This window comes from Shewanella rhizosphaerae (genome assembly GCF_019457655.1).
GTDB lineage: Bacteria > Pseudomonadota > Gammaproteobacteria > Enterobacterales > Shewanellaceae > Shewanella > Shewanella loihica.
Window position 1 is genome coordinate 3,625,452 of sequence record NZ_CP080420.1, and the last position, 115,343, is coordinate 3,740,794.

The following is a 115,343-nucleotide window of genomic DNA, read 5'->3' on the forward strand; positions in this document are numbered from 1 at the left end:
AAATCAACCGGCAATGACGCCAACCTCAAGAGATGGATGTTCGATGAACCTCAACCTTTTATTTGCAATGGCCTTTGGCTTTATCATCATTTTGACCCTGCTATCGCGACTAGGCAGTAGCACCAGCAGTCGCCATTACCAATATCGTAAACATAAGGCCCTGTTTACCCCCGCCGAGCGTTCGTTTCTGGGGGTGTTAGATAACGCTGTTGGCGAGCAATACCGTATCCTTGGCAAGGTACGCATTGCCGATGTGATCACGCCAGAAAAGGGGATGACGCGCCAACACTGGCAAAATGCCTTCAACAAGATCTCCGCCAAGCACTTTGATTATCTCCTCTGCGATAAACAGACCCTGGACGTTATTGCCGCCATCGAACTCGACGACAAGAGCCACAAACAGGCTAAGACCATAGCACGTGACCAACTGGTGGAAGATGCCTGCCGCACCGCGGAGCTTCCTCTGATTCGGTTCGACGCCAAACGCAGTTATCATGTCGAAAGCGTAAGAACCACTATCGCGTCGACACTCGAGCCGGATTTTGAACCCGAGATTGAAACCATTCCCCAGATAATGGCGAGTAGAGATTGATCGGCCAGGGCCTTGGAAAATAGCCAATGCCATCCCCATGGTTTTTAATGAGCCAGTGTTAACGAGTTAGCTTTAACGAGTTAGCTTTAATGAATTAGCTTTAATGAGTTAGCTTTAATGAGTTAGTTTTGAGCTGTGAGCGTCGATGAATTAGCGCAAGAACACTCAATCCGCCAGACTTTGCTTTGTGTTGGGCGCGGCTTGATTTATCATTGTTCTCGACAGAGAATTGTTTCTGGTTAAGTCAATATATTCAGCCATATAGAATAGGAACCCTAAGTAGATGATGAGCAAATGGGCGATACGTTTTTTACAAATGGCCGAACTGGTAGCCTCTTGGAGTAAAGATCCCTCCACCCAAGTAGGCGCCGTGATAACTGAAAACAACCGCATTGTCTCTTTGGGATTCAACGGCTACCCGCACGGGATCTCCGACAGTGCCGAGACAGACAACCGTGAGATGAAACTGCTGAAGACACTGCATGCCGAAGAGAACGCCATTCTCTACGCCAAGCGGGATCTCAGCAGCTGCGAGATCTGGGTGACCCACTTTCCTTGCCCCAACTGCGCCGCCAAGATCATCCAGACTGGGCTAAAGGTGGTCCACAGCCCACAACCCAGCGACGACTTCCTCTCCCGCTGGGGCGACAAGATCAAAGTCAGCCAGGATATGTTTGACCAGGCAGGCGTCGAGGTCGATTGGATGCAGGTTGAACAGTAATAACCTGAGTGATTCAGCCCTCAGGGCACAAATACCTCGTCGAACATAAAATCCTCAAATAAGGGCTAATGGATTTAGCCCTTCTAGTCTAAGGAGAGATGATGAAACCAAGATCTAACACCTCAAAAGCCCGCCACGCCGAATCACTGATCAAGATTGGTGAAAATATCCATAACGCCATTATCCTTACTATATTTGTCGCACCACTGATCTTTCTCGCAAAGGAAGTTTTTGAAGGGAGAATAAAAGGTATTAGCGATATGGCCTCGCTGCTAATGACTCATCAAGTACCTTTGCTTTTCCTTTTCAGCTTACTCATTTTATCAGCATTAGTTGGCAATTTTTTTAAAGGCTGGGGTTTTGACATACTAGACGAATTGGATTGTAGTAATACCCAAAAAACCAATGGTACTCTAGGCAATCCCCCACGCACAAAAGTTAACGCCTAATTCTAGTAAGATATAGTACGGTTTTATGTCAATAGAATGAGTTAAATATTTGATTTAAGTGGTAGAAAACGTAGTAAAAGTAGTTTATTGTCGAATAATCACCCAATATGCGAATTTCACCTAACTAATGCAAGAGTCAAGGATGGCGCAATAGCCCTAGAGTCATACTGTTAAGCGTTTTCATCAGTAAGCGCTGATAAATATAGACTCGATGTTCTTAAGTAGCCCCCTTACCTCATCCACAAATTTTACTCACAGTTCGCAATTACTAGCGAACACTTTCAAGATGTTAAGACAGGTAATCAAATCTACCTAGTATTGTTAATTCATAGGAGCATAACTTGAACTGGAATAGGCTTTTACACAACGGAAGACGAAAAGATAAAGCTAAAAAATCACTATTGTCTTTTGGAGAAGGTAGTTGGGGTTTAAAAGAAGCAAAAGGGACACGCGAAGAAATTGAGAGAGATTATGATCGCATTCTTTTCCTAGCTCCAACCCGCCGACTATCTGACAAAACACAAGTTTTTCCACTAGAGCAAAATGATAGCGTTAGAACAAGACTCACTCATTCTTATGAAGTTTCCAATCTAGCTAGAAGCATAGGTACTCAACTGGCTTATGAGCATGCATCCTTATTTTCAGTAAGCGAGTATCCTGATCGAGAAGGAGAATTAACCCGCATAATTCCATCTCTATTAGCAGCTATTGGACTGGCTCACGACCTAGGAAACCCTCCTTTTGGGCACCAAGGAGAAAGCGCTATTCAAGCCTGGTTTAAAACAAAAGGTAAAGAGTTCTTCCCCAAAGAAGATGGGAAAACACCTTATATTTACAATGACTTTATGTGTTTTGATGGGAACTCTCAAACAATCAGGCTGTTAACTCAACTACAAATTCTTAATGACAAATTTGGAATCAACTTAACTTACGCCACTTTATCTGCAATGCTAAAATATCCGCAATCTTCGACATATGTTGCTGAAAAAAATGAGGCGCTCATATCATCTCAAAAAGAAAACATTTCAGAAGAATACTCTCATACAAAAGCTACCTGGAAAAAACATGGCTATTTCTATTCAGAAGCCCACATCATCGAAGACGTATGGAGTGAAACGGGTTTAGCCGAAGGAATCAGGCACCCGTTAACTTATGTAATGGAAGCATGCGATGACATTGCATACTCAGTGCTTGACGCTGAAGATATTGTCAAAAAAGGGCTAGCATCTTTTCATGACCTGATGAACCATCTCAAGCATTACATGACATGTGAGTCAAATAAAGTCACAAACGATAAAAAACTTTCTGAAAGTGAGAAAGAAGAGAAACTGGCAAACCTAGAAGAAAAATTCAAACTCATCCATGAGACAATTGAGGAAAGCCAAAGAAAACACAATGAATTTTCTGCTCCGTCTCTAAACCTAACTCCCCGTGAACTCAATGACATGAGCATGCAAATGTTTAGAGTTTCTGCAATGAACAAACTAGTTTCTTCAATTACAAAAGCTTTCGCGGATAACATAGAACGCTTGATGGACACAAAAGAACCAGTAAAAGATTTAATGTCCATTAGTAACGCTTGTGAACTCTGTGAAGCGTTAAAGCTTTTTGACTACAAGTGGGGATACAAAAACAAATCTGTACTAAAATTAGAGCTGGAAGGACACAATTACATTTACAATTTAATGGACATGCTTTGGATTGGCATACATGGTAGGCTTAACAAAGACAACTCGGGAGACTCTACAACCCCATTTGGTGAATATGCTTATGGACGTATCTCTGAGAACTACAGACGAGTTTTTGAAGATAATTCAAACAAACTTCCTGATAGGTACAAAGAAGCCCAACTACTGACTGATGCTATTTCAGGGATGACAGATAGTTACTTAATCGACTTACACGACGAGCTTAAAGCCTTATACAAGACGTTTTAACAAATGAAACATTTTACTGCACCACATAAACAAGCACTGAAGAAGCGCGTTAATCGCTTCTTCAGCAGTTCAACACAGCTGAGAGCAGATGTGTACGACTTTGTGGATGTTATAGCAGGAAAAAATAAGCTTGATATCTATGTCTTTGGTGGTTTAGTTCGTGATATAGGGTTATTTGGTGTACGTGATTTTTCCTCTGATGTAGATTTAGTCGTCGAAAATAATCGCACTGAGCTTATAAAGGCTTTATCCCGTTTACCAAAAGCTAACGTATATCAAAATAAGTTTGGCGGTTTTAGAATTAAACATGGCGCTTGGGAAATTGACATTTGGTGCGCAAAAGATACCTGGGCAATAAAAAACAAATTCGTTGTATATGAGGATATCTCGAGTCTATTGAAAACTACATTTTTAAGTTGGGACTCAGCACTATTCGATGTAAAAAATCAAAAACTGATATGCAATGATGACTACCTCGAAAACTTAGTAAATGGTAGTCTTGATATTATACTTAAAAATTCTCCCAATGAACTTGGCTCAATGGTTAGGCTGACAAGGGCTATTTACGGTAAAGGCGCTAAGACACTGAAAAATAATGCGTTAAATACTTTGAGAGTATACTTTGAAAAGTACTCTCTTGACGAAATTATAACATATGAACACAAAAACTATAATGACAAATATTTAAATAAAATTAATCTAAATACCTTAAAAGATAAAGTAGATTTTTTACCTGGCGACTCTTCTTTAAGGATTGATATTGAAAGGCAGCTTTCTTTGCCATTAGATAGATTAGACAAAATATTGAATGCTAATTTTTCTACAACCAAAAAAACTCCATGCTACAAAAGTAACAAACTGAAATTGGAGGCAAGAGGGAATCCTGTAAATAAATTAAGTCAATTAGAGCTGAGCCTAACAGACTTTTTAAACCCTTAAAAATAAATATTTACAATAAATTTCTTTTTGAACACAAATTTACCTTTCCCTTCTATCTCAAATACTCGCCTCTTGCCGCCTCTATTTGAAATCAAATACTTAATCTACACCACAACTCAACAGCAATAATAAATAGAATATGCAAGGGTTTCTGAGCAACAAATCCAAGACTTCAACACTACAGAAGAACAATTAATCTCAGGTATTAGAATTAAAACAACCGAGAAAGCTGATAATGGAGAAAACATGCAGAACAGAAAGTTTATCTAAGATAGCTTAATAAAACCATGTTGCAGTCCAACCGCATTAGCAACAGCCACCAAGCGGCTTTTTATCTCTTGTTCTATGCCTGTACCGCGCTCAACCAAATCATCAACGGCGATGAAGGCGATAGTCATCAGGCGGCAGTTCTCGTAGTGATAGGCGTAGCCCGGTTCGACTATCCAATTCTCTGAGCTTAGCTGCTCGGCCTTTTCATCCAGGGTTCTGAGCAGGGTGAAATCGAAGGTTAAGACATGGTCTTCCTTGCCATACCAATCCGCCTTTAGCGCCTGAAAATTAATCCACATCTCAAGCTTGGCCAGTAAAGGCTTAAGTGAACTCGAAAATCTGTCATCGGCTGTGATGGTGATGGGGAATCCTTGCTGCATAGTTCTCTTTACCTCTTGCGTAAGCTTGCCGCTTACTTTACCCGCCAGCTTGCTCTTATTCTTGGCTGCCGGAAATGACCTCGGTCTGTCGATAGAATTTGATTGTGCTGGTGAACCGACTCAGATGCAATGGTCAAGACCAAAACCCAGGGCGCAATCTCCCACCACACCTTGTTGAAATTTAATGGTTAAGTTACTCTTGCAACGCTAATAAACCATGGGGATGGATAGGGTTTGCAAGGGATTCTGAGCTACTACAAACAGTGCTTTGCGCACGACAGCGCCGAGATCAACCTCTGGTCGTGCCATAAACTGGCCGAGCAAGATCAGCTGCTGCTACAGGGCGAAGATGAGCTGGCCAGTGGCTTTCTGCCCCGTCTCCCCTTGCCCCACACCTTAGCCTCGGCGTTAATGAACCGCAGCGCCCTCTATCTGCGCGAGCGGGTATTGCTGCATTGCAGCCTGTTCTTTAGCGGCACCGTAGAGCTCAATGGCGAGCGGCGTAAGGTGGTTACACCACTGCTCTATCGCGAGTGCCAGATACAGGTCGATGGCGATGAGATCTTTCTGCAAGCCAGCGAGTCATTAACCGGCCAGCCCCCATTTACCATCAACGAGGCGCTGCTTGAAAAGCTCGTGGTGGAAGGCCATAGCCTGCCCCAAGAGCTGCGTGATAACCCCACGGACGTGAGCGGCTGGATAGCCTGGCTGCGCGCCGGACAGGCCGATGTGGGTGCCACCCAGCTACTGCATTTTCCCAAGCTAATTGATGAAGCGATATTTGAAGGCTTAAGGCGCAAACGCAAAGGCTTTCTGGTAAGTCGCAGCCAGCTGGTGCTGGCCGAGCGATCCCTGGCCAGTCGCGGCATACTGCACGAACTCGACCTATTGATGGCGACACCAGATCTTTCGCCGCCGCTACAGGCCCTGTTTGCCGAGCAGCAGCCATCGCCCCAAAGCAAACGACAGATAGTTACCCAGCAAGACTGCCTTCCGGGACTGCTGAGTAATGCCCAGATGCAGGCGCTGAATATCGCCGCCAACCACACCCTAGGACAAATCTCAGGCCCACCCGGCACGGGCAAAAGCTACACCATAGCCACCATAGCCGCCGAGCAGATATTGCGCGGAAAATCGGTGCTGATCGCCGCCCACACAGATGTTGCCGTGGACGTGATAGCCGATAAGTTACAGCAACAGTTTCAGCTCGGTAGCAGCCTGATCCGCGCCGGTTCGCCGCAATTTATCAAGCAGCTCAAGTCCCAGGTGGACGACATGCTCAACGGCATTCATCCCGTCGCCAACAAGCAGGTAACTGACATCGTGCTGCAGAAGGCCTACAAGCAGCTCGAGATAGTGACCAAACAGCAAGCAAAACTGGAACAAAGCTTTACCCGCCATTGCAAGCGCGCCATCGGCCGCGGCCAGAAGCTGGCGAGACTCGAGCAGCAGAAATCCCGCTGGCGCCTGCCCTACTATAACTGGCTCTATCGCGGCGGTATTAAACGCTTCTCCCGCCAGTGGGAAGTGCTCGACAGCTTAAACGGCCTGATCGCGCAGAAAGAGAAGCTCAGCCTTGAGTATCTGCAGCTGGCCACCAGCCACAGACAAAACCGTCTGCTACAAAACAAGCGCAGCTCCCTGGTAAACTTTGCCAAGGCGATAAGGGCCCGCCAGTCGGCGAAACAGCTAGAGGCCTTCTACAACACAGACTTCTCGGCGCTGCAGCAGACCTTTCCCATCTGGCTGTCCAGCCTCGCCAACCTGCATAGGGTGTTGCCCATGCACCAGGAGATGTTCGATCTGGTGATCATCGACGAGGCCACCCAGGCCAATATTGCCGAGTGTCTGCCCGCACTGCAGCGCGCCAAGGCGGCGCTAGTGGTGGGCGACAGCAAACAGCTGAGACACTTCTCATTTCTCTCTCGCGAGAAACAAGTCAGCATTCAAACCCAGCTCGGTATAGCACCCGACAGACGCGGACTGCTAAGCTACCGCGATGCCAGCATGCTCGACCTGGTATCTGGCTCGCTGAGCGCCCAGGCGCAGGTTGCCTTCCTGGACGAGCATTTTCGCAGCAAGCCTGAGCTTATCCAGTTCAGTAATCAGGCCTTCTATCAAAATGCCCTCAAGGTAATGCAGCACAGGCCTTGTACCAGCTCGGGACATCTGCACAGAGTTCAGGTTAATGGGATACGCGACGCCAAGGGAGTAAACCTCGTCGAGGCCGAGGCCTTGATAGACAAGCTAGCCAAGCTTATTGAGGAACAGGCCGATGCCTTGGTGCCCTCTAGCATTGGGGTGCTCTCCTGTTTTCGACATCAGACCGAGCATCTATCGAAGCAGATCATGGCCCGGTTCAGCCTGGCACAGATAGAACGTCATCAGCTGCGGATCGCCACGCCTTTTGGCTTTCAAGGCGAGGAGCGCGACATCATGCTGCTCTCCTTCAGCGTGACCGCACAGGACAGTCGCGCCGCGGCCTACCTTAACCGCACCGATATGTTTAACGTAGCCATCACCCGCGCCAAACAGGCCCAGTGGCTGTTTCTGTCATTAGATGAAACGGCGCTGCCTAACAATAATCTGTTGGCCAAATACCTCACCTCGGCGACCCAGTTTGAGGCCAAACACAACTATGTCGATGCGTTAGATGAGTTTGGTCAATCGGTGACCCAGGCGCTGGAGGCAAAGGGCATTACCGTGTGGCGCGCCTACCATATGGCGGGGCTGGAGCTGGATATCCTCTGTCGCCACGGCGACCAGTATCTGGCGATAGACTTAATCGGCTACCCTGGCCCCTGGGAGGACTTCTTCGAGATTAACCTCTACAAGCTACTGCAGCGCGCTGGCGTCAGCCTGATGCCGCTAAGCTACGGCCTGTGGAGCCAGCAGCAAGCCCTGTGTATCGACTACATCTGCAAGCAGTTCGGTATAGCGCCCACCCAAGAGGTCGCTTGAAGAAAATTCAATTGCCCACAGCCAGTTAATACCGCAAGGTTAGGTTTTTAGCTCAAATGGATAGCAAGTATATCAAAGGGAATGACACAGCTTAACCGGATACCTCTACCGTTTTTATTACCGGCGTTATTGCTGACTCTATCACTGACCTCCACACTCGTTTTAGGGCTGCCAGAGAGTGCGGCAAACCTAGCCATCTCCTGCTTGGAAAATACCTACTTACAGGATCCCCATATGGAGGCTCCCTGCACAAAGGACGTGGTCGATAACACGGCAAACCTCATCTATCAGAATGATGCCATGCTGGATAGCGGACAAGAGGTCCATATGGTGAGCGAAATTGAGCTCACCTTAGCTAGCAACGAGGTTGATAGACAAGCCACACCGCAAATCAGCGCCGTCAAGTTCCTCTCCGCCACCATGACACTTAGTTGTGATAGCGACTGTGACACCATCGACGGCCTAAACCGTCACGCTGGGCAGCTATTTCTCGCCTTTAACCGCTACCTCACCGACCTGCCTCAGCTTAATCTAGTGAACGCCACGGACTTTAAGCTAGAAGATGATGACGAGCCCCTGCTTATCCGTATCACGCAAAGCAAGGCCGAGATATCTAACTTATTAGCGGCGGACATTCAGAGCGAAATTAACGAAGGGAACCAACCCACAGTTTACGTCAAACTCCTTGGCGAATATGGCTTAGTGCTGCACCTCAAACTCATGCTTACAGGCAAAACCTGGTTAATCGCAGAGACCATTGAAGAAGGCTTGAGACGCACAAAAATCACTGAAGACGGTTTGAGCCTAGCAGAGCAACTACCCTTGATTAACTTCAGCCAAAGCGAGTATGAGGTCTTTCATCAAAACAGGCCTTGGGCGGAGCATTTTGTAATGAATCAAATCCACCTAAACCAGTGCTGGCACAGGACAATCGCCGCGACACGACTCGCCCCCGACGGCACCACTACAACCCAGGACAGAGACGTCGTCACCTGCGACTATCAATACCGTTAACCGCTCAGCCGCGCACAGCCCAAGTTAAGCTTATCAGCTCTAACAGGCATAAAAAAAGCGAACCTTAGGTTCGCTTTTTTCATATCTAAGCTTCATTTGAAGCTAGCTATTACATAATTGCGTCGCTGACGAAGCTAATGCAAGGCGGATTGAGAGCTTTCGCGCGGAGTTGACTTGTGTCAATGAGCACGAAAGCTGAGATTCAACGCCGCAGTAGCGAGTCCAAGCAGCAATTATTTGTAATCGTCAATCGGTGCACACGAGCACATCAAATTACGATCACCGTACACATCATCGATACGATTCACAGTCGGCCAGAACTTGTTCGCCTTAACCGCAGCCGTTGGGAACACGGCCGTTTCACGGCTGTATGGACGTGAGTCGAACTCGCTGTCCATGATGTCGGCCATGGTGTGCGGTGCGTTGTGCAGCGGGTTGTTATCCGCTGGCCACTCACCGGCTTCAACCTTGGCGATCTCGCCGCGAATCGCAACCATAGCTTCGATGAAGCGATCCAGCTCGGCCTTAGACTCAGACTCTGTCGGCTCGATCATCAGGGTACCGGCAACCGGGAAGCTCATGGTCGGTGCGTGGAAACCGTAGTCGTTCAGACGCTTAGCGATATCCATCTCGGTAACGCCAGAGGCTTCTTTAAGCGGACGCAGGTCGATAATACATTCGTGCGCTACGCGGTCATTACGGCCTGTGTAGAGCACAGGGTAATGGGCAGACAGCTTCTTCATCACATAGTTAGCGTTTAGCAGTGCCATCTGAGTAGACTGTCTCAGGCCTTGGTAGCCAAGCAGCTTGATGTACATCCAGGTGATAGGCAGGATGCTGGCGCTGCCGTATGGCGCTGCCGATACCGCACCGTTGTTGTCCGACTCACGACCATGCTTAACCACGGCGTGACCGGCAACGAATGGCGCAAGGTGTGCTTTAACGCCGATTGGGCCCATACCTGGTCCGCCGCCGCCGTGTGGAATCGCGAAGGTCTTGTGCAGGTTAAGGTGCGAGACGTCTGCGCCGATTGAACCAGGTGAAGTCAGACCTACCTGAGCGTTCATGTTGGCGCCGTCCAGATATACCTGGCCGCCGTGCTGATGGATCACTTCGCAAATCTCGCTGATGGTCTCTTCGTACACACCGTGAGTCGATGGGTAGGTCACCATGATGCAAGAGAGGTTTTCGGCCACTTCGGCAGCCTTAGCCTTAAGATCTTCCATGTCCACGTTACCCTGTTTGTCACAGGCGGTAACCACAATCTTCATGCCAGCAAGCTGGGCTGAAGCCGGATTAGTACCGTGGGCAGACTGAGGGATCAGACAGACGTTTCTGTGGCCTTCGCCGCGAGACTCGTGGTACTTCTTGATAGCCAGCAGACCGGCGTATTCGCCCGAAGCGCCTGAGTTAGGCTGCATGCACATGGCGTCATAACCTGTGATGTCGACCAACCAGTTTGATAGCTCTTCGATAAGCTCGGCATAACCCTGGGCTTGATCTTGCGGGCAGAAAGGATGCATGTTGCCAAATTCTGGCCAGCTCACAGGCATCATCTCGGTCGCCGCGTTCAGCTTCATGGTGCAAGAACCCAGTGAGATCATCGAGTGGTTCAATGCTAAATCTTTGTTTTCCAGACGTTTGATATAACGCATCATCTCAGTTTCGCTGTGATAGCGATTGAAGGTTGGATGCTCAAGGATAGCGTCTTGACGTACCAGCTCGGCTGGAATTGAGTTGCTGCCATTAGCGATGATGTCGGCATCGATTGCTGCCACATCCAGACCATGACCTTCGCCCAGAACGATATCAAACAGCTGCGCCACGTCTTCACGCGTGGTGGTCTCAGCCATGGCGACACCTAAGATGCCGTCGCTGTCGATACGCAGGTTAACTTCACCGGCGATGGCGCGTGCCTGTACGGCGGCGCTGTCGGCTATCTTGAAGGAAACGGTATCGAACCAAGTATTGTTAACCAGCTCAACGCCCTTGGCCTTAAGACCGGCGGCAAAGATGTCGGCCAGACGATGGATACGGTCGGCGATGATCTTCAGGCCTTGTGGGCCATGGAATACGGCGTAGAAAGAGGCCATGTTGGCCAGTAACACCTGTGCAGTACAGATGTTTGAGTTAGCCTTTTCGCGGCGGATATGCTGCTCACGAGTCTGCATCGCCATACGCAGGGCGCGGTTACCACGGGTATCTTGAGACACACCAATAATACGGCCTGGTAGTGAACGCTTGTGCTGATCGCGAGTCACGAAGAAGGCGGCGTGTGGACCACCGAAGCCCATTGGTACGCCGAAACGCTGAGCGCTACCGAAGACCACATCGGCGCCCATTGAGCCAGGCGACTTGAGCGATACCAACGACATGATGTCGGCGGCAACAGTCACGATAGCCTTCTTCTCTTGCAGCGCGGCAAACAGCTCGGTGAAGTCGGTGATTTGACCATAGTGGTTGGTGTATTGGAACAAGGCACCAAACAGCTCATAGTTAACCGCTTCGCTGGCTGGGCCAACCACGATTTCGAAACCGAAACATTCGGCGCGGGTCTTCACTACGTCTATAGTCTGTGGGAACACATCGTCGGCGATGAAGAAGATGTTGGCTTTCTTCGCCTTAGAGACACGCTTGGCCAGCGCCATGGCTTCGGCGGCTGCGGTGGCTTCGTCCAGCAAAGAGGCTGAAGCCAGGTCAAGACCGGTAAGATCCATCGACAGCTGTTGGAAGTTAAGGATGGCTTCCAGACGGCCCTGGGCGATCTCAGGCTGGTATGGGGTGTACGCCGTGTACCAACCTGGATTTTCGAATACGTTACGCTGAATCACGCTTGGCACGATAGTGCCGTAGTAACCCATGCCGATGTAGCTCTTGAACACCTTGTTCTTATCCGCGTACTTGCGAATTGAGGCAAGGCCTTCGGCTTCGCCACAGGCGCTGCCAACGGCAAGATCGCGTCCAAGACGAATCGACTCAGGGACTATCTGCTGTGTTAAATCTTCTAAAGATTCTGCACCAACGAAGTTCAGCATCTCTTGCTGATCTGCGCTGTCCGGGCCGATATGACGACGGATAAATAGTTCGTGCTGCTCTAACTGAGTGAGGGTTTCAGTGGTCATGATTAACCTAGTTCCATATTTGCCAGTATCCTAGCTGTAGGGGGCTGGTGTTACCGGTCTCGTTGTTTGATGTGGTTCTACTTCTCGTTACCGGCCTGCATATTGCGCGGGCTTATAACGAACGAAGCCCCATCTCTTTGCGATATGGGGCTTCGTAGGCATCGACAATTACTCTTCGTCGATAACCGCTTGATAGCCTTCGGCATCAAGCAAATTGTCTAGTTCGCTCAGGTCGCTTGGCATGATGCGGAAGAACCAGCCATCGCCGTATGCGTCGCTGTTAACCAGCTCAGGAGAATCTTCTAGCGCTTCGTTAACTGCTACCACTTCACCTGAAACAGGTGCGTAGATGTCTGAAGCGGCTTTTACCGACTCGGCTACCGCGCAGTCATCGCCGGCGCTAACACTGTCGCCAACTTCTGGCAGCTCAACGAATACCATGTCGCCTAGCAATTCTTGGGCGTGCTCACTGATACCAACAGTGTATGAACCGTCTTCTTCTCTGCGGATCCATTCGTGTGAAGAAGCGTATTTCAATTCAGTCGGAATATTGCTCATTATTTTTGTTCCTTGTTCCGTAGTGCTAAATTTTAAAAACTAAGACTGTATAACCACTCAAGCGCCTGTCATTCGACTGGGTCAGCCGATATTTTAGCAGCTTTGGCCCGAGTTGCTTAGGTAGAGCAACCCGGCCCCGCTATTGCCCTTTTGGCAGCCTGACGGCTAAACAGGGATAACCCTTATCAAACAGTTAGAAAGCCTGCTTACCGTTGCGCACGAAGCTAGGTGCGATCACTTTAACAGGGACGCGCTTCTTACGCATCTCTACTTCTGCGACATCGCCAACAGAATTTGGCACGCGGGCCATGGCGATTGAGTAGCCTAAGGTCGGAGAGAAGGTGCCGCTGGTGATAGCGCCCTGCTGCTCAACGCCGTCTGCGTCGGTGAAGAAGACTGGCATGCCGGTGCGCAGTACGCCCTTAGCTTCCATCACCAGGCCAACTAGCTTATCTGTGCCGGCGGCTTTAATAGCGGCTAGCGCTTCGCGGCCGATGAAGTCACGGTCTTCAGGTTCCCAGGCGATGGTCCAGCCCATGTTGGCCGCTAGCGGGTTAACGCTCTCGTCCATATCTTGGCCGTACAGGTTCATGCCTGCTTCTAAACGTAGGGTGTCGCGGGCGCCCAGACCACATGGCTTAACGCCATTGTCTAGCAGGGCTTGCCACAGGGCTTCGGCTTCAGCCTCGGGTACGATGATCTCGTAACCGGCTTCGCCTGTGTAACCTGTGGTTGCGATGAAGAGAGAGCCAGACTGCACACCGAAGAAAGGCTTCATGCCTTCAACCGCTGCGTTTTGCTCGTCGGTAAATACCGCCGCCGCTTTCGCCTTAGCGTTAGGACCTTGAACGGCGATCATCGCCAGCTCAGGACGCTCAGTGACAGTCACGTCATAGCCTTTAACTTGCTCGGTGATCCAGGCGAGGTCTTTCTCGCGAGTGGCCGAGTTCACTACGATACGGTAATGGGTGTCGCTGAGATAATAGGTGATCAGGTCGTCGATAACGCCTGCATTGTGGTCTAACATGCCACCGTAGAGTGCCTTACCCGGCACCTTGAGTTTGGCGACGTCGTTGGCCAGTAGCTTACGAAGAAAATCACAGGCCTCAACACCCGTAACATCAACTACTGTCATGTGAGACACGTCAAACATACCTGCGTCTTGACGCACAACATGGTGTTCTTCGATTTGAGAGCCGTAGTTTAGCGGCATGTCCCAACCGTGAAAATCGACCATTTTGGCGTTAGCTTCTAGGTGCTTGTTAAAGAGTACAGTTTTATTAGCCATTATTATCTCTTCTTTTTTTGCCCTTTTCGGGTCTTACCTGGCGGTGCCTCAGCGCTAGGGCATGATTGATGAAATGGGGCAAAGGCCGAAAGGGTCGGTCAAGCACTATCTTGTCATCAATAGGCGGTAGCGAAGCAGGCGGTCATGGTGAACCGTCTCGAACTGACACACCTAAACCTAGGGTACGTAGGGCCAGGATGTGATTGCAAAGATGAGTTTTTGCATCAATTGCGTCGAATAAGATGCATCAACAAATTCTGTTTTAAGATACGCGCTTGGTATCAAAATGCGGCGAAATTATACCTTGCGTCACAGTTTTGTATACAAGAGAATTTTCTAATCCGAACCATTTTCCCATTACTTTTTCTCATGTTTAAAATGTAGTTTTTTTACATGAGAATCCGTATATCAAATCAAATGATGTCAACCACTTGTATTTAAAAACAAAATGATAAGGTGCCGCATTTTTCCCGAGCTTATTTACACAACTCAGGCAAGCGGGTTTTGTTACCCATAGCCTGTTGCATAAACAGTGTTTTCACAGGAGAAAGGTTATCCACCAGGTTGAGACCTAGATCCCGCAGGGCTTTTTTCACCGGATTGCTACCTTCGAACAGCCGCTTGAAGCCCTCCATCGCCGCGATCATCTCCAGCGCGTCCGCCTTACGCCAACGCTCTAACGGACGAAGATTGGCATAATCGCCGAGATCCTTGCCCTTGGCCTTGAGTTCACTCAGGGTCTCGATAATAGCCGCGGCGTCTAAGAAGCCCAGGTTCACCCCCTGGCCTGCCAGCGGATGTATGGTGTGGGCCGCATCCCCCGCAAGCACCAGGCGGTGGCGGGCAAAGTGGCGGGCATAACGCATCCGCAGCGGGAAGGCCTGTGGCTCACTCTCGAGCGTACACATGCCCAGCTTACCGTCGAAGGCGGCGGTCAGGCTGCGTTCGAACTGCACCTTGTCGCCCTCCAGTAGCGCCTGAGCCTTGGCCGGAGGCACCGACCAGACGATAGAGCAGAGATTTGGCTCAAACAGCGGCAGAAACGCCAATGGGCCATCGCTTAAGAACACCTGTCTGGCGGTGGCATTGTGGGGCAGCTCGGTGCGGATCGAGGCGACGATGGCGTGATGGCCATAATCCCAGAAGGTCATGGGGATCTTGCACTGCTCGCGCACCCAGGAGTTGGCACCGTCGGCGCCAATCACCAGCGCCGCCGACAGGTTGTCGCCGTTATCCAGGGTCAGCCAGGCCTCACGCTCGCCAAAGGCTATCTTTTCCAAGCGATGATTTTCCAGGTGGGTGATCTCACTTAGCTCACCGGCACGGGTCGCCAAGGCATGGCTGATGTTGTCATTTTCTATGATGCTGCCCAGGATCTGCTCGCTGATCGAATGGGCATCGAAACCTATCTTGCCCAAGCTATCCTTATCCCACACCGCCATCTTCTGATAGGGGCCGACGCGAGACTCGTCGATATAGGCCCAGGCCCCCAGGTGGGTAAGTAATCGCTGACTCGCCTTGTTGATGGCGCTGACTCTTAGCCTGGCCTCGCCGGATACCGCCTGGGTTTCGCCGGCATCGATCACCACGACTCTCAGCCCTTCCTGTCCCAAGCCGATGGCAGTTGCCAGCCCGACCATGCCTCCGCCGATGATGGCAACGTCATAGGTTTGTGTACTGAACATATAGCGATCCTTTATCCAAGTTGGCTGGCTGATTGAGGCGATTTCCACCCCATGGCTTTGCGGGCAATGGGCGTCTTGAGCGGCGGACACCAGGAGAGCAGACGCAGCCCCAGGTTACGACCAGCCACCAGGGGCCAGTGCTGATTGGAGAAGCCGCGCACTAAGAATTCGACATTGGTGATGGTGGTGTCACGGTCTTGCTGGCGACGGCTAAGGTATTCGTGGGTCAGCTTGGCGCCGCCGATATCCTCGCCCCGCTCTAGCGCCTCGTCGACCACCTCGAGCAGACAGACGAGATCCCTAAGCCCCAAGTTAAAGCCCTGGCCTGCGATGGGGTGCAGTGTCTGCGCCGCGTTACCAATAAATACGGTGCGCTGATAGATGGGGCGCGCCATGTAAGAGAGCTTAAGCGGATAGGCGTAACGCTCACCCACATCGATAAAACGCCCGGCGCGGTGGCCAAAGGCATCTTGCAGCGCATCTAAAAACGCAGGTTTCTCGGCGCCCAGCATCAGCTCGGCATGCTCTGGCGCCAGCGCCCATACCAGGGAGACTCTAGACTGCCCATCCACATTGGCCATGGGCAGAATCGCCAGCGGGCCGCTGTCGGTAAAGCGCTCATAGGCCCACTCTTGATGGGGCTTGTCGGTGAGCACGTTGGCCACCACGGCCACCTGCTCGAAATCCACCTGCTCCAGCGGCAGCTTAAAGTCCTGTCTGACCTTAGAATTTAGACCGTCGGCGGCCACCACCAGCTTGGCGCTGAGGGCAGTGCCATCGTCTAGCATCAATTGCTGGGCATCGACGCCGGCGACAATACTGGCCACCTTGGCGGGACAAAACAGGCTGACATCCTGTTGCTCCAGCAGGCTAAATAGCTTGGCGCCGACACGCTCAAGCTCCACCACCTGGCCCAGATAGGGCAGATGAAAATCTTTGGCGTTGAGTGTGGTCATGCCGAAATGGCCGCGATCCGAGACATGGATATTCTCGATAGCCGTACCCAGGTGGGCCAGCTTAGGCCAGATGCCGAGACGGGTCAGCTCGAAGATGGAGCCTTGGGCGATAGCGATGGAACGGGCGTCGAAACCCGGATGGCCGTCGCCGGGACGGTTGGCCTCGATAAGGGCGATGCGCAGCACTTGCTGGCGTTTCTGTGCCAGGTTGGCCAGGCCCAGGGCCAGGGTGGCACCGGCCATGGCGCCGCCAACGATGGCGATATCAAACTGCTTAGGGTCAGACGAAGTGGTCATTCACTTTCTCTTTCTGTGGCAAGCAGTTAAATCTGCTCGCCCCGATAAATGCAGACAATATTAATGAATCATGGGGTCTTGATCTTTGATCTCACTCGGCTCGGGGCCAAATTCGGCGTAACAGAGTAGCGCCGCCATGCGGGCAAACTCCATCAGCTCTATGTAGGCCGCCTCGGACTCTTCATCTTCGGCCACATCGAACTCCACCTGAGCGATCTCGGCGAGATCTTTAATCACCTCTTTTACGTCGCTCGAGGCGCGATTGAGCTTAGGCTGCGCCATGGCGATGCCCGTCAGGAAGCTCTGCACCCAGAGAGAGAGGGCCTCGACCCGCTTGCTCAGGGTCTCCTCCTCTTCCGGCGCCATAGGCGTGAAGCCGAAATCGGCATCTGTGATGCGCGCCAGGGTGTCTTGATAAAGCTCTTCCAGCAGCTGCACCAGAGAAGGCGGCGGCAACTGACCATCGTTGATCAGTTCGAGCAGGGGCTTGATCCACTCGCTCTTGGCCTGACCCACGCCACCACAGATAAGGCCCACCAGGGAACCATGGACTTCAACGGGATGTTGGGCGATATCGGCGGCATTGAGCTCGGCGAACAGAATTTCGATGCGTAAAGAGGGAGGGGTTGCCATAAGGTGTTCCAATCATAATTTCACTGTGGACATGCTAGCAGATCTGGCCTGCGCGACCAAGCCAAAAGCATTGCTCTACCACCAAGTTAGGTCATGAATGACCATGGCGAGGCCCAGTAACTGCGCACAATTCATCCAGGGCAAAGCGATCAACGCTAAGCTATTGGTTATCTAAACAACATTTAATCTAACAAAGCGTTATTAAGGCCCCAGTGTTATTGCACTTTCAAGGGCAGCCCGATATAGTCCGCTCAACGACAGGATAAAAGGATCTACATCGCAAATGAGTAGCCATGCTATCGAAATTAGCTTATTGGGCCGCACCTACTCCATCGCTTGTCCGATAGGACAGGAAGATGCCTTGCGCCATGTGGCCAACAAGCTGGAAAAGCAGCTAAGTTCCCTGCGTGCTCGAACCAACAACCTTAGCCGGGAAGAAATTGCCATCATGGCGGCACTAAATATTGGCTATGAATTGTTGGAAGAACAGAAGAAGAATCAAGATTATATTAAGCAGATGGATGACAAGATCGGTCTGCTGCAATCGACCTTGGAGAGTGCGCTGGTTGAGCGTGCCACAAAAGACGATTAAACTGTAATTACGCGTGAGGCGAAGCGATTTATCACGATTATCGCCGCCCGACCGCTAAGGTCGATACGCAACAATTTTGCTCCCTGTGGTGTGCGTGAGTCGGTTATGTCCCTGTGCCGATATTTACAAACTCAGGGTGAATGTTTTGATGACATTGCGCAAGCTCGGCGCGAACCGAGAAGCCTTAGGATTTGATCATTTACCCGCCTTGAACCTACGGTTCAAGGGCTACACCGGTAACGGCATCTTGGGGAGCAATTCAAATTAAAGAGGCTGAAAGGTATAACACTTTTCGGCCTTTTTTATATCCCAAGCAAACTGCCCGCCTCGAAACCATTAAGGGTTCAAGGGACCACACAGATAACGGCATCTTGGGGAGCAATTCAAATTCAAGCTTTAAGACCATTAAAGCGAATAAATAGCAAAGCCAGAAGGCCCACCATCTTCTGGCTTTTTTAAATCCCACGCAAACTGCCCGCCTCGAAACCGTTATGGGTTCAATGGCCACACGGATAACGGCATCTTGGGGAGCAATTCAAATTAGAGAGGCTGGAAGGTACAGGTCTGAAAAGATAACCTTTCGGCCTTTTTTATATCCCAAGCATACTACCCGCCTCGAAGCCGTTATGGGTTCAAGGGCTACACAGATAACGGCATCTTGGGGAGCAATTCAAATTCAAGCTTTAAGACCATTAAAGCTAATAAATAGCAAAGCCAGAAGGTCCACCATCCTCTGGCTTTTTTATATCCCAAACAAACTGCCCGCCTCGAAGCCATTATGGGTTCAAGAGCTACACTGATAACGGCATCTTGGGGAGCAATTCAAACCTCTCGCTAAAAAGCGATAAGGCTGGAAGGTATTGATCTGAAAAGGTCACCTTCTGGCCTTTTTTATCTCCTTATCAAACTCGCGCCAGCCCGTTAGCTAAATTGCCGCGCAGTTGAAAGTGTAATGACAACAGAGATAGACTGCCCACATCAAAGCAAACTCGATAATACCAATCACGGTAAGTAAGTGATCAGAAGTAGCGCAGGAAAAACGGTCGAGAACAAGGCAAAATTTTTCGATAAGTAGTTATTCTACAATCAAAAATAATAACGCCGTTATCGGGCGTTTTAACAAGCTAGCATGATCAGTTATTTACTACGATTGGTATAACTGCCTTCACTGGAGTAGCGACATTGAAACCAGCCTTAACGCCGAGCACCGCCAATCAAGAAAATCGTCAGGCGATTAGAAATCAGATCCGCAGCGCGAGACGGGCGCTCCCCGAGCAGACCCAGAAGCAATTTGCCCAGGAGGCGGCCAGCAGGCTGATGGCGGTGATTAATCAGCGTCAGGCCAAGCATGTGGCGCTTTATCTGACCAGTGATGGCGAGCTGGATACCCAACCGCTGATTGAAACCCTTTGGCAGGAGGGGGTGAATGTCTATTTGCCGCGACTGCACCCCTTCTCACTGGGCAACCTGCTGTTTTTTAAATACCATCCCACCAGCCACCTGATCCAGAATCGCCTCAAGATCTGGGAGCCCAAGCTCAACATCACAGAGATGATCTTGCCCCAGCATCTGGATGTGATTATCACCCCCCTGGTGGCCTTCGATGAGAAAGGGAATCGTATGGGGATGGGCGGCGGCTATTACGACCGCTGCCTGAGCGACTGGCAGCTAAGGGGGAAACCCTACCCCATCGGCTATGCCCATGATTGCCAGCGAGTCGAATCACTGCCCACCGAGCACTGGGATGTGCCCCTGCCCATGATAGTGACTCCATCGGCTACTCACACAAGTTAAGGTAAAATTGGCAAGCGACTATTGGCTGCTCTGCGACTTTTTCTGCCAATAGGCGTTATGCTCGAACCCATGGCTGGCCAGAACCTTGGTCAGCTCGCCGCTACGATGCAGCTCTGCCAGGCTCCGATTGAAGTCGGCTAAAATCTTCTGGGCATTGGGAAGATGCTTGGCCACCCCGATATGAAACAGCTCCACGCTCAGGGGCTCTCCCACAGGCTCAAGCTTGCCACGATATTCGCTGCCGGGTCGTTCGATAAGGTAGCGAGCGACATCCTCACAGATCAGCACCAGATCCACCCGACCGGCCAGCAGTTTCCTTAGGTTCACCGCATCTGAGCTGGCGGCCTCGGTATTCAGGTTAGCCTCTCCGAAGGCCACAGGGTTGGCATAGCCGCGGCCGATGCCGATAAGATAGGGCTTGAGATCCTCGATATCGCGAAAGACAATCTTGCTGTCACTGCGCTTATACAGGCGAATTGAGACAGATAACAAGGGGTCGGAAAAGTCGATCCACTGCTCCCGTTCGGGCCGATACCAGACGCCTATGATGAGATCCGCCAACTCCCGCTTAATAAGCGTTTGGGCGCGTATAAAGGGGTAAAACTCATGGGACAGAGGATATCCCGCATGTTGAAATACCGCCTCCACCAGATGGTACACCACGCCCCACTCGGGCATCTGCGGCGAATAGAAGGGCGGATAGTCGTTGGATACGCTAATCAATGGCGTTTTCGCCATCACCGGCAGTTGATGCAGCTCGCTACGTCGCTCTCCGTCGCTGGCCAAGGCCGAGGCGCCAAGCAACACCTGGCACAAGACTAGGGCCAAAATTAGCCACAAGGCTATCCTCAACACTAGACCCACGACTGGGCCCAAGGCTAGGATCGAGACTCGCCACAACTGTTTAAGCTTTCCCAGACGAGGCATCAGTAGCCTAAGAGCGGTCGCCCCTGATACTAATCTATATGAGCCTAAGCCTGTGCTCGGGTGAACTTGAGCAGAATGACAAGCTGTAACCATCTAAGCTTTTCCAGCGAATTAACAAAAGGATAGTTCACATTTTAGTCTAGTTTTTACCGGCTCGTGATGTTGCAGGCCCTAAGTGACGGCATACTCGCACCTGTTCTACCAATTAATCAGGCTATCCACTCGGTTCACTTTGAAAGCCTTAGGTTTACGGGCTAAAGTGTGCAGAGACTTTTTGCACTGGCGGCCAAAGGTTTTCTACGCCACAAGGCTCTTCGCCATTTGCCGCCATGCTCTTCACCATTAAAGGATGAAACAATGAAGATTAGCGCGCGACTCCTCCCCCTTGTTCTGCTCACCCTCGGCGCCTGCGCCCAACAGAGCAGTCAGGCCCCCGAACCTCAGACAGAAGCGCCGGCCTCACAAGCGTCAGAGCCTCAAGCCGCTCAGACTATGCCCCTTGGCGATACCAGCCGTAACGCGCTGGATTGGCCAGGCCTCTATAAAGGCACCCTGCCCTGCGCCGACTGTGAGGGGATCGCCATGAGCCTCAAGCTTAATGGCGACAACAGCTATCAACTCTCTCAGCAATATCTTGGCAAGCAAAACCTTGGTGAGCAAAACCTTGGTGAGCAAAATCAAGCAACCGATGTCGTCCTTGAGGGGCAGTTTAGCTGGAATGAGATGGGCAGCAAGATCACCTTAGATAGCAAGGCCAGAGGCATGAAGCTTCAGGTGGGCGAGAATATTCTCTTTATGCTGGACGATAAGGGGGAGCGGATTAAGGGGGCGCTGGCCCAGCAATATCAATTGTTAAAAGCCAATTGATATTGCCTGACAGACTTAATTTGATTTACACCAGAGATTGACGCAGGGAGTGTCGCCCACATTGACCTCAAATCCAGGGCAATGGTTGGCGAAGTATTTGGCCTCCTGACAGGAGGTCATCTGCAGGCACTGTTGGCGGGCATCGCAGCTAAACACCACATTCTGCAGCTCCTGCTTACCCACGTAATACTCAGACCCTGGGGGGAACAGCCCCTCCGGCGGTTTGATATCCACATCGGCCGAGTAGTCATAGTTGACCATAAACAGATAAAGCAGATTACCAAAGGCGATCGCCAGGGCCACCAGACCAACCTTGACGCGCCAGCTGATGGCATCTTCGCTGTCAAACTTATCATGGGACTCGAAAGGCGAGGTCAAAGTGATGGGATTACCCAGGTCTATCTCGCCCTTGGTGACCTTAGTACCGCGCAGCGCGTCTTTCCACTGGCGATACACCACAGATTCACCCTCTTTGGGCATGTGTTCATAGGGGAGTAAATTGATGCCAAAAATTCTGAGTTCGTCCGATCCGTCGTCCGGGGCGATGAAACCTACCCTCTGCTCCTGATTCCAACGAACAAGCGTTCCTCGCTTAGCTCTAATATCCATATTCCTGTCCGCCTTGAAAGCCTTTCCTGGGAGGCGGCTACCTACCCAAGCCGCTGTAACCTGTTTAAACCATTTAGGGTATCCAACCCAAAATCGTTAACAGTTACGTTACACTTCTCTATCAATATAATTAGCTTTTCATGGTACGGCAAGTATGATTTTGTAGCATCTTTGTCTGGTTTTTATACCTGCCAGTCGATAGGCGTCTCGCCAGAGGCCTTTAACAACTCGTTGATTTTTGAGAAGTGTTTACAGCCAAAGAAACCACGGTAGGCAGAGAGCGGCGAAGGGTGAGGCCCGCTCACCAGATGGTGCCGCTCCGCCTCGATAAGCTTGCTCTTCTTCATGGCGTGGCCGCCCCACAGCACGAAAATAATCGGCCGCTCCTGCCCATTAAGCAGCCTCAAGGCGTTGTCGGTAAAGGTCTCCCAGCCCGCCTTGGCATGGGAGTGCGCCTTGCCCTGCTCTACCGTAAGCACAGTATTAAGCATCAAGACGCCCTGCTCGGCCCACTTGGCCAGGTAGCCATGATCTGGGATCCTAAAGCCATCGATATCACTGGCCAGCTCCTTATACATGTTCACCAAAGATGGCGGTACCTTCACCCCAGGCTGCACCGAGAAACAGAGGCCGTGCGCCTGGCCCTCGCCGTGATAAGGATCTTGACCAATCAACACTACCCTCACCTTATCCAGCGGCGTTAGCTCGAAGGCACTAAACACCTGCTCCTCTTGCGGGTAGATCGCCTTACCGGCATCGCGCTCACCTTGCACGAAAGACTGCAACTGGCCAAAGTAGGCCTGCTGGGCCTCCTGGTCGATAAAATCTTGCCATTGGCTGATCTCTGTCATAGCTATCTCTTTATATTTTTTCGAAAAAAACTTAGAATCGAGTGATATTTACGGCGTAATCCAACTCATACAGAGTAAAACGCCACATTCAAGCTTACCGAGAGTAGTCTCTGCATACCCAAGAGGTTTTACGATGTCCTTGGCGCATAAACGCGGTTTTACCCTTATCGAACTCGTGGTCGTTATCATAGTGCTGGGGATCCTGGCGGTGACCGCCCTGCCAAAATTTATCAATCTCTCCCAGGACGCTCAAGTCGCCAGCGTCAAGGCGACCGGCGGCGCCTTCAAGTCCGGTATCGACATGGCCCGCGCCGTCTGGGCAGTCCGAGTCGGCTCAGGCCCGGCGGAAAACCTCAAAACCTTCGGCGACGACGAAGCCGGCGAGATGGATTTTAACGCCAATGGCTGGCCGGCGCAGCACTACTTTACCGATAACGAGGCCTCGCCGCAGCTGGACAACGTAGAAGATTGCATCTCGGTGTGGGAGACAGTGTTTCAGGGCGACGAGCCCAGCGTCTCACGCAGCGATGCCCAGACGAGCACAGATTATAAGGCCAACTATATCAGCGTGAACCAGTGTCGCTACAACCTGAGCGACAATCAAAACCTCAGCATCTACTATGACTCACGAGATGGCCGGGTGCTGGTCGACAGCGATCCCGCCAGTTAACCTTGCGGCGCGCATTGAGATTGGCGATACAGATCCCATTACCTCTAAATCTATGCTTCATTAACGGCTAATTTACGTTACTATGCCAGCATACTATTGACCTACCTGTGAGCATGCGCATGTCAGAACAGCAAAAAGAAACCACAATTTTTCAGTTAGCCGACAAGTTTATCGCCTTAGCCAACGAGCTCAGCGCCGAGGAGCAGGATATCGCCAAGGTGGGCACCGCCCTGCGTTTCGCCGCCGCCCGCTTCAATGCCTTCGAGGCCGCGCTGAAATCTGCCGACCTTAAGGCCGAAAAAGCCAACGCACTGGAGTGGTTTACCAAAGAATACAAGGATATGTTGAACGATAACCTAGACGATCATATCGACAATCCGCCTGCGGCTCAGCAGGAGCCAGCCAAAGATGATGCCGTGCAGGTCTTTAACGGCTAGACTGCTAACCGACACAGCCAGATAAAACAATGCGGCTAAGGAATATTCCTTAGCCGCATTTTTATAAATACTTCAAAAACTTATGCGTATTAAGCACAGCCTATTCAGGCTAGAGGGTCACCAGCACCCGCACCGCCAGCAGAATCAACACCACGCCCGAAAGCTTGTCGATAAGCGCCGCCTTCTCCCTTAGCTTAGGCAGTACGGATTTGTGCGACAGCAAGAACGCGATCAGGGTGTACCAGAGGCCATCGACCACCAGCGGCGTCAACACGATAAGCGACTTGCCCCATAGCTCGTCGGCCACCATCACAAACTGACTGAAGAGCGCCAGGAAGAACAGCATGATCTTAGGGTTAAACAGCGAGATGGCGATGCCGTCACGGGCAGCGGTCAACCAGTCTGTCGACTTACCCGCCGCCAGCTTGTCGGACATGCCGCCCTTAGAGCGCAGCGCCTGCACGCCGATATAGGCGAGATAGAGGGCGCCGAGGATCGCTATGCCATTAAACACCAGCGGGGCCTGCTTAAGCAGCACCGCCAGCCCCAGCAGGGTCACCAGGGCGTAGATACCTATGCCGATGGAGTGCGCCCAGGCGCAGACGATGCCGTTGGCCCGGCCACCGCCCAGGGTATGACGCACCACCATAGCCAGACTCGGCCCGGGCGACATGGCGCCCAAACAACAGATGGCCAACAACCCCAGCCACGCACTAAAACTCATCTTATCTCCTCGCAGTCCTGATTAGTCCGCCTGATAGAACTGGCGAATATCCTTAGCCAGCGCCTTTAGCGACGAGGGCTCAATATACATCATATGGCCCGCCTCGTAGTAGTGCATCTCCACGCGGCTATTGTCTATGCCGTTATCGGCCAGGGTGTTCTCGGTGGCGAAGAAGGGGGTAGCAAAATCATAGTAGCCATTGGCCACCAGGATTCTGAAATCCTTGTTTTCCCGCTGGGCGCGACCGAGATAGGGGGCGACATTCACATAGTGCATTTGCTTGCCGCTGATGTTCCAGTTCCAGCCACGGTTAACATCGACCGAGAGCACGTTAAAGGGACGGGTGATCTTCACCCCCAGATCCTGATACAGATATTGATGAATCGCGGCAGTATAGGCGCCATCTATGCCATAGCCAGATGGATCGGCATCGGTACGCTCGCCGCCGCTGTCATAGTCTACGCCCAGATAACGACTATCCAAACGCCCCACGGTGCGATCTTCATCCCTGAGCAACTGCTTGGTATAACGGCTGGCGCTGACTCTCAGATTCACCCTGTCCAGGTAATCCTCTGTTAGTCCGGTAAAGCGTGCCAGCTGCTGGCGCACCGCCAGGTATTGAGCTTGGGGCAAACGACTGCCCTTAAGCAGCGCCAGGGCATAATCGTTCATCGCAAACTGACGCGCCGCCTCGACGAAGGCGCTCAGCCCCATCGCCTTATCGGTCGCAGCAACCCTGTCATGATAGAAAGCCGTAGCCGCCATGGTCGGCAGGAAGCCGATGTAAGGCTGATTGTTGCCGGGCTGATAGCGGGCATGGCTAAAATCGAGAATCGATGAGATCAGCATGACGCCATTGACCGAAATATCTGTCCAGCCAGATTGCAGCTCGTCCACCAATGCGGCGGCGCGGGTGGTGCCATAACTCTCACCGGCGATATACTTGGGCGAGTTCCAGCGGCCATGTTCAATCAGCCAGCGGCGAATAAACTCGGCAATCGATTGGGCGTCCTCTTTCACACCCCAGAAGTCCTGACCCTTGTGTTCACCCAGGGCGCGGCTAAAGCCTGTACCCACGGGATCGATAAACACCAGATCCGACTTGTCCAGCATGGAAAATTCGTTATCCACTAAGTGATAAGGCGCGGCGCCATCGTCCTTGGCATCACCCGGTACCACCACACGCTTAGGCCCAAACAGCCCCATGTGCAGCCAGAGCGAAGCCGAGCCAGGGCCGCCGTTAAACACGAAGGTCACGGGGCGTGGCTGACCTGATTCAATCTTGGTGCGCAGATAGGTGACCGAGAAGATGCTTGCCAGCGGCTTGTCCTTGTCATCTTCTAAGATGGTTTCCGAGGCGATGGTCTCATAGTGCACCCGCTCGCCGTTGATCTTCACCTGACCCGTGGTTTGATACACCTTGGCCTCTGGCGCCTTTGCCTCTGTCTTGGCAGGCTTGCCGTTAGATTTTTCCTGAGCCGCCTGACCGGGAAGGCTCAGAAGCAGCAGCGACAGACCCGCCGCGCCCAGCAATTGCTTGGAGAGCTTGAGTCGCGATAGTGGTCGAGTCTGATGATTGAGTGGATTTTGACTCAAGTGATCTTGACTAGAAAAGTTTTGACCTGAGTGTCGCCGCGTAAAAATATCAGCCATGGAGCGCGTCCTATTATTGTTATTGTCGATTTGGGTCGGTCAGCTTACAAAGAATCCCAAAGCGTCGCAAAGCATCAATTGCAAACAAATTTTTCACGCTCAGTGAAGGGCCGCCAGTGAATCGACGGCCCTTGTCGTGCCCCGCTTAGCTCTCCAGCCGCAGGCTAAGGCCCAGCTCGCGCATATGCTTCTTCTCCCGCTTGAGATCCTTAAGCAGCAGATCCACCCTCGCGCTTTGCTCGGGCAGTAGCGCCAGCTCGTTGGTGTCCAGCGGCGCGCAGCTTAGGCGCAGGCTCTGAGCGACCCGGCCGAGATTGACCAGGATGGCGAGGCGCAGCAGACACAACAAGCGCACCATCAGCTGGCGCCGTCCATCCGGTAGGGCGTTGAGCTGCTCAAACTGCGGCTTCTTGCGCTGATTGCCGATAAGCAGCGCCAGATCCTGCTGCAGATCCTGGCTAAAGCCCGGCAGATCGCTGTTGGCTATGATATAGCCGCCATGCTTATGGTGGGAGCGGGAGTTGATGTGTATGCCTATCTCATGCAGGGTCGCGGCGTAGGCCAGCAGCCTCGCCTGGGAACGGATCTCCCAGGCATCGGCCACAGACTCAAACAGCGCCATGGCGCTTTTACACACCCTGGCGCCTTGAGCCATATCCACATGATAGAGCTGAGCAATACTGTCTACGGTGCGATGGCGCACATCATGATACTGACCTATCTGCGCCAGCTCGTAGAGCACGCCCTCGCGCAGGGCCGCCGGGGTAAAGCTAAGCTGCTGGATCTCCAGGCGGCGAAAGAAGCTGAGCAGAATGGCCAGCCCCGCCGGCACCAGTATGATGCGCTTGCGGTCGATATTGGCAAAATCCAGCCTGTCCACATGACCCGCCTCTATCAGGAAGCGCTTGAGACGCTTAAGCTGACTCAGGGTCACGGGGGCATAGTGGCCGGGTTCGATATCGCTCTCTTGTGCCTCTTCACTGGCGACCTCGCCAGCCAGCCTCTCCCGCCTTGACAGTTCCGCCAAGGCCTCGCAGATCGCCTTGACCGAGCCAGAGCTGCCCAGCACCAGCTCCCAGTCGGCCTCGAAATATTCCTTGGAAAGCGAGGAGAACTGCCTGTCGGCAGCCGCCTGAGCGGCGCGAAATGCCGCCGTGGTCAATGTGCCATCTTCGAAGAAGCGCTCGTTAAAGCTGACGCAGCCGCAGCGCAGGCTGGAGAGTTTCACCGGCAGGTGTTTCTCGCCGATCACCACCTCGGTGGAGCCGCCGCCAATATCGATCACCAAATTATTGCGCGCCAGCACCTGACTCTGGGCGATACCCGAATAGATAAGCCTGGCCTCTTCGTGGCCAGAGATCACCTCAATGGGAAAGGGGATGATCTTCAGCGCCGCCTTGAGAAACTTGTCGCGGTTCTTCGCGACCCTCAGAGTATGGGTCGCCACCAGACGGATCTGAGTCTCAAGGAGGTCGGAAAAACGCTGACCGAAGTTTCTCAGGCACTCCAGGCCGCGGGCCATCGCCTCGTCCGACAGGTAGCCCTCGGCGTTAAGCCCCTGAGCCAAACGGACCTGCTCCTTCTCTCTGTGGAGGATCTGCAGACTGCCGTCCTGCTCCCTGGCAATCATGAGATGAAAACTGTTTGAGCCCATGTCGATAGCGACAAAATGGCGTTGTGTGACTAGGGCCAAAGTTCCTCCAATAGGGGCTAGCTGGCGGCCAGCAGTGGATAGTTGGGCTTAGGCTCGCTCGATGTCTCTTCGGCTTTGATGCGTGCCTTGGCCTGTTTCTCATACTGGCTAAGATATTGATGTATGGCGATTTGAGATCTTACCTTACGCTTATTGCCGCGGCCGCGATAGGGGTTACTCTGATCTCGGTTGATGATCCTCGCCTTGGTATTGTCCCCCAGCTGCAGTTGCAGTATGTCGATGATCATCTGCTTCAGATCAGGATCATAAATGGGGGTACTCACCTCGATGCGACTGTCGATGTTGCGGCTCATCCAATCGGCGGAGCAGAGGAACACCAGATTCTCGCCTCCGGCGTGGAATACCATGACGCGGGAGTGCTCCAGGAAGCGATCCACTATGCTGATCACCTGAATGTTGTCGCTGATCCCCGGGATCTGCGGCACCAGTGAACACATGCCGCGAATGATCAGCTTAACGCCGACCCCGGCCATGGAGGCCTCATACAGCTTGTTGATCAGCTGCTCGTCCACCAGGTTGTTGAGCTTGAGGGTGATGGCCGCCTTGCCGCCACAACGTGCGTTAAGGATCTCGCGATCGATAAGCGCCGTCAGCTTCTGCCTGGCATCGAAGGGGCTGACCAGCAGGTGCTGGAAGTTGTCGCGTCGATACGGATGCTCAATTAAGTCGAACACCTGCTCCACCTCCCGCGCTATCTCCTGATTGGCGGTAAACAGCGACAGATCCGTGTAAACCTTGGCGGTGCCCTCGTTGAAGTTACCCGAGCCGATATGACAGTAGAGGCGGGTCTCGCCCTGCTCTTCCCGGCCGATGAGGCACAGCTTGGAATGCACCTTGAGACTGGGAATACCGTGATGCACCTTGACCCCAGCCTCGGCCAGGATCCGGGTCCATTCTATGTTGTGCTCCTCGTCGAAGCGCGCCCTGAGCTCGATCACCGCGGTCACCTGCTTGCCGTTCTTCACCGCATCCATCAGCGAGTGCATCACCCGCGACTTCTTGGCCACCCGGTAGAGGTTGATCTTGATAAACTTCACCGCCGGATCGTAGGCCGCCTGACGCACCATCTCGGTAAAGTGAGAGAACTTATGGTAGGGATAGTTGAGCATGATATCGCCGCGGGCGATGGCATCGAAACTATTACTGCAACGCTGGAAACCCGCGCTATCCAGGGCTGGCAGCTTGGCATTCTCCAGATACTTGCGCCCTGGGTTGGGGAAGGCGATGAAGTCCTTGAAGCTGTGGTAACGCCCGCCCGGCACCAGACACTCGGTGGAACTGATCCCCAACTGCTCCTTGATCATCGCCAGCATATGCTCAGGCATCTGTCTGTCATACACCAGGCGCACCGGCTCGGCGGTGAGGCGCTGCTTGAGGCCGCGGGTCATCTTCTCCAGCTGGCTCTGATCCAACTCGTCGGCAATATCGAACTCGGCGTCGCGGGTCAGCTTCATCGAATAGGCGTCGATAGACTCATACTCGAAGAAGGGCGAGAGCAGGTCATCCAGGCAGTGACGTATGATGTTATCTAATAAGATCAGATACTTCTTACTCTTAGGCTTGCCGGTCGGCAGCTCGACAAAACGCGGCACGTTCTTGGTCGGCACCTCCACCAGGGCGTATTGGCGTCTCTCCTTGCTGTGCAGACAGACCGCCAGATAGGTGGCGTTATCGGCGAGGTGTTTCACCATAGATCTATTGTTACCAATGATCAGCGGCGCGATATGACGCTTGAGGTGGTCGCGAAAATAGACCCTCAGCCACTGGCTGTGAAAATCGCTCAGCTGCCCCTCGTTGATCAGCAGTATGTTGCGGCGGATAAGCTCGCGCATCAACTCGGTATAGATGCTGTCGAAGCGCTCCTGCAATGCCAGCACCCGAGTCTGGATCTTGGCCATCAGGTGACGGCTGTTGCTGCGGCCATCTTGCAGGCTCGACAGCATGATGCTGCGGCGCACCTGGGCGACCCTGACCCTGAAGAACTCATCCATGTTGCTGGAAAATATCCCCAGAAAACGCACCCGCTCTACCAGCGGCACCTCGCTGTCGCAGGCTTCTTGCAACACGCGTTCATTAAACGACAACCAGGACAGTTCCTTGTCGATAAACATCTTGTCGGAATTGGGAGACACTCGACTACTCCTTTGAGCGCAGGGAAACGGCGGCTTCATTGCATCTTTGCCACACCACAGGCCAGCGCGAGGCGATTAGCGTCGGCGGCAAGCTATTGGCAAGGCTTAAAAAGAATTTCCATTAGCAGCAGATTACTTCAGTCGGATGTCATATTTATGACAAGCACTCAGGCAGCTGGGCGCGCCATCGCGGTCAAGATAAGCTTTTGAACCTATGATCTTATGAACTTAAGACGCTTGCATGGAGTCAGAAGGGGTATCATGATGGCGTAGCAAATCCCCTGCTACACCCGGATAGCAAGCTGTGCCCAAAGACCTAGTGGGCCCAAATGCCTAGCGAACCTAGGCAAAACCCATCATCACAAACCATAGGACACCAGGCATCATAATGAACAACATCTTATTGGTCAGCGCCCTCACCCTAAGCCTGCTACTCGGGCTATTTGCCTGGCTCAGCTACAAGAAGCTCAAGGGCAGCCAGATCCCAACGGGTGTGCTGGCAGTGCTGCTGGTGTTTGCGCTAATCAACGCCGCCGTGAGTTACTTTATTGCCCCCAAGGCTGGCTATGATGCCTATAAGCAGCTGGTGTGGCAGTCGCTAAGTCCAAATGCTATCCCAAGCCAACTGGCCCAGGGCAAGACGGTATTTGTGGATGTCAGCGCCGACTGGTGCAACATCTGTAAGGCCAACAAAGACAGGGTGCTGCATCAGGCCGTGGTGGTTGAGCGGCTAAAGGATAAGGATATGGTGTTGATGCACGGCGACCTCACCCAGAGCGATACCAGGATAGAGGCCTATCTGGCTCAGTATCAGGCCTATGGCGTGCCCTTTAATATCGTCTACAGTCAGGCTCACCCCGATGGCTTAGTCCTGCCAAGAGTGCTGTCAATCGATGATCTGCTCAGCGCCCTGCCTCCCCGCGACTAGTCGCCAGCCAGACTCAAACAAAAGCAAAAAAAGAAGGCTGCAAGGCAGCCTTCTTATCATTTCAATTGCTAGCGCCTAGTGATTTTAATCACTAACGCCTAGGACGCCGAGATTAGAAGCGGTAGTTCACGCGACCATAGTAGTAGCCACCGTTGTAATCGAACGGGCCACTCTCATAGTAGATCGCACCTAGCTCACCACGGGTACCGTCTTTCAGCTTCTGCGCCTCCTGATCGAACAGGTTGTTGGCACCGATAGAGACGGTCAGGCTATCAAGGAACTGATAGCTTAGCTCCAGATCCACGGTAACCGCAGAATCGGCCATCTCTGAGCCCCAATCCGAGGTATCGTCGGCGTGAGTCGCATAGTACTCACCGAAGTAGTTACCACGCAGCGACATGCTGAATCTGTCCCAAGACTGTGCCCAGGTCAGAGTCGCACGGTGAGCCGGAATACCATCTTCTAGACGACGCACCTTACCCTCATCTGTGGTATTTGGGTTGTACTTGTCGACGCTGGTATCCGTCCAGCCATAGGCCAAACTGAACTTGGTATCACCCGACAACAGCTGAGTGTCGTATGAGGCCACCAGGTCGATACCCTGAGTCGTGGTATCGAAATCGTTGGTGTAGTAAGTCACCGCAGAAATAAGCTCAGGGAACTCGACACCGGCGGCGCGCAGCGCGTCATAGTCTTTCGCCTCAACTTCAATCTGGCTCGACTGCGCGATGCGGCCTGTCACCTCGATATTGTAGTAATCCAGAGTCACGAAGAGGTTTTCGTGCTCGAATACGGCGCCGAGGGCGTAACTGACAGATTCTTCAGGCTTAAGCACCTTACCGCCATAGAAGGCCGACAGCGGATCGGTTGGCGGCGCGATAAAGGTCTGGATCAGGTCACCGTTAACGATGGAGGTCTGAGTGTTGACCACGTTCTCCTGACCCACGGTCGGCGCACGGAAACCTGTGCTGTGTGACGCGCGGAAAGAGAGATCGTCGGTAGCCGTGAACTGAGCAGTCAGCTTGTAGTTCAGGGTGTCACCGAAGGTAGAGAAGTCCTCGTAACGCAGCGCGGCGCCAAGCAACCAGCGCTCGCCCAAATAGGCTTCCATGTCGGCATAGACGCCTATGTTGTTACGTGAGTTCTTACCAGCAGACTCTGGGCCGAAACCCTTGAAGCCGTGAGAGCCGATGTTGAAGCCCTGGTCGGCGTATGGGCCGGCAATCCAAGAGGCTTCTTCGCCCTGAGTGATCTCGAACGACTCTTCGCGCCACTCGAAACCTGTGGCGAAGCTGATATCTTCGACGCTGCCCAGGGTGAGCATGCGCGAGAAGTCCAGGTTAACCGTGGTCTCGGCCTGCTCATAGGCACCGGTTTCAAAGTCGGTCGGTGTGTCTAAGCCCAGTGACGGGTTAAGCGAATTCTTCAGGCTGAAGGTCGACTTGTTGTTACCCATACCCGCGCTGAAATCATAGTTCCAGGCACCGAGCTCGCCTTTAACGCCGGCGAAGAAAGAGGTGTCTTCTACTGTACCGGCAAACTGTGGCGTATAACCGCCCGGACGCAGCTGGTTCATAGCGAAACAGTTAGGATCGGCCAGCATCGCCTTGTAGGCGTCTGTCTCGAGCACGTTACCGTCGCTACCATCAGCATTCTTAGGAATCGGCACCACGGCACAGGTAGAAGGATCGCCATTGACCGCACCCACCAACAGGGTCTCACCGCCATCTAACGAGTAGACGTTGCCGCGATTGTGAGGGTTACGATAGTAGAAACCACCGACCACATCGCGCGAAGAGAGGTTACCGAAGGCATATAGGCGCGCATTGTCGTTGATGTCATAACCAGAGTTAAGGAAGAAGCTGTAGTCATCCTTGATCTCAGGGTTGCCCCATACCTGTGCAGGGTCTTGGACGAAGGTGTTGCCCTGCTCAATCAGGTTGGCCGCATCCGGACGCTGCATGCTGCGGCTGGTGGCATCGGCATTCTTGTATTGAAGACTGAGGTTCACAAACCCAGCGTCTGACAGAGGGAGTCCCACGTTGGCATCGATAGTGGTGGTGGCACCGTCGCCCTCATAGTATTCGCCTTGGCCGACCGTGATAGAGCCACCTTCGGCATCATCTTTGAGAACAAAGTTCATCACACCTGCGATGGCATCTGAACCGTATTGCGCCGCCGCACCGTCACGCAGCACCTCAACTTGTTTTAGCGCCGCACTCGGAATGACCGAGATATCCGGGCCCTGAGCACCATCGTTGATGCCACCGCCCTGGAAGGCGATCACCGAGGCGCGGTGACGACGTTTGCCGTTGACCAATACCAGGGTGCTGTCTGACGGCAGACCACGTAGGTTGACCGGACGGATCAGGGTTGCCGCATCACTGATGGGCTGGGCACGAGAGTTGAAAGAAGGCACAGTGGTGACCAGCATGTCGATCATGTCGGTAGAACCATTCTTCTTCAGATCATCGCTACTGATGATATCGATAGGTACCGGCGAATCGCCGATAGAGCGTGGCGCAGAACGTGTTCCCACCACGGCAATTTTTTCAATATTCTGAGACGCTTCTGCCTGCTGATCATCGGCAAATGCCTGTGTACTCGCTAACGACCCTGTCAATGCCAAAGAGATGGCAAAACTCAGCGCACTCACGCCGAAACCTTTATTTTTATGTGTTGTCATCATTTTTCCCGCATAGTTTTTTTTATATTTCGCCATCATTCGCGTCTTTCTCACACGAACCACCACAGGCATACCCCAGAGTGAAATGAATACATTTCATTTACACTTTTATAACAAACAAAAAATAATTGCTAATACTAATTGGTCTAATTTAGACGAGAGCAAAAGACATTAGCAGACTAAAAATCGAACAAATACGTGGCATTCACGATAAAACCCCAAAAAGATTAATCATTAAAGCTCAAACAGTTTCGATTAAAGCAAATATTCAAAAGATGCGAAAAACGTTAACCGACAATTAACATCTACCTCTAAGGAGATAGCAAAGTGGTCTGCTAGACAGGCGCTCTAGCATTAGTGCCAGAGCAACCAAGATAGATTAGCGAAATATCGTGGAAACGCTTGATGACGCCATTCAAGAAAACGGGCTAATATAGGGGCTAAGTGAGAGGTTAGTTTAAATGCTCATTTAAAAGCTGAGCGACATTTAGTGAGTGACTTTTCTAAAGACTTATTAAGAGTCACTTTTCGAGAATGACTCTCCACGCCTAGCATACGGGCCTCATATTCAGAGTGAGATAGCACGACAATCATTGCCAGCAAGGAGCGGCGAACATGGCTTGTAAACATCCAAGGGTCGATGATGCCCATGTGGACTTTCTACCCGAGAACAAACTGCTGCTCAACGCGGTAGGCGAAGGGATCTACGGCTTCGACCTCAATGGCAATGCCGTCTTTATCAACCCTGCCGCCGAGCGGATGACGGGCTGGAAGGCCGAGGAGCTGCTGGGTAAGAACATCCACGACTGCCACCACCATAGCCACGCCGATGGTAGTCCCTATCCCCAGGAAGAGTGCCCCATCTACAACACACTGCACGACGGCATTGCTCGGGAGATCAGCCATGATCTCTTCTGGCGCAAGGACGGCAGCAGCTTCCCGGTGCACTACACCTCGACCCCCGTCTACAAGAACGACCGTCTCATTGGTGTGGTCGCGATATTTCGTGACATTAGTATTCAAAAGCAGACAGAGGCCTCCCTCAGGGAGGCGCTCAAGCAGGTGCAGGCCCTATCGGAGAAGCTGGCCAATGAGAATGACTACCTGCTCACCGAGCTGGCCAGCCATCGTCAGGAGGTCAATATCTCGGGCGAAAGCGAGACGATACAGTCGCTGATCCAGCAGATAAAACTGGTGGCCAACACTAGCAGTACCGTGCTGATCAACGGCGAGAACGGCACCGGCAAGGAGTTGGTGGCCCGCAACATACATGCGCTCAGCGATCGCAGCGATCAGCCCCTGGTGAGCGTCAACTGCGCCGCCTTCTCCCCCACCCTATTAGAGAGTGAGCTCTTCGGCCACGAGAAGGGCGCCTTCACCGGCGCCACCAGCCGCCGCAAGGGGCGATTCGAGCTGGCCCATCAGGGCACGCTATTTCTCGACGAGGTGGCCGAGCTCTCCCTCGAGGCCCAGTCTAAGCTGCTCAGGGTGATCCAGGAGCAGGAGTTCGAGCGAGTGGGCAGCAGCACTCCCATCAAGGTGGATATCCGCCTGGTGACCGCCACCCATCACGATCTGCTTAAGCGGGTAGAACAGGGGCTGTTCCGCATGGATCTCTACTATCGCCTCAATGTCTTCCCTCTACATGTGCCGCCCCTGAGGGAGCGGCTGCAAGATATTCCACTATTGGTCAGCGATATCCTTCTTAACCTAAACCATAAGCTGGGCAAGAAGATCAAAGGGGTCAGCAAGCAAGGCATGCAGCACCTGATGGCCTATCACTGGCCCGGCAACGTGCGTGAGTTGCAGAATGTTATTGAGCGTCAGACCATACTCTGTCACGGTCAGATCCTGCAGATCCCGGCGCTACAGGCCGAGCCGCTACCTCAGGACAAGGGGGAGTTTCAGACCCTGCAACAGGTGGAGGCCAACCATATCCGCCGCACCCTGAAGCGGCTCAACTGGCGTATCTCTGGCCCCAACGGCGCCGCCAACCTGCTCGGGCTGCCCGCCAGCACCCTGAGATCCCGCATGCTCAAGCTGGGGATCAAGCGTCCGGCCTAATGCAATCTTGAGTGATCGCATACAAATTAGCGATATATCGCCAAAGCACGATATATCGCTAATCAAAAATAGGTCAATTTAATTAAACTCACATAGTTTCAATCACTTATTAATCGACAAAACTTGGTTCCCAACTTGCATTGGCTGTCGGCAATTCCCCTAGCAAGAGTTTGGAAAGCCAATGAGTCAAGATCTCAGCAGTACAGAGAACCCAATCACCACCAAGGCCGCCCTGGGCCAGGCCATCCCCGTGACCAACCTGCCGGTGCAGCGCGGTAAGATACACATAAAAGAACAGAAGGGGCGCTTTCAGCGCCTGCGCACCGGCCTCAACAGCCTGCTTATCCTCTTCTTCTTCCTGTTGCCCTTCATCCCTTATCAGGGACGCCAGGCGATCCTTTTGGATGTGGAGCGCCAGGAGTTTCACTTCTTCAACCTGACCCTGTGGCCGCAGGATTTCACCCTGCTGGCCTGGCTATTTATCATCGCCGCCTTCGCCCTCTTCTTCGTCACCGTCTTCTGGGGCCGTGTCTGGTGTGGCTACCTCTGCCCTCAGACCAGCTGGAGCTTCGCCTTCGTCTGGATAGAACGGCAGATAGAGGGCAACAGCAACAAGCGTCATGCCCTGGATAAGGCTCCCTGGCGTCTTGAGAAGGTGCTTAAACGCGGCGCCAAGCATCTGGCCTGGGCACTGGCGGGGCTGATCACCGGCTGTGGTTTCATCGCCTACTTTATTCCGGCCAGCGAACTTTATCCGCAGATCTTTACCCTAAGCGCCAGCTTCTGGGTTACCGCCTGGGTCTGGTTCTTCGCCCTGTGTACCTACCTCAACGCAGGCTGGATGCGCGAGCAGATGTGTCTGCACTGCTGCCCCTATGCCCGCTTCCAGTCGGCCATGTTCGACGCCAATACCCTGACCGTCTCCTATGACGCCGCCCGCGGCGAGTCTCGCGGGCCGCGAAAACGCAAACAGGCTACCGATCTCGGCGACTGCGTCGACTGTAATCTGTGTGTCGATGTCTGCCCCACAGGGATAGATATTCGTAACGGCCTGCAATATGAGTGCATCAACTGCGGCGCCTGCGTCGATGCCTGCGACCAGACCATGGATAAGTTCGGCTATGACAAGGGCTTGATCCGCTACGCCAGTGAGAACGAGCTGCAGAAGAAGGAAGTGAAACGCTTTACCTCCTTCAAGTTTGTCGGCTATGGCATCGCGGTGATAATCATGCTCAGCGTGTTCGCCCTGGATCTCTATCGCCACCAGAGCATAGATCTCAACGTCATCCGCGACCGCCAGAGCCTCTACCGCGAGGTGGGTGACGGCCGCATCGAAAACAGCTACACCCTGAAGATCCGCAACAAGACCCAGCAGGATCACCAGTACCTTATCAGCCTAAAAGACACAGGCAACCACGGCTTCGCCAAGGAGACCTCACAGCAGGTGCTGATCAAGGCCGGTGAGCAGCTGAGCTATCCGGTAACGGTTTTCGAACAGAAGCAGGCAGACTTTGTCGGCGCCAAGCTGCAGAAACAGACCATCGCCTTCACAGTCACCAACCTGAGCAACCCCAAGGAGAAGGTCTCCCAGGCCAGCCCCTTCTTCAGCCTGAGCGCCTTCTAAGAGCGCAAGTCTGCCTCGGTGGTGTTACTAGCCACCGGGGCCGACACATAAGCACTTGCAACCTCATCGCATTCACGCCTCACTCTTTATCCCTCTCCCAATACCCTATAATGACGGCTCCATCAGGTCAGACCAGAGTGGTTTTGTCACGCTATAAAAATAGCGATATTAAACAGACAGATAAGTGTTAAACGATTGTTTTATTTTAGGCCGACAGAGGTTGACCTTAGGCGCGTTTTAGCACAGTCTAAACACCTGTTTGATTTTTAGCTGCGCCCAAAATACCGACAATAATAAGCAAAGGAGACGCGTCCATGGCCTATGACTCACATGCCCATGTAGATCTGCAAAAATATGCATCACTGATCGATCTGATCGAAACGGCCACCGAGCGCTACGGCGACAAGACAGCCTATGTGTGTCTGGGCAAGGCCAGCAGTTTTGCCGATATAGAACGCGACTCCCGCTACTTTGCCGCCTACCTGCAGCAACATACCCAGCTTGTGGTGGGCGACAAGGTCGCCATCCAGCTGCCCAACATCACCCAGTTTGTTATCGCCGCCTATGGCGCGCTACGGGCTGGCATGATACTGGTCAACACTAACCCCTTGTATACCCAGCGAGAACTGATCCACCAATACAGAGACTCGGATGCCAAGGCCTTGGTGGTGCTAAGCGATCTGCTGCCCACCCTAGAAGCTGTGATCCCAGAGACCCAGATAGAGACGGTAATTTCTACCCATCCGCTGGATCTGATAGCAACCCAACCCCAGGCCGACAGCCAGCTCGCCCACATAGGCTTTAACCAGGTATTGGCCCTGGGCAGCCAGGCCGAGTACCGCCCGGTAGAGGTCGCGCAGCAGAGCCTGGCGGCGCTGCAATACACGGGCGGCACCACGGGCCTCTCCAAGGGCGCCATGCTGAGTCACAGCAACCTGCTGGCCAATATGCTGCAGGTGCAGTCGCGCCTGGCCAGCAAGTTTGTCGAGGGCGAAGAGATCTTTATCGCGCCCCTGCCCATCTATCATATCTATGCCTTCATGGTGAACTTCGTCTACTTCGAGCAGGGCGGATGCAGCGTACTCATCCCCAACCCGAGAGACATCAGCGCACTGATTCAGACCATGTCCCAGCATCCCTTCACTGGCTTTGCCGGCCTCAACACCCTGTTTGTCGGTCTGTGCCATCAGCAGTCCTTCCAGGCGCTGGACTTTAGCCACCTCAAAATCACCATCTCTGGTGGCACGGCGCTCACTCAGGCGGCGGCCAGCATCTGGCAATCCACCACGGGCTGCACCATCTCCGAAGGCTATGGCCTGTCGGAAACCTCGCCCGTGGTCTCCCTTAACGCGCCGGGGCTCGAGTGTCTTGGCACCATAGGTCGCCCGGTGATCGATACTCAGGTGAAGATCCTCGACGCCAACGAGCAGGAAGTGCCTCAGGGTGAGATAGGCGAGCTGGCGGTCAAGGGGCCACAGGTGATGAGCGGCTACTGGCAGAAGCCAGAGGAGACCGCCAAGGTGATGACCAGCGATGGGTTCTTCAAGACGGGAGATATCGCCCTGGCCACTGAAGATGGCATGCACAAGATAGTGGATCGCAAGAAGGATATGATCATCGTCTCCGGCTTCAACGTCTATCCCAACGAGGTGGAAGATGTACTGGCCGCCCATGAGAGCGTGCTGGAATGCGCCGTAATTGGCGTCGACGACAGCCGTAGCGGCGAGGCGGTCAAGGCCGCCATAGTGCTGCGCGAGCCGGAGCTGGCAAACGATGACACTAAGCAGGCCCTGCTCGAACATTGCCGCGCGCAGCTAGCTGCCTATAAGCTCCCCAAGATAATCGAGTTCATGCCTGCCCTGCCCAAGTCGACCGTGGGTAAAATCCTGCGACGTGAGTTAAGGAAGTAATCTGCTAACTCAACCAATTTCAGCCTCAAAAGCCATAAAAAGGGCGCCTACTCGGGCGCCCTTTTTTATTCTCACATTTATTCGCTCTGAGTTGAATAAGCAGCTCTATTACGCCCAACTATCCATCGCTCTCTGCTAACTATTGGCCCAGCTTTCTATTACTCCCAAATAAGCGCCTGGGTATCGAACCCCATCTTCTCGGCCTGGGTGACAAAGGCTTGCCTTACCGACTCGTCCACCTCGGGCGAGCGCGCCAGCAGCCAGAGATAGTCACGGTTATAGCTGGTGATGAAGGCGTACTGATAATCCGCATCCAGACGGTAGATCACATAGGCGCCATAGAAGGGACCGAAGAAGGAGACCTTGAGATGGCCAATATCGGGCGTCTGGACAAAATAGGCCTTGCCCTCGGCGCTCTTCCAGCTTTGTGATTGCGCATCGAAGCCGCGATTGACTACGCTCACGCCGCCATCGCCCCGCAGTTGATACTCGGCGGTCACCTGGCTCAGGCCGCGCTCGAAGCCATGATCCAAACGGGCGATCTCATGCCAGGTGCCCAGGTATCTGGGGAGTTCGAATCCCTGCACCGGCGCTATCCCCTTGGGCGCGCTGGTGCAGGCCGTTAGCAGGGTTAACAGACAAACAAGACAAAAGGTGACAGGCCATCTCATCGCGATACTCCACTCATTGAGGTGTATTGGAAAAACAATTCTTTAAACTAATTCGTTAAACTAATTCGTTAAATCAGTACGCAGGGATCTCGCCTGAGGTTCACAAGCACTTAAGCTCTCCTGTAATAAAGCTCTCATGTAATAAAGCTCTCCTGTGATACAGCTCTCCTGCGATAAAGCGCGCCTCCCTATCGCACTTTATTTTGGCCATCAAGGGCTGAACGTCCTGAACGTTAGCCCACTCACAAAGTACAAATTTTAACCAACGAGTCCCCATTTTTTGTGCCAGTGCCCCTTAGAATCAATAAAACCATTAGAAAAAACTCATTAAAAGGTTTACTCAAGATGCGACCCTTAACTCTACCCCTCGCTTTTCTACCCTTCACCCTCGTTGGCCTTATGCTCAGCGGCTGCGGCGGCTCCGATGACACCAGTCCACCAGAGCCTCTCGCCACAGGTACAGTGAGTATCGCCCTGTCCGATTCTCCAATGAGTCAGGTTAGCCGGGTCGAGCTGGTGCTCGATAAACTGGTGATGACAGATGCTCATGGCCAGCTGCACACTCAGGATATGGCTCAGCACAGGTTTAACCTGCTGGACTACCAAGGCATGGACAGCCACAGGGTGATCGACGGCCTGGAACTCCCCGCAGGCCAATATCACGACGTACACTTCACCCTGGTTAATGGCGATCAGGCCCAGGGCTGCCTCATCGAAAACGGCCAGGGCCAGCACCCGTTGATGATAGAAGATGGTCGCCTCCCCATGGCAAACTTCACCCTGGGCGAACATCAGCACCTTAACCTGACCATGGAGATCGACCTCTACCAGTCAATGCACCTTTCCGATGGCCAATATCAACTCAACCATCAGGGTATCTACTCCATCGACGATGACACCATGGGCCACATCTTCGGCGAGATGGATCCTCAATGGATCGCCGATTGCGAGACTCAATACGCAGCGATCGCCCCCGAGGGCGGCCAGTTCTACCACATGGCCTATCTCTACCCGAGCGCAGTGACCAGCCTGGCGCAGATGGGCGATATAGCGCAGAGCCGAGACGACGGCCTCTTCTCGCCGGTGGCCATCTCCCCCATACGCCAAGACATAAATGGTAACTGGTTCTTTGCCATGGGCTATCTGCCTGCCGGCAACTACCGGGTGGGCTACACCTGCCTCGGCCACCTTGATGACCCAGCCCAAAACGATATGACTCAGGGCGCATTTAAGCTGTTTGAGGATGGCGGTGAGATCGGTGTCGAAGATGGCGGCAGAGAAACCCGCCATCAGTGCGGTGGTGGCCACGGCGGCCATAGAGGCTAGCTCATTTTAGGAGTTAAAAAGGGCAGATTAAGCCAGTCTGCCCTTATCTAACGATCTTGTCCTTTAGGCCTCTTCCGAGAGTAGCTGCAGGCTGGCGAACTCGCGGTAGAGGCTGTTGCTCTGCATCAGCTCGCCATGGGTACCGCTGGCGATCAGCTCCCCCTTATCCATCACCAGTATACGGTCGGCGTTGAGCACGGTTGCCAGGCGATGGGCGATGATCAGTGTGGTGCGCCCCTGCATCAGTACATCCAGCGCCTGCTTCACCTTCTGCTCGCTGACCGCATCCAGGGCGCTGGTGGCCTCATCCAGCAGCAATACCGGTCTATCGGCCAATATCGCCCGTGCGATGGCGATACGCTGCTTCTGCCCGCCGGATAGACGCACGCCGCGTTCACCCAGATAGGTCTGATAGCCCTCGCTAAAATCAGCAATAAATTCATCGGCGCGGGCGGCGACGCAGGCAGCCTGCACCTCCTCTAAACTGGCGTCGGGGCGGCCGTAACGCACATTTTCCAGCACGCTAGTGGCGAAGATCACCGACTCCTGGGGCACTAGGGCATATTGCTGGCGCAGATCCTGTGGCCGCAGGCTGGCGATGTCGATACCGTCCAGGGCGATCACCCCGCTGTCCAGCACATAGAAGCGCTGCAACAGCTCAAACAGGGTACTCTTACCGGCGCCGCTCGCCCCCACCAGGGCCACCCGCTCGCCGGGGGCGATATGCAGGCTCAGGCCACGGATCACCTCGACGCCAGCCTGCGCCGCCATCTCCCCAGCACTATCGGCACTGGCCTGAACAGGATAGCTGAAACGCACCTGCTCTAGGCTCAACTCGCCGCGCACCTTTGCTGGCAAGCTGACTGGTTTTGGCGCCAGAGGAATATCGATAGGCGTCTCTACCAGCTCGATAAGCCGCTCCGTCGCACCGGCGGCGCGCTGGATCTCGCCGATCACCTCGCTGATGGTCGCCACGGCGCCCGCCACCATCACGGCATAGAACATGAAGGCGGAGAGCTCGCCCGGGGTGATCGCCTCACTCATCACATCCTTGGCGCCCACCCAGGTGATCAGGGCGATGGCGAGTATGCTGAGAAACATCACCAGGGAGATGAGGATGGCGCGATACTTGATGCGCCCCCTGGCCGCCTCCATCACGGCCTCGACCCGCTCGGAAAACAGCTGTCTGTCGCAGTCTTCATGGCAATAGGCCTGCACAGTGTGGATCTCGTGCAGCGACTCATCCACATAGGCCCCCAGATCCCCGACCCTGTCCTGGCTGCGACGAGACAGCTCGCGCACCTTGCGGCCAAAGAAGAAGATAGGCCCCAGCACCAAAGGCACGGCCAGTAGCACCAAGCCTGTGAGTTTAAGGCTAGTGATCGCCATCATCACCAAGCCGCCCACTACTGTGACGCTGGCCCGCAGCGCCATGGAGAGGCTGGAGCCCACCACAGATTGCAGCAGGGTGGCATCGGCGGTGAAGCGGGAGATCACCTCGCCGGTGCGCAGCCTAGCGTAGAAACCGGGCGACAGCTTGAGCAGATGGTCATAGACCTTGAGACGAATATCGGCGCTTACCCGCTCCCCAAGCCAGGTCATGAGGTAGAAGCGGCAGAAGATGGCCGAGCTGCTCAGGGCGGTGATACCAATCACCAGAAGGATGATCTCGTTGAGCCGTTCGCCATTTTCCCGCAGGAAGCCCTCATCCACCATGAGACGTACACCCTGCCCCAAAGATAACCAGGCCAGCGAGCCGATAAACAGAAACACTATGGCGGCGATCACTTTGCCGCGATAGGGCCGCAGGAAACCGCCTATCCAGGGCAGAACGGCTTTCTTAGCTCCTGATCGCTTAGGTTGAGGTGCTGACCGCTTAGGGTCGGGAGCTGCGTCATGAGAGGCAGTCGGTGAGAGAGGTTGAGACAAGCTGGTATTCCTTTTCGGCAGCGGTATCAGGCTTGGCAAACAGAATAACAAAACCCGCCGGGAAAAGCGGGTTTTGTTTGCAGAGATTAATCGGTGGGGATCTGACTAGAACCAGGTCAAACCGATACTGATCACTATGCCTGTGATGATCAACTGCATCAGGCAGAAGCCCATGATATCCCGCGCCTTAAGACCTGCGATCGCCAGCACGGGCAGGGCCCAGAAGGGCTGGATCAGATTGGTCCAGGCATCGCCCCAGGCCACCGCCATGGCGACCCGCGCCACATCGGCGCCCAAGGCCTCGGCGGCGGGCAACATGATAGGTGCCTGCACCGCCCACTGGCCACCTCCGGACGGCACAAAGATGTTGACGATACCGGCACTGATAAAGCTCCAGAACGGCAGGCTGTCGGCGCTGGCGATGGCCACGAAACCCGACGAGATACTCTGAGCCAGACCCGACTGCACCATGAGCGCCATAATCCCCGCATAGAAGGGGAACTGGATCACTATGCCGGCGCCGCCCTTGATCGCCTCATTCAGGCTGGTCAGCAGGCTGCGAGGCGTCTGATGCAGGATGATGGCGAGAAACAGAAACAGGTAGTTGACGATATTCAGGTTGAGCTTACCACCGGCAGCGAAGAAGTATTGTGCCAGGTAAACCAAACCAGCCCCACCCACGGCCCAGGCCAGCAGGCGGCTATTTTCCAGATAATCCGCCGGGCGGGTGATCGCCTCGGTCTCGACCTCGGGCTCTGCGAGCTTGTCCCTGTCGACATAGATGCTCTCATCAGCGCTTGGCAACATGAAGCGGTTAACCAGCGGGATCAGCACGAACAGAACAGCCACCAACGCCAGGTTAAAGCCGGCGAAGATGGTATTGTCTGTGGCTATGATGCCTATCTTATCCTCGGCGAAATGCCCCTTGGTGGCTATGGTCAGAGGAATGGAACCGGCGAGGCCGCCATGCCAGACCACGAAGCCCGAATAGGCACTGGCCACCAGCAGGCGATAATCCACCTTCACCTGACGCGCCAGCGCCTTGGCAAACAGGGCGCCGACCACCAGGCCGAAGCCCCAGTTGATCCAGCTGGCGAGAAGCGACACCAGAGTCACCAGGATGATGGCCTGGGGCGCACTCTTGGCCAGGGCGGCGATACCGTCTAACAGGCGTTTAATGGGCGGCGAGCTGGCCAGCATGTAACCGGCCACCAGCACCAGCAACATCTGCATCGAGAAGCTGAGCAGCGCCCAGAAGCCTTGGCCCCAGTAGGTCACCAGTTGCAGCGGACTCTGCTGTTCCACCGTCATGGCGGCGACAAACACCAGCAGGGTGAGGAGTAACACAAAAATATAGGGGTCGGGCAGATAGCGGTCGACCAACTTGACCAGAGGTTTTGCGGCCTTATTAAGCATGATCTTGTCCTTGATAGCAGGGTATTATTATTGATTGAATTTGCCACAGACAGGTTAAGCGATATCTTAACAAAATCATACTCATACTATGGTATAGGGGCAGAGGCCGTACCAGAGGCTAAGCCTGTGTAACCCTATGGCTCGACTCATGTTATAGTGGGGCCAACATTCATCAGCTTAAGACCTTATGGCGCAGCAGATCTCCAACGAAACCAAAGATGAGGCGATGAAAATTGCCAAGGCCACCCAGAAACCCGGGCAAACCAAGGAGCAGACCAAGCTTATCGCTCAGGGGATAGAAAAGGGGATTACCGAATACAAGAAGCGCCAGAAGAGCAAGGCCAGAGACAGGGACAAGCAGCGCAAGCAGGTTCTCAAGGAGAAGCAGCGTCAAACGATGGAGCCAATGGATGACGGGTTACAGGTGGCGCCGAAAGCCAGTAAGCTGCCCTGGCTACTGCTGGCCCTGAGTTGGCTGGGATTTATCGGCCTCTACCTACTGAATCACTAATTCCAGTAAACCAGTAGGCCTCAGCGATCAGTCATGCTTAAGGGGTTGGCCTATTGTCTCGATGTTATTAGCCACCCAGGCCTTGTCGATAGGCCCCCAGTCGCTGAGGCGATAATAACCGGCATTATGACGCTCACCATCTTGCACAAAAGTACAGCTAATACCTATATCGCCCATGGCGGCAATGGCATCTTGCAGGGTGCGCCTCGGCATGGTGGTGGCCTTGTTGAGCGACAACAAATTGTGCCGCTCACTATCGATCAGATGGGCCAGATAGAGCTTTCTCAGGAAGGCGATTTTTTGCTTAGATAACTCGGCGCTCAAGGCATCCTCTCTCAACATAGTTTTTATTATCTTGTAACATAAAACAAGCATCACAAACAGGTGCAAATGGCTGACAACCAAAGGAAAGATGTTATAGTCAGCCAATAGCCAACTTTCGCAGGATAACAAATGGAAGATGTGACTCCTCAAACTTCGGCATCAATGCAGGCTAGGCGTCGGCTGGAGCAGCCAGACTGGCTCGCCATAGATGAAGTGCCACTGACACCACTGGAACAGGCCTATCTGCATCAGGTGCAGATAGAGAATCTGCTGATCTTCACGCCTCTGCTGATCATAGCGCCCCTGGCCGCAATCCTGCTCAATCTGCCGGGCAGCCTGATCATCGCCCTGGTGACGGGCCTGCTTATCCTGGCTGGCATCGTCAGCTATTGCCGCTATCGCTACGCCCTCTCTATCGCCTACGGCGCATTCGATCACGAGTTCATTATGCAGAAGGGATTGATTTGGCATAAGAAAATCGCCCTGCCCTATACCCGCCTGCAGCATGTCAGCCTGTCTCAGGGACCACTGGAGCGCTATTTTCATCAGCACACCCTAAAGTGCTTCAGCGCAGGTAGCGGCAGCGCCGAGATCAGCCTGCCAGGCCTGGGGGACGACACCGCCGAGCCACTGCGTAAGCATCTACTGGCCAAAGCCTCCCAAAAACAGGCCTCCCAAAAACAGGCACCACAGAATCAAGCCCCCGACAGGCGCGAGGATTAAGCCATGAGTACACGCTTCGCCCAGTGGGCGAGCCTGTCTCCCTGGTCGATCGTCAGCTTCAGCGTCGGCAGCCTGCGCCAGCTACTCACTAATGGTTACGCGCTAATCCCCTTGGTCTACACCGGCTGGCAGCGGGGATTTAACTCCCCCTGGCTGCTGCTGGTCGCCGCGGGTCTGGTCCTGGTCACCCTGACCTATGCCAGCCTGCAATGGGCCAAGTATCGCTATCGACTCAGCGACGCCAAGCTAGGGATCCGCCAGGGACTGGTGTTCAAACGCGCCCAGGAGATCCCGCTGAACAAGATCCAAAATGTGCGGCTGGAGCAGCCCCTCTACTTCCGCCCGCTAGGTCTCTACAGCCTGGTGGTGGAGACGGCCGGTTCCAAGCAAGATGAGGCTGTGCTGGCCGCGGTCAACTATCGCCAGGCCATGCAACTCAAAAAACACCTGTTTGCCTCCCAGTCCCAACTGCAAGGTACAGAGACTATCTATCCCGATGGCAAGACGCCGTCGCTTGCCAGTGAGCCGCAGCAGGCGGGCATGACGGCCAATCGGGCGAGTGAGCAATCCCGGCGTCAGGGTGAAGGCCTGGTGGTGGCCAAAGATCTTAAGGATCTGCTGATCTTCGGCTTCTACCAGAACAACCTCATCTGGCTGTCGATAATCTCAGGCTCCATCATAGGCCAGGTCGACTGGGAATCCCTGGGACAAACCAGCATGGTGCAGGGAGCCTGGCACTGGTATCAGACCAATATCGCCACAGGACTTATCTATCAGATCCTGGCGGTAGTGGCCGCGCTGCTGCTCCTCTACCTGCTGCTCGCGCTTATCTCCATCGCCTCGGCCGTGCTCAAGTATTACCCCTATCGCCTCAGCCTGCGTCAGGGCACGCTGCATCGAACCGGCGGCATACTGGCAAAACAGCAAGATGCGCTGCGCCTGCACAGGGTGCAGATGGTTAGATTCGAGCAGCCCGTCATCGGCAGGCTTATCGGGCGCTGGACGGTACATTTCGAGCAGGTAAAAGGCAATGAGGTGGAGCAGCTCGCCAAGCGCCACCTGCTGATCCCCAGCATGCGCCGTGAAGATATCCCAAATGCCTTCGGCCGATTCGATAGCCTGGCGGCCAAGGCCAACTCCCTGCCCTCCAGTTATCAGGGGATAAACAGCGGCTGGCTTTGGCGCCGCGCCATCCCGCTGGCACTGCTTCCCGTGGTGATGACCCTCATCCTTGGCCTCAACCCCTTTACCGAACTGGTCGCGGGCTTCACTCTGGTAGCGCTTGTTGGCCTCTATCTCAACTATCGTCAATGGGGCTATCGCCTGGAGGGCGATGACTGCTGGATCCACACAGGTGTGCTGGGGCAGACCTGGCAACTGGTTCCCCTGAGTAAGACCCAGGATGTCTGTATCTCACAGACGCCGGGGCAACGGCGTAACGCCTTGGCCACCTTGAACTTGGGTCTGGCATCAGGCCCCCTGGTGATCCCCTATATTCCCCTCGAAGAGGCTAGATTGATTGCCGAAACCGCGTTAAGTTTGACCAGAGAAGATCCGAAAAACTGGATATAACTAGAACTGGCAATAAGCCTGGAGAGAAGGAGAAGAGATGAACAGGATAGCCCACACGCCAGATGAGATCATTCGCTTCTGGTTCGAGGAGATTGAACCTAAAGCTTGGTTTGTCAAAGACCTCGCCTTCGACAAGGTACTCCAGACCCGCTTCGGCGAGCTGCTCACCCAGGCCAAACAGGGCGAACTCTACCACTGGCGCACCACACCACAGGGGCGCCTGGCCGAGATTATCGTGCTGGACCAATTTAGCCGTAACATCTACCGGGATACGCCAGAAGCCTTCGCCGCCGATCCCATGGCGCTAACCCTGGCCCAGGAAGCTGTGGCCGCCGGCATCGACAAGGCGCTGCAACCTAAACAGGTGCCCTTTCTCTACATGCCCTATATGCACAGTGAGTCGCAGGCTATCCACGAGGTCGCCCTGATCCTGTTTAATCGAGAAGGTGCCGAGAACAACTTGGCGTTTGAGCTGCGCCACAAGGCGATTATCGACCGATTCGGCCGCTATCCCCACCGCAATGCCATCTTAGGGCGCGAGTCCACCCAAGAGGAGCTGGCGTTTCTCGCCGAGCCTGGCTCAAGTTTCTAACTTATCCAGCGAGTCATTCCCCATTAGGGCGTAAGGAGTACCCATGGAGATCACCCTCACCCACGGCCTCTTGCTGGTCGTCACCGGCTTTCTGGCTGGCATCATCAATACCCTGGCCGGCGGTGGCTCCAACCTCACCCTGCCCGCACTCATGGTGATGGGCATGCCCGCCGAGGTTGCCAACGCTACCAACCGGGTCGGGGTCACGGTGCAATCGATCACCGCCATGCTCGGCTTTCACAAGCATGGCAAGCTAGATACCCAGGACAAGGGGCCGATACTACTGCCCACCATACTCGGCGGCTTCATAGGCGCAGGCCTGGCCGCCTACGCCCCCAGCACACTGATTAAACCCCTGCTGCTGGGCACCATGCTGCTGATGGCGCTCATCATCTTGGTGCGCCCCGCCATCATAGCGCCCGAGCTGGGCACCCCAGTCAACCGGGTCAAGGACACGCCCAGCTCCTGGTTCTGGCTAACCCTGGCCGGGGTCTATGGCGGCTTCGTACAGGCGGGGGTAGGCTTCGTCTTGCTGGCGGCCCTAGCGGGTAGCCTGAGATATGATCTGGTCAGGGCCAACGCCCTCAAGGTGTTCTGTACCCTGTTCTTCACCCTGTCTTCCCTGCTGGTCTTCATCAAGGAAGATCTGATCCTCTGGCTGCCAGGCCTCATCCTGGCCGCTGGCACCATGGTAGGCGCCCATCTGGCGGTCAAGCTGGCGATAAAGGTGAGCCCTAAGGTACTTAAGTGGTTTCTGTTTCTGATGACACTCTGCGGCAGCGTCGCCGCTATGCTTAGCGACTAAATCGGGGCGGGAAAGCTAGGATCACTCTAGCCAGTCAATCATGAAGCTGATGGCGCCCTGCTCATCGCAGCGCCATACCCTCACCCGCACCGAGGGTTTGAGCACGCCGGGAGAGACCTCCAGCCGTTTCCAGTCCGGCAGGGTAAACAGCCCGCCATTGAGCCGCATCTGCTCAAGCGCGTAGGCGATATCCAGGCGCTCCAGGGTACCGTCGACGGTACGAATGCCGAAGGCTATCTGGGTCTCGCTCCTGTGATAGTTAAAGACTTCTCCCTGCCATGAGGTCAGCTGATCACGGCCACAGGGCACGAAGTCGGGGGCACGCAGTCGCTCCGCCAAACAAGGACTCTCCCACAAACAAAGGCCTATAGCGAGACACCATAGGCCCTGTTTCAACAGTGAATTTTCCATGAGGCTAGTTAGACGGCCAGCGATAGGCACCGCTTAAGGTATCGGCGCGCTCAGACTGGCCCTGGGTGAACTCGACCATACAGCTATCGTCTGTGTAGTCCATGAAGTTGTAGATGGGGTCGTCCCCACCGTCACGTCGGCAGGTATCACGTCCCGAGGGACAACCATAGGCCGCCGAACGCTCGGCCGGGGTATCGGAAACCTGGTCTCCGCCATTACAGCCACCTTGGAAGGTATGATACAGGCCCAGCCAGTGGCCGACCTCATGGGTCGCGGTATCGCCTTCGTTATAGGGCGAGGCCGCGCCGCCCGGCAGCGATTGATTGAGGATCACCACGCCATCGTCGCTGGGATTGCTGGCATAGTCTGTGGGGAAGGTCGCCCAGCCCAGTAGGCCACCACCAGGATTAGAGACATAGATGTTGAGGGTATCGGGGCCGCCCTGGCGAAGGGATTGTTTCATCGCACGCTCGGCACTGGTGCCCGGCCCCGCGGTGTACCAGGCATCGTTTTTTGTTTTTGTTGTCCCCATCAAGGTGAAGCTGAACTTGGTATCGAAGCCGCTACCGCCACCTGCGCCGGCGAAGGCGTCATTAAGTACATTCATCTGCTCCGTAACCAGACCAGACACATCGCCGTCGCCGCTACTGCTCAGGATCAGGTGGACATAGACGGGAATATTATAACCCACGGCCGTGTAGTTACCGCCTTTGCCGCCATCGCCACCGCCGCCGTTGCCATTACCCACACCGCTCGGCTTCTTCAGGGCCTTGAGGTGTTCATTCAACATCTTCACCTCGAGATCCGAGGGGGTACGGGTGCCGCAGCGCAGGAAGGCGGCGTTACTGTTGGCATGCTCGAAAGCTGGGGTTGAACTCGTCTTAGCCTGCTCTTGAGCAGCAACAGCTTGACCCGCAAAGGCCAGTGCGCTTGCCGACATCACCAGCAAGCCAGATACTCCAATTACGCTTTTTCTCATGGGTGCCTCACCTTAAAAATCTGATCCAGTTCACACCACTGAGTATAGAAAAAGCCGACGAACTTGCTAATGCAAAGGCCGAAGCGGCCGCCAGGCCTGAAAAATCAGTCTTTTTCTTTACATTCGACACAAAAGTAAATGATAACCATTCCCATTTAAAATCCCGCTTTTTTTGTATATCCTTTGTTGCGTAAATTTGGTTGGCGTGCCAAGTCCCCAGCGGTCTTGCACCGCTCCTCACTATTCTTCTTTTGCTAAGATGACGACAGATCATGAAACTTAAGCCTATTTCGCTCGCTATCTTCTGCGCCCTGAGCATGGCGACTATGCCAGGCCACGCAGAGAATCAAACTGCTCCACTAGACAATGACAGCCAACAGGACAACCAGAATATCGAGAAGATCGAGGTTCGCGGCCGCTATGTGCAGGGCTACAATGCCCACTCGGTAGGCGGCGCCTCGCGCCTGGACTTGGCCATCATAGATATTCCACAGTCGGTGTCTGTGATCACAGATGCTCAGCTGGACGACTTCCAGCTCAACGACATCAATAGCGCCCTGGACAGCGCCACCGGCATCAATGTCGAGCGCATCGAGACGGACCGCACCTACTACACGGCCCGCGGGTTCGATATCACCAACTTCCAGATCGACGGGGTCGGCCTGCCACTGACCTCGGGCAACAACCACGCCGACGAAGACACCGCCATCTATGATCGCATCGAGGTGATCCGCGGCGCCAACGGCCTGATGACAGGTGTGGGTAACCCCTCGGCCACGGTCAACTTCATTCGTAAGCGTCCGACCTCTGACAATCAACTCAAGCTCCAAGCCAGCTACGGTAGCTTCAACAACGCCAGAGTCGAGGCCGACGCCAGTGGCCGCCTCAACGACACCTTTGCCGCCCGCGTGGTGGCGGTGAAACAGCAGAAGGACTCCTACCTCGACCGGTACGAGACAGACAAGAGCGTGCTCTACGCCTTCATCGAGGCCAACCTGAGCGACGACACCAGCCTGTCGGTCAGCCACAGCTACATCAACAACGATGCCACAGGTAACAACTGGGGCGCCCTGCCGCTCTACTACACAGACGGCAGCCCAACCAACTACGACAGATCCACCAACACCTCGGCCAACTGGTCGAACTGGCAGGTGATCAAGAACAACACAGTAGTAGAACTGAGCCACTACTTCGCCGACGACTGGCGCCTGCGTGCCACCTACTCCCACAAGAGCACGGATGAAGATACCGAGCTCTTCTACGTCTACGGCACACCAGACAGAGAGACGGGCCTTGGTCTTACAGGCTATGGCAGCGAATATGATCTGGATGAGAGCCATGATCTGGTGGATCTCTATGTCGACGGTGAAGTAAGCCTGTTTGGCCGCGACCATCAATTGGTGGCCGGGGTGAACTATGCCAAGGTGGACTATATCGACACCTCGCTATACGACTACACCACAGGCAACGGCTTCCCGGCCATGCCGGATCTCAACGACTGGGATGGCAACACGCCAAAGCCAGTGTTTGCCGACAGCCCACGAGGCAGTGACGTCAGCGCCAAGCAGCAGGCCGCCTACTTCACGGGTCGTTTTAACCTGTTCGACGGTTTCCACTTCATCGCCGGCGGCCGCTTCAACAAGTGGCAGGCCGAAGGCGTCTCCTACGACAAGGTGCAAGACGTGGAAGACAGCCAGTTTATTCCCTACCTGGGCGCCGTCTACCGCATCACCCCTGAGCTTGTGGCCTACGCCAGCTATACAGAGACCTTCAAGTCGCAAACCGAGATGGATATCGACGACAACCTGCTGGCCCCCGTGACGGGTGAGAGCAAGGAGATAGGCTTCAAGAGCGAGCTGTTCGACGGCCGCCTGATCGCCAGCCTGGCCTACTTCGATATTCAGCAGGTCAACCTGGCGGTGCCCGATCCCCGCACCGCCGATCTGCCGCCAACCGACCAGCGTTACATAGGCGCCGATGGTATCAACAGCAAGGGGTATGAGTTTGAGGTAGCCGGTGAGGTGTTCGACGGCCTCAACCTAAGCCTGGGCTTCACCGACTTCGACATCGATGGCAATGACGACAACGCCAAGATAGTCGCCGCCTACACCCCGAGTCGCCTGCTGAAGTTTGCCGCCACCTATGACGTGGCCGCCATCGAAGGCCTCTCTGTGGGGATGAACATGCGCTGGCAGGATGATATCTATCGCGATCAGGGCGTGGTCGGCGACGGCTTTGCCAATGCGGGCGAGGCGATCATCACCCGCCAGGACGCCTATGCCATCGTCGATCTCATGGCCCGCTATCAGTTTAATGACAATCTGCAGCTGAGCCTCAATGCCAACAATGTGACCGACGAGAAATACCTCAACAGTCTCTATTGGGCCCAGGCCTTCTACGGCGCCCCGGCGAACTACAGCGCTACCATTACCTGGAAGCTCTAAGCTTGAGCTGAACGCTAACAGGCATTAAAAAGGGCATATCGCCGACGCGATATGCCCTTTCTTATTTGTCTCAATTATTTGTCTCATCCTAAGCAAAGGCTTGAAAGGCTAGGCTTGAAAGCCAATGTTAAAAGCGACTATCGCGATTAAACCAGCTCGGCCAACATCTCATCTGAGTAAGTCACCAGCGGCTGTCTGTCGTGCACCCTGACCACATAGTCTGGGTTAGCGATGAAGGGGCGACCAATCGCCAGCAGGTCGAAGCGGCCATCGGCGATGGCTTGGGCCCCCGTCTCGGCGCTGTAACTGCCTACCCCCACTAAGGTCAGGCTGTAATGGCCACGCACATAATCAGACACCCGCCCGCCGAGATACTCGAAGGTCAGGGCATCATCGAAGATCCCCACATGCAGGTAGGCCAGCTGGCGAGACTCCAGCTGATTTAAGAAATAATCGAACACGGCGCGATCCCGGCTGTCGCCCTGCATGTTGACATAGGCGCCCGGCGACACTCGCAGTGCGGTGCGCTCATTACCGATACGATTAACGATGGCGTCCACCACGGCCAGCGGGAAGCGCGCCATATTCTCCGGCGTGCCGCCAAACTCATCATCGCGGCGGTTACTGTCGTGGTGCAGGAACTGATCGATGAGGTAGGCATTGGCACCATGGATCTCGACGCCGTCGAAACCGGCATCTATGGCATTGGCCGCCGCCTGGGAATAGTCGGCCACCAACTGCGCAATCTCATCTGTGGTCAACGCCTTAGGGGTCTCATAGGCCAACTCACGCTGACGCGGCACTGTGCCTTCAATCTTCACCGCCGACGGCGCTACCGTCTGGCCACCGAAAAAGTGTGAGTGTGCCACCCGGCCCGTGTGCCACAGCTGGGCGAAGATCTTGCCGCCCTTGGCATGCACGGCGCTGGTCACGCGCTGCCAGCCCTGGATCTGCTCTGGGGTAAACAGGCCAGGGGTATTGGGATAGCCCTGACCATCGGGGCGAATGATCACCGCCTCGGAGATGATAAGCCCGGCATCGGCGCGGCGAGCATAGTAGTCGGCCATCGCTTGGGTTGGAACCAGGTCATCGTCAGCCTGACAGCGGGTAAGTGGCGCCATCAGGATCTTGTTGTTAAGGGTAATACTGGCATTTAGCGCGTAAGGCTGAAACAGATCGGCGGTCATAATCGGCTCTCTTTCTTGAATGAGCGTTCAAGATACTCCCAGTCAAAAAAGGATTCAAGATCTTTTTTGAACGTTCATTCAAAATTGAGTACAATCCCATTTATCACCCCGACAAGCAGCCAAAGAGTAAGATGCGCAACGCCGAATTTGATCGCCAGCAGGTACTGAGACAGGCCATGAATGCCTTTATCGACAAGGGCTACGCCAAGACCAGCATGCAAGATCTCACCAAGGCCACTGGGTTACACCCTGGCTCCATCTACTGCGCCTTCGACAACAAGCGCGGCCTCCTGCTGGCGGTGATAGAACAATATGGGCAGGACAGACAAGCCGAGCTAACGGCCTGTTTCGGCTCGGCGCTCCCCTTCCCCGAGCAGCTTAAGCAGTATCTGGCCGGCATAGTCGATGAGTGTCAGTGCAAGGATACGCCCAAGGCCTGCCTGCTGACCAAGGCGCTCAACGAGGTGGCCGAGCAAGATGAGATGATAAGAGACGCTGTGCAATCGCATCTAGAGAGTTGGCAGCAGGCGCTGACGACCCAGTTTGAACGAGCCGTCGACAGGGGAGAGCTTAAGGGAGATGCCACTCATCTGGCGCGCTATTTCGTTATGGGGATCTATGGACTCAGAACCTTTGCCCATACCAAGCCGGCGCCAGAGGTATTGCACGCCCTGGCGGACCAGCTCTATCACGACACCTGCCGCGGCTAGGCTATTTCACCACCATCACGGGGCACTTGGCCTTATTGGCCAGCTCCTCGGCCACGCTCGGATTCAACAGGTGGGCGAGCCCGGTATGACCGTGGCTGGCGACCACTATCATGCCTACATCATTCTCTTCGGCATCGAGCAATATCTGACCTAACACACCGCCGGTACGCACCTCGCTGCGCACCTTGAGATGGGGCGGCATTCTAATCTGCGCATCCCTGACTATCTCACCTAGCTTGCCGTTGGCATAGGCATGCAGATGCTGCTCCAGCTCCTCATTACTCTCCACCACTATCCCATAGTTATGGGCGCCGTAGGGTTCACTCACCACATGAACGATACGCAGATCCACGCCATACAGCGTCGCCATCTCGATGGCATAGCCCAGGGCGTGAGAGGCCGTCTCGGAAAAATCCGTTGGGCACAATATTTGACGGGTACGCATATTCACCTCCTCAGTTCAGGCGCTCGTATCCCTTTGTGACAAATGCAAAAACTAAGCTGCGTCGTCAGCTGTTCTCGATAGCCGTTCGCGACAATCAATTTCGACAAGCATTCTCAAAAGGCATTCTCAAAAGCCATTCTCGACTAGCATTGACCGACGACGGGCTTATAAACCAGGACCTTCGCCCCGGACTACTTGACCACCAGCACCGGGCACTTGGCACGGTTCGCCACCGCCTCTGCCACATTGGTATGCAGAAAATGAGACAAGCCTTTACGGCCATGGCTGGCGATCACTATCATGCCGACATGGCTCTCTTCGGCCTCGGCTAAGATCTCGGTCACCGCGTCGCCGCGACGTATCATGGTCTCGATGGGCAAATTGCTATCGAGCTTGGCCAGCAGGGATTTCATCTTCTCGGCGGCGGCATCTTCCATGGACTGGGCGAGCTCCTCCGGCGTGATGGCGAGGATCTGAAAATTCTCATCCCCCATAGGCTGCTCGACCACATGAAGTAAGCGAAATCCCACCTGATACAGGTTGGCCATCTCGATGGCATAAGAGAGGGCATGGGAAGCCGTTTCAGAAAAATCTGTCGGGCATAAAATTTGACCATTTCTCATCTGTTACTCCTTACCATTCGCTTTCTTTAAGCATAGCGGATAAAAGTGACACAGGCTTGACAGAAATCGCTTAGCTGGCAGGGCTTTTTCCGCTTTTCTCTGAGCTGATGCAGGCCCTTAGTTGCGCCGGTAAAAGCGGCTAAAAAAATCGTCACTAATATTAAAAACCACGGCTAATCCCCAAAAGCTCGCCAAATCCCCAAAACCGCGCCTAATACTCATAGCCAGTACTCAAAACCATTACTCAAAATCAATACTGAAAAACGTTACTGGCGATAAACGAAGGGTTGGCCATTAACACAGCCAGTCGAGTGCATCGCGTTTATCCTCGAAGAACTTAAACTCCCCCGGGGTGAACCAGTTCGCCACCCGGGTCGCCCACTCCTGTAGATCCCCCTGTCCTATGATGGCCACCCGCTTAAACTCCTTACCGTGTTTCAAGCCCAGCTTCAAGTCATCCCAGGCCGCATGCAGCGACAGGCCATCGAGCTCTGTGATATCGAAAAGCGCGACGATTTCGGGCGTTTTTATGCCCGCCAGGGCCGACTCCAACAGCGGCGTCATCTGCTCATAGTCTTCGTGGGTCAACTTGCCGACGGCCTTGAAGGCGAGGTAGAAATCATCCTGACTGCGCTCTATGCCAATGGCGATACCATGTAGATTGCTGCTCACATCAAGCTCCTGTAATCCCAACTAAAAGGGCCTATTTCATTTTAGATTTCCAGCCCCTCCACCCGCTTGATCCAGATCACACTTTTCACCGCTATCGAACAATAATTGACCTAGGCGGTTTTACCCCCTAACATTAGACCGACTAATCAGTCGGTTTTTAAGATTAACCCACTGACCTCGCCTCATAGGCCAACTAACACAGGTGACTATGCGGCGTTAAACTGAGATAGACAGGCGCCCCGAACGAGTAAGGATAAGCACAATGAACATGCCCGCAAACCTAGATGTCGGCCAAGGCCTCAACCAACTGCTGGCGAGGCAGAAGGCCAGCTTCCGTGAGCAAGGCGCCCCTTCGATACAGCAACGCGAGGCCCAGCTTATCGCCCTCAAGCAGGCGCTGCTGAGCCATCAGCAGGCGATCGTCGAGGCCCTCAATGCCGACTATGGCCACAGATCTCCTGATGACAGCCGCATCTCTGACATCATGCCCTGCGTCAACAACATCAACTACACCCTGAAGAAGCTCAAGGGCTGGATGAAACCCAGCCATCGCCACGCTGGTATCTTACTGGCGCCCGCCAAGGTGCAGGTGCAATATCAGCCTCTGGGCGTAGTCGGCATCATAGTGCCATGGAACTTCCCCGTGATGCTCTCCATCGGTCCCTTGATCACCGCCCTGGCCGCCGGCAACCGCGCCATGATCAAGTTGTCTGAATTCACCCCAGAGACCAATAGGGTGCTGAGGCAGATGCTGGCCGGCCTGTTCGATGAGACCCAGGTGGCTGTCGTCGAAGGCGAGGCCGAGGTCGCCGCCGCCTTCTCGGCGCTGCCCTTCGACCATCTGCTGTTTACCGGCTCAACCACGGTTGGCCGCCATGTGATGCGCGCCGCCGCCGACAACCTCACCCCTGTCACCCTGGAGCTGGGCGGCAAGTCGCCGGTGATCATAGCGCCAGACATGCCGCTGGATACCGCCGTGGAGCGAATGATCTACGGCAAGTGCCTCAACGCCGGGCAGATCTGCGTCGCCCCCGACTATGTGCTGCTGCCCAAGGGCCAGAGCCAGGCCTTCGTCCAAGCCTTCATTAACAGATTCAAGCAGATGTACGGCGAAATTGGCCAGAACCCCGACTACGGAGCCATCATCAATCAGCGTCAGTTCGATCGCCTGCAGGCTGTGCTGCAAGACGCCATCGACCTGGGCGCCAAGGTGACCCCCACCAGCACAGAAACCATGACGCCAGGCAGCCGCAAGCTACCGGTGCAGCTAATAACCGGAGTTAACGAACAGATGAAGGTGATGCAGGAGGAGATCTTCGGCCCACTGCTGCCCATCGTCGAATATGACAGCCTGGAGCAGGCGATCGACTATGTGAACGACCGCCCTCGCCCGCTGGCCCTCTATATCATGAGCTTCGATAGCGATACTCAACAGCGACTGCTCAACCAGACCCACTCGGGTGGTGTGTGCATCAACGAAACCGTGTTCCATGTGGCAGCAGACGATGCCCCCTTCGGCGGCATTGGCCCCTCAGGCATGGGCCACTACCATGGCAAGGAAGGCTTCCTCACCATGAGCCACGCCAAGACCATATTGAGCCGCGGTAAGCTCAACACCGGCAAGCTGGTGCATCCTCCCTATGGCAGTGGGATTCAGCAGCTGCTGATGAAGCTGTTTTTGCGCTAACGGGCAGATTCAGATGACAGTAAGCAGCAAACGCACCAAGAAACAGGCCATCTTAGAGACCGCCCTGCAGCTGTTCGTCAGCCAGGGCTTTCATGGCACCAGCACGGCCACTATCGCCCGCGAGGCGGGGGTCGCGACAGGCACCCTGTTTCATCATTTTCCCTCGAAGGAGCAGCTGCTCGAGCAGCTGTTTCTCGGCGTTAAGCAGGAATTTGCCGACGCCATACAAGCGAGCGTCAGCAGCCGCGGCAACCTCAAGCAAGATGCCGAGCAGCTCTGGTTTGCGGCGCTGACCTGGGCCATGGCCAATCCGCTCAAGCAGGCGTTTTTTCAGCTCTACTCCATGTCACCCAACGTCGAGCAGTCGGTGCGGGATCAGGCGATGCACGGCATCCTAGGCTTTATCGCCGAATTGATCCGCCAGGGCCAGGCAAGCGGCGAGCTGGCCGAGTATCCCATCGAGCTGATGCAGGACAATTGCCACGGCCAATACCTGGCCGCCACCCGCTACTTTGTCGACCACCCGGATCGCTGGCAGCAAGCACATGAGCGCAGCGCCAGCTTCGCCCTCTTCTGGAATGCCATGGCCAAAGTCTAGGTATAGGTCTAGCGCCAAGGTCTAAATCAAGGTCTAGGTCTAATGCTTCAGCCCTGAAGGCGCTGCATTCGCCGCGCCTCGCTGGTCGCCTCCTCGGCTTTGGTGATACACTCGATGGCTATTAAGCCGTCCAGCAAAGATAAAAATAACAAAAACAAGGAGTCCCATGGCCATTCAAGTCACCCGGCGTCAACTTATCAAGGCATTAGCCGCCGCAGGCATGCTCAGCCAACTGCCCACCGCTAACGTGTTTGCCAACACCAATGCCGTCGGCAAGGGCAATACTAAGCCCCTCTATATCGACGGCCTCTCCTTCCTGCCGGAGGACTTAGCCGATCTCAAGGCCTCAAAGCTCGATGCCTACCTGTGCGACATCTCCGCCATAGAGGCCATAGAACAAGCCGATGGCACCACCAACTACAAACGCACCTACAACGCCTGCGTCAAGAGCATCGGCGAGGCCCTGACCAGGGTGAACGCCAACCCAGACAAGCTACTGCTGGGGCGCAACGCCAAGGATATTCAGACCGCCCATGACAGCGGACGCACTGCCGTCTTCTTCCAGATCCAGGGGGCTGACTGCGTCGAGCAGAGCATAAATCAAGACCTCAATCAGATGGATGAGTTTTATGAGCGCGGCCTTAGAGTGCTACAGCTCACCCACCACTATGGCAACCTGTTTAGCGGCGGCGCCCTGGACAACGACGGCAAGCAGGGGCTCAACCTGCCGCTCACCAAGGTCGGTCATCAGCTGCTCCACAAGCTCAACAGTAAGCGGATGCTGATCGATGTCAGCCACTCCAGTCCCCAATCGGCGCTAGACAGCGCCAAGGCCAGCCGCGCGCCGATAGTACAGAGCCACGGCGCCGTGCGCGCCATCGTCAATCACGCTCGCTGCTCACCCGACGAGGTGATTAGGGCGATCGCCGACACCGGCGGCCTGTTCGGCGTCTTCATGATGACCTTCTGGCTCACCACTGAGCATGCGCCCACCACAGACCATTACCTGGCACAGCTCAAACACGTGGCCAATGTCGGCGGCATAGATGCCGTGGCGATTGCCAACGACTACCCGCTGGGGGGCCACGAGAAGCTCTTGGAACTCAACAACGACAACGCCGAAGGGGTGAAACAATATGTCGAGTGGTGGCACAGCCTGCGAGCCCGCGGCGTACTCGGCTTCGACCACGAACCTCAGCACGTGGTGATCCCAGCGCTTAACCATATCGAGCGCATGGAGCGTATCGACAGCGCCCTCTCCCGCGCGGGATTCAGTAGCGGCGATCGCGCTAAGATCATGGGCGGAAATTGGCAGCGGGTGTTGACCGAGGTACTAGGCTAGTCCCTCTGACCCAGGCTGGTTAGCGGCCAGCCTAATGACGCTTTCTTAAAGTTTCCTTTTAGAACATCTACCCGATTTCGTATTTGAAAGGCATCCTTTAACCAAGACAGCATGGTGTATCAATTGCCTGCGGCAAGCTACCGTGCAAACACGCTTTTGGCACGCAGCAAGTCCATCCTTGGATGCTCTGCGAAATCATCCCTGATTTCGAAGGCCAAAAGCGTGTTTACACCGAGTTATCCATCTCTTCGATTTGGCATTAATGAAAAACTTCTGGATACAAGCTTGTGGGGTCGATAGCTCTAATATGTGAATTTCAGATTAACATTTCTATCTGCTAACGCCCGCATTTGCGGCTGGTTTGGAGCGCAGCGAAAAACCAGTCCGATTACATGCGCTTGTTATGTCATTCACTATCTAATTCTTGTACATGTGTATCTATTTTTTCAGCCAACTCACGACAATTTTTTACTAGTTCTTTAATACTTTCTACCGACACAGTGACAGACTTTCCGTCCTTTTCGTAACCAGCGCGATGCACACAATCGTGTCTCAATCTAACTGCTCTAAATAGCCATGATATATCTCCAAAATCACACGCAAGCACTTCAGCATACATTGGTTTTACCTTGCGCATATCATGGAAGATAATGCCTTTTAAATAGGTGGCAACTGTTGACTTAATATTACTGTGCTGAGCGTAAATCTCGTTGACTGTAAACTTGCGATTCCCAAACTCAGGATCAGTTTCGATCAGTTTTCTCGTTAATTTATCGGAGCTTGTAACGCAATGGATAAATGTAGTTAATAGAAAATGCTCCAGCGTAGATACAACATGAGCATGCAGCATTACCAACAAACTAAATTGAGCGCTTTGCGTAGTTTCTATTTGAAGCAATGCGGGAATTTCAGCCAACTGCTTGTTAAACATTTCCAATTGCTCTGAATTGTCTAATTCCCACTCAAGCTCATCTTCTTCAGGATCTTCCAACTCCCACTGAGATAAGCTCACATATGAGCCTGAAGTAAGGCCATCTATTTTCGCCATGATAGAAGGATCGTTATCATTATCGAACTGAACAACATAACCATAAAGCAATCCATCGTTGCTGTAATCGCCATCGATGTCGTAAGAGATCTGTTCTAATTCATCTTCAGTAATTCCAAGAAGCTTAGCCAAACGAGAATTATTTTGTGCTTCAATTCGATCAAACCAGTAAGCTTTAGTACTGCTCATATATCTGACTCCCTACGGGGACATAACAGCTTATTAGTACGCATGCGACTAGTGAAAACGCGCATTGTTAACTAATTGTATTGCAAAGAAGTTATCACCTTTACTTCAAGTACACCATTCTGAAATACACGCATGCGCGTTTTCCAAACCTTCCACCTAACGAGATTAAATTTAAGCACTGATTTTATTAGCCTTTATTTTTAATCGGTTTACCGCCTATCGATAAAAAAGTGATAAAGGTGTTCTAAATATTTCCTGGCTATCGGCAACAAATGCAGTCAAATCGAAGAGACGTTGAATACCGAGTGCAGATACGCCAGTGACCTTCGGTTTCAGGGATGAAACCGCAGAGCGGCCAGGGATGGCGAACAGCGTGTCACGGGTGTATCTGCACATCCCCCGCCGGGCAGGCGTTAGGTAGCAATGAAGGTACGACCTTCAATACCCCCTATAAACTCATATACCGCTGAATGCCAAACCATTAACCCTCAACACCGTGGCAAACGGTCAATCCCACGATACACTGAAACTAATATCACTAAGAAATTCAACGCAGAAGATTAACCATGCCCCAACAACCCTGGATACGCCTGCTGTTACTCACCTCGGTCACCATGCTGGCATTTGCGGCCAACTCGCTGTTTTGCCGGGAGGCCCTGGCATCGGGCAGTATCGGCGCGGCCAGTTTCACCCTGATACGTATCGCTTCAGGTGCCCTGGTGCTTGGGCTACTCGCATCGCGTCATATTCGCGCCGGTGGCCTTGGCGGCAACTGGCTCTCGGCAACGGCGCTATTTGGTTACGCGGTCGCATTCTCTTTTGCCTACAACAGCCTAAGCGCCGGCACGGGAGCCTTGTTGCTGTTCGGTGCGGTGCAGATCACCATGATCCTCTACGGTTTATGGTCGGGCGAGCGGATAATTCGAAAACAGATGGTAGGAGCGCTAATGGCCGGAGGCGGACTGGTTTGGCTGGTGCTACCGGGCGTAAGCGCTCCGCCCATTATCGGCGCCATGCTGATGATCATCGCCGGGGTTTCCTGGGGCGTCTACTCCCTGCTCGGCCGAGGCACTAGGCGCCCAACCTTGGCCACGGCTGGTAATTTTATTCGCGCCGTGCCCATGGCCCTGGTGCCTTTTGCCCTGCTCGCTAATTCAGAGACGATCAGCGCCACCGGGATTGGCTACGCCGTAGCCTCAGGCGCCCTCGCCTCGGGGCTGGGCTACGCCCTGTGGTATTTAGTCCTGCCCTCGCTGTCGGCCGTCACCGCCGCGACCGTGCAGCTCAGCGTACCGATTATTGCCGCCTTCGGCGGCTTCATCTGGCTCGACGAGGCATTAACAAGCAGACTCCTGCTCGCCTCCATCGCCGTCCTCGGCGGCATCGCCCTGTTTGTCATGAGTAAACAAGGCCATGGATCCACAAATGAAATCAACAAAAGAGCAAAGTAAGAAACCTTCATAACAAGAATTGAAGTCAAATCGAAGATACGTTGGACACCCAGTGTAAACACGATTTTGGCCTTCGAAATCAGGGATGATTTCGTAGAGCCCACAGGGATGTGCTCGTGGCGTGCCAAAATAGTGTTTGCATTATCCCCGCCGGACAGGCGCTAGGTAGCAGCAAAGGTTCTACTGACAAAGAACTGGCAAATACCAAAACCCTCCATCTCAGAACCTTGAGATAAGTGTTCCTGACACAAGCCCCCTCTTAGCCCATCCATGGGCTTCGGGGATAAGCATATCCCTATACAAAAAAGCCACGGCGGTGGCCGTGGCTTTTGGCGGTGGCTTCCTAGCCACCTTTTGGAGTGTTAACTATGTTAGTAACCGGTTGATATTGATTAAGAAATATTAGTGTTTCTTAGCGTAATCAGCGGCTTGTTCACCGGCTAGGCGACCAAAGGTGATGATGTCAGAGATAGCGTTACCACCAAGACGGTTTGCACCGTGAACACCACCTGTTACTTCACCCGCGCCGTATAGGCCTGGAATCACCTGCTTCTTGGCATCCATTACCTCGGCCTTAGTATCGATCATCACGCCGCCCATGGTGTGGTGAACACCAGGAGTCACTTCGATGGCATAGTAGTTACCTTCGTTCAGTGCGCGTGGCAGGTTAGGACGCTCGAAATCGGCATCTTTACCGCTGGTCACGAAGCTGTTGTAACGTGCAACAGTCTCGGTCAACGCCTTACCATCGATACCTTCCAGCTTACCTAGTTTCTCTAGGCTATCTGCGCTAGGTGCTACACCCAGGCCGATATACTTGTCGATCTTCTTCAGTGACTTACGTACTGAATCATCGAAGATCAGGTAAGCAGACTTACCGGTTTGCTTCAAGATTGCCGCAGCCGCCTTGTCACGAGTAGTGATCTCGTTGACGAAACGCTTACCTTCACGGTTAACCAGGATAGCGCCGTTACCACGAACCGCTTCGGTCACCATCACACCACCTTTAACAGATAGGGTTGGGTGAGCCTGGATGTATTCGAGATCTTTCATCGCCGCGCCAGCGTTTGCTGCTACGTCGATACCGTCGCCGACTGCACCTGGTTGGTTAGTCGATACGAAGCCTTTCAGCTTAGGATCCAGCTTAGACACGCGTTCGTTGTTCTTAGCGAAACCACCGGTAGCCAGAATCACTGCATCGGCTTTCACCCAGTAGTAACCCTTGTACATACCCTTAACCAGGATACCTTTCACCTTACCGCTGTCGTCTTTGAGGATCTCAACGCCGCGAGTGTTCATGCGGATATCGATGTTGCGCTTAACCGCGTTATCGTAAAGTACTTGTACCACGTGTGCGCCAACACCAGCACCACCTGTAGGACGGTGTGAACGGTTAACAGAAGCACCACCCATACGGCCTACGTCGCTTAGATCGGCGCCCATGCCAGTCATCCAGTCGACAGAGCCTTTTGAGTGAGAAGAAAGGATCTTAACCAACTCAGGATCGTTGATGTTACGGCCACCTTTCATGGTGTCTTTAAACATGATCTCTGGGTCATCTTTGATGTTTTTCGCTTTTTGCTGATCGGTCCAAGCGGCGTTCATACCACCGGCCGCCAACTTGGCGTTACCGCCGATAACCGGCTCTTTCTCGATCAGAATCACTTTAGCGCCATTATCGTGGGCCGATACTGCGGCAGAGAAACCTGCGCCGCCTGAACCTACAACCACTACGTCAACGGTATCGCGAGGTGCGCTAGCAAGAGCCGCTTGACGTTCTGCCTTGTCTTTCGCCAGTTCGGCGATAGTTGGCTCGTGACGTTCCCACTTCTTGGCATAAGGCATGTTGAAATCGAAGCTATGGCAAGAGTCACAGTAGACCATAGATTTTTCGTGTGCGCTGTGGCAAGAAGTACAAGAAACATCACCAGGGAAGTGAGAATCGTGGGCGTTGTAGTGTTCATGCTTAGTGCTTTCAGCCACTTCCGCTAAGGTACCGTGACAAGAAACACACTGAGCATTTTCATAGGTCAGGCTGTCGTTTGATAGCTCACCGTCTGCTTGGTGACAGCTATCACACTCTTGGTTTTGGGCGTGGAAATCAGCCAGGTTGTCGGCTGCCATGGCGTTGCCCATGAATCCGGCTGTGCCCATCAAGGTGGCTAGACAAACCGCAAGTTTCATCTTTTTCATCTTTGCTCCCCCTTCTAAACTTACAGGTTTAACCCGCTGAATTTAGAAGCACTTACATTATATTTAGATTAAAGTGGTTCACACTTCACTTTAGAAGAAAGCCTCAACCGGTATTGATGAGTACCTCGGGCTTTCACTATCGCTCAACTAAATGATTAACCAGGAAAGAGAAGCCAGCAATCACGCCACCGCTTTAGGCTTCAGAAATGACACCTCAATCACAGCCCTCAAGATCGCCTATGCAAGTATGCATAATCACAAAGAGGTATATGCAAAAATGCATAGTCCTATGAGATCCCGGTCACGCAGCATTCCTACTGGGATTGGGTTAGATAAGAAATCGCTAATTCGAGTAATACAGCACAGTTTATTGCTGCGGAAAATTGTAGTATTTCAGCATGAAACGCTTACTGCTCTGCCTAATCTTCTTCAGCTTTCCCGCATTATCGCAGGAGAGTATCGTCTTTGGCGTCCACTCGAAAACCGCGCCGTTGGAGTGGCGCAATAACGGTGTGGATCAGGGCTTCAACATAGAGTTGATGCACAGGATCGGCCAGCTGACCGATAAGCGGATCATCATCCGCCGTAAGAGCTTTCAACAGCTGGTGAAAGATGTGCACAATCCGGGCAGCGACATAGACGTGATCGCCGTGGTCAGCCCGGTAAATCTGGATCGCAAGCTCAGCCAGTCCGATCCCATCTACGCCACCCACGCCAAGGCCTATACCCTGCAAGGCAAGGCGCTGATCAACAGCTGGACAGATCTGGTGGGCAAGCGGGTCGCCATCAAGAAGGGCGCCTTCGTCGACGTCTACCTGTCGGGCTACCCACAGAAATTCAACCGTGTGGATGTCGACCTGTATGAGACCGGCTTTAAGCAGCTAATCGAGGGCGAGGTCGACGTGGTGATCGCCGAGAGCTTCGTGGCCCGCCGCCTGCTGCCCCTCTACCCCTCGGTGCGCAGCTCGAGCGATGCCCTCATCTATGGCGCCTTCAACTTCGTCTGCAACGGCAAGAAGGCCGCCTTGATGCAGGAGATCAACGACGCCCTGCGCCAGCTCAAGCTATCCGGGGAATATGACCGCCTGGTCAACAAGTGGTTTGGTACCGGCCGCGAGAAGGTGGATCTGACCTCCACCGAGAAGCGCATGTTCTCCCTGGCTATCCTGGTGGCCATCGTCTCGGCCAGCGGCATGATCTATACCGGTTTCATCAGCGCCAGCCTGCGCAGACGTAAGAAGGCCCTGGACGCCGAGCTCATACAACGTCGCCGGGTCGAGGCGGAGATCTCCAACATCTCCAAGCAGTTTCAGTCGGTATTGGACGGTATTCCCCACGGCGTGACCATAGTCAACCGCGAGCTGCAACGCCTGTGGAGTAACGACAACAATGTGCATCTGCTGATCTCAGAGGACTTCCATTACATAGACGATCAAGCCTTCGATCTCAGGCCGGCGGTGCTGCAGGTGCTCAACGAGCAGAAGTCGCTGATTGCCGACATGATGTATCTAGAGCAATATTGGCAGCTGCAGATCCACCCCATCGCCAATGATCAGGTGGTGGTGCTGCTGGAAGAGAGCACGGAGCAGCACAAGCTGCGTCAGGCCAACGAAGAGGCCAGCCGTTTAGCATCGCTTGGGGAGCTGTCTGCCGGCATCGCCCACGAGATCAACAACCCGACCGGGCTGATCCTGCACGCCATCTCGCTATTTTCGGCGGCCATCAAGGACCTAAATCCGGCGGCCAACTATTACCAACAGCAAAACCCCTTCTGGCAGATCGCCGGGCTCGCGCCCAGCCAGGCCATGGAGGAGATGGCGGTGAGCAGCGACACCATAGAGGAGGCCGCCAAGCGCATCAGCCGTATCGTCAACGATCTCAAGCGCTACGCCCTGCCTAATCTCACCCAAGATCATACGCTGGTCTGCCTCAATGAGGTGGTCGAGGTTGCACTGCGTCTCACCGCCAACCAGACCAAGACCCGGCAGGTGACTAAGCTGCTGCACCTCCCCAGTCCGAGGATCATGGGGGATGCCCAGCAGCTGCATCAGGTGTTGATCAACCTTATCCAAAACGCCTGTCATGCCTGTGCGGCCCACGAAGGCAGCATTCAGATCAGCACACAGGTGAATCAGGGGCGCGCCCTGATCAAGGTCAACGACAATGGCTGCGGCATGGACAGCGCCACCCTCAAACGGATCACAGAGCCCTTCTTCACCACCCGACGCACCGAGGGAGGCAGCGGCCTGGGCCTGTCGGTCTGTAGCCGTATCATCAAAGAGCATCAGGGTCAGATGCAGATACACTCGGCGCCCGGTAAGGGCACCCGTATCCAACTTAGTTTTGCCTTGGTTCAGGAGTAGCAACAACAGATGAAACTTGCACGCAATATCCTATTGGTCGACGACGAGGCCTCCTGGCTGCGCACCCTGGCGGTGACCCTCAACCGTCTGGTGCCCGAGGCAGAGATAGACACCTGCGTCGACAGTCGCCAGGTACTCAATCGCCTACAGGTAGGCGACTATGCTCTGGTGCTGCTGGACCTCACTATGCCCTTCCACTCAGGTGAAGAACTGCTAGGGATGATCCGCGCCGAACACCCCAATACCCGGGTGATCATAGTCACGGGGGTCAACGAGGTGGATACCGCGGTGCGCTGCATCAAGCATGGCGCCTATGACTACTTCATCAAAACAGACAATGTCAGCGACCTGGCCCATACGGTGCGCCGCGCGCTGGAGGTGGTGGGACTGGAGCGCAACTATCTGCATATCAAGGAGCGCTTTCTCAGCCGCACCTTGGACAACCCCAAGGCCTTCAATAACATACTCACCTGTGAGCCGGCGCTGCTGGATCAATTTCGCTATCTCGAGGCCGTCGCCTTCAGCCCAGAGCCTCTGTTGATCCACGGCGAGAGCGGTACCGGCAAGAGCGAGTTTGCCCGCTCCTGCCATCAGCTGTTCAGCCCAGAACAGCCCTTTGTCAGCCTCAACCTGGCGGGGATCAACAGCGACACCTTCGAGCTTAAGCTGTGTGGCCGCCTTAGTCATAAGCCAAACGGTGAGGTCGATGCGGTTACCGGCTTGCTTCATCAGGCAGGCAGTGGCGTGCTCTACCTGAGCGAGATAGGCGCCCTCCCCCTGAGCGCCCAGATCACCTTGCTGGAACTTATCGAGAGCCGAAGCTACTCGCCCCAGGGCAGCGACAGCCGTTTTCCCATCAAGTGTAAGTTTGTGGTCTCGACCCAGGACGATCTGCTGACCCTCAACAAGGCGGGTGAGTTTCGCAGCGATCTACTCTATCGCCTGCGCGCCCACAAGATAAGGCTGCCGCGACTTGCCGAGCGCCCGCTGGACATCGCCATGCTGATCAACCACTTCATCGCCGAGGCCGCCGAGGAGATGTCCCTGAGCGCGCCGCAGCAGCCCAGGGATCTGGCGCCAAAGCTGCTGGATTACGACTTTCCCGGTAACCTTAACGAGCTCAAGGGGATGGTGTTTGATGCCGTCAGTCGCAGCGACGGCGTTACCCTCAATATCTCCCCCTTCATGGAGGCGATAAAGGAACATAAGTCGCTGGACGCTGCCCCCGGGGATCACATCATCTTCCCTAAGTCGCTGCCGACCCTGGCACAGATGAATCAGGCCTTGATCGACGAGGCCATGAGCCGCACCGCCAACAACCAGACCGCCGCCGCGCAAATGCTGGGGATCAGCCAGAGCGCCCTCAGCCGGCGCCTGACCAAGGGGCAGGAAAACTAGCCCCGCCCAATGGGCATAAAAAAAGCCTCTCATCATGAGAGGCTTTTTTCATTTAAAGGTCTTAGGCCGTCTGCTGCTGACGCGCTTCTTCTTGCGCCTCGTCATGGGCATTCTCTGTGGCATCCACTATGGTGAGCACGGCGGCATCACCCACGACGTTACAAGAGGTCAGTACCATGTCGATCAGTCGGTCAAGTGCCGCGACAATCACGAAGGCCTCGACTGGCAGACCCATCTGGTGGATCAGCACGCCGATCATCACCATGCCGCCCCCTGGCACGCCGCCTGCGCCAACAGACAGCAGGAAGATGCTGAACAGCAGGGCGGGCAGCTGATCCATGGCGATAGGAGCGCCGAAGGAGTTAGCCACGAAGAAGATGGCGATGGTGATATAGATAGAGACGCCGCCCATGTTCATGGTCGCTCCCAGCGGCACGCCGAAACCAGCCACGGCGCGCTTCACGCCCAGCTTCTCTGTGAGGGTACGCATGGTAACAGGAATGGTGGCATTCGAGCTGGCGGTCGACAGAGAGAACAGAATCTGCTCCTGGGTCTTGGCGCGGAAGGTCTTGGCCGACACAGGGGTAAACAGGCTCACCGCCCAAGGGTAGACCACGAAGATCCATAGAAGTAGCAGGCTTAAGATCACCACCAGGTACTCGACCACGCTGAGGAAGAGGCTAGCCTCCAGGGTCGCGCCCAGCTTAAACATCAGCGCAAACACCCCAATAGGCGCCAGCTGCATCACCACGCCAATAAGCTTCATCATCAGCTTATTGCCTTCCATAAAGCCCTGTTGCAGTAGCGGCACGGCGCCGTTCATCGCCTTGATGACACCACCGACCAGCAGCGCCATGAAGATCACCTGCAGCATGTTGCCCGAGGTGAAGGCGGCTACCGGGTTGCTCGGCACTATGTTGACGATAAGCTGCATCAGGTTAGGCAGCTCGGTTGCTGTGATCTCCGCGCCCGTGCCCCCCGTCATGTCGACCCCGAGTCCCGGCTTAAGCAGCAGGGCTACTGTTAGCGCGGCGAAGATGGCCACCAGGGTGTTGATGATGTAGAAACCGAAGGTCTTGCCACCGAGACGACCGAAGCTCTTGAGGTCATCGAGTTCCAGCACGCCACAGACGATGCTGACGAAAACCAGGGGCACCACCATCATCATGATCATGTTGACGAACATGGTACCTAAGCCTGAAGCGACCTCGACCAGAGTGCCGGAGAAGAACCCGACATCGGCCAAGAAGTATTGAATGATGCTACCCAGAATCAGGCCAGAAAAGAGGCCGATAAAGATGCGCGTAGAAAGTGATTTAGTCATATGCTTGCCTTGTTTTGCTGCGCATCTATCGTGCGCTTTTTTTCTTCTCCATCTGACGTGGAGATAGTGATGAGAACCGTGGCTCTCCCGTTACTGGTCAGTGATAGTGGATCATGCTAGTGATAATTTCAATCACAATCTGGGCAAGTTAACAGACGCAAAACGGCAACCACAAAGCCACACGAAGAGCAAGGCAATGATTTTTATCATTAAAAGTTTAGATAGGTGAATTTAGGCCAATCGGCAAGTTTTACTTGTTAGCACAAAAAGCCAACAATAGGTTCACAAAGACGGCACACAAGCCAGTGAAACACGCCAACAAGAACGGATTAACCAACATTAAACTCTGACATAACCACAATATTCAGTGATAGTCATTACTCACAGGCAGGGACTAGTGAGATCCACTAGGCACAGGCGAAAACACAGCAGATAGCCAAGAAGACAGATAAACAAAAACCGCTAAACCAGAATTTTGATAAGCTACTGATTTAACGGTTTTAAGTGATTTTTAGCGTCAGATAGCGACCGGATAAGCAGTCACTACATTAGTTAACACCTGATCACGACTAATGCTTAATCTTGAGCTTAGGCCAACCACAACTCCACGTCACGTATGATGAAGTTGCCGCTATACACAGGATGGCGCTCGCCTATGGGCTCAAGCTCGAAATAGCGTCTATGCTCCTCGGGCAATCCCTCATAGCCGCAGATCACCTGATACAGCCAGCTCTCGGTATCCCAGCTGAGCGACTTGGCCTGATGATAGTCCAGCGCCGATTGTCTCAGCCCAGAGTCGATCACGGCGCAGAAATACTCATCCACCGCCAACTTAAGCGGATTGTCGGGAATATCGAAATCTTCCGCCTCCACCAGAGCGAAGGGAACATCATGATCGCGCATCACAAGATCGCGACCGGCGCGGCTGATGCTCTTGATCTGTGACACCATGGCCAGCAGCTCGACCTCCTGCGCCGTGTTGGTCACGTCCACCGCCGCCGGTGCCAGAATCGCCTCGGCGCGGTTAAACAGAGTCGGCAGCTGCTTGTGGCTTACATGGTCCGCCACCTCATAATCTGGATGCATATCCGTGTAGAGCAACCAACCCTTAAGCAGACGAGTACGTCCCTGGATCTGACGGAAACGTCCCAGCAGCTCCAGCAGACGCCCCTGCACCACGCTGAGCTCCTGAGTACAGTCGCTCAGGGTCTCCTGCAAGCGGGTCACCAGCAGCTTACGCAGCTCGCGGATATCGCCGGCGATCTCACCCAGCTCGCTAAACTGGAACATCTCCAGGCCGTTGAGCAGCTCGGTCACCTGACTCTGAGCCAACTCGTTTTCACGTATCTTGGCGTTGATGGTGCCTACATAGCCGAACTCGTTGTTGATACGGCTCCAGAGCACACGAATCGAGTATTTCAGCCCCTCTGTGAAGCTGTAGACCTGCTCGCTGAGATCCGCAAGATAGGCCTCGCTGGCGCTGTAATCGGCGGCCTGACGGGCCTCCTTGTAGTGGTCGGCAAGGGTCTTGATGGTGGCCAGGGATGAGCCCACATTGGCGTCGATCTGACGATTGCGCTCGTCGCTCAGCACCTCTTCCAGCAGGGCGCGCACCGAGCGTTTCAATCTCAGCCCCTGTTCGCCCTCGGGCTGCCACAGGATATCCGCCTTACGCAGCTTGTCGATGGCACCGGCGCGCTCGCCCTCTTCGGTCACAGAGCCGGAGAGGTAGACATCCATGATGAGATCCGCATGGCGCCCCAGCTGCTTAAGTAGCGTGACCCCCGCCTGATGTAAGTTGCTACTCATATCAGATCAAGTCCCTCTGGGTTGCGGTTTCCGCCTGGGCCTCCAGGCTGAGTCCTTCGGTTTCATCGATGAAGCGGATCACCTCGTAGAGGTAATCCAGCTTGCCGGTGGCGATATAGATCTGCTTCTCCTGGTTGGGACGCAGCAGATATCCCAGCTCCACCAGACGCTTAAACACCAACTTGATCTGCGCATCCACCTGAGTAGAGCTGGAGCCAAACAGGCGATAGTGACTGATCTTGGCCAGCTGCTCGCGAAACGCAGGAGTGTCTTCGATGCGGGTCTGCAGCTCGTTGAGGCGCACCGCGGCTCCTTCGGACAGGGGCGCATCCTGGCCGCTGGCCTCTTGCACCAGCACCAACCACTCCACCAGAGGGATCAGCGCATGGCAGATGTCACGAAACTGACTGGAGATCACCTTACGCTCATCGTCCCCCAGTTGCAGATAACCGCAGAAGAACACCTCGCCCTCCCCGGCCGAGGCCAGGGTGCGATTGATCTGATTCAGGTATTGCTCGACGTTATCACGAGTCGCCTGCGACTTGAGCGCGCGCCAGGCATCTTCGTTACTGGTACGGCAGATAAACTCGCCACGCAGCAAGGCTTCGATCAGGGCGCCCTGGCCCACGAGTACGGTTTGTGTGCTACTGCTCATTTACACAGCCTCCTTGGCAAAACGCTGGCTCAGCTTATCGGCAATGGGGTTAACTTGTGGCTTAACCACTTGTAATTTTTTGGTTTGCTTGTTGATGATGTATCTGTTGGCAAACAGGTTAAGCACCTCAGACTCGGGGTTCGGGAAGGCACCCAATACCGAGATATTGTTGTTCTCACAGGCATCGAAGATCTTCTTCACGTTGCCGTGGTGCAAGGTGCCCAGCTCGTCGATCGGCCAGTGAATGGTGACATCGGCGCGGCCACGCAGCAGACGGGTGAAGGCCAACAGGAACTTACACAAGATCAGATAGGCCATACCATGGCTCGAAGATTCGTTGAGCTGGCGGTCGGTGCGGATCACCAGATCGCTGTTGCCCTCCTTGAGGCGCAGTTCGATCTCCAGCAGCTTGGCGATACCGCCTGTCAGGGCGGCGCGGCCGATAATATCCAGGGCGCGGCGCATGCTGCTGGTGTAGTGCTCGTCCGGCAAGTCGGCGAAGCCCTCGGCCTTCCACTGTTTAAACGCCTTGACGAACTCCTCCAGCTCGGGCCAGAACTCCAGCTCGCTGATGCGCGAACGGATGCGCACCGCCGACTCGCTCACCCCGTCGAGGAACAGCTCTTCGCCCACCTCACGGGTGATGCGGGCGCTCTGGGAGGCGATGCGGCGGTCGATATCCGCCAGCACGTCGTAAAACGCCGTCAAGTCGATACCGAAGTTACGTCCCTGCTCTCGCAGGCCCATGATCGCCTGAGGCACCATGACGTTGAGCAGCTGCTCCAGTTGCGGTACCAGCTTGCGATAGTCCAGCAGGCGAATGCCCTTGTCGTTGACGAAGCTCGACTCCTCGCGGGCGCGCTCCCAGGTCTCAGACAAACTTGAGCCCGACTTGCTGGCGATCACCGAATCGAAGTGCTCGATATACTGCTTCACCGAGCCCATCAGCTGATCCCGGCGCAGCAATAACTCTTCGCCCTGACGCAGACGCTCTGTGAGTCCCCCCTGCATCTCATCCTGGCTCGATGGCAGCTTAAGCTCCGCCAGCTTGCGCATCACGGCGCGCAGCTTGGTCAGGTTCTCCGAGGCCTCCACCTGGATGGCGTCGGACTGTTTACGCTCGCTATCATATTGCTGGCGCTGATGTTTAATCTCGTTGGCCTTAGTAGTGAGCTGTTGCGTCAGCTCGGTTACCGCCATCTTGACCTGACTCAGTTCGGTCTGCAGCTTTGGCTTGCGCGCGAGCCAGGTGTGTTGATACCAGTCATCGAAACGCAATACTTCGCTGCGGCGCTGCTCCGCCTTGCTGATATTGCTCTCCAGCTCACGGATCTCCTGCTTGAGCTTGACTATCTTGGCTTCGTCGACGCCGCGGGATTTCAGCTCATCCTTATACCACTGCTCGCAGGCCTTCTGCTCCGTCTTGGCCGCCTGACGGCGATCGTTGATATTCTGCTTCACCTGGGAGAGCTGAGCATCCAAGGCGCCGACCACTTCCTGCCAGTAGGCTTTCTTCTCCATGCGCGCCTCGAGCGCCTGCTCGTTTTGCTCATCGATCCACTCTTGGTGCTGGGCCTTGAGCTGTTTCATCTCGCTGTCGAGACGGGCGAGACGCTTCTGCGACTCGGCCTTGCGGGCGCTCAGCGCCTGATTAATCTTCTCTTGCTCGGCGCGCTTCTCGTCAAATAGGCGGCGCAGATCGTCGCGGCTATTCTTGTAGGCCGTCTTGGCGAAGGTGAGTTCGCGGTTAAGCTTATCCAGCTCGGCGTTGATGGCCACCAGGGCCTCTTCCGCCTCCGCCTGTAGCTGCTTGGCACTGGCCAACGCCTCCTCGGCCTCGCTGTAACGGCCCCTGAGCTCCTGCTCCGAGGCGGCATACTCCGGGGTTGCAAGCGCCTTGAGATCCAGCTCGACGCCGCAGAAGCTGTCGCCGCCGGCCGACTTGGCCGGATGCAGGTCACTGCGATGTAGTAGTTCAGGGTTGATCAGCTTACCTATGCTCTCCTCCCAACCGTCGACCTCCTTCCGCAGGTACTCAAGCAGGGTATGGGATTGAGGGAAGAGCACCTGATGCAGCTCATCCAGCGCGCCCTGACGCTCGATAACCCTTACGCCCGCCTGTCTCAGGCTCTCGTTGGCCTGATCCCGCTTGGCTCTGAGCTTGCGCTCCTCGCCTGCCAGGCGATCCACCATGGCGTTGCACGCCTCCTGCTCCTCGTCGGCGCGGGAGATGCGCTCATCAAATACCGCCAGGGTCAGTTTTTCTTCTTCGCTGTAGGTGACGCCGTTGACCTGCATCTGCAGCTCGGCCGCCGTCAGCTTGAGCTGATATTCCTGCTCGTTATGCTTGGCGCGGCCCGCCTCCATCTGCTCACGCCAGCTTTGCTCGAGGGCGGCCAGCTCCTCACGGCCCGCCTCCTGCTGCTTGTCTCTGGCTTCACGATGCTTATCTTGTTCTTTATCTAGCTGCTCCAGCTCGCGGTTGAGGTTCTCGCCTATCTTGCTGCGACGGGCGTTGTAGGCCGCCTCGATATCCTGGTGCTTCTCGGTTTGCAGCTTATGACGCTCGGTCAGGTTCTCCAGGCTGGCGCGCCAGCTGGGCAGCTGCTCAAGATCCAGTTTGGCCTGCTCGATATCGGCATCGAGAAAACCTGCGTGCTGATCTTCGATGATATCCAGCTCATGCTCTATCTTGGCCACGTCGCCCTTGGCGGCAGAGAGATCCAGGTTAAGCTCGTCGCGCAGCTCCTTCCACTCGTCGTCGAGCTGACGCAGCTTGTTGCCGAGATCTTTCGAGCGCTGTTGATTTAGCTCCTGACGCTCTATCTCCTGGGCCTCATCCTTGCCATAGCCGCGCTTCAGCCCAGCCAGGCGCTGCTCCGCGCTGAGCAGTTGGTTAAACTCCTGCTCCAGCTTGTCAAATTCGGGGCGGATCTGCTCGAAGCCCTGGATCAGCTGACTCTCGCGGATCCAAGACTCGACCCGCTGCGGATTGAGGCGTGAGCTCGGCGGGTTAACCCCGTCCTCCTCCAGGATGGCGGCGATCATCGACTTGATGGTCTCCATCTTGCCCTCTTTGGAGTGCACCGCCTTGGCCAGCTTCTCTATGTGGCGCAGCGTGTGTTCGTGCTGACACAGGGAGAACTGGCGGGCGTAGGCCCTCAGCTCACTGCGATTGCTGCCGGTGCTCAGCAGGGTGCGATCGTTTTGGATGATGGCGCGATATTCGCGAGTATTCAGCAGGTTGGTCACCGCCACCCCGGCGCGTTTCATCTCACGGCCCAGCTCGGCCATGTTGTGGCAGAGAATCGACTCCCCCTGCTGTGACTTCACATAGTCTTCCAGCTCGAAGCCCTTGCCGATGAAGCGATAGTTGACGCCCTTGCCATCACCGGCAGAGGCCAGCACAGCCTGGGTCAGCAGGCCATCGTCACGGCGATACTCGTAGATGATGTAGCTGGAATCGTGGGGCAGATACCAACGCTCGAAGCTGTCACGGGTCGAGGGCACGACGCGGCTGGGGTATTCGCCGTAAAACACCGGCACCAGACGCTGCAAGGTGGTCTTGCCCGAGGCGTTGGTACCACAAATGTTGGTGTGTCCATCGAGGGCGAGTTCCACAACGCCGGGGAGGTGCGTATTGATCAGCACGATACGATTTAAGCTTGGCATCTCTTTCCTTATCCAAACGAGCTTGTCGGCCGCCCAGCGGGGCGAGCAGCAAAGGGGAATAGCAAAACAATCCCACTAAAGTAAAACAAAGCTATCGGCTTGGCAATCTGGCCCGGGACTTGGGCGGGATAGTCGTTTAAAAAGCGTGCGTAACACCCGATTTCAGGCGGTTTTCACGGCAGGAATGAAGAAGACGGCAAGCATAAAGGTAGCGAGCGATGTTCAGGATCGGCTCGTGGCGAATGCCAATGGCTAAATGCTTGGAACAGAAAATTGAGAGCAGGGAGCTGGGAACAGGAAATGGAGAGCTGGGGCCGCAATTTAGGCGTCGGGAGCAGAAATAGAAAGGGCCGACTAATGTCGACCCTAACTGAGATTTTCAATTCAGTATTTCAACTCTGCATTTAGCACAGATTAGTCGGCTTGCTGATAGCCGATGCGGCGCGCCTCGTAGCGGGCCACCATCTCATCCATGCTCTGGGCTTCCAGTGGACGCAGGCCGCTAAGCACCAGCGTCTTCTCGCCGGTACCCACTAGCTTATCGCCGCAGTGCAGCTCAAACTTGAGGGTCACATCGCCGCGCTTACCGTCGATGGCCAGATTCTGCTCCACCAGGCTGAGGGCGATGCAGTCAAAATCTAAGGTATGGAGATCGAACGACATGCTCTCGTAGATCACCAGAGGACGGGCCGGATTGATCATCATGCCGTGCTGCTTCATCAGCGGCACCAACACATGGGTAAAGTTGAGCCCGGAGAAGGCCACATAGCTACGCACGAAGGATTCTGTCTGCACCTCGCACAGGGTCGACTCGCCGCTGCGGCTCACGCTCAGGTACTGCTTATCCTTATCATCCAGGATGGCGAAGCTGTCGCCTACCGCATCCGGAAACACCAGATTGACGCCGCTACCGACCATGCCCTCGAATCGAAATGTCATCTTCTGGCTCAGCCCATATTGTCCCAGCACCAGGGCGAACAGCAGATCTCCGGGAACGCAGAACTTCTTGGCATCGACATCGTGGATGGGGTTAAAGTCCTGTGCTACACCCTTGGCGAATTCACTCGCCTGCTGGGCTGACACAGAGACCAATTGCTGTGCTTTATTAAAATAAGGACTTAGAAACATATCGGCTCGTCAATCAGGGTTATGTTAAAGATGAGATAAAACATTCGTTATAAATTTAAGGAGGCACAGTCTATAGCAAAACCCGCGAAACACTTCTCCGATGACTTGAGGAGCCCCAGGTTTTACAACGAAGCTAGGCCGAAAGATCCACTATTTCCCTGCTGCTGCGCTCCTATCCCTCTGCCTCGTCTATGACTTAAGCCCATGCAGTTTATCGCTCAAACCATGCCTCAAGCTGTGCCTCTAGCTGTGCCTCTAGCTGTGCCTCTAGCTGTGCCTCTAGCTGTGCCTCAAACCAGAGGCAAGACTGCTGATTTTCCCCAAAACTCCTCTAAAGCTGCAAAAAAGATAAATTTTTTAAAATTAACAATGTCAGTCAATGTCAAGGTAATAACCCCAGAGGGAAACACCTCAAACTATTGTTATGAAACATCTTTAAGTTAAAACCGCTCTGCACAACTTGGGTGCAAATCCCTTTACCTTGACTTTACATTTGTTGATCTTAATCAAAAAACTTAATGATAATAGTTTGCATTACGATACCTAATTGATAGAATCGCCAGCAATTAAATAACCCTGACAAAACAACTGGGAAGAGAAATGATGAAGAAAACGCTAATTGCCGCAGCACTGGTCAGCGCATTCGCTAGCCAAGCCGCTATCGCCTCTGATGAGACTCAAGAACTGCGTAAAGTGATCGAACAGCAACAAAAAGTGCTGAAAGATCTTGAGAAGCGTCTGGAGCAAACTGAGCAGCGTGTAGAGAAGACAGCCGACGCCGTTGAAGAAAGCAGCTCAGCCAAGAGCGCGACAACTATCGGTGGTTACGGTGAACTTCACTACAACAACATCACTGACAACAAATCAGGTAAAGACAAGAAAGAGTTCGACTTCCACCGCTTCGTGCTGTTCTTCGGCCACGAGTTCACCGAAAAGACACGTTTCTTCTCTGAGCTGGAAGTTGAGCACTCTATCTCTGGCGAAGGCCAAAACGGTGAAGTCGAGCTAGAGCAGGCTTACATCGAACACGATTTCAACGACATGCTGACTGCTAAGGCGGGTCTGTTCCTGATGCCAGTAGGTATCATCAACGAAACTCACGAGCCACCAGCATTCTACGGCGTTGAGCGTAACCCAGTTGAGAAAAACATCCTGCCTGCCACTTGGTGGGAAGCGGGTGCCAACCTGAACATCAAGGCAGCCCCAGGCCTGGCCTTCGACGCAGCGGTCACTTCTGGCCTGAACGTTGGCGAAGACTACAAGATCCGTGGCGGTCGTCAGAAGGTTTCTGAAGCAAAAGCCGAAGATCTGGCTTACACTGCGCGCGTTAAATACACTGCCGTTCCAGGTTTAGAGCTGGCTGCAACTGTGCAGTACCAATCTGATCTGACTCAAGGCCGTGGCGATGTTGATACCGCTTCTGCGACCCTGATGACAGCACACGCTATCTACACCATCGAAAACTTCACCATCAAGGCACTATACGCTCAGTGGGATATCGACGGTAAAGAAGCCGAAGCACTTGGCCGTGACAAGCAGAAAGGTTACTACATCGAGCCTTCATACCGCTTCAACGAAAGCTTCGGTGTGTTCGCACGTTACAATGCCTACGACAACGAAGCCGGTAACGGTGTTGACTCAGAGATCACCCAGACTAACGTCGGTGTGAACTACTGGTTGCATGAAAACGTTGTCTTCAAAGCCGACTACGAAAAAGTTGGCGGCGCGAAAGATGCCGACGGTTTCAACCTAGGCGTTGGCTACCAGTTCTAAGCCATTAGCCCATATCGCAGTGCTCAACGCTCCCTTTTAGCACTGCCTATGGCTAAGGTACTTCCCGAGGTGCCTTAGCCATAGTAAAAGGAATCAGTAAAAACAACGGATTATCCCACAGGCCTCATCCACTCTTGCTACCGGGTCAATCGATGAAAGCTCTCTCTGTTAAGCTCCTACTTGCCTCACTCTTCACCGCCTTCTGCGTGCAGGCCGCCAGCGTCTATCAAAGTAACGAAGACTTTATCAGCCAGGCCTTTGCCGCCCCTATGCCCAAGGCCAAGGTCTACTGGCTAGAGGATAGCGATAAGCAGGCGATCGAGGAGATCCTTGCCCACAAATTCAACAAGATGCGTCTGCGCTACTGGCTGCACGAAGGCGAGACCGTCTGGATCCTCGAAGAAATAGGCAAGGAATCCCCCATCACGGTCGGCATCCATGTCAGAGACAAGGCCATAGTGCAGACCAAGGTGCTGGTCTATCGTGAGAGCCGCGGCGACGAGGTGCGTCACGAATTCTTCACCGACCAGTTTAAGCAGGCCAGGCTCACCAATGATCGCCAGCTGGATCGCAAGATAGACGGCATCACAGGCGCCACCCTGTCGGTACGCGCCCTCACCAAGCTGTCACGCATCGCCCTCTACCTGGACGACAAAGTCAATCACTAAGCTCCCATTGAGCTGCTTAGTTGGTGTTATCCCTATGGCTGTTATATGATGGCCAGCGAGCAGGCGAGCCCTGCTCTTTTCGTATCCAACAGGCTGTCAGCGCCGGGCATCCATGAGTCTGCTTGCCGCCGCGCGCCAGATAAATAGTCAGAATAAAGAACGCCATAGATGACAAATAAGCCCCGCCATCCCCATCGTAAACCCCTGTGGCAGAAACTCGCCAAGATCTTCCGTCCCTGGCACAGACGCCTAGGGATCGCCAGCGCACTCCTGGTGGTCATGGTTGCCGTCAGCGGCGTCTTGATCAACCACAGCAACGACTTCAAGCTAGATACCGCCCACGTGCATCAGGGCTGGCTGCTGGATCACTATGGCATCAAGGCCCCAGGCCAGGTCGCCATCTATGCCAGCGAGCCGCTACTGGCCAGTAGCGATAACCTGCTCTGGCTCAGAGACAAGCCGGTCCTGGAGGCCCAAGGGCCACTGCTTGGCGCCCTCGCCTATGGCGAGCACTATGTGGCTATCGACGCCCAGCACCTCTACCTGCTGGATCAACAAGGCGCCCTGCTCGAGCAGCAGAGCCGCGCCACCGGCCTGCCCCAAGACCTGCGCGCCCTGGCGCTGCTCCCCACGGGTGACGCTGGGCAGCTCTGGCTGAATACGGCGTCGGGCAGTTATCTTAGCGATAGCGATCTCATCGAGTGGCAGGAAGCAAAACCTCTGGTGGCTCTCGACTGGCAGACCCCGCTTACAGATGCCGAGAGTGAGGCGCTAGGTAAGAATTTGTCACTCAAGGCCCGTGCCATGCACCTCAGTTGGGAGCGTGTGCTGCTAGACCTGCACAGCGGCCGTATCGTCGGCCTGCCCGGCTCGCTGATGATGGATCTGGTGGCGCTATGCCTCATCTTCATGGCGATCTCCGGCCTCTATCTTTGGCAGCAGGCCAAGCCACGCAAGCGCAAGGCATAAAGCAACAAAAGGTATAAGGCAGTAGATAGGATAAGGCGGCTAACGCCAGTCCTTAAAAAAACAACCGCCTCTTGCAAATAAAAAAGCTCACCTAAGGTGAGCTTTTTTATTGAGGAGCTAAAGCGTAATCGACCTTAACCGCCCATTAGCTTCTGCCACCAGGAGAGTGGCTCGCCGCAGTTCTTCGCCGGGTGATAGCTCTCAGCCAGGGCAGGAACCGCCACCACGTTGCCGCAGTTGCCCTGTTTGGCGACACCCGTCTTGGCATCGAAATAGCCAGACACAACACCATTAACCGGCGTGCGTCTCAGGCTTATAGGCGCGCGCTGCTTGAGGAAAGCCTGGTAGACGGCCATAGCGCCGCTGCTGCCATAGAGACTGGTCTTGCCGTTATCGTCCAGCCCCACCCAGACGGCGGCAACGTTTCGCTCATCGAACCCGGCAAACCAGGAGTCGCGGGAATCGTTACTGGTACCCGTCTTACCCGCCAGGGTCACGCCCGGGAAGGCCTGGCCCAGCTTAGTCGCCGTGCCCGACTGCACCACCTGAGTCATGGCGTGTTGCACCAGGAAGTCGCTGGCCACAGAGATCGCCTGATCCGCGCCGCGCTGACTGGCCGACAGCGGCTGATTATCGGCGTCCAGCACATGGGTCACCGCACTCAGCTGGCGGTAGCGTCCATTGTCAGCCAGGGTCTGGTACACCTGCGCCACCATCAGCGGTGAGCCATTGACGGCCCCCAGCAACATGGACGGATACTCTGGAATGGTCTCGTCCCAGCCCGACTTGGCCAGTGTGGTCGCCACCGCATCTGTGCCTATCGCCATACCGAGGTTCACCGTCGGCACGTTCATCGACTTCTTAAAGGCGGTCATCAACGGTACCTCACCAGAGAACTGCTTGTTGACGTTCTGTGGCGACCAGGTCTTGCCCTGGGAGTTGGTCAGGGTGATCGGCTCATCCTTCAGCGGCGTCGCCAGGGTGTACTTGTCACCGTGGGTCAGCGCCGTAGCATAGACAAAGGGCTTGATAAGCGAACCGATAGGACGGCGGATCTCCACCGCGCGGTTAAAGCCCTGATAGCTTGGCACCTTGTCGCCCACCATGGCGGCGATACCCGCCGAATACTTGTCGGTGACCACCATGCCCACTTGCAGCGCCTTGTCACGCTGCTCCAGGCTTTTCATGGTCGAGCGCACCGCCTGCTCCGCCGCCTCTTGGGCCAGGGGGTCTAAGGTGGTGTAGACCTTGATGCCCGACTGCTGAAGCAGGCTGTCACCGAATCGACGCGACAGCTCGCCGCGCACCACGGCGAAGAAGGCCGGCAGTTTCTGATGCACAGGCTTGCTCGCCTTACGCACCCCAAGGGGGGATTCGACCGCCGCCTTGTATTGCGCCACCGGCAGCTGGCCCGACTCCATCAAGAGGCGCAGCACCAGATCCCGTCGCTCCTGAGCCCGCTCGGGGAAACGCCAAGGGTTGTAGTAGGAAGGCCCCTTGATCGCCGCCACCAGAAAGGCCTGCTGCGGCAGGGTCAGCTCGGCGATCGGTCGGCCGAAATAGAACTGAGACGCCAGCCCCATGCCGTGCACGGCGCGGGACTTGTCCTGGCCCATGTAGACCTCGTTGAGGTAGGCCTCGAGGATCTCATCCTTGTCGTAGCGAAAATCGATAATGATCGCCATCAGGGCTTCCCTGAGCTTACGTATGATGGAGCGCTCGCTGGAGAGGAAGAAGTTTTTCGCCAGCTGCTGGGTCAGGGTCGAGCCACCTTGCACGGTGCGCCCGGCGCTGATGTTGACCATGGCGGCGCGAATGATGGCAAAGGGATTCACGCCGTGATGTTCATAGAAGCTCCTGTCTTCCACCAGGATCAGCGCATCGACGATCGCCTTGGGAATCTTGTCTGTGGCCACGAACAGCCTGTCTTCGCCATCGCCGGTGATCATGCGATCCAGCAGCACGGGCTCCAGGTGGAACACCGCCAGCTCGCGATGGTCGCTGCTGCGGGCCACCGAGGCAACCCCCTGGCTGTCGAAGCTGATCATCACCCGCTGAGCTTCCTGGGATCCCTGAGGATGGAGGAAGGGACGGCGCCAGAGATCCACCTTGGTCTTGGAGGCGGAAAACTCGCCCACCTGACGGGGATTGGCCACCTTGCGATAACCCAGCAGCTTAAGCTCGGCAATCAGCTGATCGTGGCTCACGGCCGCTCCGGGATAGAGAGCCATGGAGCGGCTAAATACCTGCGCCGGCAGGTGCCACTTCTGCCCCTCAAACTTGCGGGCGATGATCTGATCCAGATAGATACTGTAGATGGTCATGGCAGCAAACAGGATCAGGCCGAGCTTCCAGCTCAAAGACCAGATCCTGCGGCCCCAACCCGGCCTCGCTGTCGCTGCACTCTTACTCGCCGACTTACGCTTAGGCGTTTGGCTATTGCCCGCCTTACTATTAGTCGACTTGCGCGGTCTGCGTGGTGTTGGCGTCTCTTTATTCGTCATCGTGTTTCCAGTCAAACAGCAAAGGGACTAGAGCCCCTTAGCTGACATCTTTTTCTTGGTTAATTTGGTCGGCAAGGTGTTGGCGGGATCGTCCGGCCACAGATGCTTAGGGTAGCGTCCCTTCATCTCTTTCTTCACCTCGACATAGGGGCCGGCCCAGAAGTTGGCCAGATCGGCAGTCAGCGCCAGCGGTCGCATCGCCGGCGACAGCAGCTCCATGGTCACCACAAGTTGCCCCTGGGCCAGCCTGGGGCTCTCGGCCATGCCCAGCGCCTCCTGCAAACGCACACTCAGCAGCGCCCGCCCCGACATCTCATATCGTATCGCCGCCCGAGTGCCCGTCTTCATGGGCCAATGGCTCGGCAGCGCCTCGTTTAATATCTGTTGTTGTCCCCACTCCATCTGGTTGTGGAGCAAGGTATAGAAATCCAGTCCCTTGAGCTGGGTCAGGCGGCGCACCCCGTCAAGATAGGGGCCGAGCCACTCAGGCAGCGTCGCGAGCAAGGCCTGATCACTCAGCTCCGGCCAATCGCCTGCAAGAGCGAGCTTACTCGCCAGGGCGACGCGCAGGCGAAGCTGCTCCACCTTATCATCAAATCCCAGCAGGGAGAGCCCCTTGGTGCGGATAAGCTGATAGATGGCCTGCTTGATCGTCTCTTCATCCAAGGTCGCCAGCGGGCGTTCCCCCAATATGATAGCGCCGATGCGCCGCTGAGTTAACCCGTAAAAACGTGCCTTATCCTCATCCCAGCCAGTCTCAACAACCGACTTCACCTGGCTGGCCAGCGGGCCCTCGAACAGCGCGGCATCCAGCTTGGCCGCCAGCAGAATACGGCCGCTGCTCTGGCCTTCACTCTCCTGAAAATCGGCAACCACCAGCCAGGGCTCGCCCTGCAGAACGTCGTCATCATTGAGGGCAACACCTGCGCCGCAGGCAAGCTGATACCCCTTGGCGCCGCGGGCCTTGGCGATGCGATCGGGAAAGGCCTGCGCCAGCAGAGTCGCGATATCCTGGTCGCGACTCTCGCCGATGACCTTGGCAATCTGATTGCCTCGACCAGCATTCATCCTGGCCAGATATTGCAGGGCCAGCTTGGCGACTTCGCCGCCTCTGGCATCGCTCAGATAACGGCTGATATCGGCGCCGCGTCTCGCCAGGGCGCGCGATTCCAGCAGCGTCGCCAGCACGGCGGCAAGGGGCAGATAATAAGGATCATCAACGCCATCCATCTCCTTGGCGGCCAGCAGCATGTGGGCCAGACGCGGATGACAACCAAGCCGATAGGCGGCGCGGCCATGGGCCGTGATACGTCTGTCGCTGTCCACCAGCGCCAAGGCTTGCAGCAGGTCCCAGGCTACCGTCTCGTTAGCCTCGGACGGGGGCGAGATCAACGGCAGCGCATCGAGGGCATTCACGCCCCAAAATGCGGCATCAAGGGCTACGTTAGTTAAGTCGCCACGGAGGATCTCAGGTTCATCGGCCTTGAGCAGGCGCTCATGCTCCTGCTGCGGCCAGAGGCGGATACAGTGGCCCTCACTCAGACGACCGGCGCGGCCGCTACGCTGGGCCGCCGACGACTGGCTGATCCGTTTGAGCGACAAGCGGCTCACCGCCGTCCTAGGGTTGAAGCTGGCCTGCCGCTTATAGCCGGCGTCCACCACCAGGCGGATATCTTGAATGGTTAGGCTCGACTCGGCCACGTTGGTGGAGAGCACCAGCTTACGCATCCCAGGCGGTGGCGGCGCGATGGCGCTGTCTTGCTGGGCCGGCGGCAGGGCGCCATAGAGGGGGGTAATCAAAAACTGTTTAGGGTCGAGGCGCTCGGTTAATAGCGTCTGTAACCTTCGGATTTCTCGCTGGCCGGGCAGAAAGGCCAGCAATGAGCCCTCTTGATGCTCGGCCACCGCCTCGACGATCACCTTGGCCATGTGCAGCAGCCAATCCTGATGGCCGGGGCTGGGACGGTAACTCAGGCTCACCGGGAAGCTTCGCCCTTCGCTCACCAGGCTTGCCGCCTCGGGCATCAGGGCCTGTAACGGCAGCCCGTCCAGGGTCGCCGACATGGCGAGGATCTTAAGATCCTCACGAAACGAGGCCTGCACCTCCAGCGCCAGAGCCAGGCCGAGATCTGTGGTGAGGTGGCGCTCATGGATCTCATCGAAGATGATCAAGCCGTAGCCAGATAATTCAGGGTCCTGCTGGATCATCCGAGTTAATACGCCTTCGGTCACCACCTCGAGGCGGGTCTTGGCGCTCACGCTCGACTCGCCGCGCACCCGAAAACCCACCGACTGGCCCACGGGTTCACCCCGCCTGGCCGCAATAAAGTGCGCCACGCTGCGCGCCGCGATGCGTCTGGGTTCCAGCATCAAGATCTTACCCTCAATCTCAGGCCAGTCGAGCATGGCCAGGGGCAGCGCGGTCGACTTGCCCGCGCCGGTTGGCGCCTGCAAGATTAGCTGGGTATTTTCCGCCAGCGTCCGTTGGATCTCGGGCAGGAGTGTCTGGATCGGGACTTGATTAAATTCTTGAGTAGCTACTTGGTTCAAAGGGTGGTGTTCAATCGACAAAAACTGGCGACAGTTTACTAAAGATGGCGGCAAAGCTAAACAGACGAGTCCCCGCTGGGGGCTCGTTCCAGGTTAACATATCTTAACCTTATGGCTTTCATCACCACAGCGCTGCAGGCTATGCTCCCTTAGCGACGGAACTCGATGGCAGTTAAGAGCCACATTGCTCCTGCTCAGGTTGGGTGAAGCGATATCCGACCCCATACACAGAGTCTATGATGGGTTGAGCCAGTCCCAGCTGTTTACCTTTCTTGCGAATATTCTTTACGTGACTATCGATAGCGCGGTCAGAGATGTCGCGCATATCGGGATAGGCTAAGTCCAAAATCTGCTGACGGGAATAGATGCGTCCTGGTTGGTCATACAACAGGGAAAACAGGTTAAATTCCAGGTGAGTCAGCTCAACGACTTTGTCGTGATAGGCGATCTTCAGCCTCACCTTATCCAGAGTGAGATCGGGAGACGGCTTACTCTTCATGGTGCGCCGTAAGATGGCTTTGATACGCAAAATGAGCTCGACGGCACTGAAAGGTTTACAGACATAATCGTCGGCCCCACTCTCCAGCCCAACCAAGCGGTCAACTTCCTCTATCTTGGCGGTTAACATGATAATAGGGACGTCGGAGAATTCTCGGATCTCGCGGCAACAAGTCAGGCCATCTTTTATCGGCAGCATTAAATCGAGCAGGATGAGCGCAGGTTCTCTGGCTTTAACGGTTTCAACAACCCGTTCGCCGGTATCGAGATGCTTAGTTTCGAAGTCACTGGCGGCTAAAAACATCTCGACATTTTCGGCTATATCTCTGTCGTCTTCGACCAGCAATATGTAGGACATGAATACCTCGAAATCAGTTAGCCTGCATTGGCAGGTAAATGGTTATTGCCAGACCGCCCAATGAACTGTCACTGGCGGTGATCGCCCCCTTATGCGCCTCGATAATGCTCTTACAGATAGACAGGCCTAAGCCAGACCCACCTGTGGCGCGACTGCGGGACGTTTCGACCCGGTACAAACGCTCGAAGATGCTGGCAAACTGCACCTTGCTCACCCCAGGGGCACTATCTTCAATCACCACCTCCAGGCCCTTCCTCACTTCTTTCACCGTGAATGAAATACTACCAGGCAAGTCGGTATAAGCCATGCTGTTATCGACTAAATTATTGATAACTTGCTTTATTTTGTCATGATCAAAGATTGCGCAGCAAGATGGTGTCAGGGAGATACTTTGCTGCCATGTAAACCCTTTAACGGCAACCGCATCGGCTATTTCATCAGCCCAGCAAGAAAATGTCTGCAAACAGTTATGGGATCTAGGCTCGAGATGCAACGCGCCGATATCCGATTGTGCCAGCTGATAAATATCGCTGATCAAGCAATTGATCTCACCAATTTTACTCATCAGGCTATCGTAGGAGGCCCCGACATCTTTCACGAGATTATTTTGTAAGGCTTCGACCTTTAACTGCAATACGGTCAGTGGCGTCCTTAACTCGTGGGACACATCCGCCAATAGCTGGTTTTTCTTTTCCACCAGCTCTTCCATCAGCGCCGCGCGTTCGGAGGCCAGCACGATCTCATTTTGAATACGCTCTTGCTCGGACAACTTCTTCACCCGCCAACGCACCAGCAAATAGAGGGTCTGGATGAGCATCAATAGCATTAGCGTCCTAAACCACCAGGTCTGATAAAAGGCGGGTAATACCTGGAATGTGATCAGCCTGGTCTCTGCCGTCCAGACTCCCGTGCGATTAGTTGCCTGCACGATAAGGGAATAGTTTCCTGGCGACAGGTTGGTATAGGTGACCGAGCGTTTCTTCGGATTCGTCGTCACCCAATCTTGATCGAAGCCCACCAGCTGGTAACGATAATTAACCAGCTCTGGCGCCGAATAATCCAGCGCGGCAAAGTCCATCGAGATACTTTTCACCTCGGGCGGGATCTCAACAATACCAGCACTATCCACAGTGCGTGATAGACGATCGATTTGAAAGTCCGTCAAGCGAATGGGGGGGAGATATTGCCATGGTGTAAAGGCTTCGGGTGTCGTTATCAACAACCCCTGTGAACCGCCAAAGGCCATCCGGCCGTCACTGAGTTTGCCAAAACTCCCCACCCAATCGGCGCCAACATCTACGCCGTCCGCCCTGCCAAATTCAAAGGTTTGTTCGCTTATAGGGTCATACATCAGGCTAGCTTCCCAAAGCCTGCCCTGACTATCGATTTGTAGGTTGGAAAACTGCCTGTCGTTGGCACGAGTCACCTTCAGCGGCGCCTTTTTAACGCAGGCCTTGCCATCTTTTAAACTGTTTAATGCTAAAGAAAACAAGCCAGAAGCATTAGCAAACCAGAGCGTGTCATCTTTTAGGGCCAGCGCGATAGTGCCGTCGAAGATATATTGATTGGCGACATCCGTCACCTTGATTAAATGCTCTGCACCTGGCTCTAGCACAAACAGGCCTCTAAAGGAGCCGAGCCAGACACGCCCCCGATTGTCCTTTAGTAGCGGTAAGATAGTTGAGATATCTTCTTCTACACCTTGTTGATTTTGGTAGTAAAAGCGCGACATCCCCATAGTGTTGAGTTCAAGTCGATAGAGATATTGGGCACTGCTAAGCCAGAGTTTGTCTTTACCCTCTGCAATAAGCGTATTCGCCATGACAGAAGCGGTATTAACCTTTTCCACCATGTTGTTTTCAAGCGAAACTGTGTACAAGCCCTGTTTTGTGGAGAGCCATAGGTGCTGATCATCTATCTGACCAAGGCCAACCACAGTACTTTGACTCAAGTCGGTTACCGAATCAGGATGGGCGATAAAGGCAGACAAATCGCCGCTATCCAGATTGTAGCGTCGTAATCCCTTATCTGTGCCTAACCAGAGCGTACCGTCTGTGGTTTGAAAAGCGTCGCGAATGAACAGATGCTTAGTGTTATCTACGTCGATATACTTGGTCACAAAGGCTTTGTTTGGCAGGTATTTATTTAAACCGTTCCCCCGAGTACCTACCCAAATCACCCCGGAAGCATCGACTTCAATGGAATTTATTTTATTACCGCTGATACTACCGATTTGCGCGTTATTGTTGCTGACCAGCTCAATATCGCCATAATCATGTAAATTGATTCGATAGACACCTTCGTTGTACATCCCCAGCCACAGCTCATCGTCGCTGACCTGCTCTATGGCATTAATCGCCTTGGGTTTTCCTTGTAAATGAGGAAGCCTCAGCTTAGTCAGCTGCCGGGTATTCAGATCTATGACCCCGGCGCCCGATTTACGCGTCCCTAACCACAACCTGCCATCAGCCATGAATTTCAACGCCTTAATATCACGGCTTAACAGATCGAATGTTTCGACATCAGACGCTTTGACCTTAAAAGCGCTTGCAGCAAGCATCTGTCGCTTGCCAGCAGGCAAGACAAACAGACCTTTATTGCTACCAACCCATAAGTTTTCCCTATCATCGAAACTCAGCGATAAGATCTGTAATCCCTTTGCAAGCTCATCCGTCGGCGATAACAAGTCTATTGGTTCGAATGCCTCCTGCTGGGCTATGTACTTAAATAATCCGTGGGTGGATCCTAAGAAGATCTTTCCTTGGTTATTTTCAGCAATTGAGAGAATACGTGAGGTTAAACTTTGCCTATCAGATAGTTTGGCAAGTGACGTAAAGCTATCTGTCTTGGGGTCATAAATAGAGACCCCTTTCGAGCTGGTACCTATCCAGATTCGACCGTCAGAGGTGACCTTCAAGGTCTGAATATAGTCTTCCGCCAGGCTTGCCGGATTATCACTGTCGTGGGTATAGCGACGGAAGGTATAGCCATCATAGCGAATCAATCCTTGCTGGGTGGCTATCCACAAAAAACCATCATGGTCGGTGGCCAAATCCATCACTATGCCAGCGGGCACAGTAGTATTGTCGCCTACGCGTTGAAAATATAAGTCATTATGGGCAGCGCTGTTTGCCCCACAAGAGAGGAAGCAAATAAACAGGAATATAAATTTCAGAGGCTTCATAGATCGCTAATAAAAAATACTCGCCGACATGAAAACTATTATCTAGGAATCAAGATATTGTACAAGCAAAGGATATTCAGCCTAACGGCCAAAGTAAGCTACTCAATAAAGCTCCCACTCATCTGAATCAAGATAGAAAAGCGATCGCAGGCGGCCAGGGCACTCGCGCAAATACCTGACTCAATCTCGATTTGCACTTCTTTTCAGCACAGATTTTATTCTCAGCAACAACTCAGACAGGCTAAATGGCTTGCAGACAAAGTCATCCGCACCACAATGAAACCCCTGATGACGCTCTTTCTGGCTTGCCGAGAGCGAGATCAAAATAATAGGAATATTTGAACTGACGCGAATCGCCTGACACTGAGCAAAGCCGCTGGTTTTATCCAGGGGTAAATCGAATAAAACCAGTCGGGGTGACTCCCGGCTAATCAAATCCATTATCGGCTGCCGGTCGTCTACTTCGCTCACCTGGAATCCATTTAGCCTTAAAAAATCTATCAACAAAGGACTACAGCTGACGCTATTGCTAATGACTAGTATTTTTTGCATTTCACTGCTCTGAACTGAACAAGAAGGCAGATTAAAGCAGATGAATATGGAGACAATTAGGATACGGCCAAGGGAAGGTGCGAATAAGTCCCGTGCTTGCTCTGCGTGTGCTTAAAGTGGATAGATGCAAGGCACAGTTTGCAGCGAATGGCCGTAGTCCTTCGCAAGAACTGTAACGCAGCAAATACCGCTGTATGCCTCGCCCTGCGGGGCTTTGATAGCAAACCATTTCGGCGTTATTCAACTTCAGCAGGCCTCGGCATGCCTTCAGTTGAATGCCTTGAACTGTCGCTGCTATCAAAGCAAGAGCTGTGCGACGACTTGTTCGCACCTTCCCTAGATGAACACCCAAGATGAAATGACTATCTCAGCGCCCCCCCAAAAAACGCCTTTGATTAAGAATAAAATTTCATCTCCATATTCTCTCCTAATTTACTTTCTACCTTAGATACCAAGTGAATAAGCCTTCGTTATAACTGTACAGGTGTGTCTTGAATATGAATCGGCGGTTTTCAATAAAATTGGCAGTTGCTGGCATTACGGCTGCGCTAAACATGAACCTTGCCCTGGCGGCAGGCGGTCCTGGCACGACCAATTTAGGAACAAATGCCGGCAGCGCGCTGGAGTCCGGTGCAGAAAACAACACCAACATAGGCGAGAATGCGGGCGCGACGACTAGCACTGGCGATCGCAACACCAATGTAGGCAGCAATGCGGGCAGTAGCTCAAACAGCTCTGACAACACCTTTGTGGGGTATAACGCCGGCACCAGCACAACCTGGGGCGACAATACATTTGTAGGCTCGCAAAGCGGTGAAGCCAACGTATCTGGTACCGATAATGTCTACATGGGTGCGCGGGCTGGGCAGTTGAACAACGCGACCGATAACGTGTTTATCGGCAGCGAAGCGGGCAAAAGCAGCACTATCGCCAATGGCAGCGTCTTTATTGGCGAGGAGGCAGGCGAATTTAATACCGAAGGCGATGATAACGTCTTTATCGGGGAAAACTCTGGCCACTTAAATACCACAGGCGAACAAAATACCTTTATCGGTAGGGATTCAGGTGCCGCCGATGAAAGTTACTCTGACACCAAGGCATTGACGGGCTACAACAATACCGCGATCGGCGACTCGTCTGGGTACGACCTAAAAGTGATGGCGTCGCGCAACTCCCTGTTTGGTGCCGGCGCTGGTAACGATATTGGTGAAGGCTTGGCCAATACTATGATTGGCGCCGACGCCGGCGTAAACACCGAATATGCCGATTTCAACACCTTTGTTGGCGTCATGGCGGGTTGGGACAACAACCGCACCAATGAAACAGATAAGGCCAATCGCAACACAGCCCTTGGCGCTTCAGCGGGTTTCGCCAACCGAAGAGGCGAAGACAATGTCTGGGTCGGTGCCTTTTCCCATTCAGACTCAAAATCTTATACCTATGATGCTGCGCTAGAGAGTGACATGCAAATTCGCTATAACGGCATCTCACAACAGCTCTATGGCAATAAGCCCGAAGGCAATCAGGAGGTGTATCGCACCACAGTCTTAGGCGCGTTTGCTGGCGCCAACGACAACGACTCCATCAGCATTGGTTATGGTGCCATCACCGATAAGACCAATAGCATTAGCTTGGGAGCGAGTGCCTCGGCCAAAGGCCAGAGCGATATGGCCATAGGCAATGGAGCAAGTAGCACCCACACAGAGGCCATGGCAATTGGCTATCAGGCGACGAGTCACCGTAACTATGCGGTCACCATAGGCAATGCCAATACCCTTAGCTGGGACGCAGGTGGCGACGGAACAACCTCATTAGGCACGGCTAAAGACTGCGCTTACAACGACAGGAACGATAACTGGTCCTGCAATGAGCCTTATCGTTTCGCCGATGTGAATGCCAAGGAGGTATCACTCATAGGCGATACCGATGCATCGACCTCGATCCACCTCTGGGCGGATGAAGGCGAAGATTATGACGACCGCTGGGATATCCTCGTCGGCGATAGCGGCACCTTTTCCATAGGCTCCTATGCCAACTCAAGCTTTAAGCAGTATTACGGCGAAACCCTCAAACGCTCAGAACTCTTGGCTATCGATAATCAGGGCAACGCCACGATTTCAGGCAATCTAACGCTGAATTCAGATCGGCGTCTTAAAACTCAGATCACCCCTATCTCCAATGCACTTACTGTGATCCAGCAAATCAACGGCGTGACCTACCATTGGAAAGCGGGACTAGGCCGCTCGGCAATCAAACAATATGGCGTCATCGCACAAAACGTCGAAGCCGTGCTCCCCGAATTGGTTAAGAGCGATGATAAAGGAATTAAGTCGGTTAATTATCAGGCCTTAATACCCGTTCTGATCAATGCCACCCAGGAACAGCAGAAACAGCTTGATGCACAAAGACTCCTAATCGAGCAACAACAGCAACAAATAGCCCAGCTGATACAAATGCTATCTGCTGCTCAAGACTAGTTCTCCTAATTTACTCCACATTTGCTCGGTAGCATGTTCAATAAGGGATTTTCATTTTATTCACGCTAAGGGTATTGGTATGAACACGCGCGTATTTCACCTATCGGCTTTGGCTCTCGCTTTATTCAGCGCTGCTGGTCTCTCTTCAGCCTATGCGGCGGGCAATACTAACTATGGCACCAATGCCGGAACCAGTATTACGACGGGGAGTTATAATACTAGCATTGGTGAGGGCGCAAACCAGGCGCTTACCACGGGCAATTTTAACGATGCCCTGGGTTATCTGAGCGGTAAAAACTTAGCCGATGGCAATCAAAATTTATTTCTCGGCACTCAGTCTGGATACTATACCGTCTCGGGGGATCAAAATACCTTTGTCGGCGCCTACTCCGGCTACCGAAACACCGCTTCGTATAACACCTTTATTGGCCAGCTGTCAGGCTCAGATAACACCACGGGGACGTACAACACCTTTTTAGGGCAAAGCGCGGGTAAGAACAATTCAATTGCCAGTGGTAACACCCTGATAGGATTCGAAAGTGGTTTTACCAACAGCTCGGGTGAAAGAAACACTTATGTGGGCTACAAAAGTGGCTACGTCGCCAGCTCATCAGACAATACCCTAATTGGTTACAACTCCGGCGCGAGCATTTCAAACGGTGCCTTTAACAGCTTCTTCGGCAGCTTTGCCGGTAATGATAATGCCTCCGGCAACAACAATACCCTCTTTGGCTACCGGGCCAACTTCTATGCCACTTCAGGCAATGACAATACGATTATTGGTTATTCAAGCAATACCGCAGTGGGTGCCAAACTCGACCTACAAAGGGCGATCGTTTTGGGCAGCTCGGCCAACGCCCAGGCGGATAAATCGACAGTCATAGGCACCAGCGCCACAAGCACCCACGAAGGGGCCATTGTCATTGGAGAAAATGGCACTAGCCATGCTGCCAATACCGTCTCAATAGGCAATGGCAATACGGTAAGCTGGGATCCCTCAAGCGATGCAGCGACAAGTCTGGGCACGGCTAACTATCGTTTCGAAGATATCTATTCCAACAAGATGTCGGTCAACGCCACTGCCGGCAACGCCGCTAAAATTGATCTCTTTGCCGATGCCGGCACCAATAATAATGACAGATGGAGCTTGCAGTCTGTCGATGGCGGGGATTTTTCCATCGCTTCCTTTGCCTCGGGTTCAAGTGCAAATTTATTCACCCTAAGCAACAATGGTAACGCAACCTTAAGCGGCAATTTAACGGTAAATTCCGATCGACGCCTAAAGCAAGATATCCAACCTATCCCCGATGCGGCCCAGCTACTGGCAAAGATTGAAGGGGTTACCTACCACTGGAAACGCGAATTACACCGCGACACCAAGAAGCAGTATGGCCTTATTGCGCAGAATGTCGAAGCGGCAATTCCAGAGCTGATCAATGAAAACAGTGATGGCATTAAGTCCGTTAATTATCAGGCCTTGATTCCCGTATTGATTAATGCGGTCAATAGCCAGCAACAGCAAATTGAACAACAACAGCAACAGATTGCAGAGCTGGTTAAATTGCTACAAGCCAAGTAACGGATAACACAGGGACTGTCATGATGGGGTTTTCGATTCACGCTTTGTCTGCATTGCCTCGCTTGGCATGGGGCAACTTTCGCGTTCATGCCACACTTTTCTGCCTGGCGCTAGTTGCTTGCAACCAAGCCAATGCAGGTTCGCTCACCGTCGAGAATGGCGCCGTCATTCAGGGTAACGGCGTCATCAGCGGCGACGTGCTGGTCAAAAGTGGCGGAAGCTTAAGCCCAGGTAATAGCCCGGGCTGTTTGTCGGTCAATAATCTCGATTATTCGGCCGGCGGCAGCTTATCTGCAGAAATCGGTGGGGCAAGCGCCTGCAGTCAATACGATCAACTGCAGGTTACTGGCACTGTCACCTTAGGGGCGAGTTTAAACGCCACGAGTTATAACGCCTATGTGCCTGTGGGCGGCGAAAGTTACACCATCATTGCCAACGACGCTACCGATCCGGTCAGTGGCATTTTTACCGGTTTGGCAGAGGGTAACATCTTCTCCCTCGCCGGAAAAAACATGCGCATCAGCTATCTAGGTGGTGATGGCAACGACGTCGTATTAACAGCCCTTAGCGATCAGAGCATCTCTTTTGCCGCCCTGGCCGATCAAGTTTATGATGTCGGCAGCCTGACGCTTACAGCCTCAGCCTCTTCCGGGCTAACAGTCGCCTTTAGCTCCAACACTCCATCCACATGTACGGTATCGGGAGATAGTGTCACGATTGTCGATGTGGGCAGCTGCTCGATCACCGCCTCGCAATCGGGTAACGCTAACTACAACCCAGCCGCGAGTGTCATACAAAGCTTTAATGTAAATAAGGCCAGCCAAATCATCAGCTTTGCCGCGCTGGCAGATAAGACCTATGGCGACGCTAGTTTCACCTTGGCCGCCAGCAGTGATGCGGACCTAGCACTCACTTATAGCTCGACGACGACCTCAGTCTGTAATGTGTCAGGCTCGAGTGTCTCCATTGTGGCGGCGGGCACCTGCTCACTAACAGCCTCCCAGGCGGGTGATAGCCACTACAATGCGGCAGCTTCGGTAACGCGCAGCTTTACGGTTAACCCTGCAAGCCAGGTCATCACCTTCTCGGCGCTTACCGACAGCACCTATGGCGTCGCTAGCCTGAATATCGCGGCGACGGCCTCATCTGGCCTGGCCGTCGCCTTTAGCTCAAACACAGCATCTGTGTGTGCGGTTTCAGGCAACACCGTCACTATCCTCGATGTGGGCAGCTGCTCGATCACCGCCTCGCAATCGGGTAACGCCAACTACAACTCCGCCACGAGTGTCACGCAAAGCTTTAATGTGAATAAGGCCAGCCAAATCATCAGCTTTGTCGCGCTGGCAGATAAGACCTATGGCGACGCGAGTTTCACCTTGGCCGCCAGCAGTGATGCGGGCCTAGCAATCACTTATAGCTCGACGACGACCTCAGTCTGTAATGTGTCAGGCTCGAGTGTCTCCATTGTGGCGGCGGGCACCTGCTCACTAACAGCCTCCCAGGCGGGTGATAGCCACTACAATGCGGCAGCTTCGGTAACGCGCAGCTTTACGGTTACCCCTGCAAGCCAGGTCATCACCTTCTCGGCGCTTACCGACAGCACCTATGGCGTGGCTAGCCTGAATATCGCGGCGACGGCCTCATCTGGCCTGGCCGTCGCCTTTAGCTCAAACACAGCATCTGTGTGTGCGGTTTCAGGCAACACCGTCACTATCCTCGATGTGGGCAGCTGCTCGATCACCGCCTCGCAATCGGGTAACGCCAACTACAACTCCGCCACGAGTGTCACGCAAAGCTTTAATGTGAATAAGGCCAGCCAAATCATCAGCTTTGCCGCGCTGGCAGAAAAGACCTATGGCGACGCGAGTTTCACCTTGGCCGCCAGCAGTGATGCGGGCCTAGCAATCACTTATAGCTCGACGACGACCTCAGTCTGTAATGTGTCAGGCTCCACCGTCTCCATTGTGGCGGCGGGCACCTGCTCACTAACAGCCTCCCAGGCGGGTGATAGCCACTACAATGCGGCAGCTTCGGTAACGCGCAGCTTTACGGTTAACCCTGCAAGCCAGGTCATCACCTTCTCGGCGCTTACCGACAGCACCTATGGCGTCGCTAGCCTGAATATCGCGGCGACGGCCTCTTCTGGCCTGGCAGTCACCTTTAGCTCAAACACAGCATCTGTGTGTTCGGTTTCAGGCAACACCGTCACTATCCTCGATGTGGGCAGCTGCTCGATCACCGCCTCGCAATCGGGCGATGCTAACTACAACCCTGGCGCGAGTGTCACACAAAGCTTTAATGTGAATAAGGCCAGCCAGGCCATCAGCTTTGCCGCGCTGGCAGATAAGACCTATGGCGACGCGAGTTTCACCTTGGCCGCCAGCAGTGATGCGGGCCTAGCAGTCACTTATAGCTCGACGACGACCTCAGTTTGTACCGTTACGGGCTCGAGTGTCTCCATTGTGGCGGCGGGCACCTGCTCACTAACAGCCTCCCAGGCAGGTGATAGCCACTACAATGCGGCAGCTTCTGTAACGCGCAGCTTTAGAGTCAATAAAGCGAGCCAGACTATCACCTTCGCGCCGCTGACGACTAAGGCGATTACGGATGCAGCCTTTACCCTTACTGCAACAAGCGACTCCCTCCTGAGTGTTAACTTCGACTCGCTCACTCCAGCAGTGTGCAGTGTATTAGGAACGACTGTGTCACTTGTCGATATTGGTGAATGTAGAGTCCTTGCTACACAAGCGGGAAATAGTAACTACCTTGCCGCAACCAGTGTCGAGCAGCGCTTCACCATCACGGGCGAGGACACAGATGGCGATGGTCTGCCCAATGAGATTGACCCTGATGATGATAATGACGGGGTGAACGATGAGGATGATGCCTTTCCATTGGATCCGACTGAAACGACAGATACCGATGGTGATGGCATAGGTAACAATGCCGATAATGATGATGACAATGACGGCGTAAATGACGAGGATGACGCATTTCCACTCGATCCAACTGAAACCCAAGATAGCGACGGCGACGGCATAGGAGACAACAGCGATCCGACACCATACCCCTACTCGGGTGAATTGAACTTCGAACTTGCCCAATATTCAGCTAGCGAAGATGCCGGTAGCATCGATATCAAGGTAGTGAGAAGCCTAGGCGATTTTAAGGAACTAAAGGTCGATTACTCACTTAAAGATCAAACGGCCACCGCGACCCAAGACTATGAGTTCAGTAGTGGCACCCTGACGTTTGATGATGGCCAGCAAGAACAAGTCATCAGCCTCACCTTGGTCGACGACTCTATCTTTGAAGGCGATGAAACTTTTTCCATTCAACTGAGTAACCTACGCAGCGTGGGAGACGCCGATATAGGCGCTATCGGCCAAAGCGAAATCACTATACTCGATGATGAAGCCCCGCCACCTGCCGGAGAAATTGGCTTCGAGTTTGAAAATGTCGCTGTGAACGAAAACGCAGCAAGTGTCACCTTAAAGCTTTTGCGCACCAACGGCAGTTTCGGCGAGGTCGAAATTTCCCTCTATACCCAGGATGATAGTGCCGTTGCCGATTTAGACTATGTCGCCATTAGCGAAACCTTAGTGTTTGCCGATGGCGAGACAGAGAAAACCCTAACCCTAGAGTTGCTGGACGATGCCATCTATGAAAATGATGAACAATTTTCAGTCCTGATTTCACTGATCGCAGGTGACGCCGTGTTAGCCAATACAAGCGCAAGAATCTCGATTCTCGATGATGAGCCGATACCGGCAAGTGGCGTAGTGCAATTTGAATCGGCCCAGTATCAAATTGATGAGAATGATGCCTCGCTCGACGTCACTATAATGCGCAGCGGCGGCAGCTTCGGTGAGGTCAGTGTCAATGTCACCTCCAGTGACATCCAGGCCCAGGCGGGCGAGGACTACCAGCCGTTTAATCAAACCGTCAGCTTTGCTGATGGCGAAATGGCTAAGCTTGTGACAATTGATCTCATCGACGATAGCGACTACGAAGGCGATGAAAACTTTAAACTAATCCTAAGCAACGCGACTGGCACCGAGCTAGGTCGCATCAGCAACACCGAGATAAGTATTATTGAAGATGACCCAGTGCCCAGTGGCGGCGTCATCGAGTTTAGCGGAGCCAGCTATGTGGCCGATGAAGACTCTGGTGTGCTCATTATCACCCTGACTCGCACCAACGGTAGTTACGGTGAATTGAGTCTGGATATCTCCACCCAAGACGTGACGGCGCTCGAGGGAGACGATTACATAGGCATAGACGAGCACCTGGTGTTCCTGGACGGTCAAACCAGCCAGACCTTGGCCTTAATCTTAAACGATGATGAGATCTATGAGGGTGACGAGACACTTTCCATATCGATCACCAACCTACTCGGCGAAGCCAGTATCGGCGAGTTAAACCGTGCCACTATCACCATAAAAGATAATGATTTGCCGCCGACTCACGGCACCATTCGCTTCGCCGGCAACAGTTATAGGGTAAGTGAATCATCACCTGAACTTGTCATCACACTGCTACGGGTTGATGGTGCGTCAGGCCATATCAGCGTCGACTATCGCACCTATGGTATCACCGCCACCGCTGGTGATGATTTTTATGCAAGCAGCGGCACCCTCTACTTTGATGATGGGCAAGAAAGCGCCACCATAACCTTGGCCCTCATTGACGATAAGCAAACGGAAAGTGATGAGTCCTTTAAGCTGGTGCTCGAAAACCCTATCAATACAGAGATTAGCGGGGAGGCTAGCGTTACCCTAACGATCCTTGATGATGATATTGAAGACATTAAGCCAGGCAAGGTATCGGGCGGAGGTTCGCTATCCTGGCTATTAATCCTTTTATTTATTGTCTCCAGACGTGTCTATAGCGCCTCCAAAGGGATCTTTAAACCTTAGCTAGTCTAGTTAAAATGAATGAAGGTAGGTTAGTCTGTGCGCTGACCTACCATCGGACTCCTTAGCGTTCAAATCCCTTGGCGCTATGCTTCCAGCACCCGGTACCAGTGCAGGCCTTCGCCAGAGGTCAGTGAAGTGAGCGACTCGGGACGCGCGATGCCGTAGCCCTGGCCAAACTCGACGCCCAATTTCTGCAGATGTTTTGCCACCTCGACCGACTCGACAAACTCGGCCACTATCTCGAACGCCATGTCGCGACCCAGCTGGCAGATGGCGGCGACGATCGCCTGATCGGCGCGATCCTCGCACAGGTGTTGAATAAACTGGCCATCGATCTTCACATAATCCACGTCTAACAGCTTAAGGTAAGCAAAGCTTGAGAAGCCAGAGCCGAAATCATCCAGCGCCAGCTTACAGCCCAGGGGCTTCACCGTGTTGATAAGCCCGGTGGCATGATCCAGCTGGCTCACCGCCGCCGTCTCGGTGATCTCGAAGCAGAGCTTACTGACCAGCTCGGGTTCGCCCAGCAGGCGCATCTCAAGCCAGTTGATAAACTCACTATCGCTGATAGAGAGGGCCGACAGGTTTACCGACACCATAGAAAGCGACTGCCACAACGCCAGGTTTTCACTGCCCCAACGCAGCAGCTTATCGATCACCCAGCGATCCAGCTTGGCCGCCAAGTTAAAGCGCTCGGCGGCGGGCAGGAAGATCCCGGGTGGAATCAGCTCGCCCTCGGTGGAGCGCATGCGCAGCAAGATCTCCAGATGCAAGCCGTCGTCACTGGCGCACAGCGGCTCTATGGGCTGGTAGAAGAGCTCGAACCTGTCGTTGGCCAGGGCGCCGACGATATCCACCGAGGCGCTCATCTCGGTATTGAGCTTCTCTACCACAGGATCCTGGGCACTATAGAAGTACCAGGCGTTACCGCCCTTCTCCTTGGCGAGACGACAGGCGGCGCTGGCACGGCGCAAGAGATCCGAGACAGAGTCAACCTCGCTCTCACAGCGGGCCAGCCCCATGGAGACGCTCACGCTATGGCTGCGCCCCTCCCAGCTAAATTCATGGTTGGCCATGGCCTGACAGATACGCTCGGCCACCTGCTCAGCGATCTGCACATCGATATTGGGCATCAGTATGCCAAACTCGTCGCCGCTGAGGCGGGCGATCACATCCTCCTTGCGCACCAGCTGACTCAGGCGTGCGGCGAGCTGACACAAGAGCTGATCGCCGGCCCTGTGACCGCTGACATTATTGACCACCTGGAATCTGTCTAGGTTGATGAACCCCACGAAGGTTGAGCGCTCGCACTGGCAGGGGTTGGCCAGATCATACAGGGCCTCGAAATAGGCGCGATTGGGCAGCCCGGTGAGCGGGTCGAAATTGAGCGAAACGCTGTGCGCCTCGCTCTCCTGAACCGGCTCGCCCACAGGCTCCACCAACATGAGGATGGGACCGTCTTCGCCGGACAGGCAGAGGAAGGTCACCTTGGCCAGGGCATCGTCGGGGGCGTATTTCAGCGGCACCTCACAACTGGATTGCTCCAGCACCTGATCTCGCACCAGCGCCATGGTGTCCAGCAGGCGTTTCTGCTCCCGCTTAGGCACCAGGGTCTCCACCTTCTGTAGCGTCTCCACATGCAGGCTCTCGGCGGCGCTCTGGTTGTAACGTATCACCCTGTCATCCACGCCGATATGCACGCAGGGGATGGGCAGGCGATAGAGATGCTCGATACAGACCAGCTCGTTACTCTTAGCATTTAAGCGCTGGCGCGCCGCCTCCTGCGCCAGGCCCAGCAAGCTGCCGGCCAGCAGCAGGTTGTGACGAATCGCCTCTGGCCATATTCCGTTGCAGTCGTAGCGATAGGCGCCGAAGATATAGTGCCTCTCTCCGCCCACGGGCAACAGCAGGACGCTGCGGATCTTGGCCTGATTCAGACGCAGGCGGCTGTCCTCGTCGTCGATAACGGAAGCTACATCTTCGACGATGGCCGGTTCACGTAGTGAGGTATAGGAGTGTAGATGACGGTTGTTAGCCACCCGGCTGAGCAGCATCTCGGCGTCGCGCTTGCTGAAGATAGAGGCATCGGACTGGTACATGGCCTCGATCTGCACCGGCAGACGTCCCTTGCCGATACGTAACAGAAACAGGCCATCACACTGATTGCTGGCGGCAAGTTGCTGCAGGATAAGTTGCAGCTCCTCTTCCAGATCGTGTTCGCATAAAAAAGCGAGCGTCTGCTCGAGCGATTGGGATCCCTGTTGCGTATCGGATGACATATACTATCTAGTCCTTAGATTGGCTAATCTGATACAAACACTGATTATAGTCAGAAATCATAGGATTACCCTATGGATTAAGTTGTAAAAGCTAGCTGAGAGTGACTATAGGTTATATTTCACTTTTTCGACGACATTAGCGAAATAAGTCGCTTTAAAATCAAGCCTGTAGAAAGCTCAACTCGTTGCATTTTTGTAACACACTTTAACCTTTTTCGGCAACCAGGGGATAGCCAATGAAACGACTCTTTCTCGCCATCGCCCCCGATGCGGCGCAGCTGGAGCAACTGACCCAGTTACAGGCGAGCTTAGACGGTGAGGGACGCCTAGTCCCCAGAGACAATCTGCACATGACGCTGGCCTTTCTCGGCCAGTGCAGCGAGGCCCAGCAGGAGGCGCTGAGCGAGTCCCTCGCCCGGCTCGCCCATCAACGCCGTTTACCGGCATTTGAGGTGACACTCAACACCCTAGACCACTGGGTTAAACCAAAAATTATCTGCCTCAAGGGCGCGGCGCGGGATCCCGGGCTTGTCAGCCTGTTCAACCAATGCCAACGTCTGGCCCAGCAGCTCGGGTTACACACCAGCGAGCACAGCTTCACGCCCCACATCACCTTGATGCGTAAGGCCAAGATGCTGCCCGCACTCAAGGCGCCCAGCCTCACCCTCAGCGGCCATGCCCTGCATCTGTATCACTCTCAGAGTAGCGAGCAGGGGGTGCAATATAAGGTATTGGCCTCCTGGCCGCTCACTGCCCCAAAAGCATAAAAAAACGCGCCAAATGGCGCGTTTTTCTCATTCACTACAGCTTAGTCCTGCAGCAGCTCGGCGATGGTCAACACGCCGTGGGCAGTTGCCCCGGCGGCCCACAGGCCGTTAGCCGTATCGGCGAAGGCTGAGGCGAGATCCATATGCAGCCACTGGGTGTCGTCTGACACGAAACGCCAGAGGAAACCGGCGGCATTTGAGGCGCCACCCGCACCGCCGCCTTTAACCGGACGACTGTTGGCGGTATCGGCATAGGCAGATGGGCACATCTCTTTGTGCCAAGGCTCAAGTGGCAGCGGCCACACCTGCTCGGCCACGGCGGATGCCTTCTCCTGAGTGCGGCTGATCAGCTCACGGCTCGGCGAGAAGATGGCGTTGTAGGAGGTGCCTACCGCCATGACGGCGGCGCCGGTCAGGGTCGCGGCGTCGATCACCAGAGGCGCACCGGTTTCACAGGCGGCCTGCAGACCATCGGCCAGCACCAAACGTCCCTCGGCATCGGTATTAACCACCTCGACCGAGACACCATTCTTATAGGTGAGGATATCACCCAGTTTGTAGGCGCGGCCGCTGATCAGGTTCTCGGCGCAGCAGAGGAACAGCTTGATGCGCTTGTTTAGGCCAGACTTGATCGCCAGCCCCAGAGCCGCGGTCACGGTCGCCGCGCCGCCCATGTCGCACTTCATCCCCAGCATGCCTTCGGAAGCCTTGATGCTGTAACCGCCCGAGTCGAAGGTGATCCCTTTACCCACCAGGGCCGCCGACACAGGAGCGTCTTCGCCTAGCGGGTTATAGTCCAGCTCCAGCAGCGCAGGTGGACGCTCGCTGCCACGACCGACAGAGTGAATGCCGATCCACTTCTCTTCCAGCAGGGCTTCCCCTTCTATGATACGGTAGCTCACCTTGTCGCCGCCCACTTTGGTCAACCACTGGGCCGCCTGGTTAGCCAGGGTCACGGGGGCGAGGTTTTCAGGGGTTTCGTTGATCAACTGTCTGGCGAAGGCCGCGCTGTCGCGTCTGTCGTCCAGCACCTTCTTGACGGCATCGTCGCCAGTCCAGGCGATCTTGCCAATCTGCTTGGCGGTGGCGAACCCCTGGGCGAAGGCCCACTGAGTGTGAAGATCCCAGAGCGCGCCCTCGAGCGCCACTTCGTTGATCCCCTGACCGCGTAGCTTACGCGCCGCCTGCTGTACCTGGCGTAGCTGATCCCCCGCCTGCAGATGGATATTGGCCTGGCCCGCCGTAAAGGTCACGTCTGCGCTGCCCCAATGGGCCGCAGGGGCGTCCTCGGTCAGATAAATCTTCATCACGTCGCTCATAATTGTTCCTTGTCAGTACAGAGAGTGGCTAGGCCTTAGGCCTGCCTAATAATGCAGCCAAGTATAACGCCAATCACCCTGCTTTATCTAACCCCCTCAAGCTTATCCCTAAGGAAGGGGCATGGCAGGAGAAGGTTACAGGAACGACTTCAGGTCGCCGCGACAGCGCACCGCCCAATAAGGTAGAATCTTTTCGCTCTAGATGGGCGCTCAGGGTGTGATCGCAGGCTCAGCCGCTAAAACGCAAAAACCTAAAACCTTTGGCGCAATAACCTTGAGGCGCAAAACCCTCGCATCAATATAAGTAGAACAACAAGGTCGACAAGATGATTTTTATCCCCCCATTCGAACAGGGAAAGTTACTCAGACGCTACAAGCGCTTCCTCGCCGACGTGCTGCTGGACGATGGCAGCGAGATCACCATCCACTGCCCCAACACGGGCTCGATGCGCAACTGTCTGTTTCCCGGCGAGCCCGTCTGGTTCTCTACCTCAGATAATCCCAAGCGCAAGTACGCCCACACATGGGAACAGGCGGCCTCGGATGAGGGGCACATAATAGGGATCAACACGGGACGAGCCAACGCCCTAGCGGCCGAGGCGATTGAGGCTGGGGTGATAAGCGAGCTGACCGGCTACGACCGCCTGCGCCGGGAGGTTAAATATGGCAGCGAGAACAGCCGTATCGATCTGCTGCTCGAGAGCGAGGATAAACCCGCCTGCTATATAGAAGTCAAAAGTTGTACCTTATTAGAGCAGGGCCAGGGATACTTCCCCGATGCGGTGACTACCCGAGGCCAGAAACACTTGCGCGAACTGATGGAGATGGTCAAACAGGGTCACAGGGCGGTGCTTTTATTTGTGGTGCAACATACTGGGATAACCACGGTGGCAGCGGCCCGCCATATAGACCCTGAGTACGCCGAATTGCTGACTCAGGCACACCAGGCCGGGGTGGAAATTCTTGCCTACCGCTGCGAACTCTCCCCAAGCGCCGCCAAGCTGATTAAATCCTGCCCTGTCAAGTTGTAAATAGACGGTAAAAGTTGAATTAATGCGTAATAGAGGACATAGTCAAAAGATAAACTCATGGCAGCTTAAAAGATTTGCGTGGTATATCAGATTCTGATATAGATATCGGCCTTTAATAAAAGACGCCCTACAACGCAAATGATTAACAGGAGATGCGTTATGCCTGAAGGCACTAAAAAACTTGGCGTGCTCGCTATCGCAGGTGTAGATCCTTACCAGGAAAAACCGGGTGAGGAATATATGAATACCGCTCAACTGGGTCACTTCAAAAAGATTCTCGATGCTTGGCGTAGTCAGCTCCGTGAAGAAGTGGATCGCACCCTGAATCATATGCAAGATGAAGCGGCTAACTTCCCAGACCCTGTCGACCGTGCGGCTCAGGAAGAGGAGTTCAGTCTTGAACTACGCGCCCGTGACAGAGAGCGTAAGCTAATCAAGAAGATTGAAAAGACATTGCAGAAGATCGAAGACGACGATTTCGGTTTCTGTGATTCATGCGGTATCGAAATCGGTATCCGCCGTCTCGAAGCCCGTCCAACGGCCGACCTCTGTATCGACTGTAAGACGCTCGCCGAGATCAAAGAGAAACAGATGGCCGGTTAAACTGGCGAGAAGCGGGGCTTAGCCCCGCTTTTTTGTATCCAGTCGCCCCGATGAGCGACATAGAAAGTGTGAACAAAGGTTTTGCCGTGATCCCCCAAGCAGACCCCTCCCTCTCCCCCGATAACCCAATGCAAATCGACAAGCCCTATGTCGGCCGTTTCGCGCCCTCGCCCTCCGGGCCGCTGCACTTTGGCTCGCTCATCGCCGCACTAGGCAGCTATCTGCGTGCCCGCGCCGAGCAGGGAAAATGGCTGGTGCGCATCGAAGATATCGATCCCCCCAGAGAGGTAGCCGGTGCCAGCGACCTCATCCTCAAGACCCTTGAGGCCTACGGCCTGCATTGGGACGGCTCAGTGCTCTATCAAAGCAGCCGCCTGGATGAGTATCAGTCGCGGCTCGACAGCCTGCTGGCAGAGGACAAGGCCTACTACTGCCAATGTACCCGCAAGCAGATCCAGGCGATGGGCGGCACCTATGATGGCCGCTGCGCGACCCGCACAGCTAAACATACAGCAGGCGCTATCCGCATCCGTAACACGCTTGCGATAGATCATTTCAATGACGAGCTGCTGGGGCCTATCCAGGTCGAGCCAGAGTTTGCCGCCGAGGACTTTATTATCAAGCGCCGCGACGGCCTCTACGCCTATCAATTGGCTGTGGTGATGGACGATGCCTTTCAAGGGATAACAGAGGTGGTACGCGGCGCCGACCTGCTCACCTCCAGTGCCCGCCAGGCGACCCTGTTTCACCTCTTCGGTGACAACGCGCCTAAGTGGCTTCATCTGCCGCTGGCCTGCGCCGAGCCTGGGATGAAACTCTCGAAGCAGAATCACGCCCCGGCCATAGATCTTAATGCGCCCCAGGCCAGCATCAACGCCGCACTTGCCTTCCTGGGGCAGGCCCCCTGCGAACCAGACAGCGTAGAGACCATGCTGGCCCAGGCCGTGAGCCAGTTTGAATTGAGCCGTATCCCGCGCCAGCAGGAGATCATACTTGCGCCGGGCGCTTAAGCCCCGTAAAAGCATAAACCTAGCCGCCGTCACGAAACCCGGCCAGACGAGCAGAGTCCGGGTATACTCTTTGACCCATAATTGAGTTATGATAGCGGCCTAATTTTAACCCTGACTCAAGATCCAAGTTCGAGGTGTCCTATTTTTCGCCGTATTAGTCAATTCTGTAAGCAGCTTTTTGAAGACAATCAAAACACCACAGAAACCACACCAGCGGGACTAAGCCTAGAGATAGTTGCACGTAAACATCATGCAATCTCTCGCCAGCACATTAGCGAAAACGCTATTAAGGTACTCTATCGTCTGCACAAATCTGGCTTTAAAGCCTATTTGGTGGGCGGCGGCGTGCGCGACATCCTCCTAGGACTCGAGCCCAAGGATTTCGACGTGGTCACCAATGCCACGCCGGAAGAGATCAAGAAGCTATTTCGTAACTGCCGCCTGGTAGGCCGCAGATTCCGTCTGGCCCATATCGTCTTCGGCCGCGACGTCATCGAAGTCGCTACCCTGAGGGGCCATCATGTAGACAGCGGCGAGAAGATCTCTAAGGTCAACGCCGAGGGTCGCCTGCTGCGCGACAACGTCTACGGCACCATAGATGAAGACGCCGAGCGCCGCGACTTCACGGTCAACGCCCTCTACTATGATATCAGCGACTTCTCCATCCACAGCTATGGCGGCGGCCTGCAGGATCTCGAGTCTCGCACCCTGCGTCTGATCGGCGACCCGCAGAAACGCTACCGCGAAGATCCCGTGCGCATGCTGCGCGCCGTGCGCTTCGCTACTAAGCTGGGGATGAGCATAGACAAGGCCGCGGCGCAGCCGATCCCCGAGCTGGCCCCCCTGCTAAAAGATATCCCTGCCGCCCGTATGTATGAAGAGGTGCTTAAGCTCTTCTTCGCCGGTCAGGCCCAGAACAACTACGTCATGATGCGCGACTTTGGCCTGTTCGCTCCTCTCTTTCCCCTGGTGGATAACCTGCTGGAGGAAGATCCTAAGGGACCGAGCCACAAGATGGTTAAGGCGATCATGCGCAACACAGACGAGCGGGTTGAACAAGATAAGTCGGTCACCCCGGCCTTCTTCTACGCCGCCATGCTCTGGTACCCCCTCAGCCAGCGTGCCGATGATATCGCCCTGGAGAGTGGCCTGAGCCAATATGACGCCTTCTACGCCGCCATGGGCGATGTGATGGAGCAGCAATGCCGCACCATCAGCATTCCCCGCCGCTTCAGCACCCCGGCCAAGGATATCTGGCAACTGCAACTAAGGTTCGATCGCAACCAGGGCACACGTGCCTTCAAGTTTATCGAACATCCTAAGTTCCGCGCCGCCTATGACCTGCTACTGCTAAGGGCCGAAGCCGAAGGTGGTAACCTGGCCAAGACGGCCGCCTGGTGGAAGAGCTTCGTCGAAGGCAGCGAAGAGCAACGCAGCGTCATCGCCCGCAGCACCAACAAGGGTAGCCGCAGCCGCAACAATCGCCGTCGTCGCAGCCCGAAGAAGACACCTAAAGCCGAATAATGAACACCGTCTATGTCGCACTGGGGGCCAATCTCGCGTCCCCAAAAGCCCAACTGGATCAGGCCTGTCAGGCACTGAAGGCCTTGGCAAGCGACGGACGGGTGAGCGTCTCCCCCTATTACCAAAGTGCCCCCATGGGCGATGTGCCGCAGCCCGACTACCTCAATGCCGTGGCTCGCTTTACCACCACCCTAGCCCCACTGGCGCTGCTCGATGCCCTGCAGGCAATCGAGAACGAACAGGGCCGGGTGCGCGAGGTGCGCTGGGGCGCCAGAACCTTAGATCTGGACCTGCTCCTCTATGGCGACTGGCAACTGGATATCCCGCGTCTTCAGGTGCCGCACTACGGCATGAAGACCCGCAGCTTCGTGTTGCTGCCCCTATTGGATCTGGCCCCAGATCTCATTCTCCCCTGCGGCACCAAGCTGACTTCACTGATCACCGAGGAACTTAAGAGACAAGTTCAACAACTCGGCCCGGATCATTGAACTTAAGCCCCAGTTAGCTTATAAAGCACACTACTGCTAAAGCACACGACAGCCCAAGCAGAACTCTTTTTTAAATCAAAGTTAAGACCAGCATTATGTCTAAGATAACCAGCTCTACCCTGCTGAAGTTCAAGCAGGAAGGTAAGAAGTTCACTGCACTCACCGCCTATGATGCCAGCTTTGCGGGCGCCTTCGACAGCGAAGGGATCGACGTCCTACTGGTGGGCGACTCGTTAGGCATGGTATTGCAAGGACACGACGACACCCTGCCGGTCACAGTCGAAGATATCGCCTACCACACGCGCTGCGTTCGCCGTGGCATCAAGCGTTCACTGCTGATCGCCGACATGCCTTTCATGAGCTACGCCACCCCAGAGCAGGCGATGACCAACGCCACCGCCCTGATGCAGGCCGGTGCCAACATGGTGAAACTCGAAGGCGGTCACTGGCTGCTGGAAACCGTCACTAAGCTGACCGAACGCGGCATTCCCGTGTGTGCCCACCTGGGGCTCACCCCGCAATCTGTGCATGTCTTCGGCGGCTTCAAGGTACAAGGCCGTGACGCCGACAACGCCCAGCGCATCATAGATGAGGCCAAGGCAATCGAGGCGGCTGGTGCCCAGCTATTAGTGGTCGAGTGTATCCCGGCGGCACTGGCCAAAAGCATCACAGAGGCCCTGACCATTCCGGTTATCGGTATCGGCGCAGGCGCAGACACCGACGGCCAGATCCTGGTGATGCACGACGTTCTGGGGATCTCCAGCGGCTATATTCCGCGCTTCTCGAAGAACTACCTGGCCCAGACCGGCGAGATCCGCAGCGCCATCCGCGCCTATATCGAAGAGGTCGACACGGGCGTCTTCCCCGCCGCCGAGCATACATTTAGCTAAAGTAAGGTTGCTGTAACATGTACACCACCCAAGATATCGCCGCGATCCGCGCTCAGGTGCGCCAGTGGAAACAGGCCGGCGAGACAGTGGCATTCGTGCCCACCATGGGCAATCTGCACCAGGGTCATATCACCCTGGTCACCGAGGCGCTGAAACGTGCCGATCACGTGGTGGTCTCCATCTTCGTTAACCCGATGCAATTTGGGCAGAACGAAGATCTGGACGCCTACCCACGCACCCTAGCCGCCGATCAGGCCGCCTTAGAGGCCGCCGGCGCCGAGCTGCTATTCACCCCGACACCTGCCATCATCTATCCCAAGGGGATGGATAAGCAGACCTTTGTCGAGGTGCCAGGCCTGTCGGAAGAGCTCTGCGGCGCCAGCCGTCCAGGGCACTTTCGCGGCGTCACCACCATAGTCTGCAAGCTGTTCAATATCGTACAGCCGGATGTGGCCCTGTTCGGTAAGAAAGATTTTCAGCAGCTGATGGTGATCAAGGCCATGGTGGAAGATCTGTCTCTGCCCATCGAGATCGTCGGTGTCGACACCATACGTGAGAGCTCTGGCCTGGCCATGAGTTCACGCAACGGCTACCTGAGCGAGGCGCAGAAGCAGCAAGCGGCTCAGCTCAAGCGTACCCTAGATGAGATGGCCGAGGCGATCGCCCAGGGTCAAGCAATCCCTAATGTAGTGCAGCACGCCCAGGAGCAGTTGCACCAGGCTGGCTTTAAGCCAGATTATCTGTCGGTGCGTAACGCCGCCGATCTGCGTGAAGCCCAGGACAGCGATAAACAGCTGGTGATCCTGGCCGCCGCCTTTATGGGCAGCACCCGCCTGATCGACAACCTGAGCTTCGAACGCGCTTAAGCCCTGCACGTCCGAATTTAGGGCGTCCTTAAGCCTAGAAAGCTCTTAAACTTAGCGCGTCTTTAGCCTCTAATTTCGCTTCTCAGGCCCAATGCCTGGGAAGCGATTTTTCATTTTAGACTCACTTTTTACTCAGCGCTTTCTCTAAAAACTGCTCCCAAAACTGCCCCAAAACAACTCAAGATGAGGTCAGCTTGAGCATCTAAGTCCTTGGTCATGCACCAATTCTGATCGGCCAATCGGTCGAAAATGCCGCGAGTTTCAGAAATAAAATTACTTATTTGAGCGAAAGCCAATAAAGTGACCTGGATCCAGATCACCTGCATTTCATTTACATGCATTTCAAACGAATTGGCATGCATCCAGGCTAACCTACTGAAATTAATTGGTAATACCTATTTACCAAAAATAGCGAGCTCCTACAGGCGCTCAACAAGGTGATCTGGATCACCAAGGACAATTTTCCATCGCTAACTGATTAGATTCTAAACTGAAATTATCCGATCAGATATTTCCACTTTTGAGACCTAATTAGAGTAATTACTCTTAGTAAAATCCCATTTCTAGCTAAAAATCGTCATATTTCTTTCAAATAGTTATAACGGCCCGCTCCGACCAGTGATAGAGATCACACTTTAGGTTTAACTGGTCAGACAAAGTTCACACCCATCTAACCCCATCTCACATAATCAGCACATAATGATCTAGATCATATTTGCATTTGGTGAATTAGCGTTTATTACGCATCAAGGATGAAACGATTCCATTTGGGAATAGCTTCCGACAACACAGGATGCTGCATCGGACGAGTCAGCATCGACAACAACTAAAATAACCAAGTAACGACAGTAAGAGGCAATCATGACCCTACTTCAACTACTCGCCAGTTTGACGCCTGTAATCAGCGTTATGCTATTTTTGGTGCTACTCAAGATGCCCGCATCTCGCGCCATGCCCATCTCTATGGTAATGACAGGTCTTGCCGCCGTCTTTATCTGGCAGATGGATACTACCATCTTAGGTGCCTCTGTGGTCGAAGGCCTACTCTCGGCCCTGACCCCACTGAGCATCATCTTCGGCGCCGTGTTCCTGCTGAACACCCTGAAGTACTCGGGTGCCATGGACACCATCCGCGCCGGCTTTACCAACATCAGTGGTGATGCCCGCGTACAGGTGATCATCATCTGTTGGTTATTTGGTTCATTTATCGAAGGCTCTGCCGGTTTCGGTACTCCAGCCGCCATCGGCGCGCCGCTACTGGTGCTGCTAGGCGTGCCGCCTGTTGCCGCCGCCGTGGTTGCCCTGATCGCCGACTCTACCAGCGTCTCCTTCGGCGCCATCGGTCTGCCAGTTCTGTTCGGTATGGAGCAGGGTCTGATGCAAGGTGGTGTGAGCATGGCTGCCGACCAGATCGCCCAGCACGGCACCAGCTTCGCCGACTACGCTCAGTTTATCGCCCTGCACATGATCACTATCGATCTGGTGACTGGTACCCTGATCCCGCTGGTTCTCGTCTCGGTACTCACAGGCTTCTTCGGCCGCAACAAGTCGTTCAAAGAGGGTCTGGCGATTTGGAAATTTGCCCTGTTCGCCGGTTTCGCCTTTACCGTGCCAGCCTGGCTTATCAACTACTTCGCCGGCCCAGAGTTCCCATCGGTTATCGGTTCCCTGGTTGGTATGGCGCTAGTGATTCCAGTGGCACGCAAAGGCCTGCTACTGCCTAAGACCCCTTGGAACGATTTCGCCGAAAACGATAACCAGACTCAGGCTAAGGTAGAAACCAAGGCGCAGTTCTCTCAGGTTGCCGCCTGGACCCCTTACATCATCATGGCTGGCCTGCTGGTACTGTCTCGCACAGTAGCGCCGCTCAAGGCCTGGCTCACCAGCTTCAACATCAGCTGGACTAACCTGCTGGGCACTGAGCTGAAAGCCGGTTTCGCGACCCTGTACGCACCTGGCGCCTTCTTCGTGCTGGTATGTATCCTGGGCTTCGTGCTGTTTAAGATGAAATCGCCAGCCATCAAGGAGTCGATCACCGTCTCTTGCAAGTCTATGCTGCCGACCATCATCTCCCTAGGCGCCTCTGTGCCTATGGTGAAGATCTTCCTTAACTCTGGCACCAACGAGGCGGGCCTGCAGTCTATGCCAGTTGCCCTGGCCGACATGCTGGCCGGCTCTATGGGCGCCATCTGGGCCTGGATGTCACCGATAGTGGGTATCTTCGGTGCCTTCCTGTCGGGCTCAGCCACCTTCTCTAACATGATGTTCTCAGGCCTGCAGTACAGCGTGGCCGACAACATCGGCATGAACCACGCGTTAGTCCTGGCCCTACAAGGTATTGGTGCCAACGCAGGTAACATGATGTGTGTCATGAACGTGGTCGCCGCCGCTACCGTGGTGGGTATGGCTGGCCGTGAATCAGAAATTATCCGTAAAACCATGCCCGTCGCTCTGGGTTATGCCTTGATTGCAGGTACTATCGCTACCCTGTGGGGCGGTCTATAACAGATAACTCGAGAAAGGCGGACGTGATGAACCCGCCTTTCTGTGGGTCGAATTAAAGAGTAATGTTATGTCGATTAATTATTCAGCAGTAGTCGCAGATTTACGCGCAAAACTCGGTGATGAAGCCGTCTCAGACGATGCAGTGCGTCGTTTCGCCTGGTCCACCGACGCCAGTTACTTCCGTATCGTGCCAGAGGTGGTGGTACACGCCGAGACTCTGGAAGATGCCCGTGACACACTCGAAGTCGCGCGCCAGCACAATGCCCCAGTGACCTTCCGCGCCGCCGGCACCAGCCTCTCAGGCCAGGCCATCGGCGAAGGTATCTTGTTGATCCTAGGTCACGACGGCTTCAGAAAGATAGCCGTCAGCGAGGATCACAACCAGATCTCACTCGGCGCGGCCGTTATCGGTGGCGACGCCAACCTGGCGCTTAAGCCATTCAACAAGAAGATTGGCCCGGATCCGGCCACCCTAGCCTCGGCCATGGTAGGCGGTATCGTCTCTAACAACGCCTCGGGCATGTGCTGCGGCACGGCCCAGAACAGCTACCAGACCATCGCCTCGGCCAAGCTTCTCTTCGCCGACGGTACCCGTCTGGACACAGGCTGTGAGCGCTCAAAAGAAGCGTTTCGCGAGTCTCACCAGCAGCTGCTTAGCGAGCTGACCGATCTCGCCAAGCTCACCGCCAGCAACCCGGTACTGGCCGATCGCATTCGCAAGAAATACTCCATCAAGAACACCACTGGCTACAGCATTAACGCCCTGGTGGACTTCGAGGATCCGTTCGAGCTGATCAATCACCTGATCGTCGGCGCCGAGGGCACCCTGGCCTTCGTCGAAGAGGTGACCTACAACACGGTCGATGAGGCCAAGTTCAAGGCCTCGGCCATGGCGGTATTCTTCAACATGGAAGATGCGGCCCGCGCCATTCCGCCAATCAAATGCGACAGCGTCGCGGCCGCCGAGCTGCTGGACTGGGCGTCGATCAAGGCGGTCACCGGCAAGAAAGGGATGCCAGACTGGCTGAGCGAGCTGCCAGAAGGCGCCGCCATCCTGCTTATCGAATCCCGTGCCAACGACGAGGCGACCCTGGATGCCTACACCCAGGATGTGATCGCCAAGCTGGCCCACATCGAAACCGAGCGTCCTATCAGCTTCAGCCGTGACCCCGAGGTCTACAGCAAGTACTGGGCGATGCGCTCTGGCCTCTTCCCTATCATTGGCGGCGAGCGTCCGAAGGGCACCTCGGTGATCATCGAAGACGTGGCCTTCGAGCTGGAACACCTGGCCAATGCGGCCACAGATTTGACCGCCCTGTTCCACAAGCATGGCTACCCTGAAGGGGTGATCTACGGCCACGCGCTGGCGGGTAACTTCCACTTCATCATCACGCCGACCTTCGCCTCACAGGAAGATATCGACCGCTTCCACGGCTTCATGCAAGACGTGGCCGAGATGGTGATCAACAAGTATGACGGCTCCATGAAGGCCGAGCACGGCACAGGCCGCGCGGTAGCACCATTCGTCGAGATGGAATGGGGCGCCGATGCCTACACCCTGATGAAGCGCATCAAGCAGATCTTCGATCCCCAAGGCCTGCTTAACCCTGGCGTTATCCTCAACGACGACGCCAACGTGCACGTCAAGAACATCAAGCCATGCCCTGTGGTCGACGACTTTGTGGACAGATGTATCGAGTGTGGCTTCTGTGAGAAGACCTGCCCGACCTCGGCGCTTAACTTCACTCCGCGTCAGCGTATCGCGACTCTGCGTGAAATCGCCCGCCTGGAAGCCTCTGGCGACAAGCAAGCCGCCGAAGAGATGCGCGCCGCGGCCAAGTATGACGTG

Annotated in this window: 87 protein-coding genes and 1 other RNA gene (1 of these 88 only partly in view); 48 read left to right on the forward strand and 40 right to left on the reverse strand. The window is 54.5% G+C overall.

The window, feature by feature from the left end:
* The first annotated feature begins 43 nt into the window (after window positions 1-43).
* The 5 genes from K0I63_RS15815 (at window position 44) to K0I63_RS15835 (ending at window position 4,638) form a co-directional block, all read left to right on the forward strand.
* Window positions 44-592: a DUF2726 domain-containing protein gene (locus K0I63_RS15815; protein ID WP_220081640.1), complete on the forward strand. Its 549-nt coding sequence runs from the start codon at window positions 44-46 to the stop codon at window positions 590-592.
* Between the two features lie 283 nt (window positions 593-875).
* Window positions 876-1,313, forward strand: coding sequence for a dCMP deaminase family protein (locus K0I63_RS15820; RefSeq protein WP_220081641.1), 438 nt, complete (start codon window positions 876-878; stop codon window positions 1,311-1,313).
* Window positions 1,314-1,411: 98 nt separating this feature from the next.
* Complete coding sequence (locus K0I63_RS15825) at window positions 1,412-1,762, forward strand: hypothetical protein (protein ID WP_220081642.1); 351 nt, start codon at window positions 1,412-1,414, stop codon at window positions 1,760-1,762.
* A 341-nt stretch (window positions 1,763-2,103) separates the two neighbouring features.
* The gene (locus tag K0I63_RS15830) at window positions 2,104-3,699 is read left to right on the forward strand and encodes a deoxyguanosinetriphosphate triphosphohydrolase family protein (protein ID WP_220081643.1); all 1,596 of its coding nucleotides are present in this window, start codon (window positions 2,104-2,106) and stop codon (window positions 3,697-3,699) included.
* Window positions 3,700-3,702: 3 nt separating this feature from the next.
* The gene (locus K0I63_RS15835) at window positions 3,703-4,638 is read left to right on the forward strand and encodes a hypothetical protein (RefSeq protein WP_220081644.1); all 936 of its coding nucleotides are present in this window, start codon (window positions 3,703-3,705) and stop codon (window positions 4,636-4,638) included.
* A 266-nt stretch (window positions 4,639-4,904) separates the two neighbouring features.
* Here K0I63_RS15835 and K0I63_RS15840 read toward each other — a convergent pair whose 3' ends face one another.
* Complete coding sequence (locus tag K0I63_RS15840; RefSeq protein WP_220081645.1) at window positions 4,905-5,288, reverse strand: hypothetical protein; 384 nt, start codon at window positions 5,286-5,288, stop codon at window positions 4,905-4,907.
* 234 nt (window positions 5,289-5,522) lie between these two features.
* Here K0I63_RS15840 and K0I63_RS15845 point away from each other — a divergent pair, with 234 nt between their 5' ends.
* Together K0I63_RS15845 and K0I63_RS15850 are read left to right on the forward strand one after the other, a co-directional pair.
* Window positions 5,523-8,249, forward strand: a complete 2,727-nt coding sequence (locus K0I63_RS15845; RefSeq protein WP_220081646.1) for a DEAD/DEAH box helicase — start codon at window positions 5,523-5,525, stop codon at window positions 8,247-8,249.
* 234 nt (window positions 8,250-8,483) lie between these two features.
* Window positions 8,484-9,263 carry a hypothetical protein gene (locus tag K0I63_RS15850; protein ID WP_220081647.1) on the forward strand — a complete coding sequence of 260 codons (780 nt, stop codon included), beginning with the start codon at window positions 8,484-8,486 and terminating at the stop codon, window positions 9,261-9,263.
* A 233-nt stretch (window positions 9,264-9,496) separates the two neighbouring features.
* Here the strand turns inward: K0I63_RS15850 and gcvP are convergent, their stop codons facing one another.
* The 6 genes from gcvP to K0I63_RS15880 all read right to left on the reverse strand — a co-directional run bounded on the left by gcvP (window position 9,497) and on the right by K0I63_RS15880 (window position 17,802).
* Window positions 9,497-12,385: an aminomethyl-transferring glycine dehydrogenase gene (gene gcvP / locus K0I63_RS15855; protein WP_220081648.1), complete on the reverse strand. Its 2,889-nt coding sequence runs from the start codon at window positions 12,383-12,385 to the stop codon at window positions 9,497-9,499.
* Window positions 12,386-12,553: 168 nt separating this feature from the next.
* A complete protein-coding gene (gcvH, locus tag K0I63_RS15860; RefSeq protein WP_011866859.1) occupies window positions 12,554-12,943 on the reverse strand; it encodes a glycine cleavage system protein GcvH in 390 nt (129 codons plus the stop codon).
* A gap of 193 nt (window positions 12,944-13,136) precedes the next feature.
* Window positions 13,137-14,231, reverse strand: coding sequence for a glycine cleavage system aminomethyltransferase GcvT (gcvT, locus tag K0I63_RS15865; protein WP_220081649.1), 1,095 nt, complete (start codon window positions 14,229-14,231; stop codon window positions 13,137-13,139).
* 476 nt (window positions 14,232-14,707) lie between these two features.
* On the reverse strand, window positions 14,708-15,916 hold the full coding sequence (locus K0I63_RS15870; protein ID WP_220081650.1) for an FAD-dependent oxidoreductase: 1,209 nt from the start codon (window positions 15,914-15,916) through the stop codon (window positions 14,708-14,710).
* 11 nt (window positions 15,917-15,927) lie between these two features.
* Window positions 15,928-17,169, reverse strand: coding sequence for a 2-octaprenyl-6-methoxyphenyl hydroxylase (ubiH, locus tag K0I63_RS15875; protein WP_220081651.1), 1,242 nt, complete (start codon window positions 17,167-17,169; stop codon window positions 15,928-15,930).
* 60 nt (window positions 17,170-17,229) lie between these two features.
* Window positions 17,230-17,802 carry a UPF0149 family protein gene (locus K0I63_RS15880; RefSeq protein WP_144201968.1) on the reverse strand — a complete coding sequence of 191 codons (573 nt, stop codon included), beginning with the start codon at window positions 17,800-17,802 and terminating at the stop codon, window positions 17,230-17,232.
* Between the two features lie 283 nt (window positions 17,803-18,085).
* Here K0I63_RS15880 and K0I63_RS15885 point away from each other — a divergent pair, with 283 nt between their 5' ends.
* The 3 genes from K0I63_RS15885 (at window position 18,086) to K0I63_RS15895 (ending at window position 20,188) form a co-directional block, all read left to right on the forward strand.
* On the forward strand, window positions 18,086-18,394 hold the full coding sequence (locus K0I63_RS15885) for a cell division protein ZapA (RefSeq protein WP_011866864.1): 309 nt from the start codon (window positions 18,086-18,088) through the stop codon (window positions 18,392-18,394).
* A 77-nt stretch (window positions 18,395-18,471) separates the two neighbouring features.
* Window positions 18,472-18,652: non-coding RNA, 6S RNA (gene ssrS / locus K0I63_RS15890), on the forward strand.
* A 924-nt stretch (window positions 18,653-19,576) separates the two neighbouring features.
* The gene (locus K0I63_RS15895; RefSeq protein ID WP_220081652.1) at window positions 19,577-20,188 is read left to right on the forward strand and encodes a 5-formyltetrahydrofolate cyclo-ligase; all 612 of its coding nucleotides are present in this window, start codon (window positions 19,577-19,579) and stop codon (window positions 20,186-20,188) included.
* 18 nt (window positions 20,189-20,206) lie between these two features.
* On the opposite strand, the gene K0I63_RS15900 is transcribed toward K0I63_RS15895, so the two are convergent.
* Window positions 20,207-21,028, reverse strand: a complete 822-nt coding sequence (locus K0I63_RS15900) for a substrate-binding periplasmic protein (RefSeq protein WP_220081653.1) — start codon at window positions 21,026-21,028, stop codon at window positions 20,207-20,209.
* Between the two features lie 444 nt (window positions 21,029-21,472).
* On the opposite strand from K0I63_RS15900, the gene K0I63_RS15905 reads away from it, so the two are divergent.
* Window positions 21,473-21,982: a copper resistance protein NlpE gene (locus tag K0I63_RS15905; protein ID WP_220072199.1), complete on the forward strand. Its 510-nt coding sequence runs from the start codon at window positions 21,473-21,475 to the stop codon at window positions 21,980-21,982.
* 15 nt (window positions 21,983-21,997) lie between these two features.
* On the opposite strand, the gene K0I63_RS15910 is transcribed toward K0I63_RS15905, so the two are convergent.
* Together K0I63_RS15910 and ung are read right to left on the reverse strand one after the other, a co-directional pair.
* Complete coding sequence (locus tag K0I63_RS15910; RefSeq protein ID WP_220043238.1) at window positions 21,998-22,591, reverse strand: hypothetical protein; 594 nt, start codon at window positions 22,589-22,591, stop codon at window positions 21,998-22,000.
* 182 nt (window positions 22,592-22,773) lie between these two features.
* Window positions 22,774-23,442: a uracil-DNA glycosylase gene (gene ung, locus K0I63_RS15915; protein WP_220081654.1), complete on the reverse strand. Its 669-nt coding sequence runs from the start codon at window positions 23,440-23,442 to the stop codon at window positions 22,774-22,776.
* A gap of 133 nt (window positions 23,443-23,575) precedes the next feature.
* Between ung and K0I63_RS15920 the strand changes: the two genes are divergently transcribed.
* Both K0I63_RS15920 and K0I63_RS15925 read left to right on the forward strand, forming a co-directional pair.
* The gene (locus K0I63_RS15920; protein ID WP_220060010.1) at window positions 23,576-24,112 is read left to right on the forward strand and encodes a type II secretion system protein; all 537 of its coding nucleotides are present in this window, start codon (window positions 23,576-23,578) and stop codon (window positions 24,110-24,112) included.
* 119 nt (window positions 24,113-24,231) lie between these two features.
* Complete coding sequence (locus tag K0I63_RS15925; protein WP_220043241.1) at window positions 24,232-24,549, forward strand: DUF3144 domain-containing protein; 318 nt, start codon at window positions 24,232-24,234, stop codon at window positions 24,547-24,549.
* A gap of 109 nt (window positions 24,550-24,658) precedes the next feature.
* Here the strand turns inward: K0I63_RS15925 and K0I63_RS15930 are convergent, their stop codons facing one another.
* The 4 genes from K0I63_RS15930 to ppk1 all read right to left on the reverse strand — a co-directional run bounded on the left by K0I63_RS15930 (window position 24,659) and on the right by ppk1 (window position 30,772).
* The gene (locus K0I63_RS15930) at window positions 24,659-25,273 is read right to left on the reverse strand and encodes a LysE family translocator (protein ID WP_144201984.1); all 615 of its coding nucleotides are present in this window, start codon (window positions 25,271-25,273) and stop codon (window positions 24,659-24,661) included.
* Between the two features lie 21 nt (window positions 25,274-25,294).
* Entirely contained in the window at window positions 25,295-26,926 is a 1,632-nt protein-coding gene (locus K0I63_RS15935) for a S10 family peptidase (RefSeq protein ID WP_220081655.1), read from the reverse strand.
* A gap of 145 nt (window positions 26,927-27,071) precedes the next feature.
* Window positions 27,072-28,580 carry a Ppx/GppA phosphatase family protein gene (locus K0I63_RS15940; protein ID WP_220083477.1) on the reverse strand — a complete coding sequence of 503 codons (1,509 nt, stop codon included), beginning with the start codon at window positions 28,578-28,580 and terminating at the stop codon, window positions 27,072-27,074.
* A gap of 56 nt (window positions 28,581-28,636) precedes the next feature.
* Window positions 28,637-30,772 (reverse strand): polyphosphate kinase 1, encoded by a 2,136-nt coding sequence (gene ppk1, locus K0I63_RS15945; RefSeq protein ID WP_220081656.1) that lies wholly within the window; start codon window positions 30,770-30,772, stop codon window positions 28,637-28,639.
* Between the two features lie 388 nt (window positions 30,773-31,160).
* On the opposite strand from ppk1, the gene K0I63_RS15950 reads away from it, so the two are divergent.
* Entirely contained in the window at window positions 31,161-31,700 is a 540-nt protein-coding gene (locus K0I63_RS15950; protein ID WP_220081657.1) for a thioredoxin family protein, read from the forward strand.
* Window positions 31,701-31,812: 112 nt separating this feature from the next.
* Here the strand turns inward: K0I63_RS15950 and K0I63_RS15955 are convergent, their stop codons facing one another.
* Entirely contained in the window at window positions 31,813-34,389 is a 2,577-nt protein-coding gene (locus tag K0I63_RS15955) for a TonB-dependent receptor plug domain-containing protein (protein WP_220072204.1), read from the reverse strand.
* Between the two features lie 612 nt (window positions 34,390-35,001).
* On the opposite strand from K0I63_RS15955, the gene K0I63_RS15960 reads away from it, so the two are divergent.
* The 3 genes from K0I63_RS15960 (at window position 35,002) to K0I63_RS15970 (ending at window position 39,984) form a co-directional block, all read left to right on the forward strand.
* Entirely contained in the window at window positions 35,002-36,450 is a 1,449-nt protein-coding gene (locus K0I63_RS15960; protein WP_220081658.1) for a sigma-54 interaction domain-containing protein, read from the forward strand.
* Window positions 36,451-36,631: 181 nt separating this feature from the next.
* Window positions 36,632-38,074 carry a cytochrome c oxidase accessory protein CcoG gene (gene ccoG, locus K0I63_RS15965; RefSeq protein ID WP_220081659.1) on the forward strand — a complete coding sequence of 481 codons (1,443 nt, stop codon included), beginning with the start codon at window positions 36,632-36,634 and terminating at the stop codon, window positions 38,072-38,074.
* Window positions 38,075-38,388: 314 nt separating this feature from the next.
* Window positions 38,389-39,984 (forward strand): AMP-binding protein, encoded by a 1,596-nt coding sequence (locus K0I63_RS15970; RefSeq protein WP_220081660.1) that lies wholly within the window; start codon window positions 38,389-38,391, stop codon window positions 39,982-39,984.
* Window positions 39,985-40,142: 158 nt separating this feature from the next.
* Here K0I63_RS15970 and K0I63_RS15975 read toward each other — a convergent pair whose 3' ends face one another.
* Entirely contained in the window at window positions 40,143-40,655 is a 513-nt protein-coding gene (locus K0I63_RS15975) for a lipocalin family protein (protein ID WP_220081661.1), read from the reverse strand.
* Window positions 40,656-41,000: 345 nt separating this feature from the next.
* On the opposite strand from K0I63_RS15975, the gene K0I63_RS15980 reads away from it, so the two are divergent.
* Window positions 41,001-41,981, forward strand: a complete 981-nt coding sequence (locus K0I63_RS15980; protein ID WP_220081662.1) for a DUF4382 domain-containing protein — start codon at window positions 41,001-41,003, stop codon at window positions 41,979-41,981.
* 63 nt (window positions 41,982-42,044) lie between these two features.
* Here the strand turns inward: K0I63_RS15980 and K0I63_RS15985 are convergent, their stop codons facing one another.
* Both K0I63_RS15985 and K0I63_RS15990 read right to left on the reverse strand, forming a co-directional pair.
* The gene (locus tag K0I63_RS15985) at window positions 42,045-43,910 is read right to left on the reverse strand and encodes an ABC transporter transmembrane domain-containing protein (RefSeq protein WP_220081663.1); all 1,866 of its coding nucleotides are present in this window, start codon (window positions 43,908-43,910) and stop codon (window positions 42,045-42,047) included.
* Window positions 43,911-44,015: 105 nt separating this feature from the next.
* A complete protein-coding gene (locus tag K0I63_RS15990; protein ID WP_220081664.1) occupies window positions 44,016-45,326 on the reverse strand; it encodes a short-chain fatty acid transporter in 1,311 nt (436 codons plus the stop codon).
* A gap of 187 nt (window positions 45,327-45,513) precedes the next feature.
* Between K0I63_RS15990 and K0I63_RS15995 the strand changes: the two genes are divergently transcribed.
* Window positions 45,514-45,837 carry a DUF2956 domain-containing protein gene (locus K0I63_RS15995; RefSeq protein WP_220081665.1) on the forward strand — a complete coding sequence of 108 codons (324 nt, stop codon included), beginning with the start codon at window positions 45,514-45,516 and terminating at the stop codon, window positions 45,835-45,837.
* Between the two features lie 27 nt (window positions 45,838-45,864).
* Here the strand turns inward: K0I63_RS15995 and K0I63_RS16000 are convergent, their stop codons facing one another.
* Window positions 45,865-46,179 carry a winged helix-turn-helix domain-containing protein gene (locus tag K0I63_RS16000; protein WP_220081666.1) on the reverse strand — a complete coding sequence of 105 codons (315 nt, stop codon included), beginning with the start codon at window positions 46,177-46,179 and terminating at the stop codon, window positions 45,865-45,867.
* 111 nt (window positions 46,180-46,290) lie between these two features.
* On the opposite strand from K0I63_RS16000, the gene K0I63_RS16005 reads away from it, so the two are divergent.
* Genes K0I63_RS16005 through K0I63_RS16020 form a run of 4 tightly spaced genes read left to right on the forward strand, consistent with a single transcriptional unit; the run spans window position 46,291 to window position 49,853 of the window.
* Entirely contained in the window at window positions 46,291-46,884 is a 594-nt protein-coding gene (locus tag K0I63_RS16005; protein ID WP_220081667.1) for a PH domain-containing protein, read from the forward strand.
* Window positions 46,885-46,887: 3 nt separating this feature from the next.
* Window positions 46,888-48,456, forward strand: coding sequence for a PH domain-containing protein (locus K0I63_RS16010; protein ID WP_220081668.1), 1,569 nt, complete (start codon window positions 46,888-46,890; stop codon window positions 48,454-48,456).
* 37 nt (window positions 48,457-48,493) lie between these two features.
* Window positions 48,494-49,048, forward strand: coding sequence for a DUF924 family protein (locus tag K0I63_RS16015; RefSeq protein ID WP_220081669.1), 555 nt, complete (start codon window positions 48,494-48,496; stop codon window positions 49,046-49,048).
* Between the two features lie 43 nt (window positions 49,049-49,091).
* Window positions 49,092-49,853, forward strand: coding sequence for a sulfite exporter TauE/SafE family protein (locus K0I63_RS16020; protein WP_220081670.1), 762 nt, complete (start codon window positions 49,092-49,094; stop codon window positions 49,851-49,853).
* Between the two features lie 21 nt (window positions 49,854-49,874).
* On the opposite strand, the gene K0I63_RS16025 is transcribed toward K0I63_RS16020, so the two are convergent.
* Both K0I63_RS16025 and K0I63_RS16030 read right to left on the reverse strand, forming a co-directional pair.
* Entirely contained in the window at window positions 49,875-50,192 is a 318-nt protein-coding gene (locus tag K0I63_RS16025; RefSeq protein ID WP_220081671.1) for a hypothetical protein, read from the reverse strand.
* 76 nt (window positions 50,193-50,268) lie between these two features.
* Entirely contained in the window at window positions 50,269-51,243 is a 975-nt protein-coding gene (locus K0I63_RS16030; protein ID WP_220081672.1) for a zinc metalloprotease, read from the reverse strand.
* 272 nt (window positions 51,244-51,515) lie between these two features.
* Between K0I63_RS16030 and K0I63_RS16035 the strand changes: the two genes are divergently transcribed.
* A complete protein-coding gene (locus K0I63_RS16035) occupies window positions 51,516-53,687 on the forward strand; it encodes a TonB-dependent siderophore receptor (RefSeq protein ID WP_220081673.1) in 2,172 nt (723 codons plus the stop codon).
* Between the two features lie 146 nt (window positions 53,688-53,833).
* Here K0I63_RS16035 and K0I63_RS16040 read toward each other — a convergent pair whose 3' ends face one another.
* A complete protein-coding gene (locus K0I63_RS16040; RefSeq protein WP_220081674.1) occupies window positions 53,834-54,874 on the reverse strand; it encodes an alkene reductase in 1,041 nt (346 codons plus the stop codon).
* Between the two features lie 131 nt (window positions 54,875-55,005).
* Here K0I63_RS16040 and K0I63_RS16045 point away from each other — a divergent pair, with 131 nt between their 5' ends.
* The gene (locus K0I63_RS16045) at window positions 55,006-55,584 is read left to right on the forward strand and encodes a TetR/AcrR family transcriptional regulator (protein ID WP_220081675.1); all 579 of its coding nucleotides are present in this window, start codon (window positions 55,006-55,008) and stop codon (window positions 55,582-55,584) included.
* 1 nt (window position 55,585) lies between these two features.
* On the opposite strand, the gene K0I63_RS16050 is transcribed toward K0I63_RS16045, so the two are convergent.
* The 3 genes from K0I63_RS16050 to K0I63_RS16060 form a co-directional block, all read right to left on the reverse strand.
* On the reverse strand, window positions 55,586-56,029 hold the full coding sequence (locus K0I63_RS16050; protein WP_011866896.1) for a universal stress protein: 444 nt from the start codon (window positions 56,027-56,029) through the stop codon (window positions 55,586-55,588).
* A gap of 191 nt (window positions 56,030-56,220) precedes the next feature.
* Window positions 56,221-56,652, reverse strand: a complete 432-nt coding sequence (locus K0I63_RS16055; protein WP_011866897.1) for a universal stress protein — start codon at window positions 56,650-56,652, stop codon at window positions 56,221-56,223.
* Window positions 56,653-56,946: 294 nt separating this feature from the next.
* A complete protein-coding gene (locus tag K0I63_RS16060; RefSeq protein WP_220081676.1) occupies window positions 56,947-57,324 on the reverse strand; it encodes a SpoIIAA family protein in 378 nt (125 codons plus the stop codon).
* A 262-nt stretch (window positions 57,325-57,586) separates the two neighbouring features.
* Between K0I63_RS16060 and K0I63_RS16065 the strand changes: the two genes are divergently transcribed.
* The 3 genes from K0I63_RS16065 (at window position 57,587) to K0I63_RS16075 (ending at window position 60,951) form a co-directional block, all read left to right on the forward strand.
* Window positions 57,587-59,011 (forward strand): coniferyl aldehyde dehydrogenase, encoded by a 1,425-nt coding sequence (locus tag K0I63_RS16065; protein WP_220081677.1) that lies wholly within the window; start codon window positions 57,587-57,589, stop codon window positions 59,009-59,011.
* A gap of 13 nt (window positions 59,012-59,024) precedes the next feature.
* On the forward strand, window positions 59,025-59,609 hold the full coding sequence (locus K0I63_RS16070; RefSeq protein WP_220081678.1) for a TetR/AcrR family transcriptional regulator: 585 nt from the start codon (window positions 59,025-59,027) through the stop codon (window positions 59,607-59,609).
* A gap of 166 nt (window positions 59,610-59,775) precedes the next feature.
* Window positions 59,776-60,951, forward strand: coding sequence for a membrane dipeptidase (locus K0I63_RS16075; RefSeq protein WP_220081679.1), 1,176 nt, complete (start codon window positions 59,776-59,778; stop codon window positions 60,949-60,951).
* 406 nt (window positions 60,952-61,357) lie between these two features.
* Here K0I63_RS16075 and K0I63_RS16080 read toward each other — a convergent pair whose 3' ends face one another.
* Window positions 61,358-62,188 carry a hypothetical protein gene (locus tag K0I63_RS16080; RefSeq protein ID WP_220081680.1) on the reverse strand — a complete coding sequence of 277 codons (831 nt, stop codon included), beginning with the start codon at window positions 62,186-62,188 and terminating at the stop codon, window positions 61,358-61,360.
* A gap of 566 nt (window positions 62,189-62,754) precedes the next feature.
* On the opposite strand from K0I63_RS16080, the gene K0I63_RS16085 reads away from it, so the two are divergent.
* Window positions 62,755-63,639, forward strand: coding sequence for a DMT family transporter (locus tag K0I63_RS16085; RefSeq protein ID WP_220081681.1), 885 nt, complete (start codon window positions 62,755-62,757; stop codon window positions 63,637-63,639).
* A gap of 402 nt (window positions 63,640-64,041) precedes the next feature.
* On the opposite strand, the gene K0I63_RS16090 is transcribed toward K0I63_RS16085, so the two are convergent.
* Window positions 64,042-65,832, reverse strand: coding sequence for a flavocytochrome c (locus K0I63_RS16090; RefSeq protein WP_220081682.1), 1,791 nt, complete (start codon window positions 65,830-65,832; stop codon window positions 64,042-64,044).
* Window positions 65,833-66,230: 398 nt separating this feature from the next.
* On the opposite strand from K0I63_RS16090, the gene K0I63_RS16095 reads away from it, so the two are divergent.
* Complete coding sequence (locus K0I63_RS16095; RefSeq protein ID WP_220081683.1) at window positions 66,231-68,195, forward strand: ATP-binding protein; 1,965 nt, start codon at window positions 66,231-66,233, stop codon at window positions 68,193-68,195.
* Between the two features lie 9 nt (window positions 68,196-68,204).
* Window positions 68,205-69,593: a sigma-54-dependent transcriptional regulator gene (locus K0I63_RS16100; protein WP_220081684.1), complete on the forward strand. Its 1,389-nt coding sequence runs from the start codon at window positions 68,205-68,207 to the stop codon at window positions 69,591-69,593.
* 61 nt (window positions 69,594-69,654) lie between these two features.
* Here the strand turns inward: K0I63_RS16100 and K0I63_RS16105 are convergent, their stop codons facing one another.
* The 5 genes from K0I63_RS16105 to K0I63_RS16125 all read right to left on the reverse strand — a co-directional run bounded on the left by K0I63_RS16105 (window position 69,655) and on the right by K0I63_RS16125 (window position 78,181).
* Window positions 69,655-70,917 (reverse strand): dicarboxylate/amino acid:cation symporter, encoded by a 1,263-nt coding sequence (locus K0I63_RS16105; protein ID WP_041406712.1) that lies wholly within the window; start codon window positions 70,915-70,917, stop codon window positions 69,655-69,657.
* Window positions 70,918-71,505: 588 nt separating this feature from the next.
* A complete protein-coding gene (locus K0I63_RS16110; RefSeq protein WP_011866912.1) occupies window positions 71,506-72,726 on the reverse strand; it encodes a hypothetical protein in 1,221 nt (406 codons plus the stop codon).
* 1 nt (window position 72,727) lies between these two features.
* Complete coding sequence (locus K0I63_RS16115; RefSeq protein ID WP_011866913.1) at window positions 72,728-73,381, reverse strand: condensin complex protein MksE; 654 nt, start codon at window positions 73,379-73,381, stop codon at window positions 72,728-72,730.
* On the reverse strand, window positions 73,382-77,053 hold the full coding sequence (locus tag K0I63_RS16120) for an ATP-binding protein (RefSeq protein ID WP_220081685.1): 3,672 nt from the start codon (window positions 77,051-77,053) through the stop codon (window positions 73,382-73,384).
* A 414-nt stretch (window positions 77,054-77,467) separates the two neighbouring features.
* On the reverse strand, window positions 77,468-78,181 hold the full coding sequence (locus K0I63_RS16125) for a DUF3581 domain-containing protein (RefSeq protein ID WP_220081686.1): 714 nt from the start codon (window positions 78,179-78,181) through the stop codon (window positions 77,468-77,470).
* Window positions 78,182-78,385: 204 nt separating this feature from the next.
* Here K0I63_RS16125 and K0I63_RS16130 point away from each other — a divergent pair, with 204 nt between their 5' ends.
* The 4 genes from K0I63_RS16130 (at window position 78,386) to K0I63_RS16145 (ending at window position 81,591) form a co-directional block, all read left to right on the forward strand.
* Entirely contained in the window at window positions 78,386-78,625 is a 240-nt protein-coding gene (locus K0I63_RS16130) for a hypothetical protein (RefSeq protein WP_220081687.1), read from the forward strand.
* 159 nt (window positions 78,626-78,784) lie between these two features.
* Complete coding sequence (locus K0I63_RS16135) at window positions 78,785-79,954, forward strand: porin (RefSeq protein ID WP_220083478.1); 1,170 nt, start codon at window positions 78,785-78,787, stop codon at window positions 79,952-79,954.
* A 152-nt stretch (window positions 79,955-80,106) separates the two neighbouring features.
* Entirely contained in the window at window positions 80,107-80,622 is a 516-nt protein-coding gene (locus K0I63_RS16140) for an FMN-binding protein (protein WP_220081688.1), read from the forward strand.
* Between the two features lie 168 nt (window positions 80,623-80,790).
* Window positions 80,791-81,591 carry a PepSY-associated TM helix domain-containing protein gene (locus K0I63_RS16145; RefSeq protein ID WP_220081689.1) on the forward strand — a complete coding sequence of 267 codons (801 nt, stop codon included), beginning with the start codon at window positions 80,791-80,793 and terminating at the stop codon, window positions 81,589-81,591.
* Between the two features lie 134 nt (window positions 81,592-81,725).
* Here K0I63_RS16145 and mrcB read toward each other — a convergent pair whose 3' ends face one another.
* The 5 genes from mrcB to K0I63_RS16170 all read right to left on the reverse strand — a co-directional run bounded on the left by mrcB (window position 81,726) and on the right by K0I63_RS16170 (window position 91,237).
* Window positions 81,726-84,095, reverse strand: a complete 2,370-nt coding sequence (gene mrcB, locus K0I63_RS16150) for a penicillin-binding protein 1B (RefSeq protein WP_220081690.1) — start codon at window positions 84,093-84,095, stop codon at window positions 81,726-81,728.
* A 27-nt stretch (window positions 84,096-84,122) separates the two neighbouring features.
* A complete protein-coding gene (hrpB, locus tag K0I63_RS16155) occupies window positions 84,123-86,645 on the reverse strand; it encodes an ATP-dependent helicase HrpB (protein WP_258406895.1) in 2,523 nt (840 codons plus the stop codon).
* 172 nt (window positions 86,646-86,817) lie between these two features.
* Window positions 86,818-87,501, reverse strand: a complete 684-nt coding sequence (locus K0I63_RS16160; protein ID WP_220081691.1) for a response regulator — start codon at window positions 87,499-87,501, stop codon at window positions 86,818-86,820.
* 13 nt (window positions 87,502-87,514) lie between these two features.
* A complete protein-coding gene (locus K0I63_RS16165) occupies window positions 87,515-90,559 on the reverse strand; it encodes a two-component regulator propeller domain-containing protein (protein WP_220081692.1) in 3,045 nt (1,014 codons plus the stop codon).
* Between the two features lie 306 nt (window positions 90,560-90,865).
* Complete coding sequence (locus tag K0I63_RS16170; protein ID WP_220081693.1) at window positions 90,866-91,237, reverse strand: response regulator transcription factor; 372 nt, start codon at window positions 91,235-91,237, stop codon at window positions 90,866-90,868.
* A 554-nt stretch (window positions 91,238-91,791) separates the two neighbouring features.
* On the opposite strand from K0I63_RS16170, the gene K0I63_RS16175 reads away from it, so the two are divergent.
* The 3 genes from K0I63_RS16175 (at window position 91,792) to K0I63_RS16185 (ending at window position 100,212) form a co-directional block, all read left to right on the forward strand.
* Window positions 91,792-93,714, forward strand: coding sequence for a tail fiber domain-containing protein (locus K0I63_RS16175; RefSeq protein ID WP_220081694.1), 1,923 nt, complete (start codon window positions 91,792-91,794; stop codon window positions 93,712-93,714).
* 79 nt (window positions 93,715-93,793) lie between these two features.
* Window positions 93,794-95,293 carry a tail fiber domain-containing protein gene (locus tag K0I63_RS16180; RefSeq protein WP_220081695.1) on the forward strand — a complete coding sequence of 500 codons (1,500 nt, stop codon included), beginning with the start codon at window positions 93,794-93,796 and terminating at the stop codon, window positions 95,291-95,293.
* Window positions 95,294-95,313: 20 nt separating this feature from the next.
* Window positions 95,314-100,212 (forward strand): Calx-beta domain-containing protein, encoded by a 4,899-nt coding sequence (locus tag K0I63_RS16185; protein ID WP_220081696.1) that lies wholly within the window; start codon window positions 95,314-95,316, stop codon window positions 100,210-100,212.
* A gap of 83 nt (window positions 100,213-100,295) precedes the next feature.
* Here the strand turns inward: K0I63_RS16185 and K0I63_RS16190 are convergent, their stop codons facing one another.
* Window positions 100,296-102,491, reverse strand: a complete 2,196-nt coding sequence (locus tag K0I63_RS16190) for a putative bifunctional diguanylate cyclase/phosphodiesterase (protein ID WP_220081697.1) — start codon at window positions 102,489-102,491, stop codon at window positions 100,296-100,298.
* Window positions 102,492-102,727: 236 nt separating this feature from the next.
* Here K0I63_RS16190 and thpR point away from each other — a divergent pair, with 236 nt between their 5' ends.
* Window positions 102,728-103,258, forward strand: coding sequence for an RNA 2',3'-cyclic phosphodiesterase (thpR, locus tag K0I63_RS16195; protein ID WP_220081698.1), 531 nt, complete (start codon window positions 102,728-102,730; stop codon window positions 103,256-103,258).
* A 41-nt stretch (window positions 103,259-103,299) separates the two neighbouring features.
* Here the strand turns inward: thpR and pepB are convergent, their stop codons facing one another.
* Entirely contained in the window at window positions 103,300-104,577 is a 1,278-nt protein-coding gene (pepB, locus tag K0I63_RS16200) for an aminopeptidase PepB (RefSeq protein WP_220081699.1), read from the reverse strand.
* Between the two features lie 326 nt (window positions 104,578-104,903).
* On the opposite strand from pepB, the gene sfsA reads away from it, so the two are divergent.
* The 7 genes from sfsA to panC all read left to right on the forward strand — a co-directional run bounded on the left by sfsA (window position 104,904) and on the right by panC (window position 110,989).
* Window positions 104,904-105,608 (forward strand): DNA/RNA nuclease SfsA, encoded by a 705-nt coding sequence (sfsA, locus tag K0I63_RS16205; RefSeq protein ID WP_220081700.1) that lies wholly within the window; start codon window positions 104,904-104,906, stop codon window positions 105,606-105,608.
* Between the two features lie 159 nt (window positions 105,609-105,767).
* Entirely contained in the window at window positions 105,768-106,211 is a 444-nt protein-coding gene (gene dksA / locus K0I63_RS16210; protein WP_011866925.1) for an RNA polymerase-binding protein DksA, read from the forward strand.
* Between the two features lie 128 nt (window positions 106,212-106,339).
* The gene (gene gluQRS / locus K0I63_RS16215; protein ID WP_220083480.1) at window positions 106,340-107,221 is read left to right on the forward strand and encodes a tRNA glutamyl-Q(34) synthetase GluQRS; all 882 of its coding nucleotides are present in this window, start codon (window positions 106,340-106,342) and stop codon (window positions 107,219-107,221) included.
* An 81-nt stretch (window positions 107,222-107,302) separates the two neighbouring features.
* Window positions 107,303-108,745 carry a polynucleotide adenylyltransferase PcnB gene (gene pcnB, locus K0I63_RS16220; protein WP_220081701.1) on the forward strand — a complete coding sequence of 481 codons (1,443 nt, stop codon included), beginning with the start codon at window positions 107,303-107,305 and terminating at the stop codon, window positions 108,743-108,745.
* Window positions 108,745-109,233 carry a 2-amino-4-hydroxy-6-hydroxymethyldihydropteridine diphosphokinase gene (folK, locus tag K0I63_RS16225; protein ID WP_220081702.1) on the forward strand — a complete coding sequence of 163 codons (489 nt, stop codon included), beginning with the start codon at window positions 108,745-108,747 and terminating at the stop codon, window positions 109,231-109,233. Before pcnB ends, folK begins: the two co-directional genes overlap by 1 nt.
* Window positions 109,234-109,328: 95 nt before the next feature.
* Complete coding sequence (gene panB, locus K0I63_RS16230; RefSeq protein ID WP_041510094.1) at window positions 109,329-110,123, forward strand: 3-methyl-2-oxobutanoate hydroxymethyltransferase; 795 nt, start codon at window positions 109,329-109,331, stop codon at window positions 110,121-110,123.
* A 17-nt stretch (window positions 110,124-110,140) separates the two neighbouring features.
* A complete protein-coding gene (panC, locus tag K0I63_RS16235) occupies window positions 110,141-110,989 on the forward strand; it encodes a pantoate--beta-alanine ligase (RefSeq protein WP_220081703.1) in 849 nt (282 codons plus the stop codon).
* 128 nt (window positions 110,990-111,117) lie between these two features.
* Here panC and K0I63_RS16240 read toward each other — a convergent pair whose 3' ends face one another.
* Window positions 111,118-111,351, reverse strand: coding sequence for a hypothetical protein (locus tag K0I63_RS16240; RefSeq protein WP_220081704.1), 234 nt, complete (start codon window positions 111,349-111,351; stop codon window positions 111,118-111,120).
* Between the two features lie 499 nt (window positions 111,352-111,850).
* On the opposite strand from K0I63_RS16240, the gene K0I63_RS16245 reads away from it, so the two are divergent.
* Complete coding sequence (locus tag K0I63_RS16245) at window positions 111,851-113,494, forward strand: L-lactate permease (RefSeq protein ID WP_220081705.1); 1,644 nt, start codon at window positions 111,851-111,853, stop codon at window positions 113,492-113,494.
* Between the two features lie 67 nt (window positions 113,495-113,561).
* A protein-coding gene (locus K0I63_RS16250) for an FAD-binding and (Fe-S)-binding domain-containing protein (protein WP_220081706.1) crosses the window boundary here: on the forward strand, window positions 113,562-115,343 show its 5' portion. The gene runs 1,032 nt beyond the window's last position; only the first 1,782 of its 2,814 coding nucleotides appear in the window; the start codon lies at window positions 113,562-113,564; its stop codon lies beyond the right edge, outside the window.

Excerpts from the sequence above, each read along its gene's own strand:
- mrcB (WP_220081690.1), bottom strand. The coding sequence starts at position 84,095 with ATGACGAATAAAGAGACGCCAACACCACGCAGACCGCGCAAGTCGACT.
- K0I63_RS16125 (WP_220081686.1), bottom strand. The coding sequence starts at position 78,181 with ATGTTTCTAAGTCCTTATTTTAATAAAGCACAGCAATTGGTCTCTGTG.
- K0I63_RS16095 (WP_220081683.1), top strand. The coding sequence starts at position 66,231 with ATGAAACGCTTACTGCTCTGCCTAATCTTCTTCAGCTTTCCCGCATTA.
- K0I63_RS16090 (WP_220081682.1), bottom strand. The coding sequence starts at position 65,832 with ATGAAAAAGATGAAACTTGCGGTTTGTCTAGCCACCTTGATGGGCACA.
- K0I63_RS15995 (WP_220081665.1), top strand. The coding sequence starts at position 45,514 with ATGGCGCAGCAGATCTCCAACGAAACCAAAGATGAGGCGATGAAAATT.
- K0I63_RS16105 (WP_041406712.1), bottom strand. The coding sequence starts at position 70,917 with ATGACTAAATCACTTTCTACGCGCATCTTTATCGGCCTCTTTTCTGGC.
- panB (WP_041510094.1), top strand. The coding sequence starts at position 109,329 with ATGTCTAAGATAACCAGCTCTACCCTGCTGAAGTTCAAGCAGGAAGGT.
- K0I63_RS16240 (WP_220081704.1), bottom strand. The coding sequence starts at position 111,351 with ATGCATGCCAATTCGTTTGAAATGCATGTAAATGAAATGCAGGTGATC.
- K0I63_RS15970 (WP_220081660.1), top strand. The coding sequence starts at position 38,389 with ATGGCCTATGACTCACATGCCCATGTAGATCTGCAAAAATATGCATCA.
- K0I63_RS15820 (WP_220081641.1), top strand. The coding sequence starts at position 876 with ATGATGAGCAAATGGGCGATACGTTTTTTACAAATGGCCGAACTGGTA.
- K0I63_RS16055 (WP_011866897.1), bottom strand. The coding sequence starts at position 56,652 with ATGAGAAATGGTCAAATTTTATGCCCGACAGATTTTTCTGAAACGGCT.
- K0I63_RS15835 (WP_220081644.1), top strand. The coding sequence starts at position 3,703 with ATGAAACATTTTACTGCACCACATAAACAAGCACTGAAGAAGCGCGTT.
- K0I63_RS15905 (WP_220072199.1), top strand. The coding sequence starts at position 21,473 with ATGAAGATTAGCGCGCGACTCCTCCCCCTTGTTCTGCTCACCCTCGGC.
- K0I63_RS15975 (WP_220081661.1), bottom strand. The coding sequence starts at position 40,655 with ATGAGATGGCCTGTCACCTTTTGTCTTGTTTGTCTGTTAACCCTGCTA.
- K0I63_RS16075 (WP_220081679.1), top strand. The coding sequence starts at position 59,776 with ATGGCCATTCAAGTCACCCGGCGTCAACTTATCAAGGCATTAGCCGCC.
- K0I63_RS16180 (WP_220081695.1), top strand. The coding sequence starts at position 93,794 with ATGAACACGCGCGTATTTCACCTATCGGCTTTGGCTCTCGCTTTATTC.
- K0I63_RS16080 (WP_220081680.1), bottom strand. The coding sequence starts at position 62,188 with ATGAGCAGTACTAAAGCTTACTGGTTTGATCGAATTGAAGCACAAAAT.
- K0I63_RS16145 (WP_220081689.1), top strand. The coding sequence starts at position 80,791 with ATGACAAATAAGCCCCGCCATCCCCATCGTAAACCCCTGTGGCAGAAA.
- K0I63_RS16165 (WP_220081692.1), bottom strand. The coding sequence starts at position 90,559 with ATGGATTTGGCCACCGACCATGATGGTTTTTTGTGGATAGCCACCCAG.
- K0I63_RS16030 (WP_220081672.1), bottom strand. The coding sequence starts at position 51,243 with ATGAGAAAAAGCGTAATTGGAGTATCTGGCTTGCTGGTGATGTCGGCA.
- thpR (WP_220081698.1), top strand. The coding sequence starts at position 102,728 with ATGAAACGACTCTTTCTCGCCATCGCCCCCGATGCGGCGCAGCTGGAG.
- K0I63_RS16070 (WP_220081678.1), top strand. The coding sequence starts at position 59,025 with ATGACAGTAAGCAGCAAACGCACCAAGAAACAGGCCATCTTAGAGACC.
- K0I63_RS16065 (WP_220081677.1), top strand. The coding sequence starts at position 57,587 with ATGAACATGCCCGCAAACCTAGATGTCGGCCAAGGCCTCAACCAACTG.
- ung (WP_220081654.1), bottom strand. The coding sequence starts at position 23,442 with ATGACAGAGATCAGCCAATGGCAAGATTTTATCGACCAGGAGGCCCAG.
- K0I63_RS16015 (WP_220081669.1), top strand. The coding sequence starts at position 48,494 with ATGAACAGGATAGCCCACACGCCAGATGAGATCATTCGCTTCTGGTTC.
- K0I63_RS15955 (WP_220072204.1), bottom strand. The coding sequence starts at position 34,389 with ATGATGACAACACATAAAAATAAAGGTTTCGGCGTGAGTGCGCTGAGT.
- K0I63_RS16050 (WP_011866896.1), bottom strand. The coding sequence starts at position 56,029 with ATGCGTACCCGTCAAATATTGTGCCCAACGGATTTTTCCGAGACGGCC.
- K0I63_RS15825 (WP_220081642.1), top strand. The coding sequence starts at position 1,412 with ATGATGAAACCAAGATCTAACACCTCAAAAGCCCGCCACGCCGAATCA.
- gcvH (WP_011866859.1), bottom strand. The coding sequence starts at position 12,943 with ATGAGCAATATTCCGACTGAATTGAAATACGCTTCTTCACACGAATGG.
- K0I63_RS16135 (WP_220083478.1), top strand. The coding sequence starts at position 78,785 with ATGAAGAAAACGCTAATTGCCGCAGCACTGGTCAGCGCATTCGCTAGC.
- K0I63_RS15960 (WP_220081658.1), top strand. The coding sequence starts at position 35,002 with ATGGCTTGTAAACATCCAAGGGTCGATGATGCCCATGTGGACTTTCTA.
- K0I63_RS15910 (WP_220043238.1), bottom strand. The coding sequence starts at position 22,591 with ATGGATATTAGAGCTAAGCGAGGAACGCTTGTTCGTTGGAATCAGGAG.
- K0I63_RS16185 (WP_220081696.1), top strand. The coding sequence starts at position 95,314 with ATGATGGGGTTTTCGATTCACGCTTTGTCTGCATTGCCTCGCTTGGCA.
- K0I63_RS16170 (WP_220081693.1), bottom strand. The coding sequence starts at position 91,237 with ATGCAAAAAATACTAGTCATTAGCAATAGCGTCAGCTGTAGTCCTTTG.
- K0I63_RS15935 (WP_220081655.1), bottom strand. The coding sequence starts at position 26,926 with ATGGCTGATATTTTTACGCGGCGACACTCAGGTCAAAACTTTTCTAGT.
- panC (WP_220081703.1), top strand. The coding sequence starts at position 110,141 with ATGTACACCACCCAAGATATCGCCGCGATCCGCGCTCAGGTGCGCCAG.
- K0I63_RS15870 (WP_220081650.1), bottom strand. The coding sequence starts at position 15,916 with ATGTTCAGTACACAAACCTATGACGTTGCCATCATCGGCGGAGGCATG.
- pepB (WP_220081699.1), bottom strand. The coding sequence starts at position 104,577 with ATGAGCGACGTGATGAAGATTTATCTGACCGAGGACGCCCCTGCGGCC.
- K0I63_RS15980 (WP_220081662.1), top strand. The coding sequence starts at position 41,001 with ATGCGACCCTTAACTCTACCCCTCGCTTTTCTACCCTTCACCCTCGTT.
- K0I63_RS16115 (WP_011866913.1), bottom strand. The coding sequence starts at position 73,381 with ATGAGCAGTAGCACACAAACCGTACTCGTGGGCCAGGGCGCCCTGATC.
- K0I63_RS16190 (WP_220081697.1), bottom strand. The coding sequence starts at position 102,491 with ATGTCATCCGATACGCAACAGGGATCCCAATCGCTCGAGCAGACGCTC.
- gcvT (WP_220081649.1), bottom strand. The coding sequence starts at position 14,231 with ATGGCTAATAAAACTGTACTCTTTAACAAGCACCTAGAAGCTAACGCC.
- K0I63_RS16130 (WP_220081687.1), top strand. The coding sequence starts at position 78,386 with ATGCAGTTTATCGCTCAAACCATGCCTCAAGCTGTGCCTCTAGCTGTG.
- K0I63_RS16120 (WP_220081685.1), bottom strand. The coding sequence starts at position 77,053 with ATGCCAAGCTTAAATCGTATCGTGCTGATCAATACGCACCTCCCCGGC.
- K0I63_RS15815 (WP_220081640.1), top strand. The coding sequence starts at position 44 with ATGAACCTCAACCTTTTATTTGCAATGGCCTTTGGCTTTATCATCATT.
- K0I63_RS16045 (WP_220081675.1), top strand. The coding sequence starts at position 55,006 with ATGCGCAACGCCGAATTTGATCGCCAGCAGGTACTGAGACAGGCCATG.
- gcvP (WP_220081648.1), bottom strand. The coding sequence starts at position 12,385 with ATGACCACTGAAACCCTCACTCAGTTAGAGCAGCACGAACTATTTATC.
- K0I63_RS16040 (WP_220081674.1), bottom strand. The coding sequence starts at position 54,874 with ATGACCGCCGATCTGTTTCAGCCTTACGCGCTAAATGCCAGTATTACC.
- K0I63_RS15990 (WP_220081664.1), bottom strand. The coding sequence starts at position 45,326 with ATGCTTAATAAGGCCGCAAAACCTCTGGTCAAGTTGGTCGACCGCTAT.
- K0I63_RS16175 (WP_220081694.1), top strand. The coding sequence starts at position 91,792 with ATGAACCTTGCCCTGGCGGCAGGCGGTCCTGGCACGACCAATTTAGGA.
- K0I63_RS15950 (WP_220081657.1), top strand. The coding sequence starts at position 31,161 with ATGAACAACATCTTATTGGTCAGCGCCCTCACCCTAAGCCTGCTACTC.
- sfsA (WP_220081700.1), top strand. The coding sequence starts at position 104,904 with ATGATTTTTATCCCCCCATTCGAACAGGGAAAGTTACTCAGACGCTAC.
- K0I63_RS16005 (WP_220081667.1), top strand. The coding sequence starts at position 46,291 with ATGGAAGATGTGACTCCTCAAACTTCGGCATCAATGCAGGCTAGGCGT.
- K0I63_RS16110 (WP_011866912.1), bottom strand. The coding sequence starts at position 72,726 with ATGAGTAGCAACTTACATCAGGCGGGGGTCACGCTACTTAAGCAGCTG.
- K0I63_RS15880 (WP_144201968.1), bottom strand. The coding sequence starts at position 17,802 with ATGGCAACCCCTCCCTCTTTACGCATCGAAATTCTGTTCGCCGAGCTC.
- K0I63_RS16140 (WP_220081688.1), top strand. The coding sequence starts at position 80,107 with ATGAAAGCTCTCTCTGTTAAGCTCCTACTTGCCTCACTCTTCACCGCC.
- K0I63_RS15850 (WP_220081647.1), top strand. The coding sequence starts at position 8,484 with ATGGAGGCTCCCTGCACAAAGGACGTGGTCGATAACACGGCAAACCTC.
- K0I63_RS16035 (WP_220081673.1), top strand. The coding sequence starts at position 51,516 with ATGAAACTTAAGCCTATTTCGCTCGCTATCTTCTGCGCCCTGAGCATG.
- K0I63_RS16085 (WP_220081681.1), top strand. The coding sequence starts at position 62,755 with ATGCCCCAACAACCCTGGATACGCCTGCTGTTACTCACCTCGGTCACC.
- K0I63_RS16160 (WP_220081691.1), bottom strand. The coding sequence starts at position 87,501 with ATGTCCTACATATTGCTGGTCGAAGACGACAGAGATATAGCCGAAAAT.
- folK (WP_220081702.1), top strand. The coding sequence starts at position 108,745 with ATGAACACCGTCTATGTCGCACTGGGGGCCAATCTCGCGTCCCCAAAA.
- dksA (WP_011866925.1), top strand. The coding sequence starts at position 105,768 with ATGCCTGAAGGCACTAAAAAACTTGGCGTGCTCGCTATCGCAGGTGTA.
- K0I63_RS15840 (WP_220081645.1), bottom strand. The coding sequence starts at position 5,288 with ATGCAGCAAGGATTCCCCATCACCATCACAGCCGATGACAGATTTTCG.
- K0I63_RS15925 (WP_220043241.1), top strand. The coding sequence starts at position 24,232 with ATGTCAGAACAGCAAAAAGAAACCACAATTTTTCAGTTAGCCGACAAG.
- K0I63_RS16100 (WP_220081684.1), top strand. The coding sequence starts at position 68,205 with ATGAAACTTGCACGCAATATCCTATTGGTCGACGACGAGGCCTCCTGG.
- K0I63_RS15885 (WP_011866864.1), top strand. The coding sequence starts at position 18,086 with ATGAGTAGCCATGCTATCGAAATTAGCTTATTGGGCCGCACCTACTCC.
- K0I63_RS16010 (WP_220081668.1), top strand. The coding sequence starts at position 46,888 with ATGAGTACACGCTTCGCCCAGTGGGCGAGCCTGTCTCCCTGGTCGATC.
- ubiH (WP_220081651.1), bottom strand. The coding sequence starts at position 17,169 with ATGACCACTTCGTCTGACCCTAAGCAGTTTGATATCGCCATCGTTGGC.
- K0I63_RS16245 (WP_220081705.1), top strand. The coding sequence starts at position 111,851 with ATGACCCTACTTCAACTACTCGCCAGTTTGACGCCTGTAATCAGCGTT.
- ccoG (WP_220081659.1), top strand. The coding sequence starts at position 36,632 with ATGAGTCAAGATCTCAGCAGTACAGAGAACCCAATCACCACCAAGGCC.
- gluQRS (WP_220083480.1), top strand. The coding sequence starts at position 106,340 with ATGCAAATCGACAAGCCCTATGTCGGCCGTTTCGCGCCCTCGCCCTCC.
- K0I63_RS15930 (WP_144201984.1), bottom strand. The coding sequence starts at position 25,273 with ATGAGTTTTAGTGCGTGGCTGGGGTTGTTGGCCATCTGTTGTTTGGGC.
- K0I63_RS16020 (WP_220081670.1), top strand. The coding sequence starts at position 49,092 with ATGGAGATCACCCTCACCCACGGCCTCTTGCTGGTCGTCACCGGCTTT.
- K0I63_RS16000 (WP_220081666.1), bottom strand. The coding sequence starts at position 46,179 with ATGTTGAGAGAGGATGCCTTGAGCGCCGAGTTATCTAAGCAAAAAATC.
- K0I63_RS15940 (WP_220083477.1), bottom strand. The coding sequence starts at position 28,580 with ATGGGCTCAAACAGTTTTCATCTCATGATTGCCAGGGAGCAGGACGGC.
- K0I63_RS15920 (WP_220060010.1), top strand. The coding sequence starts at position 23,576 with ATGTCCTTGGCGCATAAACGCGGTTTTACCCTTATCGAACTCGTGGTC.